99 protein-coding genes (2 of these 99 only partly in view) are annotated in these 115343 nt (G+C 30.3%); 19 read left to right on the forward strand and 80 right to left on the reverse strand.

The features are described 5' to 3' along the window. Together OREMA_RS0100455 and OREMA_RS18080 are read right to left on the reverse strand one after the other, a co-directional pair. Positions 1-535: the start of a sugar ABC transporter substrate-binding protein gene (locus tag OREMA_RS0100455; protein WP_018247311.1), read on the reverse strand. 572 nt of this gene lie to the left of the window's left edge; 535 of the gene's 1107 nt are visible here — the first part of the coding sequence; the start codon lies at positions 533-535; the stop codon falls past the left edge of the window. Then, on the reverse strand, positions 532-2214 hold the full coding sequence (locus OREMA_RS18080; protein ID WP_157279981.1) for an HD-GYP domain-containing protein: 1683 nt from the start codon (positions 2212-2214) through the stop codon (positions 532-534). Before OREMA_RS18080 ends, OREMA_RS0100455 begins: the two co-directional genes overlap by 4 nt. Positions 2215-2513: 299 nt before the next feature. Here OREMA_RS18080 and OREMA_RS18750 point away from each other — a divergent pair, with 299 nt between their 5' ends. Beyond that, entirely contained in the window at positions 2514-2690 is a 177-nt protein-coding gene (locus tag OREMA_RS18750; protein WP_018247313.1) for a hypothetical protein, read from the forward strand. A gap of 119 nt (positions 2691-2809) precedes the next feature. Here OREMA_RS18750 and OREMA_RS0100470 read toward each other — a convergent pair whose 3' ends face one another. Both OREMA_RS0100470 and OREMA_RS0100475 read right to left on the reverse strand, forming a co-directional pair. Further along, on the reverse strand, positions 2810-4630 hold the full coding sequence (locus tag OREMA_RS0100470) for a HAMP domain-containing sensor histidine kinase (RefSeq protein ID WP_018247314.1): 1821 nt from the start codon (positions 4628-4630) through the stop codon (positions 2810-2812). Then, positions 4623-5312 carry a response regulator transcription factor gene (locus OREMA_RS0100475; RefSeq protein WP_018247315.1) on the reverse strand — a complete coding sequence of 230 codons (690 nt, stop codon included), beginning with the start codon at positions 5310-5312 and terminating at the stop codon, positions 4623-4625. Before OREMA_RS0100475 ends, OREMA_RS0100470 begins: the two co-directional genes overlap by 8 nt. Positions 5313-5443: 131 nt before the next feature. Here OREMA_RS0100475 and OREMA_RS0100480 point away from each other — a divergent pair, with 131 nt between their 5' ends. Further along, positions 5444-5965, forward strand: a complete 522-nt coding sequence (locus tag OREMA_RS0100480) for a D-glycero-alpha-D-manno-heptose-1,7-bisphosphate 7-phosphatase (RefSeq protein ID WP_018247316.1) — start codon at positions 5444-5446, stop codon at positions 5963-5965. A 71-nt stretch (positions 5966-6036) separates the two neighbouring features. Here OREMA_RS0100480 and trhA read toward each other — a convergent pair whose 3' ends face one another. From trhA to OREMA_RS0100555, 15 genes are all read right to left on the reverse strand, one after another. Next, a complete protein-coding gene (gene trhA / locus OREMA_RS0100485) occupies positions 6037-6678 on the reverse strand; it encodes a PAQR family membrane homeostasis protein TrhA (protein ID WP_018247317.1) in 642 nt (213 codons plus the stop codon). 512 nt (positions 6679-7190) lie between these two features. Next, complete coding sequence (gene rpe, locus OREMA_RS0100490; RefSeq protein WP_018247318.1) at positions 7191-7835, reverse strand: ribulose-phosphate 3-epimerase; 645 nt, start codon at positions 7833-7835, stop codon at positions 7191-7193. A gap of 1 nt (position 7836) precedes the next feature. Next, positions 7837-8727, reverse strand: a complete 891-nt coding sequence (gene rsgA / locus OREMA_RS0100495; RefSeq protein ID WP_018247319.1) for a ribosome small subunit-dependent GTPase A — start codon at positions 8725-8727, stop codon at positions 7837-7839. Between the two features lie 239 nt (positions 8728-8966). After that, entirely contained in the window at positions 8967-11000 is a 2034-nt protein-coding gene (gene pknB, locus OREMA_RS0100500) for a Stk1 family PASTA domain-containing Ser/Thr kinase (RefSeq protein ID WP_018247320.1), read from the reverse strand. Between the two features lie 23 nt (positions 11001-11023). Continuing rightward, entirely contained in the window at positions 11024-11734 is a 711-nt protein-coding gene (locus OREMA_RS0100505; RefSeq protein ID WP_018247321.1) for a Stp1/IreP family PP2C-type Ser/Thr phosphatase, read from the reverse strand. Positions 11735-11747: 13 nt separating this feature from the next. Further along, positions 11748-12509, reverse strand: coding sequence for an FHA domain-containing protein (locus OREMA_RS18085; protein ID WP_026188860.1), 762 nt, complete (start codon positions 12507-12509; stop codon positions 11748-11750). Beyond that, entirely contained in the window at positions 12506-13543 is a 1038-nt protein-coding gene (gene rlmN / locus OREMA_RS0100515; RefSeq protein ID WP_018247322.1) for a 23S rRNA (adenine(2503)-C(2))-methyltransferase RlmN, read from the reverse strand. Before rlmN ends, OREMA_RS18085 begins: the two co-directional genes overlap by 4 nt. 398 nt (positions 13544-13941) lie before the next feature. Further along, the gene (gene rsmB, locus OREMA_RS0100520; RefSeq protein ID WP_018247323.1) at positions 13942-15282 is read right to left on the reverse strand and encodes a 16S rRNA (cytosine(967)-C(5))-methyltransferase RsmB; all 1341 of its coding nucleotides are present in this window, start codon (positions 15280-15282) and stop codon (positions 13942-13944) included. 621 nt (positions 15283-15903) lie between these two features. Next, positions 15904-16599, reverse strand: coding sequence for a zinc metallopeptidase (locus OREMA_RS0100525; protein ID WP_018247324.1), 696 nt, complete (start codon positions 16597-16599; stop codon positions 15904-15906). A 33-nt stretch (positions 16600-16632) separates the two neighbouring features. Then, positions 16633-17388, reverse strand: coding sequence for a DUF116 domain-containing protein (locus OREMA_RS0100530; RefSeq protein WP_018247325.1), 756 nt, complete (start codon positions 17386-17388; stop codon positions 16633-16635). Between the two features lie 5 nt (positions 17389-17393). After that, positions 17394-18341 carry a methionyl-tRNA formyltransferase gene (fmt, locus tag OREMA_RS0100535; protein ID WP_018247326.1) on the reverse strand — a complete coding sequence of 316 codons (948 nt, stop codon included), beginning with the start codon at positions 18339-18341 and terminating at the stop codon, positions 17394-17396. A gap of 160 nt (positions 18342-18501) precedes the next feature. Continuing rightward, positions 18502-18939 carry a peptide deformylase gene (gene def / locus OREMA_RS0100540; protein WP_018247327.1) on the reverse strand — a complete coding sequence of 146 codons (438 nt, stop codon included), beginning with the start codon at positions 18937-18939 and terminating at the stop codon, positions 18502-18504. 267 nt (positions 18940-19206) lie between these two features. Further along, entirely contained in the window at positions 19207-21441 is a 2235-nt protein-coding gene (priA, locus tag OREMA_RS0100545) for a primosomal protein N' (protein WP_018247328.1), read from the reverse strand. 11 nt (positions 21442-21452) lie between these two features. Then, complete coding sequence (locus tag OREMA_RS0100550; RefSeq protein ID WP_018247329.1) at positions 21453-22487, reverse strand: lysylphosphatidylglycerol synthase transmembrane domain-containing protein; 1035 nt, start codon at positions 22485-22487, stop codon at positions 21453-21455. Positions 22488-22946: 459 nt separating this feature from the next. Further along, positions 22947-24287, reverse strand: a complete 1341-nt coding sequence (locus tag OREMA_RS0100555; RefSeq protein WP_018247330.1) for a hypothetical protein — start codon at positions 24285-24287, stop codon at positions 22947-22949. A 321-nt stretch (positions 24288-24608) separates the two neighbouring features. Here OREMA_RS0100555 and OREMA_RS18755 point away from each other — a divergent pair, with 321 nt between their 5' ends. Both OREMA_RS18755 and OREMA_RS16895 read left to right on the forward strand, forming a co-directional pair. Beyond that, on the forward strand, positions 24609-25064 hold the full coding sequence (locus tag OREMA_RS18755; protein ID WP_018247331.1) for a hypothetical protein: 456 nt from the start codon (positions 24609-24611) through the stop codon (positions 25062-25064). Positions 25065-25091: 27 nt separating this feature from the next. Then, entirely contained in the window at positions 25092-25592 is a 501-nt protein-coding gene (locus tag OREMA_RS16895) for a hypothetical protein (protein ID WP_018247332.1), read from the forward strand. A gap of 149 nt (positions 25593-25741) precedes the next feature. On the opposite strand, the gene OREMA_RS0100570 is transcribed toward OREMA_RS16895, so the two are convergent. The 7 genes from OREMA_RS0100570 to OREMA_RS0100600 form a co-directional block, all read right to left on the reverse strand. Next, positions 25742-26932: an FprA family A-type flavoprotein gene (locus OREMA_RS0100570; protein WP_018247333.1), complete on the reverse strand. Its 1191-nt coding sequence runs from the start codon at positions 26930-26932 to the stop codon at positions 25742-25744. A 216-nt stretch (positions 26933-27148) separates the two neighbouring features. Continuing rightward, on the reverse strand, positions 27149-27532 hold the full coding sequence (locus OREMA_RS0100575; protein WP_018247334.1) for a DUF302 domain-containing protein: 384 nt from the start codon (positions 27530-27532) through the stop codon (positions 27149-27151). A 134-nt stretch (positions 27533-27666) separates the two neighbouring features. Continuing rightward, positions 27667-29337 carry a SulP family inorganic anion transporter gene (locus OREMA_RS0100580; RefSeq protein ID WP_018247335.1) on the reverse strand — a complete coding sequence of 557 codons (1671 nt, stop codon included), beginning with the start codon at positions 29335-29337 and terminating at the stop codon, positions 27667-27669. A gap of 85 nt (positions 29338-29422) precedes the next feature. Continuing rightward, the gene (locus OREMA_RS0100585) at positions 29423-29653 is read right to left on the reverse strand and encodes a sulfurtransferase TusA family protein (RefSeq protein WP_018247336.1); all 231 of its coding nucleotides are present in this window, start codon (positions 29651-29653) and stop codon (positions 29423-29425) included. Positions 29654-29668: 15 nt separating this feature from the next. After that, a complete protein-coding gene (locus tag OREMA_RS0100590) occupies positions 29669-30811 on the reverse strand; it encodes an MBL fold metallo-hydrolase (RefSeq protein ID WP_018247337.1) in 1143 nt (380 codons plus the stop codon). Positions 30812-30839: 28 nt separating this feature from the next. Next, entirely contained in the window at positions 30840-31235 is a 396-nt protein-coding gene (locus OREMA_RS0100595) for a DsrE/DsrF/DrsH-like family protein (RefSeq protein ID WP_018247338.1), read from the reverse strand. 38 nt (positions 31236-31273) lie between these two features. Beyond that, positions 31274-31843: a sulfurtransferase TusA family protein gene (locus OREMA_RS0100600; protein ID WP_018247339.1), complete on the reverse strand. Its 570-nt coding sequence runs from the start codon at positions 31841-31843 to the stop codon at positions 31274-31276. A gap of 1071 nt (positions 31844-32914) precedes the next feature. Here OREMA_RS0100600 and OREMA_RS0100605 point away from each other — a divergent pair. Next, positions 32915-33502, forward strand: a complete 588-nt coding sequence (locus OREMA_RS0100605; protein WP_018247340.1) for a hypothetical protein — start codon at positions 32915-32917, stop codon at positions 33500-33502. A gap of 85 nt (positions 33503-33587) precedes the next feature. Here the strand turns inward: OREMA_RS0100605 and adhE (OREMA_RS0100610) are convergent, their stop codons facing one another. The 3 genes from adhE (OREMA_RS0100610) to OREMA_RS0100620 all read right to left on the reverse strand — a co-directional run bounded on the left by adhE (OREMA_RS0100610) (position 33588) and on the right by OREMA_RS0100620 (position 40758). Continuing rightward, on the reverse strand, positions 33588-36227 hold the full coding sequence (gene adhE / locus OREMA_RS0100610; protein ID WP_051076763.1) for a bifunctional acetaldehyde-CoA/alcohol dehydrogenase: 2640 nt from the start codon (positions 36225-36227) through the stop codon (positions 33588-33590). Positions 36228-36768: 541 nt separating this feature from the next. After that, positions 36769-39354: a bifunctional acetaldehyde-CoA/alcohol dehydrogenase gene (adhE, locus tag OREMA_RS0100615; protein WP_026188862.1), complete on the reverse strand. Its 2586-nt coding sequence runs from the start codon at positions 39352-39354 to the stop codon at positions 36769-36771. A 456-nt stretch (positions 39355-39810) separates the two neighbouring features. Then, positions 39811-40758 (reverse strand): L,D-transpeptidase family protein, encoded by a 948-nt coding sequence (locus tag OREMA_RS0100620; RefSeq protein ID WP_018247343.1) that lies wholly within the window; start codon positions 40756-40758, stop codon positions 39811-39813. 159 nt (positions 40759-40917) lie between these two features. Here OREMA_RS0100620 and OREMA_RS0100625 point away from each other — a divergent pair, with 159 nt between their 5' ends. Further along, positions 40918-41721, forward strand: a complete 804-nt coding sequence (locus tag OREMA_RS0100625; protein ID WP_018247344.1) for a hypothetical protein — start codon at positions 40918-40920, stop codon at positions 41719-41721. 183 nt (positions 41722-41904) lie between these two features. Here OREMA_RS0100625 and OREMA_RS0100630 read toward each other — a convergent pair whose 3' ends face one another. The 14 genes from OREMA_RS0100630 to OREMA_RS0100695 all read right to left on the reverse strand — a co-directional run bounded on the left by OREMA_RS0100630 (position 41905) and on the right by OREMA_RS0100695 (position 60666). After that, positions 41905-43356 (reverse strand): glutamate synthase subunit beta, encoded by a 1452-nt coding sequence (locus OREMA_RS0100630; RefSeq protein ID WP_018247345.1) that lies wholly within the window; start codon positions 43354-43356, stop codon positions 41905-41907. Next, positions 43356-47858 (reverse strand): glutamate synthase large subunit, encoded by a 4503-nt coding sequence (gltB, locus tag OREMA_RS0100635; RefSeq protein WP_018247346.1) that lies wholly within the window; start codon positions 47856-47858, stop codon positions 43356-43358. The genes OREMA_RS0100630 and gltB overlap by 1 nt, the downstream gene beginning before the upstream one ends. A 323-nt stretch (positions 47859-48181) precedes the next feature. After that, positions 48182-48724 carry a LysM peptidoglycan-binding domain-containing protein gene (locus OREMA_RS0100640; RefSeq protein WP_018247347.1) on the reverse strand — a complete coding sequence of 181 codons (543 nt, stop codon included), beginning with the start codon at positions 48722-48724 and terminating at the stop codon, positions 48182-48184. 110 nt (positions 48725-48834) lie between these two features. Continuing rightward, positions 48835-49584: an MBL fold metallo-hydrolase gene (locus tag OREMA_RS0100645; protein ID WP_018247348.1), complete on the reverse strand. Its 750-nt coding sequence runs from the start codon at positions 49582-49584 to the stop codon at positions 48835-48837. 35 nt (positions 49585-49619) lie between these two features. Next, positions 49620-49904, reverse strand: a complete 285-nt coding sequence (locus OREMA_RS0100650; protein ID WP_018247349.1) for a DUF503 domain-containing protein — start codon at positions 49902-49904, stop codon at positions 49620-49622. A 29-nt stretch (positions 49905-49933) separates the two neighbouring features. Further along, positions 49934-50617 carry a methyl-accepting chemotaxis protein gene (locus OREMA_RS0100655; protein ID WP_018247350.1) on the reverse strand — a complete coding sequence of 228 codons (684 nt, stop codon included), beginning with the start codon at positions 50615-50617 and terminating at the stop codon, positions 49934-49936. A gap of 502 nt (positions 50618-51119) precedes the next feature. Then, a complete protein-coding gene (gene lexA / locus OREMA_RS0100660; RefSeq protein WP_018247351.1) occupies positions 51120-51638 on the reverse strand; it encodes a transcriptional repressor LexA in 519 nt (172 codons plus the stop codon). Between the two features lie 696 nt (positions 51639-52334). After that, entirely contained in the window at positions 52335-52946 is a 612-nt protein-coding gene (locus tag OREMA_RS0100665) for a TetR/AcrR family transcriptional regulator (protein ID WP_018247352.1), read from the reverse strand. A gap of 24 nt (positions 52947-52970) precedes the next feature. Next, a complete protein-coding gene (locus OREMA_RS0100670) occupies positions 52971-53474 on the reverse strand; it encodes a hypothetical protein (protein ID WP_018247353.1) in 504 nt (167 codons plus the stop codon). Continuing rightward, the gene (locus tag OREMA_RS0100675; protein ID WP_018247354.1) at positions 53474-54226 is read right to left on the reverse strand and encodes an EFR1 family ferrodoxin; all 753 of its coding nucleotides are present in this window, start codon (positions 54224-54226) and stop codon (positions 53474-53476) included. The genes OREMA_RS0100670 and OREMA_RS0100675 overlap by 1 nt, the downstream gene beginning before the upstream one ends. A gap of 312 nt (positions 54227-54538) precedes the next feature. Beyond that, a complete protein-coding gene (locus tag OREMA_RS0100680) occupies positions 54539-57124 on the reverse strand; it encodes a gluzincin family metallopeptidase (RefSeq protein WP_018247355.1) in 2586 nt (861 codons plus the stop codon). 12 nt (positions 57125-57136) lie between these two features. Continuing rightward, the gene (locus tag OREMA_RS0100685; RefSeq protein ID WP_018247356.1) at positions 57137-57859 is read right to left on the reverse strand and encodes a DUF2271 domain-containing protein; all 723 of its coding nucleotides are present in this window, start codon (positions 57857-57859) and stop codon (positions 57137-57139) included. A gap of 203 nt (positions 57860-58062) precedes the next feature. Continuing rightward, entirely contained in the window at positions 58063-58755 is a 693-nt protein-coding gene (locus tag OREMA_RS0100690; RefSeq protein WP_018247357.1) for an aspartate/glutamate racemase family protein, read from the reverse strand. Between the two features lie 210 nt (positions 58756-58965). Then, positions 58966-60666 (reverse strand): restriction endonuclease, encoded by a 1701-nt coding sequence (locus OREMA_RS0100695; protein WP_018247358.1) that lies wholly within the window; start codon positions 60664-60666, stop codon positions 58966-58968. A 1079-nt stretch (positions 60667-61745) separates the two neighbouring features. Between OREMA_RS0100695 and OREMA_RS0100710 the strand changes: the two genes are divergently transcribed. After that, on the forward strand, positions 61746-63050 hold the full coding sequence (locus OREMA_RS0100710) for an ATP-binding protein (protein WP_026188865.1): 1305 nt from the start codon (positions 61746-61748) through the stop codon (positions 63048-63050). A gap of 44 nt (positions 63051-63094) precedes the next feature. Here the strand turns inward: OREMA_RS0100710 and OREMA_RS16900 are convergent, their stop codons facing one another. The 7 genes from OREMA_RS16900 to OREMA_RS16905 all read right to left on the reverse strand — a co-directional run bounded on the left by OREMA_RS16900 (position 63095) and on the right by OREMA_RS16905 (position 73280). Continuing rightward, on the reverse strand, positions 63095-64501 hold the full coding sequence (locus OREMA_RS16900; protein WP_018247362.1) for a diguanylate cyclase: 1407 nt from the start codon (positions 64499-64501) through the stop codon (positions 63095-63097). A gap of 59 nt (positions 64502-64560) precedes the next feature. Continuing rightward, a complete protein-coding gene (locus OREMA_RS0100720) occupies positions 64561-65355 on the reverse strand; it encodes a carbohydrate ABC transporter permease (protein WP_211205741.1) in 795 nt (264 codons plus the stop codon). A gap of 35 nt (positions 65356-65390) precedes the next feature. Beyond that, positions 65391-66317: a carbohydrate ABC transporter permease gene (locus tag OREMA_RS0100725; RefSeq protein WP_018247364.1), complete on the reverse strand. Its 927-nt coding sequence runs from the start codon at positions 66315-66317 to the stop codon at positions 65391-65393. A gap of 50 nt (positions 66318-66367) precedes the next feature. Next, a complete protein-coding gene (locus OREMA_RS0100730) occupies positions 66368-67690 on the reverse strand; it encodes an ABC transporter substrate-binding protein (protein ID WP_018247365.1) in 1323 nt (440 codons plus the stop codon). Positions 67691-68196: 506 nt separating this feature from the next. Then, complete coding sequence (locus OREMA_RS0100735) at positions 68197-69486, reverse strand: glucose-1-phosphate adenylyltransferase (RefSeq protein ID WP_018247366.1); 1290 nt, start codon at positions 69484-69486, stop codon at positions 68197-68199. Between the two features lie 201 nt (positions 69487-69687). Continuing rightward, positions 69688-71133: a glycogen synthase GlgA gene (gene glgA / locus OREMA_RS0100740; RefSeq protein ID WP_018247367.1), complete on the reverse strand. Its 1446-nt coding sequence runs from the start codon at positions 71131-71133 to the stop codon at positions 69688-69690. 833 nt (positions 71134-71966) lie between these two features. Continuing rightward, positions 71967-73280, reverse strand: a complete 1314-nt coding sequence (locus OREMA_RS16905; protein WP_018247368.1) for a Na+/H+ antiporter NhaC family protein — start codon at positions 73278-73280, stop codon at positions 71967-71969. A gap of 286 nt (positions 73281-73566) precedes the next feature. On the opposite strand from OREMA_RS16905, the gene OREMA_RS0100750 reads away from it, so the two are divergent. The 4 genes from OREMA_RS0100750 to OREMA_RS0100765 all read left to right on the forward strand — a co-directional run bounded on the left by OREMA_RS0100750 (position 73567) and on the right by OREMA_RS0100765 (position 75847). Then, on the forward strand, positions 73567-73806 hold the full coding sequence (locus OREMA_RS0100750) for a YkuS family protein (RefSeq protein ID WP_018247369.1): 240 nt from the start codon (positions 73567-73569) through the stop codon (positions 73804-73806). 230 nt (positions 73807-74036) lie between these two features. Then, positions 74037-74279, forward strand: coding sequence for a YkuS family protein (locus OREMA_RS0100755; RefSeq protein ID WP_018247370.1), 243 nt, complete (start codon positions 74037-74039; stop codon positions 74277-74279). 372 nt (positions 74280-74651) lie between these two features. After that, entirely contained in the window at positions 74652-75407 is a 756-nt protein-coding gene (locus OREMA_RS0100760) for a threonine/serine exporter family protein (protein WP_018247371.1), read from the forward strand. Then, complete coding sequence (locus OREMA_RS0100765; protein ID WP_018247372.1) at positions 75407-75847, forward strand: threonine/serine exporter family protein; 441 nt, start codon at positions 75407-75409, stop codon at positions 75845-75847. The genes OREMA_RS0100760 and OREMA_RS0100765 overlap by 1 nt, the downstream gene beginning before the upstream one ends. Positions 75848-75900: 53 nt before the next feature. Here the strand turns inward: OREMA_RS0100765 and OREMA_RS0100770 are convergent, their stop codons facing one another. From OREMA_RS0100770 to OREMA_RS0100795, 6 genes are all read right to left on the reverse strand, one after another. Continuing rightward, positions 75901-78291: a Lon protease family protein gene (locus OREMA_RS0100770; RefSeq protein WP_018247373.1), complete on the reverse strand. Its 2391-nt coding sequence runs from the start codon at positions 78289-78291 to the stop codon at positions 75901-75903. 124 nt (positions 78292-78415) lie between these two features. Further along, positions 78416-79432 (reverse strand): potassium channel family protein, encoded by a 1017-nt coding sequence (locus OREMA_RS0100775; protein WP_018247374.1) that lies wholly within the window; start codon positions 79430-79432, stop codon positions 78416-78418. A 41-nt stretch (positions 79433-79473) separates the two neighbouring features. Continuing rightward, a complete protein-coding gene (locus tag OREMA_RS0100780) occupies positions 79474-81006 on the reverse strand; it encodes a polyamine aminopropyltransferase (protein WP_018247375.1) in 1533 nt (510 codons plus the stop codon). Between the two features lie 83 nt (positions 81007-81089). Beyond that, the gene (locus tag OREMA_RS16910; RefSeq protein ID WP_018247376.1) at positions 81090-81518 is read right to left on the reverse strand and encodes a DUF4247 domain-containing protein; all 429 of its coding nucleotides are present in this window, start codon (positions 81516-81518) and stop codon (positions 81090-81092) included. A gap of 358 nt (positions 81519-81876) precedes the next feature. After that, a complete protein-coding gene (locus OREMA_RS0100790) occupies positions 81877-82557 on the reverse strand; it encodes a PspA/IM30 family protein (protein WP_018247377.1) in 681 nt (226 codons plus the stop codon). Positions 82558-82614: 57 nt separating this feature from the next. Further along, positions 82615-83136, reverse strand: coding sequence for a DUF4178 domain-containing protein (locus OREMA_RS0100795; protein ID WP_018247378.1), 522 nt, complete (start codon positions 83134-83136; stop codon positions 82615-82617). A 521-nt stretch (positions 83137-83657) separates the two neighbouring features. On the opposite strand from OREMA_RS0100795, the gene OREMA_RS0100800 reads away from it, so the two are divergent. Further along, positions 83658-84875: an MFS transporter gene (locus tag OREMA_RS0100800; RefSeq protein ID WP_018247379.1), complete on the forward strand. Its 1218-nt coding sequence runs from the start codon at positions 83658-83660 to the stop codon at positions 84873-84875. Here the strand turns inward: OREMA_RS0100800 and OREMA_RS18760 are convergent. Both OREMA_RS18760 and OREMA_RS0100810 read right to left on the reverse strand, forming a co-directional pair. Then, positions 84872-85042, reverse strand: a complete 171-nt coding sequence (locus OREMA_RS18760) for a hypothetical protein (RefSeq protein ID WP_018247380.1) — start codon at positions 85040-85042, stop codon at positions 84872-84874. The genes OREMA_RS0100800 and OREMA_RS18760 overlap by 4 nt on opposite strands. A 12-nt stretch (positions 85043-85054) precedes the next feature. Further along, a complete protein-coding gene (locus OREMA_RS0100810) occupies positions 85055-85513 on the reverse strand; it encodes a DUF441 domain-containing protein (RefSeq protein ID WP_018247381.1) in 459 nt (152 codons plus the stop codon). Between the two features lie 689 nt (positions 85514-86202). Between OREMA_RS0100810 and OREMA_RS18090 the strand changes: the two genes are divergently transcribed. From OREMA_RS18090 to OREMA_RS0100825, 3 genes are all read left to right on the forward strand, one after another. After that, a complete protein-coding gene (locus OREMA_RS18090; RefSeq protein WP_018247382.1) occupies positions 86203-88365 on the forward strand; it encodes a S8 family serine peptidase in 2163 nt (720 codons plus the stop codon). Positions 88366-88797: 432 nt separating this feature from the next. Next, positions 88798-89007 (forward strand): hypothetical protein, encoded by a 210-nt coding sequence (locus OREMA_RS0100820; protein ID WP_018247383.1) that lies wholly within the window; start codon positions 88798-88800, stop codon positions 89005-89007. A gap of 36 nt (positions 89008-89043) precedes the next feature. Next, complete coding sequence (locus tag OREMA_RS0100825) at positions 89044-91929, forward strand: C25 family cysteine peptidase (RefSeq protein WP_276324727.1); 2886 nt, start codon at positions 89044-89046, stop codon at positions 91927-91929. A 268-nt stretch (positions 91930-92197) separates the two neighbouring features. On the opposite strand, the gene OREMA_RS0100830 is transcribed toward OREMA_RS0100825, so the two are convergent. From OREMA_RS0100830 to OREMA_RS0100855, 6 genes are all read right to left on the reverse strand, one after another. Then, entirely contained in the window at positions 92198-92902 is a 705-nt protein-coding gene (locus OREMA_RS0100830) for a 2-phosphosulfolactate phosphatase (protein WP_018247385.1), read from the reverse strand. A 262-nt stretch (positions 92903-93164) separates the two neighbouring features. After that, complete coding sequence (gene comA, locus OREMA_RS0100835) at positions 93165-94004, reverse strand: phosphosulfolactate synthase (RefSeq protein ID WP_018247386.1); 840 nt, start codon at positions 94002-94004, stop codon at positions 93165-93167. 117 nt (positions 94005-94121) lie between these two features. Then, positions 94122-94394 (reverse strand): YqhV family protein, encoded by a 273-nt coding sequence (locus OREMA_RS0100840; RefSeq protein WP_018247387.1) that lies wholly within the window; start codon positions 94392-94394, stop codon positions 94122-94124. Positions 94395-94665: 271 nt separating this feature from the next. Beyond that, complete coding sequence (locus OREMA_RS18095) at positions 94666-97044, reverse strand: RecQ family ATP-dependent DNA helicase (RefSeq protein WP_018247388.1); 2379 nt, start codon at positions 97042-97044, stop codon at positions 94666-94668. Positions 97045-97197: 153 nt separating this feature from the next. Further along, positions 97198-97539, reverse strand: coding sequence for an Hsp20/alpha crystallin family protein (locus OREMA_RS0100850; RefSeq protein ID WP_018247389.1), 342 nt, complete (start codon positions 97537-97539; stop codon positions 97198-97200). 102 nt (positions 97540-97641) lie between these two features. Continuing rightward, entirely contained in the window at positions 97642-98025 is a 384-nt protein-coding gene (locus OREMA_RS0100855) for a CoA-binding protein (protein ID WP_018247390.1), read from the reverse strand. 222 nt (positions 98026-98247) lie between these two features. On the opposite strand from OREMA_RS0100855, the gene OREMA_RS16925 reads away from it, so the two are divergent. Continuing rightward, positions 98248-98706, forward strand: a complete 459-nt coding sequence (locus OREMA_RS16925) for a cell wall hydrolase (protein WP_018247391.1) — start codon at positions 98248-98250, stop codon at positions 98704-98706. Positions 98707-98780: 74 nt separating this feature from the next. Here the strand turns inward: OREMA_RS16925 and pgsA are convergent, their stop codons facing one another. From pgsA to OREMA_RS0100900, 8 genes are all read right to left on the reverse strand, one after another. Then, entirely contained in the window at positions 98781-99308 is a 528-nt protein-coding gene (pgsA, locus tag OREMA_RS0100865) for a CDP-diacylglycerol--glycerol-3-phosphate 3-phosphatidyltransferase (protein ID WP_018247392.1), read from the reverse strand. Between the two features lie 105 nt (positions 99309-99413). Then, positions 99414-99731 carry a hypothetical protein gene (locus OREMA_RS0100870; protein ID WP_018247393.1) on the reverse strand — a complete coding sequence of 106 codons (318 nt, stop codon included), beginning with the start codon at positions 99729-99731 and terminating at the stop codon, positions 99414-99416. A gap of 18 nt (positions 99732-99749) precedes the next feature. Then, a complete protein-coding gene (locus tag OREMA_RS0100875) occupies positions 99750-100037 on the reverse strand; it encodes an acylphosphatase (protein WP_018247394.1) in 288 nt (95 codons plus the stop codon). A 399-nt stretch (positions 100038-100436) separates the two neighbouring features. After that, complete coding sequence (locus OREMA_RS0100880) at positions 100437-100799, reverse strand: response regulator (protein ID WP_018247395.1); 363 nt, start codon at positions 100797-100799, stop codon at positions 100437-100439. Between the two features lie 162 nt (positions 100800-100961). Beyond that, a complete protein-coding gene (gene recU / locus OREMA_RS0100885) occupies positions 100962-101489 on the reverse strand; it encodes a Holliday junction resolvase RecU (protein WP_018247396.1) in 528 nt (175 codons plus the stop codon). 1 nt (position 101490) lies between these two features. After that, positions 101491-101709 (reverse strand): cytochrome c oxidase subunit II, encoded by a 219-nt coding sequence (locus OREMA_RS0100890; protein ID WP_018247397.1) that lies wholly within the window; start codon positions 101707-101709, stop codon positions 101491-101493. Positions 101710-101758: 49 nt separating this feature from the next. Then, complete coding sequence (locus tag OREMA_RS0100895; protein WP_018247398.1) at positions 101759-103306, reverse strand: PKD domain-containing protein; 1548 nt, start codon at positions 103304-103306, stop codon at positions 101759-101761. 79 nt (positions 103307-103385) lie between these two features. Next, on the reverse strand, positions 103386-104273 hold the full coding sequence (locus OREMA_RS0100900) for a cation diffusion facilitator family transporter (RefSeq protein ID WP_018247399.1): 888 nt from the start codon (positions 104271-104273) through the stop codon (positions 103386-103388). 701 nt (positions 104274-104974) lie between these two features. On the opposite strand from OREMA_RS0100900, the gene murB reads away from it, so the two are divergent. Further along, positions 104975-105892 carry a UDP-N-acetylmuramate dehydrogenase gene (gene murB, locus OREMA_RS0100905; protein WP_018247400.1) on the forward strand — a complete coding sequence of 306 codons (918 nt, stop codon included), beginning with the start codon at positions 104975-104977 and terminating at the stop codon, positions 105890-105892. Between the two features lie 35 nt (positions 105893-105927). Here murB and OREMA_RS0100910 read toward each other — a convergent pair whose 3' ends face one another. From OREMA_RS0100910 to OREMA_RS18100, 7 genes are all read right to left on the reverse strand, one after another. Beyond that, positions 105928-106599 carry a glycosyltransferase family 2 protein gene (locus OREMA_RS0100910; RefSeq protein WP_018247401.1) on the reverse strand — a complete coding sequence of 224 codons (672 nt, stop codon included), beginning with the start codon at positions 106597-106599 and terminating at the stop codon, positions 105928-105930. 107 nt (positions 106600-106706) lie between these two features. After that, on the reverse strand, positions 106707-107825 hold the full coding sequence (locus tag OREMA_RS0100915; protein WP_018247402.1) for a S1C family serine protease: 1119 nt from the start codon (positions 107823-107825) through the stop codon (positions 106707-106709). A gap of 104 nt (positions 107826-107929) precedes the next feature. After that, positions 107930-109369: a sensor histidine kinase gene (locus tag OREMA_RS0100920; protein ID WP_018247403.1), complete on the reverse strand. Its 1440-nt coding sequence runs from the start codon at positions 109367-109369 to the stop codon at positions 107930-107932. Continuing rightward, complete coding sequence (locus OREMA_RS0100925) at positions 109347-110039, reverse strand: response regulator transcription factor (RefSeq protein WP_018247404.1); 693 nt, start codon at positions 110037-110039, stop codon at positions 109347-109349. The genes OREMA_RS0100920 and OREMA_RS0100925 overlap by 23 nt, the downstream gene beginning before the upstream one ends. A 120-nt stretch (positions 110040-110159) precedes the next feature. Next, positions 110160-110963 carry an inositol monophosphatase family protein gene (locus OREMA_RS0100930; protein ID WP_322785786.1) on the reverse strand — a complete coding sequence of 268 codons (804 nt, stop codon included), beginning with the start codon at positions 110961-110963 and terminating at the stop codon, positions 110160-110162. Positions 110964-110978: 15 nt separating this feature from the next. Continuing rightward, on the reverse strand, positions 110979-111689 hold the full coding sequence (locus OREMA_RS0100935; protein WP_018247406.1) for a YetF domain-containing protein: 711 nt from the start codon (positions 111687-111689) through the stop codon (positions 110979-110981). Positions 111690-111823: 134 nt separating this feature from the next. After that, a complete protein-coding gene (locus OREMA_RS18100) occupies positions 111824-112099 on the reverse strand; it encodes a late competence development ComFB family protein (protein WP_018247407.1) in 276 nt (91 codons plus the stop codon). Between the two features lie 417 nt (positions 112100-112516). Here OREMA_RS18100 and OREMA_RS0100945 point away from each other — a divergent pair, with 417 nt between their 5' ends. Then, entirely contained in the window at positions 112517-113203 is a 687-nt protein-coding gene (locus OREMA_RS0100945; protein ID WP_018247408.1) for an outer membrane beta-barrel protein, read from the forward strand. Between the two features lie 100 nt (positions 113204-113303). On the opposite strand, the gene rbsB is transcribed toward OREMA_RS0100945, so the two are convergent. Beyond that, on the reverse strand, positions 113304-114203 hold the full coding sequence (gene rbsB / locus OREMA_RS0100950) for a ribose ABC transporter substrate-binding protein RbsB (protein WP_018247409.1): 900 nt from the start codon (positions 114201-114203) through the stop codon (positions 113304-113306). A 148-nt stretch (positions 114204-114351) separates the two neighbouring features. Between rbsB and OREMA_RS0100955 the strand changes: the two genes are divergently transcribed. After that, on the forward strand, positions 114352-115343 hold the 5' portion of the coding sequence (locus OREMA_RS0100955; protein ID WP_018247410.1) for an IS30 family transposase. Its footprint extends 58 nt past the window's final position; only the first 992 of its 1050 coding nucleotides appear in the window; its start codon is at positions 114352-114354; its stop codon lies off the right edge, out of view.

The raw sequence follows: 115343 nt of genomic DNA on the forward strand, positions 1-115343 counted from the left end.
TTTTATCTTCACTTCCAAAAAAGACACTCATCCACCATCCTGAATATAATGAGATATAAGAACCATATTGCACTATTTTATCAGATGAAAAATCTTCTTCACCTAAACTTCTTCCAGATTCATCTATAGTATATTCTCTTGTATAACTAATAAAATCATCAAGAGTAAGTGGTGGCATCTTAATAATATTTGGATTATAAAAAAGTAATAAACAATCAACTGATTGTGGAATTACAGTATCAGCTACTATATATTTTTTAAACCATTCAGGAGTCTTAATATCAATTCTTGCTATATCAATCTTTTTACCTGACTCTAAAAATTCTTGGATTCTTGTGAAATGATTAGAAAATGGTATATTCAAAAGATTAAACTCAACAAAATGAAATCTTTCATATTCTTTTAATATTTTCTGTAATCCTTTAGCTTCTTCTTCAGTCATTTGTACAGCCATATTCACTTCTTTTCTTGGCATATATATATACCCTAAAACTAAAATTAAAACAAGTCCCAAAATTAAAATCTTTAGTTTCAAGCAATTCCCTCCTCTTCCCCTTTGTAGATATTTATTATATTTTCTTTATTCTCGATAAAAATATCAACTAACTGCGGATCAAATTGTTTACCTTTTTCTTGAGTTATAATATTAAAAGCCTGTTCAAAAGTAAAAGCCTTTTTATAAGGTCGTTCAGATTTAAGAGCATCAAAAACATCACAAATAGCTACTATTCTACTTTCATAAGGAATATCATTCCCCTCTAAACCTAGAGGATATCCTGTACCATCCCATTTTTCATGATGAGTTAGAGCTATACTAGATGCCATTTCGAAAAGAGGATGTTCTATTTTAGATATAATATTATATCCTGCTTGACAATGCTCTTTCATTTGAGCAAACTCTTCTTTAGTTAATTTTCCAGGTTTTAAAAGAATACTATCTGGTATTGCTATCTTTCCTAAATCATGTAGTTTAGCAGCATTCTCTAGCATAATCAATTCTTCCTGATCATCAATGATAGCATCACCTAATATTCTAGCTACTTTACTGACCCGATTAATATGAGCACCTGTAACATCATCACGATATTCTGACATTTCCCCTAACAATAATAATATTTTATAAATCATTTTCTTATTCTGTTCTAGATAATCTTCTTTCTCTTTATTAACTTTAACTATATCTTCAGCCAAATTATTCAACAACTCTTTAGTATTCTCTTCTAAACCTTCCGTTTCTTCTTGGACTAATGAATAAAAGGAATCTTTGGTGATTTTATCTGCTATTAAATTCTCAATCATCCCTAAAACTTTCCACAACGATTTATTAGTAACTTTAATTATCTGGTTATTCTTCTTTAATTTAGTAGCATAATCATAGTTACTCTGAAACAGTCCTTCTAAAGTATCACCAATCTTATCAATCTCTTTAATTCCAATACAGGGAAGTTTACTATCATGATTAATCCCTTTAACTGCTCTCTTACCAATACTATATGCCATTTCAGAAAAACGACTAATTCTTCGAGAAAAAACTCTACTAAAACCCTCAGTTAAATAAAGTGAAATTAACACTGTTACACTTAACAATAAAATTATTTTAAATAAAACTCTCTTTATTAAACTTAATAAATTCAATTCCAAATCTATAATTAAATAAAAAGGATAAGTAACATAAGGATTATCATTCATTCCAATAAAATAATAGTCTAAACCATCTCTTTTCACTCTACTTCTATCATAGAAATCCAAATCAACAAATTGATTTGTACTAGTAAAAACAGGTTCATATAAAAGAGAAAATAATCCGTAGGGAGCTTTCAAATTGAGAATATCTCCTGTTTTTTTGGCTAATTTATGTATGTTAATCTTATATAAAGCTATTTTATCCCCCTGACTTTTATAAATATAAAGAGTATCTTTCTTGATTTTTGAATATCTATCCATACCACCAACTTCTTTTATCCGACCCTTTATATTAAGAAGATCATCAGGGTAAACTGGCTTAGTATTTTTAATCTTATTATCTATTTCCCTTTCTAAATATTCAAAATATAAAGAAGACAAAGAATCATACAAATTAATCCTTTCTTTTAAGTTCTGATTCAACTCATAATATATACTAAATGGAATAAGAAGCAAGGACATAATCAATAATGCCAGCAATATATTTTGGGTCAAAATTGACTTGAAACTTTTACTAGAAATATTTCTCACCCCCACTTTTTATCAAATTCTCACTAATTAATTTCAGTATTTTAAAAAAAGATTACCTATCGTTATTTATAATCCTTTCTTACTTATATTCCACAAAAAAATCAAACTTCCTTTTTTAGTTATCAGATTCACAGTATAATAACTAAAAATAAATTTCTGCTAATAGATTCTAAATATTTCATATAATATCACAAAAATTATAATAGACTACACTAAAAATAATCTGCAAAACTACTCAATAACTAATTAATACTAGAAAATATGAAGTTGGGTATAATATGAGGTAAGGAGGGATACTAATGGCTAAAAAAGAAATCAATTTAAAACAAGATATGGAAATCAATCGAGAAATAGCGGAAACTAAAGCAAAAAGGGTTTTAGAAAAAGTTGATGCCTTTGAAATGAATGAACATCGTCAAGATCGTAAAGGCGTTCCTCCTGTAGCAAGAAATGATTTAGGAATTGGCAGAAAATAAAAAAAGGCAGGAGAATTCTCCTGCCTTTTTTATTTGAACTTTATTAATTTTACTTCCTTCTTTATTAAACCTTCTTTAATTAAAAATTTATTATCTATAAACCCTAATTTTATCAAAAATCATTTACTTTCTATAATAAAACTGAAATCACTACCTTTCCCAGCTTCACTCTCTACCTCAACCTTTCCTCCTAAACCTTCAACTATCTCTTTAACTATTGATAACCCTAGTCCAGTCCCTTTTTGGTCAGGAGTTCTTGCTCGATCAACTTGATGAAACCTCTCCCAAATATAAGGTAGTTCAGAAGTAGGAATACCAATCCCATCATCAATAACTTTTACTTTAACTTCAGCTTCAAGCTTCTTAACTTTAATTTCTATTCTGCCATCTGAAGCAGTAAATTTAATAGCATTACTTAATAAATTAATCAAAACCTCTTCAATTCTATCTCGGTCACTTTTCACAATTAAAGTTTCACTAGCTTCGATAGAAACATCTCTATCTTCTAATCTGCCTTCTAAATTAATTATAACCGAATTAATTAACACAATTAAATCAAATTCACTTGCTTTAAAATCCATTTGACCAGACTGCAATCGAGAAAGGTCTAAAGTATCTTTAACCAACCTTGTCATCCTAGTAGTTTCTGATAATACCCGATTTAAATATTCGCTTTGCAGATCTATATCTTCAACTACTCCATCTAAAATTGCTTCCAAATAACCACGAATAGCTGTTAGCGGAGTCTTTAATTCATGAGAAACATTAGCAACAAATAGCCTACGCATCTCATCTAATTTTCTAATTTCTGTAACATCTCTAACTAAAATTATAATCCCCCATAACTCATCATCAGTCTTTGTAATTGGAGCAGCATGAGCTACAATTATCTTATCTCCAAAATTAAATTCTTCCTTTAACTCTTTTTCCTCTAGCATCACTTCTTCCACTAAATCGAGTAGAGTATCATTAAAGCAGTCATTAAATTCCGCTCCTATTATCTCCTTATCAATCTCTAAAATTTCCTTTAACCTTGGATTGGCTAATAAAATCCTCTGGTCTTTACTAACACCTAATACTCCTTCTGCCATACTACTTAGCATTTCTTCCATTCTTCTCTTTTCAGTAGTCAATTCATTAATATTACTTTCTAGCTTAGTGGATAAATAATTAAAACTCTTTCCCAATTCTCCTATCTCATCATTGGGAAGCTTGTCTATCTTAGCTTTAAAGTTTCCAGCTGCCATCAGGCGTGCTTTGTCCTTCATCTCTTTAACAGGACGAGTAATTCCCTTAGAAATAAAATAGCCTAAAATCAATGCTATTAAAATAGCAATAAAACTTACCCTTATAGTTAGATTTCTCACCTTAACTACAGTCTCTTCTAAACCTCTTAAAGGAGAAATTAAAAATAACGCCATTCTTTCAGAAGTTCTTATTGGAATTCCTACACCAATAATTGCTTGATTCAACATTGGGGTTTCTCCTCTAAAGCTAGTTGCATCCCCTGCCAAAACTTTATTTAGTTCATCACTAAAATTCATCATTACTTGAGGAGGATTATTTCTATTATGCCTCATCATGCCATGGTGATTCATCATTCCTCTGCCTTGATTATGATGCATCTTTCTCATCCATGAACTTCTCATCATTCCTTGCAGCCTCATCCCCTGATTAATTATTTCTCTTTCTTGATTGATTATTATTAAACTAGTATCTAATAGTTTTTCTAAATTATTTAAAGAAATATTACTATCAGAATAATCATTCTCAGAAATAATCTTAGCTACAGCCTGCCCTTTCCCTAATAACTCTCTCTCTTTTGCCTGATAAAAATAATCTTTTAAATAATTAGGTAAAATAACCAATAATAATAATAAAATTAAAATTGGTATTATAATATAACTTCCCATAATCTTTGAAAAAAGATTATTAAACATCTTCAGTCACCTCAAATTTATAACCAACACCCCAGACTGTCTTAATATAGTTCAAACCTAGTTTATCTCTTAACCAATTTATATGAACATCAACAGTTCTCATATCGCCATAATAATCTATTCCCCATACTTTATCACATAATTGCTCTCTTTCAAATACTTGATTAGGGTGTTTAGACAATAATAATAATAATTCATATTCTTTAGGTGATAATTCTATCTGCTTTTGATCAACTTTAACACTTCTTTCCTGAGGATCTATCACTAAGCTTGGAAAAGAAATTAATTCTTTTTCTTTAATAGTTTGATTACTCTTATCGATCCTCTTTAATATTACTTTAACTCTAGCTACTACTTCTCTAGGACTAAAAGGCTTAGTAACATAATCATCTGCTCCTAATTCTAGCCCTAAAATTCTATCAAACTCTTCACTTCTAGCTGATAATAAGATAATAGGAAGATCATTATTCTTTCTAAGAACTTTTATAACCTCTAAGCCATCTATTTTAGGCATCATAATATCTAAAATAATTAGATCTGGATTATTTTTTTCAACCTTTTTAAGAGCTTCTTCACCATCTCTAGCTATTACAACATCAAAGTTTTCTTTCTTAAGATATAAGCTTAAAATTTCAATTACATTTTTGTCATCATCAACAATTAGTATCTTCTTAGCATCCATCGACTTTCTCCTCCAATTCATAAACTCTCTTGTATTTATAGTATAACATATAAATATTAAGAAAATATTAAGAATAAACTATTAATAACTTATTGAAATTACAGAAAACTATAATAAGGAGTGATTTATTAATGAATAAAGCTATATTTTTAGACCGCGACGGTGTAGTTAACAGCTATGATAAACCAGTTAATAAACCTAAAGATTTGGAATTATACCCCTGGACTGCTAAAGCAATTAAAAAGCTTAATAATGAAGGCTATAAAGTATTTATTGTTACAAACCAAGGTGGGATTGAATGTGGATACTTTACTGAAGAAGATTTAGATGAGATTCATCAATATCTAGTAGCTACCTTAAAAAAGGATAATGCAATTATTGATGATATAGAGTACTGCCCTCATTTTAAATCAGAATGCAAATGCCGGAAACCAGAAGCTGGTATGATTCTTAAATTAGCTAAAAAATATAATGTTAATTTAGAAGATTCTTTTATGATTGGTGATAGAAATTCAGATATTGAGGCTGGAATAAAAGCGAAATGTAAAACCATAAAACTGGGAAGTAAATACCCTAAAGCCGATTATTCTGTTGAAAATTTAGAAGATGCTGTTGATATCATTATAAACTCTGAGCACTTGATTGGTGTTTAAAATAAGCTATAGCCCAAAATTTTGGGCTATAGCTTATTTTAAAAATGAATTTTATTTAATATACAATAAATTTATCTAGGTAGCAAAAATAAAATAGTGAAGAAATGGCATATACTCCCCCCCAAAACAAAGAGATGCCATATAGCATGATTATATCTGATTTTATCTACAGCATAGAAAATGGTTCCTATAGTATATAAAGACCCACCTACAACTAAAAATACTATACTAGCAGTAGTCAACACAGATAATAATGGTTTAATAGCCACTATAACTAACCAACCCATAGCTATATATAAAATAGTAGAAAATATACCAAACCTTCCTGTATAAAAGACCTTGAATATAACTCCTAATAATGCTATTGCCCAAACAATCCCAAAAATACTCCAACCTAAAGCTCCTCTTAAAGAAATTAAAGTTAATGGTGTATAAGTACCTGCTATTAGTAAATATATAGATGAATGATCAAAAATCCTAAAAATATTCTTTACTTTTCCCTGTGGGAAGCTATGATAGAGAGTAGAAGATAAGTAGAGCATAATTAAAGTAGCACCATAAATACTAAAGCTCACTATATACCAAGCATCACCAAAGATACTAGCCAATACTACTAAAACTACAAGAGCAGCAATAGATAATCCTAAACCAACACCATGTAAGATAGCATTTGTAATCTCTTCACCACTAATCACTCTTTCTTTGTTATCCATTTTAATCTCCTTTTGAATAATTTTGAATATAATAATAATTTGACTTAGCATCTAATGAATATTATACCAATAAAAAATAAATTCCTCTATACAAATATCAAATTAAAATCAAGTTTTTATAATCAATAAATTATAGCTAGTAATTATAGTGTTTTTTTTACTATGTCGATGGAATTAAAGAATTTGATTAAAACATAAGTACTTACTAAAGTAATTTTTAGTCACGAGTTAACACGAATAAAGGGCTGAAGAATTAATTTATATAGCAACTAGATCTTTATATTATATACTTAAAATTCAAATTCTACTAATCTTTTAAGAACTAAAAACCAAAATAATTTATTAGACAGCAAGGCTGTGATAGAAATTATTTTCTCCTCGATCAAGTTACGCAGGTATTTTAGCTATTGGCTACTAGCTAATAGCTAAGATCAGAACTTAATCAGATTTAATCATTATCACTAATAAAAAAAAGAGCTAAAAGATTTGACCTTTAGCTCATAACATATTTATTAATATTCCTTTAAACCTTGAATTGCTTGGTCTCTATTTTCAGCACCAAAAACTGCTGAACCTGCTACTAAAATATTAGCCCCAGCATTAATTACATCTATTGAGGTTGTACCAGGTTTAATACCTCCATCTACCTGTATATCAATATCTAATCCACGCTTTTCAATCATCGCTCTTAACTCTTTAATTTTAGGTATCATTTCTGGAATAAAACTTTGCCCCCCAAAACCAGGGTTAACAGTCATAATTAATACCATATCTAACTCATCTAATATATACTCTATAGCAGTTAAAGGTGTAGCAGGATTTAAAGCTACTGCTGCTTTAACACCATTTGCTTTAATATTTTGAACTGTACGGTGTAGATGAGGACATGTTTCTATATGCACACTGATAATATCTGCTCCTGCTTTAGCAAACTCAGGGATATATTGATCAGGGTTTTCAATCATCAAGTGAACATCTAATATCTGATCAGTCTTGTCTTGAATAGAGTTTAAAACCAAAGGTCCAATAGTGATATTTGGAACAAAATGTCCATCCATCACATCAATATGTAAATATTCTGCTGAACTTACTGTTTCAATCTCTTCTGCTAATTTACTAAAATCTGCTGATAAAATCGATGGTGCCACCTTTATCATTTTATCTCCTCCAATTTCTTTCTTCTTTTTTCTTAATTTCTTCTAAAAAATCTAAATAATTATTATATCTGTGTTCTGGAATATATCCTTCTTCTACAGCAGCTTTAACTCCACATTTTGGTTCATGGCTATGGGAACAAGGAGAAAATTTACAGTCATTAAGATAACCTGAAATTTCTGGGAAATAATACTGCAACTCTTCAGATGGAACAAAAGTAACATCTAAAGAACTAAAGCCTGGAGTATCTGCTACCCAACCACCTATATTTAAGGATAATAGCTCTACATGGCGAGTAGTATGTCGTCCTCGCTTAATCCGTTCACTTACCTCGCCCATCTTTAACTTTAATCCAGGTTGTATAGCATTCAATAGGCTAGACTTCCCTACACCTGAAGGTCCAGCAAACACTGATACCTTATCCTTAAGAACTTCTTTTAATTCAGAGATGCCTATACCTTCTTCTACACTAGTATAGACTATTTTATATCCAATCTCTTCATAGGGTTTCATAACTGCCTTAGCCTTTTCTAAGCCCAGCAAATCAACTTTATTAATACAAATACTAATCTCCAAATCTTCTGTTTCAGCTAATACCAATAACCTGTCCAAAAGTTTAAAGTGGAGATCTGGTTGTACAATAGAACAGGTAACCACTGCTTGTTCTACATTTGCTATTGGAGGACGAAAAAGATAGTTCTTTCTATCCAATCTCCTTTCAACAACTCCAGTATTACCTTCCATCGCTGTATACTCAACTATATCCCCAGCTATTACATCTATTTTTTCTTTCTTTAACCTTCCTCTAATTCGACACTGATAAACCTCTCTGCTATCAAAATCAGATACAAAGAAAAATCCACCAAAAGCCTTTAATATTCTTCCTTCTTTCATAATCACTCTCCTTTTTATAATGATATATCTTAGGGGTTAGGGTTAGTAGAATCTTCCTAGATTCTATTTCCTAAACTCTAACTCCTAAACTAGCAATCTCTTTCTATAACTATATATTTAAATTTCATTCTAAGGTTTGATGTCTATACTAAGTAAAATAAGGTTAATATTATCTTTTAATATTTTTATTAACATAACAATGAGTGAAAAGTAAGATTACTTTCCACTCATTAATTATACTATAACCTCTTTTCATAATTCAATTGTCCATCAAAATAAACTCTAATAACTGCTGATCCTACTGTTATAACTTCCTTCTCAACCTTATCATGGGGTTGGTGCACTTGATCATATACAGTCCTTTGACCATTATCATCGGTAACAACAATCTGAACTCTCTTTTCATTTCCTGCTGGAACATCAATTCTAACTAAAGGACTTTTAACTTCAGATCCTCTAGGATTCCTAATTCCTTTACTTATAATTAGTTGAATTGTTGTTCCTTCCATAGTCATCTTTCCAGGACTAGGATTTTGAGCAATTACCCTACCTTTAAGGTAGTTTAAACTCTCCCTTTCCAAAACTTGACCTAATAACAAATTACGCTCTCTCAACTTTTCTAGTGCTTCTTCTTTCTTTAAACCAACTAAATTTGGAATTAAAACTTCTTTTGGCTCTTTGCCTTTACTAATTAAGAGGTCTACAGTAGCTCCAGATTTAACCTCAATATCTGGTCTCGGATCTTGAGAGATAATCTGTCCCTTCTTAACCTCATTATTATACTCTTCCTTAATCTCTCCTATTTCTAAATCCAATTTATCTAATTTAATTTCAGCCTCTCTTAACTCTATACCAAGCAAATTAGGTACCTTAGACAATTTAGCACCTTTACTTACTACAACTTCAATTACCCTGTTGACCTTAATCTTCTTATCTGCTTTAATACTTTGAGAAATAATATGATCCTTTTCTACCTCTGAACTATGACTCCTATAATAAACCTTCAATTCTAAACCCTTATCTGCAAGTTCCTGTCTAGCATTCTCTACATGTTTTCCTACTACATCTGGAACCCTTACTTCTTCTACCTCCATATAATTTATTAGCATATAATATCCGACACCCATAATAACAATTCCTATAATTCCCAAAATTAATAAAGCAGTTAAAAATTCATTTCTCTTCTTCTTTTTCTTTTTGGTATTTTTCTTAGGAGTTTTTTCAAATGAAGTGGCCTTATGATTTCTTTTGTTCAACTTCCTTACTCCTCTATTATTTTCTTTAAAATCACTTTTTGGAAGACTTTCTTTCTTAGTAGTCTTCTTATTTACTTCCTTACTTACTTCCTTACTTACTTTCTTATTTATTTCTTTATTAATCTCTTTTTGATAATCTTCTTTAGACATAACCATCGTATGTTGATTAGTTATATCTTTATTTTTTACTTTTTGAGTAGTATTTATTTCAATTTCTTTTAAATCTCTTAACATTTCTACAACTGAATTATATCTATCTTCTGGTTTTTTAGCAATAGCCTTTAAAATAATACTTGCTAATTCATCAGAAATGTTTGGATTAATCTCTTGTGGAGAAGGGGGTTTTTCTTCTAGATGTTTTAAAGCAATTGAAATATGATTTTCCCCAGTAAAAGGAACTTGCCCTGTCAGTAATTCATACAGTACAATGCCTAAGGAATAAATATCAGACTTTGTACTTACTTTAGCTCCTTTCGCCTGTTCAGGAGAAAGATAATGAGCAGAACCCATAACTGAATTAGTATGGGCCATTGTAGCTGAAGTAACAGCACGAGCAATACCAAAATCAGTTACCTTTGCTCGATTATCCTTAGTCACTAAAATATTATGAGGCTTAATATCACAATGAATAATATTATTGCGATGGGCTTTAATTAAAGCATTACAAATGCCTGTTATTAATTGAATTGCCTTATCAACCTCAAATCTACCTACCTTTTTTAATTCTTCTTTTAAATCATTACCAGTAACATACTCCATTACAATATAGTGAAGATCATCATCTCTCCCAATATCAAAAATATTCACAATATTTGGATGAGAAAGGCTAGCTACTGATTGAGCTTCACGATTAAACCTTTTTACTGCAGTTTCATTATCTGCAAATTGAGGTTGTAATATCTTTACGGCTACTGGTCGCCCCAATAGTTTATCTGTAGCACGATAAACTATTGCCATACCTCCAGTACCTACTTTTTCTATTATTTCATATCGATTATTTAGGACCTTTCCAATCATCAGTCTCACCCCAAAAATTAAACTTAATTACTTTTGTAAATAACAACTGTGATATTATCATATCCACCTTCTTGGTTAGCTAAGAATATCATCTTTTCAACTTTCACTTTCAATCCTTCTTCTGAGGATAGTATCTCTTCTATCTCCTTATCAGATAGCATATTTGTTAATCCATCAGAACAGATTAAAATTAAATCTTTTGACTTTAATTCTAAACTTAATAAATCAGCCTCTACACTATTATCAATTCCTAATGATCTCATCAATAAATTCTTCTTAGGATGATTCTTAGCCTCTTCTTTATTGATTATATTCTTTCTCAATAATTCACCTACATAAGAATGATCATCTGTTAACTGAGTTAATTTTTGATTTCTAAACAGATAAGCTCTACTATCTCCTATATGTCCAATTGTTATTATTTTATCTTTAATAACTCCTAAAGTCAAGGTAGTACCCATCCCTTGACATTCTTCATCCTTTAAACTCTTATTTTTTATATCTTGATTAGCTAGTTCTATACAATTTATGATGTCTTCTTTTAACTGATCTGAGTTAAAATTATAATTCTTAATTCTTTCAACAGCCAAAGAACTAGCTATATCTCCACCTTTATGCCCCCCCATACCATCAGCTACAGCTATAATATCAAAGTCTTGTTTATTAAGTGCTAAATATTTATCTTCATTCTTACTTCTAACTTTTCCTTTTTCAGAAGCTGCTACATATTTCATCTTCTCACCTCTCTTACCTCTTCAGACAAAATTCAAGTTGATTTTTACCTAGCCTAATCTTATCTCCATCGCTCAATCTCTTACTTTCAACTAATTCACCATTAACTAATACCCCATTAGTACTATTTAAATCATTTATAATATAATAAAAGTTCTTTTTAATAATCTGAGCATGAACTCTTGAAACCTTTGGATCTGCTAATACAATTTCATTATTCTCCTGACGTCCTATATTGGTTTCAATAGAATTAATTTCAAAACGTTCTACTTCTCTCTCATTTTTAATTAACTTAAGATAAGATTCTATTTCAGAAAATGGCTTTATTTTTAGAGTATGATTTATATCATCATTATTATTACTCATTAGCTTATCACTTTTAAAAACCCTTGTACCTTCACCTTCAGTATTATCAATATCGTCAATATTAATAAGAAAATCACCTTTAACTATAAAATCCTTATTAATATTGTAGTTAAGAATGAATTCTAGCTTCAATTCCTCTTGGATTTTAAAATCTCTTTTATTAATTTCATTTTTAATCAATTCTTCCATCTGATCTTTAACTTTCTTATCTATCTCTTTTAATTCTTCTTTCCTCTTAGCAGAAACTAATATCTGATATTGACTAGGAACATAATTTTCTCCTGAAATTTCTCTTACTTCTGATTTCATATCTTTAATTACAGCAGTTACTATCTTCTGTCCCAAACTACTTAAAGAATCTAAAAAGAATATATGCTTGAATTTTCGAGCAAATTTCATTGGGAGTTTCATCTTTTATCCTCCTTAGCTTGTAATTGTCCACAAGCTGCAGCTATATCAGATCCACGTTCAACCCTTACTGTAGCTGCTATGCCTTCTGTTTCCAAACTATCTTTAAATTTATTAATTGTATTTCTAGTTGGTTTGGAGTAATTTAAACCTTCTACTTGGTTAATAGGAATTAAATTAACATGGGCCAATATTCCAGATAATAAGTTAGCTAATTCTTCAGCATCTTTAGCAGAATCATTTACACCTTCTACCAAAGCATACTCAAAGGTTATTCTACGACCAGTCTTATTTATATAATCGCGACAACTTGCTAACAATTCATTTAATGGATATTTATCATTAATAGGCATCATCTGACTACGCAATTTATCATTTGAGGCATGTAAAGATATGGCTAAAGTTAATTGCATCTTTTCTTCAGCTAATCTTCTAATCTGTGGCACTAATCCACAAGTAGATAAAGTTATCCTTCTCATTCCAATGTTCAATCCATTAGAAGCATTCATTAATTTTATTGCCTTAATTGATTCTTCATAGTTTGCTAAAGGTTCTCCCATTCCCATTAGCACTACATTGCTAATCTCTTCACCTCTAAGTTTCTCAATACTTATAATCTGATTAATTATCTCTCCAGCAGTTAAATTTCTACTTAAACCTTGCAGCCCTGTTGCACAAAAAGTACATCCCATTCCACACCCTACTTGAGTAGAGATACAAACACTTCTCCGATTATCTTCATAAGGCATAAATACGCTTTCCACTTTTTTACCATCATCTAATTGAAAAAGATACTTAATAGTGCCATCTTTAGATTTCTGCTTAGTGATTAATTTCAATTCTCCAATATAGAATTGATCTTCTAGCTTAGCTCTAAAACTTTTAGCAAGATTAGTCATTTCAGAAAAACTTCTAACCTTCTTTTCATAAATCCATTTAAATAACTGTTTTGCACGAAAAGCAGGCTCATCTAAAGAAATAACTATCTCTTTTAATTCTTCGACTACAAACCCAATTAAATCCTTCTTCCTCTTCATGATTCAATTACTTCCTTCCTAGTACTCTATTAATTACAAAATTACAATTTTATAGTTTATTAATAATTAACTTCTTAGTCATAACTATATATTAAGAAAATTAAAAGCTTATCTTTATCATGAACAAACACAAATTTGAATTTCTTCATTCCATTCTAAACTTAGACATCTATAGACAAACAAATCTAAAAAGAAATTTAAATATATCGTTATAGATAGATAATACGGCACTTTTAGCTTCCTTCTGGCTATTGGCTACTAGCCTCTGGCTTAGAACTTATAAAAATAATACTAATAGCTAGAGGCTAAAAGCTAGTAGCTAGTGGCCAAAATATCACTTTATATCAATTAAATTTCACTTTAAAGTTCGATATCTATATTGAAATTAGAATAATAAACTAAGCTTTTTTAATCAACTTAGCAACAAAAAAACCTTCAATAAAATAATCATCTGGTATTAATTGTAGATTACCATCTTCTAAGTAATCTTCTAAAGAGAATTCTTCTGCCTCTTTTTCTAAATCAACTAATGAAAAATCACTATTTTTTTCTAAAAATTTATTAATAACCTCTTTATTCTCTTCAGGGGTAATAGTACAGGTACTATAAACTAATTCACCACCACTTTTAAGAAATTCAGCTGCATTATCTAATAATTCTAGTTGTAATTCTTGTAATTGTAATAAATCCTGTGGTTTCTTCTGCCATCTGATTTCAGGTTTTTTAGCCATAATACCTAAACCAGAACAAGGTGCATCTACTAATACCTTATCAATTCTTCTATCAAAACTGACTTCTCTACCATCAGCACAAATCTTTTCAACATTAGTAATAGCTAATCTTTCACAGTTCTCTTCAATTAAATCCAATTTATGATCATGGACATCTACTGCATAAATCTGCCCCTTATTATCCATTAATTGTGCTAAATGAGTAGTCTTCCCACCTGGTGCACTACATAAATCAACAACCACATCATCTGTTTTAGGATTAACAATATGTGCTACTAACATAGAACTTAAACCTTGTACTTGAAACTTACCTTCATCAAAGGCTTTTAATCTATCTACAGATGGATACTTAATTAAATTAATAGCCTCTTCTACCCTCTCTATAGCTTCAACTTGAGCATCTTCACCTATTAATTCTTCTAATAAATCCGCTCTACTTGTCTTTAAAGTATTAGTTCTAATCACTGTTGGTGGTACTTGATTTAAATGATTACAGATCTCTACTGCTTTATCCACTCCATACCTTTTGACCCACCTTTCAACTAGCCACTGTGGTTGAGAATACTTATATCTAATATGTTGAACTGGATCTTTATCTATGCTTGGGTACTGGATTTGATCGAGATTACGAATAATATTTCTTAAAACCCCATTAATAAATTTTATTGCTCCACGGTTACATCTTCCTTTAGCAGCCTCTACTGTTTCATTACAAGCTACAGGAGCAGGAATCTTATCTAAAAACTGAATCTGATAAACCCCTAATCTTAATGCATTTCTAACCCATGGTGTCATCTTCTTTACTTTACGATTAGCAAATTTATTGATAATCCAGTCTAAAGTATTTCTTCTTCTAGTAACTCCATAAATCAAATAAGTAGCTAAGGATCTATCCCTCTTATCTAAATTGGACTTATTTAACAGACTATTAACAACTAAATTTGAAAATCCACCCTTTTCATTTATCTGATAAATTGCTTCTAATGCAACTTCACGTGTTTTTTTCATATAATATCCTCCAATTTTTATTATAACAAAGTTTTTAGCCATTAACTAGTAATTATAGCTTATTAAAAAAACAATTAATTGCTAGTTAAAAATTCTACCTAATCCTATAATTAGTATTTGTATCTTTTAGCTTTTATATTTTATTAAATTATAATCCAACTTTAATCTCCATAATCTGGAATAAATTCTTTATGTAAATTCAACTATTCTTTTTAGTAAAAAATAAATTCAAACACTATTATTCAACTAAATATCAAATAACAATTCAAAATCTTTTCTCACCACTAATTAACACTAATTTACACAAATTAAATTCAAAATTATCTTAAACTCTAATTTCATAAACTAATCCTTTACTCTCTATTCATGTTTTATTCGTGATCATCTGTGGTTAAACAATCTTTTAATCTTTTCTCACCACTAATTAACACTAATTTGCACAAATTAAATTCAAAATCATCTTAAACTCTAATTTCATAAACTAATCCTTTACTCTCTATCCGTGTGTTATTCGTGATCATCTGTGGTTAAACAATCTTTTAATCTTTTCTCACCACTAATTAGCAAACAACTAAAAATCAAGTCCCTGTAATACGAAAAAGAGTAATATGTGTTCACATATTACTCATCATCTAACATACCTCTCATAACTATTAATCTGACTAAATGACCAATAGCAACTAAAGTTGCTGCTACATAAGTTAAAGCAGCTGCATTTAATACTTTTTTAGTTCCTTTGGCTTCTTTCCCAGTTAAGTAATTATGCTTCTTAAGAAGTTTTAAAGCTCTGCTACTTGCATTAAACTCTACTGGCAAAGTAACAATTTGGAATAAGACCGCAGCAGTAAATAATAATATTCCTATACTAACTAATAATTCAGACCTAAAGAAGAAAAAACCAAAAGCTCCTAATCCTAACCCAAATTGAGACCCAAAGTTAGCTACTGGAACTAAACTATGGCGAAAACGTAATGGTGCATAATCAACATTATCCTGAATAGCATGACCAGTTTCATGGGCTGCTACACCTATAGAAGCTAAGGAATTACCATCATAAACATCTGGTGATAGTCTCAATACTTTATCTTTAGGATCGTAATGATCCGATAATTTACCACTGGTTCTTGATACCTGAACATCATAAATTCCCTCTTTGTTTAATAACTCTCTTGCCACATCTGCTCCAGTCTTAGCAGTCTGTGCTCTAACATTTAGATATCTATTAAAAGTACTCTTAACTTTAAACTGTGCATACATTGCTAAGATAATAGCTGGAATTAAAATTACCATAGTTGGATCAAAAAAGAAGAATGGCATTAATATCAACTCCTCATTATTTTTCACTTTTTGCTAGTCACTTGTCACTAATAACTTCCTTATCGCTTCTTCTAGCTTATCTACTTCCACACCTGTATTTATACAAGGACCATTAGGTCTTAAATTAACTACACCTATAACAGGTAATGGATAAATATCTTGAATCCCGCTACTTAAGTCTCGTTCACAAGCAACAGCAATTATAGCCTTAGGTCGCGTTTCCTTAATAATCTTTCGAGCTAAAGTTCCTCCTGTGGCAATAGCCAAATGTATCCCATACTTTTCTTTTAATTCAATTAAATCTTGAACCTGACACCTTCCACATCTTTGACAATTATCTAGATCACTTGTAACTCTATAGGAACAATCAGATAATTGAATACAGTGGGGAAGTAATAATAAAATATCTTCAGCTTTTACATTCATATCTTCTGGATTAATCAAGTGATTACTTACATTAATAAAAGATGATTGAATAACTTCCTTATCTAAACCAAATAGACCACCTATGTAAATAATAACAGGAAGGAAATAGGAGATAACTATCTTAGTAGGAAAATAAAGCCACTTTATTGGCTTACCCCGTTTGATTGTCAACACAATACCTAAAATACCCAAAATTAAAATAGATACTAAAATTGATAAAGCAATACTTATAATTAACAACACACCTTTACTTAACAGGCTAAAACCAAAAAGGTTAAGGTACCAAACCCCTACTACAAATACACTTAATATAGCTAATACTATCAATAATAATCCGATAAATAGACCTTTAGATTTTTGCATAAATTCTATTCCCCTAACCTATTCCCCTCTTTAATTTGATAACCTCTTAAATAATCTGTAGCAGACATTCTCTGTTTACTTGCTGGCTGTACCTCTTTTAGAAGTAATTTCCCTCTACCTGTTTGAACTACTATACCTAAGTCATTATCAACTTTAACAATTGTACCTACCTCTACTTGATCATTTGTACCTTGAAGATCATAAACCTCTGAAGCCCACAATTTTAATAAGCTTCCATTCTGATATGTATAAGCTCCTGGCCAAGGATTCATTCCTCTAATTAAGTTCCAAATACTTTTTGCATCTTGATTCCAATCTACTTTTCCTTCTTCTTTATTAATCTTTGGTGCATATGTAGCTAAATCATCATTCTGTTCTTCACGTGGTGCTGTACCCTTGAGAATCTTATCTAATGTCTTTACTATTAAGCTTGCCCCTACTTCTGACAACTTATCATGTAAAGATCCTACAGTCTCCTCTGATGTAATCCTTAGCTCTTCTTTCAAAATCATATCACCAGTATCCATGCCTATATCCATATGCATAGTAGTAATCCCTGTCTTATCTTCACCATTAATGATCGCTCTATGAATTGGAGCTGCACCTCTATATTTAGGTAATAAAGAAGCATGAATATTGACACATCCATGTTTAGGTAACTCAAGAACCTCTTTCTTTAATATCTGCCCATAAGCAACTACTACAATAACATCAGGATTCCATGATTCTAACTTAGCAATTCCTTCTGGAGTAGATACCTTTTCTGGTTGAAATACTTCTAGATTATGTTTTAAGGCTTCTTTCTTTACAGGTGTAGGCTTTAGTTTTTGGCCTCGACCTCTTCTACGATCAGGTTGACTAACAACACCTACTACATCTATAAAATCAGCTTCTATTAAAGCACTCAAACAAGGTACTGCAAAATCTGGTGTTCCCATAAATGCAACCTTCATTACTAATCCCTCCGATTTTAAAATAAGTCTAAATAACTTATTAGCCATAGACTAACATAAATAAATATGCTTACTAGCTAATGACTAATAGCCACTAGCTAGTAAGCAACTAATTTATCGATCTAAATTCATGGCAACAATAATAAGTTTTTAAATTTTATTAAATATAATCAACAAATAGTCTACCTTCTAAATGATCAATTTCATGCTGTAAAGCTCGGGCTAATAACCCTTTACCCTTAACCTCTATCTCTTTTCCATTACGATCTAATGCTTTAACCTTTACTTTATAAGCTCTTTCTACTTTTCCAGTTTTATCTGGAATACTTAAACAACCTTCTTGATCAATATAAGTCTTTTTAGACTCTTCTACAATTTCAGGGTTAATCAATTCCACTAGTCCTGATCCTACATCTATTACAATAATTCGTTTAGAAATTCCTATCTGTGGAGCAGCTAACCCTACACCTGGAGCATCATACATAGTCTCTGCCATATCATCAAGTAACTTTCTAGTCTTATCCGTTACTTCTGTTACCTCTTTTGCTTTAGTTCTTAAAACTGGATCTCCCAACTCTCTAATTTTTAAAATTGCCATTTTTACACCTCCATAAAATCAATCAATAATTTACAGCTTATAATTGATAATTAATGCTTTATAATTTTAAATTAATAATTAAATTCTATTAAATATTATAGCCTTATAAGAAATCAAATAACATTAGCATTATTTCTAAAAGCTTATCTTTTCAAAAAATACTATTCAACTCTAAGGAAAAACTAATTATAGAGTTAGATAGTCATAATATAATTTTAGCTTTCTATCTAGAATTATCAATTATAGATTTTTAGTTCTTAATTATTATTATAACATTCCTAAGGGGTCTACATCAACACTAACTCTAACACTCTTCAATGTTGACAAATCCTTCAATTCAGTTAAAGCCTGACTAGTCAAAAATCTGAGTTGATTTAAATCCTTCCCCTTTAATAATAACTGCCATCTATATTGCCCTCTAACCTTTGCTAATGGAGCTTGAACTGGACCTAATAATATGATATCTTCACCATCTATTTTATTCATTTCTGCGCTTAGAATTTCACCTAATTGATTTGATAATTTAATTACTTTATCCTCATCTTCATTACTCATAGTTATATTAATCAGATGAGTAAAAGGAGGGTATAAAGCAATCTCTCTTGTCCCAATTTCTAGTTGATAGAATGACTTATAGTCATGCTCCTGAGCCAATTGAATACTATAATGTTCAGGGGTATAACTTTGAATAATAACCTTTCCCTCTTTGTCTCCACGTCCAGTTCTACCAGCTACTTGAGTTAATAATTGAAAGGTTCTCTCGCCTGCTCTAAAATCCGGTAAATTAAGAGCAGTATCTGCTGTTATCACTCCTACAAGGGTTACATTAGCAAAATCATGACCTTTAGCTATCATCTGTGTCCCTACTAAAATATCTATTTCCCCCTGTTTAAAAGATGATAATATCCGCTGATAAGCTCCTTTACGCCTTGTCGTATCTACATCCATTCTAGCTATAGTGGCTTCTGGATATAACTCTTTTAATGATTCTTCTACCTTTTGAGTACCTACACCAAAATATTTGATATAAATACTACCACAATTTGGACAAGTGTTAGGTACATCCTCTTTATAATCACAATAATGGCATTGTAAAATAGTAGGATTAGCATGATAAGTCAAGGAAACATCACAATCATTACACTCCATAACATGTCCACATTCTCGACATTGAACAAAGGTTGAAAATCCACGGCGATTCAAGAAGATCATACTCTGTTCACCCTTTGCTAATCTATCTTTCAATTCTTCTTGTAAGAGTTCGCTAAACATTGTTTTATTTCCAGACTTTAATTCTTCTCTTAAATCTATTATCTCCACTTCTGGTAAAGGTCGATCATCTACCCGATTAGGTAACTCAATTAACTTATATTCACCGATTTGAGTGCGATGATAGGATTCTAAAGATGGTGTGGCTGTACCTAATAATACTAGTGCATCTGATAACTCAGCTCTCTTAATTGCTACTTCTCTAGCATGATATTTAGGGTGATCATCTTGCTTATAGCTACTTTCATGTTCTTCGTCAATAATAATTAGTCCTAAATTATTAAAAGGAGCAAAAACTGCTGATCTAGCTCCTACTACAATCTTTACATTACATTCTTTAATTCTGCGCCATTCATCAAATCTCTCTCCAGTCGATAATTGACTATGCAGAACAGCTACTTGATTCCCAAAACGTCCCTTAAACCTTGAAATTGTCTGTGGTGTCAAAGAAATTTCTGGCACTAAAACAATTGTTTCTTTACCTGCCTCTAAAACTTTAGCTATAGCCTGCAGATATACTTCTGTCTTTCCACTACCAGTAACCCCTTTCAATAGAATAGTTGAAGACTTCTCTTCAGCTAGTGAATTAGAAACCTCTTTAATAGCTATCTCTTGATCTTCAGTTGGGCTTAATGCTTTTGTAGTCTTAAAATTAAGATGACTACAAGGATTTCTTCTAACCTCTTCTTCTTGGTATAAAATGAAGCCTTTGTCAACTAAAGCTCTAATTGTACTTGGTGTAGTATCCACTTTCTGAGCTAATTCTGTGCTTGTTAAAAGAAGATTAGGGTTTTCGACCAAATAAGATAATACTTCAATCTGCTTATATGCCCTACCATTCATTTCATTTATAATTTCTTTGCTCTGAGCAATAGATTGAGCAAGTTTTATAACTCTTTTCGTCTTTATCTTATTCTTTCCACTAGGTACAATAGCTTTTAGAGCACTAATTAAATAACATTGATAATATTCTGAAATCCATTTAGCCAAATCTAATAACTCTTGATTAAAAAACTGAAAAGAGGTAAAAATATTTATAACATCTTTAGTATCAAAATCCACCTCTTCAACTATATCGATTATATAACCTTCAATCTTTCTTCGACCAAAAGGAACTATTACCCTCCTACCAATCTCTACATCTTTTTGAAATCTATCAGGGACCTTATAAGTAAAAGGCTTATCAACCTGTTCTACCGGTAAATCAACCATCACAGCTACATATTTGCACATCTTCATCCCACCTATAATCTAACTAATGATTTAGCTATCATTTTAAATAAAATTATTCCTCCAATAATTATCACTAAGTAAAAAGTTAAAAACCTCCAAAGTATCGCTAATAAACCAATCAATCCAGCTGGTACAAAACTGGAAAATAAAGTAGCAAAACCAAATTCAGCTACTCCACTTCCCCCTGGAGTTGGAATATAAGGAAGTATTAAATAAAATATCGTCTGGGTTACAAAGGCTTGAACAAAAAATGGTTTAGCACCTAAACCTAATAGAATTATTGGAGCAATTATAAAGAATAAAACCCAAAAAACTACTGTAAAAAATGCAGCCCAAATTAAACTAGTCTTTTTATATTTGGTTAGCTCCCACAAGCTGTCATGAAACTCTTCCATCTCTTTATATAATTTATCTAATAGGCTATTAGCCCTTTCACTTTTCATTAATACTTTTAAAAAATTTAACTTTTTTAAACTCTTAGCTATAACCTTTATTTTGTCAGGCTGCCAAATAAAATAAACAATAATAGCTGAAATAACTAAAGATATTATAATTAGAGAATTAAATATGCTACTTGGTATTATCCCTGGATTAATTAAATCAGAGAATAAAAAGAAGAAAAGAGGAGATAAAAAAGAAAAAAATAATAACCTAAGTACAAACTGTACGATGATTACTGTTGAAGATTTACCTAAAGAGATACCTTTACGATGTAATAATAAAACCTGAAAAGGGCCTCCACCTGATGCAAAAGGAGTTACATTAGAGACAAAAGCTCCAACTAAAAAAGTTTGTACTGCAAATTTTAAAGAGATCTCTTCCTCTAAAGCATTAGCAATTAATTTAATTCTTAGACCTCCTACAACCCACATCAACATATTTACTACTATAGCTAATAATAAATAAAAATGATTAAGCTTTTTTATCTTATTAATTGTATCCTCATTTATAGTAAAGGCAAAAAGAAGAACTAAAGCCAAAATACTGACTACTAGTGATAGCTTTAAACCTTTTTTTATCGTTGCCTTATCTATTCCTTCATTCATTAATTTGCCTCCTAATATAAAAAGTTAACTTTTTAAAAACATTCATATGATAAAATTACTTTTTAAATAAACTCCTCTAAGAATTACTATTGAAATACTTACATCAATTAGATTAAAGACTTTAATATATTCAGAGTCTACTATTTTAACAAAAATAAAATCAAACTACAAAATATATTAAGCCAATATAAATTATAATACATTTTAGACAAAAAACAAAATAAGATCCTTATCTATACCCTATAAGCATCTTAATTTATCTAAATTTACTTATATTATTATTCAATAACCCCTACTATATTCCTTTATTAAATTCCATTTCACTTTAATTCAAAATAGAAACTCTTATCCTCTATAAGTAGTAGGTTGATAATAAGTTACAGCCATGGAGATCCATCCCCATGGCTTTTTAAATTAAAAATATAAACTTAAAACAAAGATTCTAATGTTTAATTCTTCTTAAATATCTAAGCCTTTAATATTAGGCTTTCCTAAAGGACCACTTAATTCAAGTAAAATATCTTCTCCATCGCTTGGAAATTCCTGTCCTAACCTCATTTCAAATCTTTTTAAAATCATCTTCATATTAGGAGTTAAATCCCCTATTCTTACTTCTAAATCATTAATTTGAGAAAGTTTAATGTTATCTTTATTGATATTAAGATCACCACTAATATCTAAATCGATAATTGAACTATCTAATTTCCACTTATCTATATCCATATTATTATCTTCTATGCTATAGGAGATTTCCCAATTATCCAAAGCAATTTCACTTATATCAATCCCTGTCATCAAAACAAGAGGGTGATAGGATAGCCTTTCTTTTAATTGGCCATCTAATTCAACCTTAAACCCTTCTAATTTAAAATCAGCTTTACCCTCTCCAAGATTTTTCCATGATTCCACCCAAGCAGTTTTAATATCTTGTGGTGCTTCTTTCATTATCCTCTGATTAAGATTGTTATTAAATTCAGAACTTGATTTAATATTACCAAGAGTATATCTACCTACAGTACTAGCTTCCCCAAATTGCATTCCATTACCGCGAAATTCAAAATCACCTTCTCCAGATAAGTCTTTTATTGTTAAATTTTCTAGCCTATCACCACTATAATGGAAGACCTCTGAAACATTTGCTACAACTAAAGGTGAATCTATTTTATAATTTTGAACACTAATCTCCTTCTTATCAGGATTGTAACTAATATCAAATGATATCTCATCTACTTCTGTAAACTTCTGCTCTAATTCTGAAGATCCTAACATCTCCTTAAATGCTATAGGTAGATCTAACTTTAACCCATTGACCGCTAAAGATAATTGTTGTTTTTCATCAGAAAACACTTGAGCTTCTTTTTCTAAATGTTGTAATGGTATCAATCCTTCAAAATTTAAATCAATATCTTCAAAATCTATAGCATAAACCATATCTTCATAAACCTCTAAATTCAAATTACTCAAATTAATATCCAAAGTATGTAATTCTTTAAGCTCACCTGCTCTTCCTAATTCAACTAAATCTGAGTAGGATAACTTAGTTGTTAATTTATCAGCATATATATAGACAGTACCTTCCTCATCTGAAAGTACTAAGTTATTATAAGTGACTTTAGCCAAAATAGGATTAACCTTTAAATCATCATATTCTAACTTAAAAGAAGCATCAGCCTCTTTCATCTCTTTAGTTATTCTGTCTTCCAGCTTCCTTTCTGCCATATTACCAATATACCAGTTAGCAACCATTAATCCAATAATTAAAAATAAAATAACTCCTATTACAATCTTCTTTTTATTCATAAATTACCTCCTTGAATTTGTTAACAATATTTCTTCTTAATTCTAAAAAGAGAATTATATAACTATAATTTTAGATTAAAACTTACCAAAGTCCTGCTTAATTAAAAATATAATCCAAAATAATTATATTATTAAATTAAAGAAATTATAAATTAACTATAAATAAAAAGAATAAACGGCTAGGAGTTACCCTTATTTACTCTAATTAGAAATAATGATTTAAAATGACTTTATATCTTGTATTTTTTATATTTAACATTTTTTAAATAAAAACGATAATTATAGAAGAGTAATTAAATTTTAAAAAGAGGAGGTGTAAAGATGTTAACGGAAGCAAGCTTGTATTCATTATCATCATCATTAAAACAGATAAGTACTTTGAGTTCTACACATATAAAGATGAAAGGGCAGACTAATATATTAAAAAGTGAAATCGAACTTGACGGTGGAAGAGGTCTTGATGTAACAAGAAAAAAAGAAGAAGTATCTAAACTTAATTCTAAAATAGAAAAAACGAGTGGTATGATGGGAAGTGTTTACAACGAATTAGGCGAAAAAATAGAGAAGATTAACAAAAAAGCAAAAGAAGAGGCAAAAGAAAAAGTAGAAAAGATTAATGAAGAAGAAGAAGAAAATACACAAGAAAAAATAGAAGAAGATAACGGAGAAATAAAAGAAAATGTAAACAAAAATGCTGATGAAATAGAAAATCTAAACAAAGAAGAACAGACAGCAAAATCATTAAAGACAACAGAAAAAATAGTTATTTATGCTTAATCTATTTTTAAGGAGGAAATAGGTGAAATGAATTTAATAACTCCAGGTGTCATACAAAATTTAGTAAGCGCAGATTCATTCGCGAAGTTATCTGATGTTTCAATGGGAGTTTATTATAAAGCAAAAGCCAAAGGTGATAAAGCAGCCATGGAACAAGCAGCAGGTTATGCTGTGGACTCTATGAATAGTGCCAATAAATGTAGTAAACACACACAGAAAGCATTAAAAGAAGCTCAGCAAAAAGCTAAAAAGCAGGCTAAAGCTGAACAAGAAGAAGCTATAGAAAAACACCGTCAAGAAACTTCCAAAAATGAAAAAACAATAAAAGAAAAAAAGATTACTGACACAGTTGAAATTAGCAAAGAAGGACAAGAATACATTGATAGTAAAGATCATGCTAAATCTGTACAAAAAACAGAGAATAAGGCTCATAAAGCAATTAAAAATACAGTTAGTCAAGAACAATATACTTCAGAAGCTAAAAGTGATTCTTTATCCGCTGATTCTAAATTTTCGATAACAGCATAGTTGATATTGCTAAGCTCTACTCCAGATCTTCACCTTAGACCAGAAAATCATAACAAGCAAATAAAAAAGATCTTGATTATGATATCATAATCAAGATCTTTTTTATTAAATATCCAATATCCCAATGCCTCTACAACTAAAAACTCACTTTATCCTCTTATCTGCTCTGCTACTTTTTTAGCTAAAATAACACAATCATCAAACTCATTTTCTGTAGGAGCACATTTAACCTCAATGATTGGGTGAATAGGATCACAATTAATCTTATTAGCAAAATCCTTTAACCTATCACGAGACTCTCCACTCCAACTATATGAGCCGATCAGCCCTAAAACCTTATTCTTAATCTTCTTATTCTCTAAAAAGCGAAGAAGATTATCCATTAACGGAAATACACCTGTATTATAAGTACAACTTGCTAAGATCAATCCTTTATAACGCCAAACATCATTAATAATATAGGACATATGAGTTTTAGAAACATTGTATACCCTAATATTCTTAATTCCCTCTTTAGCAAGTTGGCGAGCAGTTGCCTCTACCATCTTTTCAGTATTACTGTACATAGAACCATAAGCAATTACTACACCATCTTCTGCTTCCTGATTGCTCCATTTCACATACTTATCTATGATATATTGAGGGTTACTACGCCAGATAGGACCATGAGCTGAACAGATAGTTTGAATATCTACTTCTTCTAGCTTAGAAATAGCTCTTAATACCATTGGACTATATTTCGCAACAATATTGGTAAAATAGCGAGAAATCTCATCTTCATAAAAATCAATATTTAATTCATCATCAAAGATTCCCCCATCTAAATTTCCAAAGCCACCAAAAGCATCACCTGCAAATAATATCTTATCTTTTTGATCATAAGTCATCATTGTCTCAGGCCAATGTACCATAGGTGTTAGGTAAAATTTAAGTTGTCTATCTCCTAAATCTAAAGTATCCCCATCTTTAATCTCATGAAAATCTTCCTTTATTCCATAAAAACCTTCTACAAAATTAAGAGTCTTCTTATTTCCTGCAATTTTAATATTAGGATACTCATTCTTAATTGCTTTTATAGATCCAGAATGATCAGGCTCCATATGATTAATAACCAGATAATCTATCGATCTATCTCCAATTACACTCTTAATATTTCTTAAATAAGAATTTATATAGCTATTCTTAACAGTATCTACTACAACTATCTTCTCCCCAACAATCAAATATGAATTGTAAGCCACCCCTTTAGGTAAAGGCCATAAAGCTTCAAAAAGTTCAGTCTCTCGATCATTAACACCAACCCAATAAACATTATCAGTTATTGCTGTAATCTGATTCATAATACCCCCTCCTAACAAGTGTATGTACTTTTACTGATGATAAATATCAACAACTAAATCATCCTATAATTAACTATCTTTCATATATGCATATTATTATCTTTATTTTAAATAAATATGATAAAATTTTCAAGTAGTCCACTATAAAACTATTATCAACTGTAACAAATAAGAAAAAATTAAAAGATGGGATTTTAAGTTTTTTCTAAAATATAGCTAACGGCTCTTATTTATGCAGTTAATCAATCTTTCTTCTATATTTTCAGCAATAGCTGTTAATTCTGGGTTATCTACTAACTCAATCAAAGCAGTTGGTTTAGGTAGACCTATTTTAGTTTTACCTTGATCATTATATACAACAATCTTACATGGTAAGAAATAACCAACCAATTGATTTTTGTTTAAGATCCTTTGAGCTTCTTGAGGATTACAGACTTCAAGTACATAATACTCTTGATTAAACTCTAATCCTTTCGCTTGGAGCTTCTTTTGAACATCAAATTCCCACAACACTCCAAATTGCTCCTCCTTAAGATTATCCTTTAATAACTCTATTGCCTGCTGTGTAGACTTGTCTATCTTTATATTATAATGAAACATCGCTTTTCCCCCTTATAATTGTATATTTACTTTGCAATTAATTTTATCTTTGATATAGGTTAGATCTATGCAGAGATGTTATTTAATCTCTCGTTACTAAATAAAAACTCTAACATATTATCACTTCTTTTAAATTAATCATTTAATAACTTCATATCTGCTAATATATCTTCTATGCTTAAATATTTAATTTTATCTCTATAGCTTTCATACCACCCCGCACCTTTTAGTACATCTCTAACAGGTCCTTTAATTCCAGCAAAATAAAACTCAATCCTATTCTCTTTACACTCAGTCATTAATTCTTCTAGTGCTCCAATAGATACAGCATCTATGTCATTTATTCCCGAAAAATCTAAAATTATAGATTTCAAATTAGCTCTATCTCCCACTATTTCACAGAGCTTATCTTCTAGGAAGTTCATATTAGCAAAATATAATGATGCATCTATTCTAATAATAGCAACTTGACTATAAGTTTTAGCTTCTAAATATCGCTCAACATTTCTAAACACACCCTCCTCTTCTAAATATCCTAGCTCTGCTATATGTGGATAGGCACTTCGTTTTATAAAGACAGATAAAGAGTATATAAATCCAAATAAGATTCCACTTTCAACTCCTAATAATAAGGTAGAGATAAAAGTAACCACTAATATCCAGCCATCACTCTTTTTAACCTCAAATAAATGCTTAGCTTCTTTTATATCAATCAACCCAAAAACAGCTACCATAACAATAGACCCCAAAACAGCTCTAGGTAAAAAATAAAACAAAGGAGTAAAATACAATAGAATTACAATCATCAATATCGCTGTAATAATTGATGCCAAAGGTGTCTTAGCTCCAGACTGATAGTTTACAGCAGAACGGCCAAACCCTCCTGTTACAGGATAAGCTGAGAAGAAAGAACCTACTATATTAGCCAACCCTAAAGCTCTTAATTCTTGGCTTGAGTCAATCTTGTACTTATCTTTAGCAGCCAGTGATTTAGCTACTGCAATAGATTCCATAAAACCAATAAAAGCAATAGTTAAGGCTACCGGTAATAAAGCATTGATATTTCTAAGGTTAAATTCAGGTATTGAAAAACTAGGAAAGCCACCAGGAATATCGCCAACAATTTTGACACCTACTGCTTCTAAATTTAATAATCTAACAACAAGAATTCCACCTATTACAACTACTAAAGGGGCAGGTATAGGTGATTTAATCTTCTTTAGTGAAAATAAAATTATAATACTGGCTAATCCAATAATTAGAGTCGGAATATTTGTCTCACCAATTTTGGAAATAGCCGCTATAATAAGATGAAATACTGAATGGCCTCCAGCCAAGTTAACACCTAAAATATGCTTTAATTGGCTGAAACCAATAATAAGCGCTGCTGCTGAAGTAAACCCACTAATTACAGCATGAGATAAGAAATTGACTAAAAACCCCAGACCAAATAATCCCATAAGTAAGTTAATTATCCCTATCAGCAATGATAACAATAAAACTATATTGATATATTCTGCTGAACCAGTTTCTGCAAAATTAACTACTGTAGTTCCAATCATCATAGAAACTAACGCTACTGGTCCTACAGCCAATTGGCGTGATGACCCAAATAATGCATAAACCATTAAAGGTAATGTTACAGAATAAAGACCAATCACTGGAGGTAATCCAGCTAACATAGCATATGCCATTCCTTGTGGTACTAACATAATTGCCACAATTATACCTGCTGACAAATCCCCCTTTAGATCTTTTAAATCATATTTTTTTAGCCACTTCACTGCCGGAATTAGATTACTCATCAGAAAACAATGCTCCTTTCAACTCTTTACTGCAAAATCTTTTAAATTATTGTACTAAGAGGTATCTTTAAGATACCCCTTAACTTTAATGAACCTTTTTAATATAAAATTTAAATACCACACCCTCCTCAGTATGATCTAACAATTCATGACCTGCAGACTTTGCCCAAGCGGCAAAATCATTGACTGCACCTTTATCTGTTGCATCAACTTCTAATATTTCTCCCACTTCTAGCTCTTCTAATTTCTTCTTAGTCTTTACTATAGGCATTGGACAAGATTGCCCTTTTACATCTAATACTTTATCAGCTTTCATCTTGCTTCTCCTCCTTTAATTATGGACAGCACAACGATTTGGACCAATCTCCATCTCTCTTGCCTGATCTTCATCAGGGTTAATTTTACCCATATTAGTTTGACGTATCTCCTGATAAGAGTTGGGTTGAGGAGGTAAATTCTCAGTTACTGTCTTTCTAAATACCTCTTCATCTTCAATAGTTAACCCTTCATTAACTTGATACATCTTATCTAAACTTGCCATAACTCTTCCTTGACTATCCATTTCATTTACTTTTCCAAAATGAGCAGGAAGAATAAACAATTCTTCTGGCAACTCTTTATACAATTTATATAAGGTATTACGTAAATCTCCAACCCAATCTTCTGCTAATCCTGCTAAGTCCGGACGACCAATTGACTTTACAAAAAGAATATCTCCAGTAAATAAGTATTTATTATCTATCATAAAAGAAGTACTCCCTATAGTATGTCCTGGAGAATAAACAACTCTAACTTCTAAATCATTGCCTATACTAATCTTACTTTCTTCAGTTAATGGCTCATAATCAAAGGTTACTTCACCTGCATCCTTTGGTGATAACCAATAGCTTGCTCCTGTTTTTTCTCTTAACTTACGAGCTCCAGAGATATGATCTGCATGTAAATGGGTATCTAAGATATGCTTAATTGTAATACCCTTCTTTTCTGCAAAATCTAAGAAGTCATCTATAGTTCTAACAGCATCTATAATAACGCCCTCTCCATCTTGTTCTATTAGATAAGATAAACAACCCTTACCTACCCTAACAAATTGATATACACTCCCGCCAGTACTTAAATCTCCTATCTTTACTGGATGTAAATATTCACTCCAAGACTTCATCCCACCTTTTAAATAGTAGACTTGCACTCCATGTTCAGCTAACTGTTCTGCAACAAATTGAGATGACCCTTCTTTAGCACATACTACTAATATTTCTTTGTCTTTTGGCAACCTCTCTAATACTTCTTCAACACCATCTAATAAATTAAAATAAGGAATATTGATACTCTCTACAGTTTTTCCTTCTATTCTCCAGTCAGAATATTCTCCTTCATTTCGAACATCTAAGATAAACAAGTCTTTTTCCTCTAATATTCTATTAAAAGCTTCTTTTGCGCTTAGTATTTTTGGCTGTACAGCTGTTATTCCCATACTTACCTCCTCTTTTTCCAGTTAATTATTAAAATGTTAATGTAATATCTGCATCATAGGCAAACTCTAAGAAACTTGCAGCTCCTCCTACATCAATCCCTTCAATGAAGTCTTCTTTTTCTAAACTCATTACATCCATTGTCATCTGGCAAGCAATTATCTTAACACCTAACTCCTGTGCCATCTCTACCAATTGAGGAATACTTGGAACATTAGCTGCTTTAAAACCTTCCGCATAATGCTCCTTTCCTGCTGGTAATGGTAAATTAGCATGTGCTTCTTTATGAATTAAATTTAGCCCTTCAAAAGTAAAGAAAATCCCCACTTCAGAATCTGATGAAGCTGCTGCTACAGCTATATTAAAGACCTTATAAGCATCAAAGATTTCCCCATTACTTGCAATAATCGCTACTCTTTTACTCATATTTAATAACCTCCATTTTATTTTCTGTTTCTTAGATACTAGCTATTTTTTTCTGTTGCACCTTCCCAGCATGCCATCCCCTTTGTAACGGTCTTTACATTTTTAAATCCATTTTCAGATAGAATATTTGCTGCCATATTACTTCTATTTTCAGTTCTACAGATTACATAAATCTCATCATCTTTATTAAGTTCATCTAATTTATCTTCTATTTCACCTAAAGGAATTGAAACAGCCCCTGGAATATGTCCAAAAGCATATTCGGCTGGTTCTCTAGTATCTAAGATTACAACACCCTCTGTATTCAACTTATCCTTTAGTTCTTCTTGACTGATTGAATAAGGATATTTAACCTCATCCTTGATCTCTTCAGCATTAGCTTTTCTAATATAATGTTTTAATACTTCACCTTCTTCTTGACTGCCTATATAATTATGTCCAGTACTCTTAGCCCAAGCTTGAATATCAGCTAGAGAACCTTTATCAGTAGCCTCTACTTCTAATACTTCTCCAGGCTTTATCTGATCCATGGCCTTCTTAGTTTTTACAATTGGCATTGGACAAGCTAGACCTTTCGCATCTACAACTTCATCTACTTGAATACTCATCTTTGAACCTCCTCTTTAATAAATCTTACCCCTGCTGTTTTTATCTTAACCTTTTATGAATAAAAATATTTAACTATATACCTATAAAAATCTTAATATCAAGACAAATCAATTTTTGTTATTTGCCAAAATTCAATAATAATTATATCTGCCCAGTACTGATAATTATTAAAACAAACTAATAAAAATCCTAAATTTAACATCTGTATTTATATTAAAATAGTCAAAAGTTTTTTCATCCTCTATATCTAAAAATAATTATGATTCCTATAAACTCCACCAATCTTTTTTTCTTTAAAAATAATTTTTATCATAAATGCATATTATTCTTACTAATTACTTCACAAGATATTTAAGTTTCAAATTTATTCTTTAATGCTTATAGATTTTATCTTTAATAACTCGTAATTACTTATTTTATTGATATTTCTTAACTATTAATCCTATTGATTTTCTTCATAAAAAAAGGACGATATTGTGTATACACAATATCGTCCTTTAAGTAAATTACTATTTAATAACAAGGGAGGCTTGTTATTAGATAATATCATTATTTAACTAAGGGGAGGAATTTAATCTTTGGCTTAGTTAGTAATGATTGTTGATATCAACATTATATTATGTTTCCGCTTTTTTGTCAAGTACATTTCTTATTTTTCCCATTGCTAAGATTTTTATTAATTTTATATAACTAACTCTATAGATAGAGATTGCGACAGTTTTAGCTGCTGGCTATTGGCTACTAGCCGTTGGCTTAGAGCTTATAAAAATAATACTAATAGCTAGAGGCTAAAAGCTAGTAGCTAGCGACCAAAATGTCGCTTTATACCTATTAAATTCCATTTCAAACTTTGGATCTATAAAAAATAAATTAGCATCAAATTATTAGCACCGTAACTAATTAAAGGATCATGAGAATGACATAAATAAGATAGTTTAATAGATAATGGCAAAGTTAATTTGCTTTAACTCTATTTTTTTATATTATGCTAGACTAAATTTTTTTGCGATATTAACGATAATATTAGTAGATATAGTTTGAATATAGTATTTGTAAAAGGAGGGGTTAATATGTTTGAAAGTAATAAAGTTGTTCCAGTTAGGCCTGTAAGTAGAATTAAAAAGATAAATTCTAAAAAATCCAAACATAATCAAAATGAAAAGAAAAAGTCAAAACACAAAAAAAATCAAAAAGATTTTATTGATATATCTATAAATCATCATCACAATAAGAAAAATCAACAATCAACATATTCTAATCCCAAAAACAATCCAAATAATAACCTAAACTCTATAGAAAAAATATCAAATGAACTCTTAACCTTCTTGAAGCTTATGTATGAAATTTATAAAGAAAATCATCATATTGATGATAAATCACTCATATTAAATAAATTCTATACTCTAGCTAAAAAAGGAATTAATGCTGGATATGAAGAGATATCTAATAATCTACCTTACAATCAAAAAAGTTTAATTAAAACAACTTCTAATCAATCATTAGCTAGATTAACAGCTTGGTTTAATGAACACAATATAGAAATTACAGAAGTTAATATATCTGATGCAATCTCTAAAAAAACCAGAAATCAAATCAAAAAAATGACCAGTAAAATATTTATAGAAGAAATTAAGAATATAAATAATAAAAGTAATTAATTTTAAAACTTAAATATTAAGACCTAAAATATTTAAATTAGATATAAAAAACGACCAGCTCAGCTGGTCGTTTTTTTATATTAACTTACTCATCATCATTTTCAGTATTTTCTTTATCTTCATTAACTTCAACAGTTTCAACTTTTTCACCATTGAAAGCATTGATATAAAGTCCTTTAATCTCACTAATTAATGGGTATCTTGGGTTAGCACCTGTACACTGATCATCAAAGGCTAACTCTGACATCTCATCTAATTCAGAATAGAAGTTACTTTCGCTAACTCCTGCTTCCTCAATAGTAGCTGGAATATCAATCTCAGCTTTAAGTTCATTAATAGCTTCAATTAATAATTGTACTTTTTCATCTTCACTATTTCCACCTAATCCTAAGTGGTCAGCAATCTTAGCATAATTTGTCTTAGCTAATGGGTACTTATATTGTGGGAATGCAGTCTGTTTAACTGGTACATCACTAGCATTGTATTCAATTACTTCATTAATTAATAATGCATTTGCTAAACCATGTGGAATATGGAAAGTAGACCCTAATTTATGTGCCATAGAATGACAAATTCCTAAGAATGCATTGGCAAAGGCCATACCTGCTGTAGTAGCAGCATAATGCATCTTCTCTTTAGCTTTTCTATCCTCTGCTCCATTCTTATAAGAACTAGGTAGATATTTGAATACTAACCTAATAGCTTCTAAAGCTAATCCTTTAGTATACTCATTAGAGAATACAGATACATAAGCTTCGATTGCATGTACTAATGCATCAATACCAGAGTAAGCTGTTAATTTAGCTGGCATAGATAATACTAAGTCAGGATCAACAATTGCCATATCTGGAGTTAACTCATAATCAGCAATTGGATATTTAATACCAGTATTTTGGTCTGTAACAACAGCAAATGGTGTTACCTCTGATCCAGTTCCTGAAGTTGTTGGAACAGCTACAAAGTAAGCTTTCTGTCCTAACTCTGGGAATTTATAAATTCTTTTTCTAATATCCATAAAGGTCATAGATAACTCTTTAAACTCTGCTTCTGGGTGTTCATACATTAACCACATAATCTTAGCAGCATCCATTGGAGAACCTCCACCAAGAGCAATAATTACATCTGGCTCAAAAGAATCCATTAACTTAACTGCTTTCTCAACTGTAGCTAAAGTTGGATCTGGTTCTACATCTGCAAATACTCTATAGTCTACACCAATTTTATCTAATTCACTAGTAATTCTTTCTGTATAACCTAAATCATCTAATGCTTTATCAGTTACGATAAATGCTTTCTTTTTACCTTCTAATTCCTGTAATGCAATTGGTAATGCGCCATATTTAAAGTAAATCTTTTCTGGTACTCTAAACCATAACATATTCTCTTTTCTTTCTGCAATTGTTTTTACATTCATAAGATGTTTAACCCCCACGTTTTCACTTACTGAGTTACCTCCCCAAGATCCGCAACCAAGAGTTAGAGAAGGACTCAATTTGAAGTTATAGATATCACCAATAGCACCCTGAGAAGTTGGCATATTCACTAAAATTCTTCCTGTCTTCATCTTAGAACCAAAGTAATCTTTTCTATCACTATTGATTTGATCTGTATAAAGAACTGAAGTATGTCCGTATCCACCGAATTTAACTAATTCTACAGCATTATCAACAGCTGCTTTGAAGTCCTTTACTTTATACATAGCTAATGTTGGTGATAGTTTTTCATAAGAGAATGGCTCTCCTTCACCAACCTCATCTACTTCTGCAATTAATACTTTAGTCTCTTTTGGAACAGTTACCCCTGCTAATTCAGCGATCTTATAAGCAGGTTGACCAACGATTTGAGCATTAACGTGTCCATCAACAATGATCACCTTTTCAACTTTTGCTCTTTCTTCAGCAGTTAAAATATGAGCTCCACGATCGATAAACTCTTGTCTTACCTCAGCATAAACATCCTCTACAACACTTACTGATTGCTCAGAAGCACAGATAACACCATTATCAAAGGTCTTACTCATTAAGATTGAACTAACTGCCATCTTAATATGTGCTGTTTCATCAATAATTGCTGGAGTATTTCCTGCACCTACTCCAACTGCAGGTTTTCCAGAAGAATAAGCTGCTTTTACCATTCCTGGCCCACCAGTAGCTAAGATCATACTAATATCATCATGCTTCATTAATAATTGAGATAATTCAATTGATGGCTCATCAATCCATCCAATAATATGATCTGGAGCTCCTGCTTCAACCGCTGCTTCTAAAACAGTTTTAGCTGCTTCAATCGTACATCTTTTAGCTCTTGGATGTGGTGAAAAGATAATTGCATTTCTAGTTTTTAAAGAAATTAAAGACTTAAATATTGCAGTAGAAGTAGGGTTTGTTGTTGGCACAATCCCTGCTAAAATACCAATCGGTTCTGCTAACTTCTTTGTTCCATAAGCAGCATCTTCTTCAAGTATTCCACAAGTCTTCTCATCTCTATATTTATTGTAGATAAACTCTGATGAAAAGTGATTCTTAATTACTTTATCTTCAACTATTCCCATTCCAGTATCTGCAACAGCCATCTTAGCTAATTTAATTCTCTTATCATTAGCTGCTATAGCTGCTCTTCTAAAAATTTCATCTACTTGTTCTTGTGAATATGTAGCATACTCTGCTTGAGCTTCCTTTACCTTTTGAATCAATGCTTCAAATTCTTCAGCATTAGTTACTTTCATAATTCCCATTTTCCAGTCCCCCTTTTGTTTTAACACTACACTGTGTCAATAATTAATAACCGTTAAAATATTAATACACCTTGTGAAATTATTAACTATTGTTCTTATAGTACAATATTTCCTCTTCGCTTGATAAAACTATATCAAATCAAATTGTTTCTTTCAACCCTATTATAAGCAGATAAAAGACGATAATTGTCGATAAATATGGTTTATCTTTATAATAGTGAACATAACTAACATTAGCTACATTTATTTGCGTTATATAATTATCAAAGTTATAATAGATTCCTAAAAAAGCTTTATATTGTGGATTTACAACAAACTACAGCCCTATATATTGTATTTGAACTCCATTGCTAAAAAAATAATTTTAAGATTTTTAATCAAATTACTCAGCTTAAAGTTTCACCTTTGTTAAATATTAATCAATGAGTTTGAAGACTTTTATTCTCTAATTAAATATCTAATTTAAAATCAGTAACTTTAAAATTATAAAAAGGTCAGCATTAATGCTGACCTTTTAGATATCTAAAAGTGATTAAATTTCACCTTTAAAGGCTTTAGTATATAAACCTTTAATTTCATCAATTAAAGGATAACGAGGATTAGCTCCTGTACATTGATCATCAAAAGCTAATTCTGCCATCTTGTCTAATTTTTTATAGAAATTGCTTTCACTGACTCCTGCTTCTTCAATGGTCATTGGCATATCAATTTCTCTTCTGAGCTTATTAATTTCTTTGATTAATAAGTCAACCTTTTGGTCATCACTATTACCACCAAGTTGTAAATGCTCCGCAATCTTAGCATATCTTCGCTTAGATAGTGGATATTTATATTGTGGGAAAGAGGCCTGTTTTATTGGCACATCAGTAGCATTATATTTAATAATAGGTGTAATTAATAGTCCATTAGCTAATCCATGAGGCAGATCAAAGGTAGAACCTAATTTATGGGCCATAGAGTGACAAATTCCCAAGAAAGCATTAGCAAAGGCCATACCTGCAGTCGTTGCTGCATAATGCATCTTCTCTTTTGCTTTCCTATCTTCTGAACCATTCTTGTAAGAACGTGGTAAATACTTGAATACTAAACGAATTGCCTCTAATGCCAATCCTTTAGTATATTCATTAGACAATACTGAAACATAGGCTTCAATTGCATGAACTAAAGCATCAAATCCAGAGTAAGCAGCTAATTTTGGTGGCATAGATAATACTAAGTCTGGATCTACAATTGCCATATCTGGTGTTAACTCATAGTCAGCAATTGGATACTTAATTCCTGTCTTATCATCGGTTACTACTGCAAAAGGAGTTACCTCTGAACCTGTTCCTGAAGTTGTAGGAATAGCTACAAAACACGCCTTCTTTCCTAGCTTAGGGAATTGATAAATTCTCTTTCTAATATCCATAAAGGTCATTGATAATTCTTTAAACTCTGCTTCTGGATGTTCATACTTTAACCACATAATCTTGGCTGCATCCATTGGTGATCCTCCACCAAGTGCAATAATAATATCAGGTCCAAAGTTTCTCATCTGCTTTACAGCTTTCTCCACTGTAGTAATCGAAGGATCTGGTTCAACATCAGAGAAGACCTTATGATCAATACCCATCTCATCTAGTTCATCAATAATCTTATCGGCATATCCAAGGTCATAGAGTGGTTTATCAGTAACAATGAAGGCTCTTTTCTTATGCTCTAACTCACTCATTGCTGTAGGTAAAGAACCATATTTAAAGTAGATCTTTTCTGGTACCCTAAACCATAGCATGTTTTCTTTTCTTTCAGCGATAGTCTTAATATTAAGCAAATGTCTAACCCCCACATTCTCACTAACTGAATTTCCTCCCCAAGAACCACAACCTAAGGTTAGAGAAGGATCTAGTTTAAAGTTATAAATATCCCCGATCGCTCCTTGAGAAGCAGGCATATTGATTAAACATCTTCCCGTTTTCATCTTGGAACCAAAATAATCTATTCTTCCTTGGTTAATTAATTCAGTATAAAGTACTGAAGTATGCCCAATTCCGCCAAAACGAACTAACTCTACAGCTATATCTACAGCATCAGCAAATTTATTAGCTCTATACATTGCTAAGGTTGGAGATAACTTTTCATAAGAGAAGGGTTCCGCTTCTCCTATCTTTTCAACCTCGGCTATAAGTACCTTAGTACTTTCAGGCACTTCTAAACCTGCCAACTCAGCTATCTGATAAGCTGGTTTTCCAACAATTTGGGGGTTAACATGTCCATCCACTATTACTACCTCGCCTACCTGTTTCTTCTCTTCTGGTGAAAGTATATAGGCTCCTCTTTCAGAAAATTCCTTCTTAACATCTTCATATACCTCATCAACAACTACAACTGACTGTTCTGAAGCACAGATTACACCATTATCAAAAGTCTTACTCATTAGAATAGAACTAACTGCCATCTTAAGATGACAAGTCTCATCAACAACCACAGGAGTATTCCCTGATCCTACCCCAATTGCTGGCTTACCAGAAGAATAAGCTGCTTTTACCATTCCTGGTCCACCAGTAGCTAAGATCATGCTAATATACTTGTGGCGCATTAGGGTCTGGGACATCTCAATAGATGGTTCATCTATCCATCCAATAATTCCTTCTGGAGCTCCTGCTTTCACAGCTGCTTCTAAGACAATTCTAGCAGCTTCAGTAGTACACCTTTTTGCTCTAGGATGAGGAGAGAAGATAATTGCATTTCTAGTCTTCAAAGCAATCAATGATTTAAAAATTGTAGTTGAAGTTGGATTGGTTACAGGTACAATACCAGCTAATACTCCCACAGGCTCAGCTATCTTTTTTAAGCCAAAAGAAGTATCATGCTCAACAATCCCACAGGTCTTATCATCTTTATATTTATTATAGATAAATTCTGCTGAAAAATGATTTTTGATTACCTTATCTTCTACAATTCCCATTCCAGTATCTTCAACGGCTAACTTAGCTAAAGATATTCGATTATCATTAGCTGCAATAGCTGCTCTTCTAAAAATTTCATCTACTTTCTTTTGAGAATATGTAGCATACTCTCTTTGGGCAGATTTAACCCTCTCTATTAACTCTTCTAACTCTTCTTTATTAGTAACTCTCATAATTTCCATATCTAAATCGACCCTCCCTTTGCTATAATAATACATATAAACAATTGTTATAAAGTCATAATAAATCACCTATCACTTCTATATTTTGCAAATTAGTAAATATAAATTCATACTAAAATAAATAATTTTGAAATTACTAAACTAACTCTAATAAAAACTATGTTAAAAAATAAAAATCCAAGCCTATAAAATAAGCTTAGATTTTATTTGAATTATCTTTTAGACTTTATAATATTATTGATCTTAAACTTTAAATAAAGATATTTAAATCTAGAGTAAAGGCTTAATATGTGGTTATAGATAGATAAAGCGACAGTTTCGGAGTTAGGCGTTAGGAAATGGGAGGTAGGAAGACCTTACTATCCCCTATAACCTAACTCCTATCACCTAAAAATGTCTCTTTATACCCATTAAGTTCAACTTTAAACTTACAGAAATATAATAGACTCACTTAATATTTAACAAATAAAAAATATTTTCATCTGCAATTAAGTCATCATTAAAACCATATATATATTTTAACTCTCTCATAATTATTTTAGTATCCTCACCAAATCTGCCATCAGTGCAGTTTGGATCAAAACCAAATTCTCTCAGCTTCTCTTGAAATAATAATACATCTTTTCCTTTATGACCTGGTTTAAGAATTCGATCTATTGTAATAGGTTCTCTATATCCAACAATCTTTACTATAGTACCAACTTTGACCCATGAATATAACACAGCAACATCTTTATTAAACATTCTAATACATCCATTACTAGAAGCATAACCTATAGAACCAGGCTTATTTGTACCATGAATTCCATAATTCCCCCAAGGAACACTTAACCTCATCCATTTATCACCAAAAGCACTTTTATCCCACATATCTACCTTTTCAATTATCTTAAATTCTCCTACAGGTGATTTAGTCGAGTATTTCCCAACAGCTACTGGAAATTCAGCATACTTCTTATCATCTGAATAAACAATTAATCTCTTCTCATAAGTATTAACTAGAATTGATACAATCCCTTGGGGATTACTCTCTTTGCCTCTCAGATTAGAGCCTGCACTTATAGAAGTTTGACTATGTATAGCCTGACCTAGACTTAACCAAACTTCTGCTGTAACTACACCAGTATCAGATAATTTACTGGCATATTGAAAGTTTCTAACAGCTAAGTAAGTCTTCCAATCATAATATGAATTTATCTTTCCCCGATAAAAGCCAAGTTGCCTTAATTCCCTTTGTAATTCCCAAACATCACTCCCATATAATAATGGTGATTGCAAAGAAAGCTCACGCTCTTGGTGACGATTATAAAAATAATTATCTGGCGCAGATATTAGAACTGGAGAGAAGATAATTAAATTTAAAAGAAGATACAAAGTTATTAGCCTAACTTTCATTTTTTAATCTCCCTTAATTTTATAATAGTTTAATATATTTTTATTATTTATTGTCAATAATAATTACTAACTATTAAAAAACAAATTAAAAGAATTTTTTTTTGATATCTCCAAAGAATATAATCATAGGGAGGGATAACTATTAAGAAAATCTGTTATTTGGTTTTACTAACTTCTATCTTCTTAACCTCAGTCTTTAGTCTATCATCAATCACACCTGTATCAGCTCAAAGTAGAGCAATTAAAGTAAGTAGTGAAAATTGTACAGATGGAAGATTATCAGAGGATAAGGTTATCAAAATATTAAAGGGGGAAACTAAAGGAGATATCAAAAAAGCTGAAGAAAAAGTCATTAATACTACTTTAAAAAAATTAAATTTAGAAGAGTGGTTAAAAACTCCTCCTCTTGAACACAAAATAATATTTGGTGATATCTATCCAAATCAAGGGGAAGAATTAATAGTTGCTATCTCTATGGGGAAGGATAATGGAATATTAGCAGTCTTCAGTAAACAAGATGATAAGCTTTACCAAATAACAGAAACACTAGATGATTTAGTGCCAATCACAAGTCTAAGTCTAATCAATCTTCCTAATAGCAAATATCAATCCCTTGTAATAGAAGAGTATCTAGATGAACGCATGGGTGGTTTTTTCGAAATAAAGATAACCTCAATTTATAACTTTCATAAGAAGAAGTTTAATAAAGTTTGGGAAAGAAAGAATTACCTTAAAGAAGCAAAACCTTGCAAAGGCAAAGATATAAAATGGTTAATTCATCTAGAAAAAGTAGATATTTCTTTAATATCTCAAGGAAAGATAGAAGTTAGTGGTATTAATAAGTATTGGAAAAGCAATAATTTAGATTCTACAGCCAAAGAGGAGCAACTAATAAAATCTAATCCTGTAAAAGAAACTTATATTTGGGATGAGTCTACGAGTAAATTTAAAGAAATATCCTAATGTTATAAAGCTTCATTTTGAGGGAGTAACCCTAGTTAGGGTTACTCCCCTTTAATCTATTAATTTATACTTTCAAAGAAAAAGAAGAGAGCTAATGCCCTCCTCTTCTGGACGAGTATTTAATTGTTCATTAAATTATTTTTTCCCTCCGGGTCTGAATACATGACCCTCCGTGACGAGTATTTAATTATTCATTAAATACTCGTCTACTTCTGCCGCTACATCTCGCCCTTCTCTAATTGCCCAAACAATTAAAGAAGCACCTCTTCTCATATCTCCGGCAGCAAAGAATTTATCGTCGCTTGTTTGATAGTTATCACTTGTCTTTACATTACCCCGTTCATCTAAGTCTAGTCCTAATTGATTTAACATTCCATCATGTTCTGGATGAACAAATCCTATAGCCAACAATACTAAATCAACTTCTAGATTAAATTCACTACCTTCTATTTCTTTCATTGTCTTCTTAGCATTTTCATCTTCAACCCATTCAACTTTAACAGCTTGAACTTCTTTTAACTTACCTTGATTATTACCTACAAAACGTTTAGTTAAAATAGTCCATTCTCTAAGTCCAAATTTTTCATCTTTGGCTAATTCTTCTGCCTCTTCATGAGAGGTTGAAGTCTTGAGTACCTGTGGATATCGTGGCCAAGGATTATCTGGTGCTCTTTCTGCTAGAGGCTTATCTAATAGCTCTATTTGATAAACTGCTTCAGCACCTTGTCTAGTAGCAGTACCTACACAGTCAGAACCTGTGTCTCCACCACCAATTACAAGGACTTTCTTGCCTTGTGCATCTATTTGTTCCTCTGTAACCTCTTCACCAGCTACAAGTTTATTCTGTTGAGTTAAATAATCCATAGCATAATGAATTCCTTTTAAGTCACGGCCATAAACTGGTAGATCTCTAGCCTCTCTAGCACCACCAGCCAAGACTACAGCATCATATTCACTTTCTAGTTTTTCAACTGGATAGTCAGTACCAATCTCTGTATTAAAGACAAATTCTACGCCTTCTTCTTTAATCTGATTTACTCTTCTTTCTACAACCCATTTCTCAATCTTAAAATCAGGAATTCCATAAGTTAACATTCCACCTGCTTTGGAATCTCTCTCAAATACAGTTACATTATGACCTTTACGATTTAACTGTTGAGCAGCCGCTAATCCAGCAGGACCAGAACCTACAACTGCTACTTTCTTTCCTGTTCTTACTTTTGGTGGTTGAGGTTTAATCCAACCTTCTTTCCAAGCTTTTTCTGAAATAGCAAATTCAATATTCTTAATACTTACTGGATCATCATTAATTCCCAGGACACATCCTCCCTCACAAGGGGCAGGGCATACTCGCCCTGTAAAATCTGGAAAATTATTTGTACTGTGTAAGTTCTCTAATCCCTTCTTCCATTCACCACGATAAACAAAGTCTTGCCATTCAGGACATAGATTATTTACAGGACAAGAGAAGCTACAAAAAGGAACACCACAGTCCATACATCTAGCTGCTTGTATAGTTATCTCTTCTTCTTCGATAGGTTCATAGACTTGTTTATAATCTTTGACTCTCTCTTCTACAGAACGTTTCTTTCTGGGCTCACGATCAAATTCTAAAAATCCTCCTAATTTCCCCATTATTCTGCCTCCTCTCTACTCTTCGCCAATAGTTCTTTATAAGCTGGAGAAATAACTTTAACAAACTTACTTAAACTTTTGTCCCAATCTGCTAAGATTTCTTTTCCACGTTCACTGTCTGTATACTCAACATGCTTTTCTAGCAAAGATTTAAGCTCTAAAATATCATCTTCTTCAAGCTCTTCTATATTAACAATTCCTTGATTTACTTTATCTTCAAAGTTTCCTGCTATGTCATATACATAAGCAATACCACCGCTCATACCTGCTCCAAAGTTACGACCAGTCTCTCCTAAGACAACTACTCTACCACCAGTCATATATTCACAACAGTGATCTCCAACACCTTCAACTACTGCTGAAGCACCAGAGTTTCTTACAGCAAATCTCTCACCTGCAATACCATTCATATATAGTTCTCCTCGAATAGCACCATAAAGAATAGTATTACCACCAATGATATTCTCTTCAGCTTTAAAGTCTGAGGTTTTAGGTTTTTTAATGATTATTTTAGCACCAAATAACCCTTTACCAATATAATCATTAGCTTGACCTTCTAAGTTTAAAGTAAGTCCTTGCATACCAAAGGTACCAAAACTCTGTCCGGCATAACCTTTGAAATTAATATTAATAGTATCATCATCTAATCCTTGTGCACCATAACGTTTAGCTATTTCACCACTTAACATAGTTCCAGCAGTACGATTAGTATTATAAATATCAAGATCTAAGTCTACCTTTTCACCCTTTTCAAGAGCTGGAGTCGCAAGATCGATTAATTTACGATCAAGAACCTCATCAATACCATGATCTTGTTTCTCTACACATCTACCTGCAATCTTCTTAGGTAAGGTTGGTTGGTGTAAGATCTTAGTTAGATCAATTCCTTCAGATTTCCAATGCTTAATAGCTTCATTCATCTCTAATTTATCAACTCTACCTACCATTTCATCTACAGTTCTAAATCCTAGTTCTGCCATGATCTCTCTCATCTCTTGAGCAATAAATGTAAAGAAGTTAATTAAATCATCTACTCTACCAGAAAATCTCTTACGCAATTCTGGATTTTGAGTAGCAACACCTACAGGACAAGTATTACTATGGCAAGCTCTCATCATAATACAACCTAATACTACTAATGAACTTGTAGAGAATCCATACTCTTCTGCACCAAGTAAAGCTGCAATAGCGATATCCCTTCCTGTCTTCATCTGACCATCAGCTTGTACTCTAACTCTACCTCTTAGATTGTTCTTAATTAATACTTGATGAGTTTCAGATAATCCTAACTCCCAAGGTAAACCAGTATGTTTAATAGACGTAAGTGGGGCAGCACCAGTTCCTCCATCATATCCAGATACTAAGATCATATCAGCATGAGCCTTAGATACTCCAGCTGCAATAGTACCAATACCTATTCGTGATACTAACTTAACACTTACTCTTGCCTCTGGATTAACATTTTTAAGATCAAAAATTAACTGTGCTAAATCTTCAATCGAATAGATATCATGATGCGGCGGAGGTGAGATAAGATCTATACCTGGAGAAGTATGCCTTACTCTTGCAATCTCTTCTGTTACCTTATGGCCTGGTAAATGACCACCTTCACCTGGTTTAGCACCCTGTGCCATCTTAATCTGTAATTCATCGGCATTAACTAGATAATGAGTTGTTACACCAAAGCGACCAGAAGCCACCTGTTTAATAGCACTTCTACGATTGTCTTCAAATCTTTCTGGATCCTCTCCACCTTCTCCAGAGTTAGACATACCACCAATAGCATTCATCGCTTTAGCAATAGTTTCATGAGCTTCTTTAGAAATTGAACCATAAGACATTGCTCCAGTTACAAAGCGTTTTCTAATCTCTTCTACTGGCTCTACTTCTGAAATAGGAATTGGATTTCTATCTTTAAATTTGAATAATCCCCTAATTGTAGATAGATTTCCACTTTGATCATTGATCATCTTAGAATACTCTTTATAAAGTTCATAGTCATTAGTTTTGGCAGCATATTGGAGAGTAGAAATTGCCTCTGGTGTAAATAAGTGATGTTCACCTTTAGGTCTCCACTTATACTTACCTTCATTCTCTAATAAATTTTCATTACTATCATTTAATTCTTTAAAAGCTTTACTATGATTATCTAAAATTTCTCTTTCTAAGACGTCAAGAGCAATTCCTTCAATTCTAGATGTAGTACCAGGGAAATATTGGTCGATAAATCCTTGGCTTAATCCTACAGCTTCAAAGATTTGAGCTCCTCGATAACTTTGAATTGTAGAGATTCCCATCTTAGACATAATCTTTAGTAAACCTTTATTAATTGCCTTAATATAACCTTTTTTACGACTATTGAGTGTATCACTATCAGCAGCATCCAGATATAATTCTTTATCTGTCATGTAAGAGATTGTTTCTAAAGCTAAGTATGGATTTACTGCTAAGGCTCCATAACCAATTAATAATGCAAAATGCATTACTTCTCTAGCTTCACCAGTCTCTACAATTATATCTACACCATTTCTTTTATTCTCTTTAATTAAATAATTGTGCAATGCAGAAGTAGCCAATAAACTTGGAATTGGAGCATTGAAATCATCTATTTTTCGATCACTTAATACAAGTACATTATAACCTGCATCAATACTCTCTTCAGCATAGTGGAACAATCTATCTAATCCCTTTTCTAATCCGTTTTTCTCTTCTGGGTCAAAGACCATTGGAATAGACTTGGCTCTAAATTCTTCATCATTTAAATGAATTATCTTATCCAAATCTTCATTACTTAAGATTGGAGATTCCAATTCAATCGTTCTAGCTTTATCTGCTGTCTTTTCTAAGATATTAGCTTTTACGCCAAGATTGGTCTTAAGAGACATAACAATCTCTTCTCTAATTGGATCAATTGGCGGATTAGTTACCTGAGCAAATAACTGTTTAAAGTAATCAAATAAAGATTTTGAACGATTAGACAGAACAGCTAATGGTTCATCATTACCCATAGAACCGATTGATTCTTTCTTGTTCTCAGCCATTGGCGAAATGATTACACTCAAGTCTTCTCTACTATAACCAAAAGATTTTAATCTAGTAACAATAGTATCAAAATCTTCTCCATATCTCTCTTTACCACCTGTTAAGTCTTTTAAATACTTTTTATTTTCTTTTAGCCACTCACCATAAGGACGAGCTGTACTAACCTTTTCTTTTATCTCTTCATCAGATAATATTCTACCTTCTTCAGTATCGATAAGTAGCATCTTACCTGGTTGCAATCTACGACTTTCTGATATATTAGCAGGATCTACTTCTAAAGTACCTATTTCCGAAGCCATAATTACAAAACCATCCTTAGTTACTATATATCTAGCTGGTCTTAATCCATTACGATCTAAAGTAGCCCCCATTTGAGTACCATCTGTAAAGGCAATAGCTGCTGGACCATCCCACGGTTCCATTAAACCAGCATTATATTCATAATAATCTCTAACTTGATCTTTTAAGAAATCGTTCTTCTCCCATGGTTCTGGAACTAGCATGGTCATAGCTTCAACTAAGCTCATACCTGAAGCAACTAGTAGTTCAAAAGCATGATCTAAGTTAGCTGAATCACTATCTATAGGATTGGTAATTGGGAATAACTTATCTATATCATTTCCTATTCTTTCACAATCTAAATCCGGTTCTCTAGCATCCATCCAATTAATATTTCCAGTTAAAGTATTAATCTCACCATTATGTGCTAAATATCTAAAAGGTTGTGCTAAATCCCAAGATGGGAATGTATTAGTACTAAATCTTTGATGTACTAATGCAATAGCTGACTTTAATGTTGGATCTTGTAAATCCAAATAAAATTCTTTAATCTGTGCTGGTAAGATTAAACCTTTATATACTAAAACACGATTAGATAAACTAGGAATACTGAAAAATTCAGTGTTCTTAATCTCACTATCTTCGATAGCCTTTTCAATTCTTCTTCTAATTATATATAACTTCAATTCAAAATTATCTATGTTATCTGCCTTTTTAATAAAGACCTGCTTAATTACAGGTAAAGTACTAGCTGCACTTTCACCAATTACAGTCTCATTTAAAGGTACATCTCTCCATCCTAATACTTCTTGACCTTCTTCTTCAATAATTTTCTCTGTAATTCCTTCAGCTAGAAGGCATTCATCTGATTTACGAGGTAAAAAGATCATCCCTACCCCATAATCACCTTTCTGTGGTAATTCTAGCCCTTCTTCTTTCATCTTAGTTCGTAAAAACTCATCAGGTAGCTGCATCAAAATACCAGCTCCATCACCTGTTTCTGGATCGGCTCCGACTGCACCCCTGTGTTCTAATCTCACTAAAATTTCTAACCCCTTCTCTACTACTTTATGGCTCTTCTCACCATTAATATTGGTAATAAAACCAACACCACAATTATCCCTTTCATATTCAGGATAATAAAGGCCCTCTTGTGAAGGGATTCCTTTTCGTTTAATCATCTCTACTCCTCCTCTTCTATTTATATAAAGAAAATCTTTAAAAACTTAGAAATCATCGTATTTTCATATTGTGAAAATCGATTTCATAATAAAAAATCTTGTTCTTCTATTATAATGGATATCTAGTCGAAAATCAAACAAAAGTTATTCAAGCTAAGTAAATACAACAACAATTATTATTTTTTCAAAAATAAAATTATAGAAATAATAATTCAACACCAAAATTTAGTAAATGTTTTTTCACTTTTCACTTGCACTAAATATCACAATACAGAAAAGCCAGTGCTAACAAGCACCGGCTTTTTATCATATTTATTATTCTATTATATCGGTAAACAAATCTTCTGCCCAAGCAATAATGCTTCTGGATCAATATTAGGATTAGCCTCTTTCAAATTAGATAAAGAAAGATTATACTTCTTAGCTATCGATTCAAAACTATCTCTATATTTTACAATATAAATTATAGAGTCTTTAGAGCAAAAAGGATTTGAAGGAAGTAGTGGAATTAAAATCAGCTGATTCACCTCTAATTCAGCCTCATCTAGCAAAGGATTAACCTCTCTTAGCTGATCTAATTTTACATTAAACTTTTGAGCTATAGAAGGCAGAGTTTCTCCATCCTTTATTCTATAATAACTCATTTCAGAATATCCTAACTCCTCTTGCTTAGGAAGATACAAACTCTGCCCTAGTCTCAAAAAGTTATAATTCAAAGATGGATTAACAGCAGCAAGTGAAGCTACTGAAACATTAAATCTACGTGATAAAGCAGCAATTGTATCTCCTAGTTTGACTTGATATAATTTAGTTTTCACTAAAGATTGCTGGATTTCTCGGAAATGATCTTTAGAACAATTACCCAAGCAATCACCTCTTTCCAGAATATAATTATGGGTTATTATATTCATAGATAGAGGTTTTGTTATTTATTAAAGGTAATTTTTAAGATAAAATATATTATTTACTTATATCTTTAGTAAGACTTTCTAAATCTAATCTTCTCTCCACGCTTTTCAATTATTGCCCCATCTACTTGTAAGTCTTTGATCTCTTTGCTAAAGTTTTTAGTGATAGCATAGTTATCACTAAAGTGAATAGGTATTAATAATTTAGGCTTAATAGTTTCTGCAAAATACCGTCCTGCTAGATGATAAAACTCTTCTAATCTCGGATCGACTGGAACAAAGGCTATGTCCACATCTTTTTCCTTTAGCTTTTCAATCTCTTTTTTATAATCTTCTTCTTCTACTTGTTGCTTTTCAGAGCTAAACTTCTTCCAATGCCACCAGTTCAAATCACCAGAATGAAAGATATTAAGTCCATCTACTTCGACATAGTAAGATAAACCTTGATCAGTAGTACCATAAGTCTTAATATAAATATCATTAGACCAATTTATCTCTTGATATTTCTTCATTATATATCGATTATCTTCTTCTTCAACCTCAATATCATCACTTAAGATATAAGTTATATCTTCATTCCACTTCTCCCATTCAAAGATAATAGGGTTGAAATGATCATGATGACTATGTGTTACAAAGACAATCGGATTCTCTTCTTTATTTAGGTCTTTTTTACTTATAACCCCATTATCTATCTTCCTAATCCCTTTTTTAGGCGTATCATTATAATAATCAAAGATTAAAAAATGATTCGATGTTTTAATGGCTACTCCACTATGAAAGAGATGATGAATTATAGCTTCTTTATCTCTAACCACAATAATTCCTCCTTTTTAATTTAGTCTCTTACTTATTAAATAAACTCAATTGACTCATCTAATAACTGTACCTCTATATAGTTAGATTCAATATAATCTAATACTTTATTTAATAATTTTTCTACATATATTCTATCACAACTAACTGTTACTATTCCCAAGCTTGCTAATTTCAAATCATCATGTTTAGCAACTTCAGAAATAGAGACATTAAAACGATTCTTAATCCGATTGATCATACTCTTAAGTACTCCACGTTTGTTCTTTAAAGACTGGCTCATAGGTACTCTTAATTCTACTCTACATAATCCTACTATCATGCTAAACACCACCTTTATAGATAAACCTTCTATTCATCCCCCTTAAGTTCCTGTACAACCTCTGTAATTCTGGCATTTAAAGCTCTAATATCTGTATTTATCTCTTCTATATTATCTACTAGTTCACTTGATCTCCCTGATAAATTCTTTACCTCTTTAGCTACTATAGCAAAACCTTTACCATTCCCTTGATTTGAAGTTGCTCTAGCAGCTTCAATAGAAGCATTTAAGGCTAACATATTTAAGTTCTTAGTAATCCGTTGAATTTGACCTAAAAGTTGATTAATATTCTGTGAATCATCTTCTATTTCATGATATACTTCATCTAAATGAGAAATCACCTTTGTTAATAGTTGATTATGAAAATTATTATACTCTTCAATTAGATTATAAATTAAATAAGAGCCTTCACTACTAATTAATTCTGTATTTTCTCCTTTATTATCTTGGACAGACTGTAATACTTCATTTACTCCAGTAACTTCAAGAATTAGATCTAAACTATAGTCTTGCACAATTTCCATCATATTTGATGTAGTCTTAATCTGTTCCTGCTTGGCTAGTTTTATACCTGGCGCATTATCATTTATATCAGAAATGAATTCTACTTGAATAGAATTCATCTGCAAAAATATCTCTAATAGTTTTCTGCCTATCTCTCCACCACCTATTATTCCTAATCTTATCTCTTTGGTAGCTCTCTTCTTGGCCATTATAATCTCCTCCATAAACTGATCTTAATTTTTATATTATTTAAGTTAGATTAAGTATCTTCTCTGAACTTAAGATTTAGTATCTACTAGTAAATTTTTATACTTAACTAGATAGCACAATATTTTTTATTATTAAAAAATAAATTCTTAGATAGAGCCTAAGGCAAGCTTGCTTTTCTAGTCTAAAACTAATTAATCTTGTGATTTTAATTTAAATATTACAATATTATCTTTTAAAATTATTGCTTCCTTAAAAGATTAATTTTCTGGAGTTTAAAACTCTCAACTAATAACTAAATAATACGAAATATAATTAAATTCAACTAGCATAATAAGTTAAATTTAGAATTACCTATTTAGATTACTATAGATAACTTAGATTGTCAAAGAAAATGAAGTTATATAGTTTTTTGATATATTTAGACTATAATCGTATAATCCATTTATATCTAGCTTTAAAATAATAAAGATGGTTATGAAATTTCATAACCATCTTTAAGAATTAAATATTTTTAATTAGTCCTACAGCTACCCCTAAGATTCTAATATCTTCTTCCAGTTTAATCTGCTGATAATCTTCATTCTCTGGCAGAAGATAGATATCTCCTTCTTTCTTCTTAAATCGCTTTAAGGTAACTCCATCTTCTATAATAGCTGCCACTATCTGTCCACTAGAAGCAGTATCTTGCTGTCTAACAACTACATAGTCACCATCTTCTATATCAGCATTTAACATACTATCACCCTCAACCTGTAATACAAAATTATCATAGCAGCTTTTAAACCATCTTTTAGGTAGAGGAAATTCTTCATCCATAGTAGTATTAATATTAATTTCTTGACCGGCAGCAATATCTCCATAAACTAATAGTCTCTTTACTTTGTTATGAGGGATTGATTCTTTTTCAAATCCATCATCTACTTCCAGTTCTGTTAACATATTATTAGCTTTGATATCAACTTTATAGCTATGCTTTGATTTAAAATTTATATATCGAAAAGATCCCATAGGAAGATCCATCTTATCACCCCTATATTAGCTATTACTTACTATAATCTTTCTGGAAGTAATAAGAAAAACCTCTAAGGCACTTTAAAAATTATAAGCTCTCTTCTAACAAAACATAGATTTAAATCTATAGTTTTATTCTTAATTTGTTTGCTTAGATAGTGATACATAATGGAAAAGTCTAATTTATTTTTGATTTTTGTTAGCTGGTTTATACGCCGTAGCCTTTAAATATAAACCTTCATTCAATATCTTTTTTATAAATATTATTTATTCTATCAACATTATCTTTAATTACATTAAAACTATTAACATTTGAAACACAAAGACCTAAAACTTCCAAAACTAATTTAGTAGAAAATTTACTAATTAAAGCTCACATCCTAACACAAGTCAGCCCATCCTTCATTTATACACTCATCCAGGATATCGCTAAGGTGCTGTTCATATAATAGGTACATAATCAGTTCAATCTGGTATGTACCTTTTTTTATTATTCATAATAAAAAAACTAGAATTAGGATGAAGAACGTATCCGCTGTTGGCAGTCGTTGATTAAGATACTGATTTAGATGAATCAACCTATTTTAAGCATTGATGTGTCAAAATCTAATAATTATGCTACTGCTTTTTTAGCTTATGGACAACCTTTTAGTTCACCGATTAGTTTTTCTAACACTATAAGAGGTTAGTATGTTTATATAAGATCTACCTTAAATTCAAATTTCCTTCTATACCCAGAACTCTTTCAATAACTTCTGTAATCGCTTTAATTCTTTTATCAAGTATCTTTTTATTATTTAAAGTATTATAGCAAATATGTATATATCTATCTATCCCCAAAAACAAAATTTTACTTGTTTCTCCTATATTATTAGTATTGAAACTTCCTTTCTCTACTCCTTCTTTTACAACCATCTCAATATAGGGTTCAAAGATCTCAAAAAAAAGAACATCTCGTTTTTGATGAATTTTGGCATTTTCGTCTATCTTTATATTATTAACATAATTATTGCCTTCTTTATGAGGAAAAATAAGTTCAATTAATAACATTTCTAACTTTTTTATAGGAGTATATGTTTTATCATTAATCACTTTGTTAATTTTCTTCTTAATATAATTAAATCTTCTCTCTAGTATAGCGACAATAATATCTTCTTTAGAATTAAAATAATAATAAAATGTCCCCTTAGCAACACCAACCTTATTAACAATTTTACTTACAGGGGTATTATCAAAGCCTTCTTTTGCAAACAACTCTTCAGCAACATCTAAAATTTCATTTTTCCTTATCTCCGGTTTTTTTGATATTCTTGTCATATATATCACTTCTTTCTAAGTATTTTATCTATAGTAATTATTATAAGCTAAATAAGTATGATAACTATGAATTATTATAAAGAATACAGATAGAACTATATATAACCATGGTTTATAATCTGAATTTATAAATAAATTTTCGCCTAATAGAGCTAATCCAATCAACCATACTATTGGTGTATAGGCAGGAGCCATAAAACCTATTAAACTTGTACTCCAGCTACTATTTGGAAAATAAATTAAAAGCAACCATGAAATAAAATATATTATTACTCCCATAATATAGACAACTAAGCCTATTTTATTAATATCTTTTTTTAATCCTACTTTTATTAATATAGGAAGAAAGAAAACTAATATCCTAAAAATAGTCTCACTATATAAGACATAATTGGGAATTGACTTGTCAAACAAATCTGTATTAAAGGGTTCAGGTAACTTATTAGCTAAAAATGCATTCCATAATAATACTAGTACAATAAACCAAAAACCACTGGTTAACAATTTTATCATATTTTCATTAAACATTATACCACCCCTTTGATTGTAACAGAATCCTTTTTGCCCTTTATATAAATGGCTCTTTCAGTACAATTAGTTATACATCTTCCGCAAAACTGGCATTTATTTAAGTGCTGAGGGAAATAATTCATTTTGATGTTACTGATAGGACAATTATTTACACAAACTTTGCATTGCTGACAGACCTCTTTATCAACTTTAAACTTACAGAAAAGTCTACTTGTAATCCAAGGTAGGGGAGTATTCCTTGCTAACCATGAAACAAATCTGGGACCTTTCATATTTAAATCCCAAACAGATGATCCTTCCAGTAAACTTATTGTAAACTCTCTAATCTTTCTTTTTCCTAAAGTCACCCTATTATTTTCATCAGGCTTCATAGAATCAAACTGAATATTGTTTGGCATTAAAATTTCACAAGAAGCAACTGGATTATAACCTTTTCCTTTTAGGAGTTTAAATAAAGGATGAGATATAGCAGGTGTACCATTATTTGTATTAACCATAAATATCGGATTACCATTAGCCTCAGGTAAAGATTTAAAAAACTCCCAAACAAATGGCATTGTTGCGTTTGTATTAATTGGAAATAATAGACCAACTAATGAATCTTTGTTGATTTTAGGCGAATATGTATTTTCTATTTTTTTCACGCTAACTTTTATCTCATTTTCCTTAAATACTTCTTTCATTTCTTTAACAAGTAACAATGTATTTCCAGTTCCAGAAAAATAAAACAGTTCAACACTTTTAAACATAACCACTCCTCCAATTTTAATAGTTTATTTAGACTGACCGTCAGTCAGAAACATTATAACATAATTACTGACTATCAGTCAAATACATTCTATGAATTCAATTACAATCAACAATAAGATAGAAAGTATAGGGGGAATTTCGTATAATCTCCCGCAGCTTCGCAAGGTCTCATCAATGCTCCTAATCTTGGAAAAATATAAAACTTTTATATGTCATTCTCAACTTTCATATATACTATATAGTTAGATGTCTCTAAGCTCATATTATCTGAAGTTGCAAAACTACATTTTACAAGCTTCTATTTTTCAAATTTAAAAACTGATTTTAAAATCCCAAAATGCTTCAATCTCTCTACCTGAATAACTAATCCCTAACTTAGGAACTAATTTAAGTCTATTAAGGGTACCAATCTCACATGATAATTCATATCCATAAGCAACTTTATCAGATATTGTATCAATATCTGTATAATCAACAAATAAACTACCATAAATATTATCCATAAAGATATTGGGATTCCACAACCCCTTCCTAAATTGCAATAATTTATGACTATAATCAACACTAACTTGATAACCACTTACATTATTGTCATAAATCTCTTCCAAAGCAACTCCTCTAATATTACTCTCTTTTTCAAAATCTTTAAAGAGGCTACCTTTAATTTTTATACCACTATTATCCATTAAATATTTATAGTCAAACTTACTATTAACTCCTTCATCATTTATATAACTTTGTACATAAAGTTCTAAATCATGATGTGGATAAGTAAAATCGAATTTTACCCCTGGTATAGCTTCACTAAAATCTGTAGTATAATCTATCTTAACCCCTGATAAGCCTTGTTTAGAACTATAAAGTTGATAATCAAGATTTAATTCTGTTTCTCGCCCATCCTTTTTAGCTTTATTATTAACATTAATAGCTAATGGATCTAAAAATTTGGAAGTAAGACCAAAGTTTATTCCTCCATACTGAGAAGGAGAAATCGTATATGAGTTCATCCCTAATCCATCCATGCCAACCAATAATCCCGCTGAAGGACTAAGTTGAGAATCTAACTTTATAATTCCATTGGGTTTTAACAAATATTTTAAACTTTTAGCCATAGCTTTTCCTTCTTTTACTTCTTCTTTAATATCAGAAATAAGTATGCTATCTTTTTTAATACTCTCTTCTCTTTTAGGTAAGTTATATTCTTTGCCATTTACTTTCTTCTTATATATCCCTCCACCATTATTATTCATTGCAATAAAATACAGATTATCTTTGTAAAACTGACCATTATTAGCATAGCAATCTGTTAATTTATATGTTTTATAAGTATTTAAATCATACTGATATATAGACTGTTGATGATTATAATTAGCGGTAAAATATAGCTTATCCCCTTTAATACTTATCTCTTTTTCTGTCCAATCAGTATCAATTATAGGAATAAGTAACATTTTCTCTAAGTCTAAATACTTAATTCCCCAACTACCTAGATTCTCTTTACTGACTACAATAAATCTATCTTTGTATCTTTTTATCTCTGAAATTAACTCCTTAGTAATGCCCAGTTTCTTCTTTTTATCCTGTTGATATTTCCAGATTTCAGAGCCAATTCCCTGCTTGTTAGCCTTTGTATAAATAATATCACCATTAGCAAGAACAATAAAATCTTTAAATTCATCCTCAAATAATCTCTTATTCTTTCCTGTCTTTAAATCATATTTATATAATCTAGCTATTCCACCATATCCTGATTCTACTAAATTATTATAGTCTTTGCTATAATCTAAAACTGAATAATATAATTTACCATTAACAATCTGTAAAAATCCATTGCTTGTGTTACTACTTGCTATAACCTTCTTTTCTCTAGTAAGTAGATCATATTCAACTAATTCATAAACCTCTTTATAATCATAAGGAAAAGATTTTAAATATCTATTTTGAAAATAATAAATCTTATTATCAGCTATATCAAATGTAGAAATCTCTCCTTGCTGACTATGAAGAACTTCCTGACCACTTAACTCCCAATCCTTATATTTTTCCTTAACATAGCCTTTCCAATCTGCAAATAATTCAGGGAAAGTTTTATTATAAACATCTTTAGCTGCCTTATCCAAACCTATAGCAGGAAACAGATTCCCCTCTATAGGAACCCAAAAATAAGAACCATGTAGAGTAAAAAATTCTGCTAATTTTTCTTCTCCATAAACTCTAGCTAGATAATCCATAAATTCTGAACCATAAAGATAGCCCTGATTATAAGGATAATAATCCTTTACATAAGTTACTTCATTTAATGATGGTAATTGGTCTTCTTTAGCTTTAGTGGCTATTAAAGCATCATAATACCCAGCATTTAATCTACCTTCATATTGATTTAATTGGGATTCACTATAAACTGCAGTTCCTTCAGTTAACCAAATTGGACTATGAAAATTAGGAGAAAATAACCTTCCGAATAAGGTAGTAGTTATTTTAGATACTCCTGAATAATTATTATACTGAGCTAAATGGGTAAATTCATGAACTACAGTCCTTCTATGTCGATTCTTATCTTCTGGTTTATAGGTTATTGTAGAAGGAATATTAGTAAACATTCCTATAGTATTAGTAAATATATTAGCATATCCATTGCTTTCCATTCCTAAATCTTGAATAATAATTGTTGGCTTAAAATCTAATTCAGTTCCAGTTAAACCAATAACCTCCGATTTATACTCTTCTAAATAATATATCATTTCCAAAGCCCTTTGTTGATATTCTTGAGGATAAAAAACAAGAAAATTGTCAGTCTCATAATATCTCCAATCAATCATATTAGCCGAAACATTACAAGAAAATCCTAAAAATATAATAATAAAAATTATAAATGCTACTACCTTATCCTTCAGCATCAAATCCTCCTTTTATTTTAAATATTTAATTTCAATTGATTCAATAATTTCATTAGCTGTAGTTATAGTTTCTAAATTTCTAAATAATTTTCCATTCTTTCCTGAAGGATGACCATGTCCAACCTTTTTAAGAACAGTAGTAAATCCGTCTTTAATTTCAATTTCACCTTCCCAAAGTAAAGATGGCTGACCTGAAGTATCATTATAATTAAAATTATTTTTAGATAATTTTTTCTTGTACGTTTCATTGTAATCAATAGATTGATTAACTTCCAATCTTATAACAAGTTGTTTTAATTTTATATCAGCTGGAATTATCCATTTGCGAGTAAAACCTTTTTTAGGTGTAGCACCTGTAATTGCATCAACTAATGGTTTATCTTTTGTTGGCATATATAGTCCATCATTATATTTTATCCCTCTTTTATGTGACCAAATAGGCAAAGCATCTGGTCTGCGAATATCCTTCCCACCTGACCATTTAGATTTTCCACTAGATTCAGTTACATAAATAGTATCTATATAATTACCTTGCTCATCTTCTAACCAAATTGCCATTTGTGGATTACTTTTAATTGGAAAAATACCAAGCCAATACCAAGTAACATCCTTATACCTCTCGCCTGGTTTTACTTCAACAGAAATTCTTCCTTCACTTTGTGCTCTTATAATTCCTGAAATTAATACAACTAAAATCATAACTAAAGCCATTAATTTCATTCTACTCTTAAACATATTATATTTCCTCCTCAGATTGTCTATATTTTATTAATATCTTGTTTTGCAATTTTAGATAACGTTCCTGGGGTTCGCGACGTTCCCGATAATGCTCCCAACTATAATGAAACAACCAAATCTAACATAAGTCAGCCCAGCTTTCACTTATGCTCATAGCTGGGATGTCGCTAATCCGTTGTTATGTGAAGTTCCCCGTTCTTTTAGACTAATTTTCTGATAATACTTTCAACATGAATTTCTGTAGTATTTAAAAATTTTATATTAGATTCATCTTCTTCCTTTAATATCAAAGGCAGTTCTGTACATCCTAAAATTAATCCATCTATCTTGTCCTCTTCTTTCATTCTTTCAATAATTTTTAATAATTCTTTTTTAGTATCCTCTTTAACTATTCCTAACTCTAATTCAGTCATTATTTTATTATGTATATACTCCTGCTCTTTATTATTAGGTACAACTGTTGTTACACCATATTTTAAAATTTCTTTTTTGAAAAAATCCTCTTGCATAGTAAATTTTGTTCCAAATAGTCCTACACTCTTCATCTTTAAATCTTTCGCTTTTTTTCCTGTCTCTTCAACTATACTTATAAGAGGTATCGGGGACTGTTCTTTTAATCTATCAAATACAATGTGTGGAGTGTTTGCACCTATTGCACCAAAATTAGCACCCGCATTATATCCTTCCTTTATAGCTGATAATAAATAATCTGTTAATTTATCATAATCTTTTCTATCTACCATATTAAGTAGTTTATTTACATTTAAAGAATTAATAAAAAATTCTGGGATTTCTTCTTTTCCTTCTAATTTTTGATAATGTTTAATGATTAATTTATAATAGTCAATTGTCGACTCTGGTCCCAATCCTCCAATTAAACAAAATTTACTCATTATTATTACTCCTCTCTTTTTACAATAAAAATTCAAAGTTTTTAATAGGGGGATTTCATCTAACGTCCAACAGCTTCGCGACGTCCCCAATAAAGCTTTCAATCTCTAGATAACCACTATATCTAACATAAGTCAGCACTTATTCTCATTGATGCTCATAACTGGGATGTCGCTAAGGTGCTGTTATGCGAAGTGTTGCTCTCTTTAATCCTATCGAGAAGAATTAATTCTTTTAGCTTCTTTTAAATCAATTTTTGCTTTATAACCATGTTTCTCTAAAAGATGAAGAAGATTTGAGCCATTTAAAAGTGTAATAGGTTTATCTTTAGCAAAATTATGCGAATCTGCCCCATAATTTGATGTTGTAACTAAAATTCCTTTTGTTGCTCCTTCATTTACTACAGTTCCATAAAGATCACGAACTGCTGAAACTCCAACAACATTAGTATATCTTTTAGCTTGAATAACAATTTTACCACCACGAATTGGATCTGGATCAAAAGCTATAGCATCTACTCCTCCATCTCTACTAGATTGAGTAACTTTTACCTCTCCACCAGTTTGTGAAAATTCTTTTTCAAATATTTCTCTTATAAGATGTTCAAAATCTTGCCAATCCATTGCAGCCAAATTGTCAGCATCATTTAAATTATCACTAACATCATAGGATTCTATAAATCTACTATCTTCCTTATCGATTTTTATTATAGGAGCAACAGGAGATAATTTATATAGTCTAGAGGCTCCAACCCCTTTTAAATTCTTAAAACATTCTTTAGGGTCAACTAAATCTAAATTGATTTCATGAAATTCCTTTTTAGTAACTTGAATAGATAAAACACAAGGACTAATTTTTTTACCAGTTGCTTTATCTATTGTCCTTACAAACCCATTAAAAACAATTGCATCTATAATATCAATTTCATCGGTTTGATATATATCATTTATAGTTTTAAGAGCTATCTGATAAAGAATACCATCATATAATTTTCTAAAAGCTGTTTTTGATAATTCTTTTTCTTTAAAAGAATCTCTAGTTTTTATATATTTAACTTCTTGAATCTTAGGTAAATCTTCATGAGAAGGCAATCTATAGTCTAATAATAAAATATTATTGTCAGGGTTATAATCAATTTCAAATTCTTGTGGAAAAATATCAGGATATTTAACATTATCTAAAACTATATCATAATATTCAGCAATAGCAGAAGGTACTTTATTAAAGTATGCTTTTTCTAAATTAATTATATACTGATTATATTCTTCTTGTTTTTTATAAAATTCCTGTTTGTTATAATCCCATTTCTTTAAGCTTGTTTCGTATTCTTTTTCAATTTTTTCATTTTCCTTTATAATTTTATTTTTTCTCTCTTTCCAACTCTTTATATCTTTTTTATGTCTTTCTAAAGCTTTATTATATTGATTATTAGATATTTGTTGCTTTTTTATTTTGCGTTTTTTGAAAAGTTTATCTAATAAATTTATTTTAGGTTTATAATATTCTCTTTTTGGTTCCCCTACTGGCTTAGGAGGAAGCGACTTTAATCTTGCTTTTTTAGGTTTTCTTTTTTCAAATTTAGATTCATCTTTTAATTTATCCCAGTTAATACTATTATCAATTTTTAGTGAATTTACTAACATGTTTTCTAGACTTGCCTTTAGTTTTTGAGCTTTTTCCGTTTTTTCTTTTGCTATTTCACTTTTTCTTTCTTGATCTAGTTTTTTTAATTCTTTTCTTTGTCTTTTTTCTTCTTTTTCTAATTTTTTTTGCCACTGCTCATCCCATCTTGCAAGTTGTGCATTAGCTTTTCTTTGAGCTTCTCTCTTGGTTTTTCCCTTGATAATTTTGTATTTATTTAATCCATTATGACTTATTTCAATTTCATATGTAGGATAAATTGCTCTTGGCATAAATTTCACTCCTTTAACTTTAGTATTATTGTCCATTTAAACCATAAATATTCCTTGAGCAACATTTCGCCTAACTTAATTTAAACGACATACTTCATATAAACTATCTATTTAGAAGTATTAACCACATATCTCATACACAAATAATATCTACCTCAAAACATCTTTTCCTTCCATTGCTTTATCAAAAATAAAAACTCAACCATAATATAATCATCTTAACTATAAACTCTACATTATCAACTCTAAACTATCTTTTAACTCGGAATCTTTAACAAATGCTTTGCAGAATACTCATAGAATTTATCCTTATAGCATTTTACCCCTTGATAGTATTTATGGCAATTAGACTCTTTAAAATTAGATATTAACTCTATCTCTTCTAGCAAAAGCTAATAAAGCATAATAATGAGCATCTATCTTCATTTACTAGCCCCTTTCTCACCACTTAAAAATAACTTTACAAAATCAGTCAAATCTTATATAAGTAAGCTCTTAACTGTAGCCAGAAACTAGTAGCTAAAAGCCAGCAGCAAATTTCGACATCTATATCCATTTAATCCATTAAATAACAATAATCTTATTTTTTATTTCTCTAAATAATACTTTTCCCCTGCTTAATTGCTAAAAAATTATCATAACACCTGAGGAGAATATTTTTATCGAGTGAAGAAGTAGTCTTGGGGTGAAAGATAGTAAAATAAAAAAAGAGAGTCCAATAACCTTGAACTCCCCCAATCATTCTTATCCTCTTAACTTACTACTCTTCTTCTGCTTCATCTTTAAAAATAATTCCCATAATCTCCTCAACAGCCATATTTAACTCTTCATCATCCACTAAATTCTCTTCTTCTCTAATCTGCTCAGCCAAAAAAATCACCCCATTGTTTAATTTGGAATTACAAACTCTGGTAGTGCATTATTTATTCTTTATTCTACAAATTACACTTTCTTCCTGCTTATACTAACAAAAAAATATAAAATTTTAGTAGATTTAACCTTTTAATTTTGCAGGTATATCAACTTTCAAATAGAAATAAATATCAAATAATTAATCTTTGGAGGGATAAGTGATTAATATGTGCACTAATCTAAATTCTTTTTCTAAATTAAACTCTTTATTGCTTTATAGAAATATCTTAGATGATCAGATAGTAAAAAAATTATCTAAACTAATTTCAAGCTTAAATAAAAATAACAATACTGATACTAAAACTTTGAAAAATAATTATTATGAATTAATTGCTGACTTAATCAAAATTGCTGAACAAGAAAACTTTGCAGGTGATATCTGGAAGGAATATCTCTTAAAACTTATCATTACAGATCAGAATATCTTCAGCCTTCGTTGTGAACAAGATGCTAAAAATATTGGAGATAGCTTATATCAGGCTGCAATACATGACTTTAAGATTCTACAACAGATCTATCAATTTAAACTGCAAAATTTAGCTCAACAAATAGAGCTTAAAAATCTTAATTTTATTAATAATTTTCTACCTTCTAAAAGATCTAAAAATAAAGAAACTCCTGCTAGAAACTTCAAGAAAATAATCGATGCTTTCAATAATCATCAACCAACAACAACCTTAACTAAATCTTTAATGGAATATTATCAAGATCATGGTGTTGGAAAGTTAGGGATTTACAAAGCCTTTCGCTGGAAAGATAATCAACTTATTGGAATTAAAGATCCTGACTCTATCAGCTTTGATAACTTGGTAGGCTATGAAAACCAGCAAAAGAAATTAATCCAAAACACAGAAGCCTTCTTAAATGATAAAGCTGCTAATAATGTACTCTTATTTGGTGATAGTGGCACAGGAAAGTCATCTTCTGTAAAGGCATTACTTAATCAATATTCTGAAGCCGGACTAAGACTAATAGAGCTTAATAAAGATCAAATGAAAGAACTACCTAAGATATTAGAAAACCTTAAGAAAAGAGGATTACATTTTATTATCTTCATGGATGATCTATCCTTTGAGGATTTTGAAACAGAATATAAGTATATGAAAGCAATTATTGAAGGAGGAGTAGAAGTAAAACCAGATAATGTACTCTTTTATGCCACCTCTAACCGCAGGCACCTAATCAAAGAAAAATGGAGTGATCGTGATCAAGAAAGTGGAGAAGTTCATTTATCAGATGCAATACAAGAAAAATTATCATTATCAAGCCGCTTTGGATTAACAATCTTTTATGAATCTCCAAATCAGAAAGATTACTTGACTATAGTTAAAGAACTTGCTAAACAGAATAAACTCACTATAGGTGAAGAAGAACTCAAAACTAAGGCAATACAATGGGAGATGTGGCATAATGGTAGGTCAGGAAGAACAGCACAACAATTTATTAATTATTTATTAGGACAAAAAGCTTAACTTTAAGCCTCAACAAAAATACCAGCCTATTATAGGTTGGTATTTTAAAATATATTACTATTAATAAATTCATCCACCAATCTAGGATCAAATCTCTTGCCCTTCATGTGATCTATCTCGTTTAGTACCTCCTGATGGGATAGAGAATCAACTTCTGTCCTTATATCATAATAATGCACAATACTGATTATTCTGGCTAACAGAGGAATTCTATTTTCTTTTATCCCTTGAGGATATCCTTTTCCATCCCAGCGTTCATGGTGAAATAAGATAGCATTAGCAATTGGAAGTAACTCTTGAAAGCTTCTTGCTATCCGATAACCAATCTCACAATGCTGCTTAAGTTGACTTCTCTCTAATTTAGTTAAAGAAGTAGATTTATTGAATACCTCCTGAGAGATTCCTATCTTCCCTATATCATGTAATCTAGCCAATAACTTTAAATGATTGATATTATCTTGATCTAAGCCTAATATCTTCCCAAAGTTCAATAATAAGCTTTTTATCCTTCTTATATGAGCCTTACTTTCATAATTGCTCACTGTTAGGTTATTTTCTAAAGATATAATCATAGCATTATCTATAATTCTCTTACTCTCCAATTTATCCTGATACATCCTTCTTTCTGCTAATTTAATTATTTCTTCTATATTTTGACTAATATCTGTTTTAGTTGCTACTCCTAAAGCAATACTTGGCATGATAATATCAACATTAACCTTTTCAACTTCCCTTTTAATTCTTTTGATGACTTTCTTAGCATTATCAATATCTGTATTAGGTAAGATAATGCTAAATTCATCACCACCCCAACGAGCTATAATATCTCTATCTCTAGTAGATTTCTTGAGAATCTTAGCTACAAGCTTAATAACTTTATCACCTTGCCCATGACCAAAAGTATCATTAATCAACTTTAATCTATTATTATCAGCAATAATAATACTTAATGGCAACTGTTCAACATCATCTAAACAGTTAAGCATCTTTTGGTAATAGGAACGATTATAAAGTTCTGTTAAATCATCATGGTACATTAGATGCTCTATTCTTTCTTCAAACTCCTTACGTCTACTAATATCTATCAGTGAAACAATACTCTTACTCTCCATAATTGACTCAATCTGAAGCAATACTGTTTTTATATTTCCCCATTTATCAACTATTCTTAATTCACAATTATCAGATTTATCATCTTTTCTACGTTGCTTTTCATAACACTTAAATTTAATTTTATCATCTGCTACAATTAAATCTTCAAACTTCATATTAGCTTCTAACTCTTCTTTGGAATATCCTATTAAATTTTCTAGCTTATCATTAATTAAGGCTATAGAACTATTATCTTCACTAATAAACATAGCTGTTCCATTATTTTTAAATAAAAGTTTATAAATATCTTCACTTTGCTTCATTCTTCTATTCTTCATAGAGTCTTGATATATATCCATTGTTACTAACCCTTCGCCTCCTCATTACTCACACTACACAGATATTACTATATAGCCCTCTAGCCTTTTACAGATCCATTTAACAGACCTCTCATAAAATATCTACCTAGAAATATATAGATAAACAAAGTAGGTATTGCAGAAATAATAGCCCCACTCATCTGTACATTCCATTCAATGACTTTACTTCCTGCTAAATTTACCAATGCTACAGTAACTGGTTGACTAGCAGGATTATTAGTTAAGGTTACAGCAAATAAGAACTCATTCCATATATTTGTAAACTGCCAGATAGTTACTACAACAAATCCAGGTATAGAAATTGGCAAAAACACCTTAGTATAAGTTTTAAATATACCTGCTCCATCAACTTGAGCAGCTTCAATTAAAGCATCTGGAATCTCTGCATAATAGTTTCTAAAGATCAAGGTAGTTATTGGTATTCCATAAATAACATGTACCAAAATCAAGCCATAAATAGAACCATAGAGATCAATCTTTTGTAAGAACCTAACCAAAGGAATTAAAATACTTTGATAAGGAATAAACATCCCAAAAAGTAATAAGGCAAATAGGAAATTTGATCCTTTAAATCTCCATTTAGCTAACACATATCCATTCAAAGAACCAAACAAAGCCGAAAGAATCGTTGCCGGAATTGCTATATAAAAACTATTTAAGATATTTGGTGATAGATGTTTAAAGGCCTTTATAAATGGCTTAAATGAAAATTGAACAGGTAAGTTCCACATGTTCGTAGCAGATATTTCATTAAAACTTTTAAAACTTGTTGCTAATAGTACATACATTGGAACTAAGAACAAACAAGATAGAAGTATTAAAAATAAATACATCACAGTCTTCTTTCCCAGTTTATTTGAAGTCAATTTTATCCATCCTCTCTATAGTTATTAGATAAGTAAGGTATAATTAATATACCTACTAAGATCAATAGCACAACAGCAATACTTGCCCCTGTAGAATATCTATTTGATTTAAAAGCAGCTTCAAACATATATATAGCTGGAATATCAGTTACATTATTAGGTCCACTACCAGTCATAGCATAGATTAAAGCAAAGAACTTTAATGATATATGAGCCAAAATAACTATTGCTGATAAGGTAAGAGGTTTAAGCATTGGAAATAAAACTCTCCTAAAAATTTGCCAATTAGAAGCCCCATCTACTCTTGCTGCTTCAATCAATGATTTAGGAATTCCTCTTATTCCTGAAAGCCATAAAGCCATTATATAACCAGAAAATTGCCAAATTGCCACAATAACTATAGGAATTAAAGCAACATTAAAACCAAAAAAACTAGAATCGGTACTAATAAACCACTCCCATTGCAAATTAGACAGACCTATCTTTCCTAAAAGAAAATTTATTCCTTCAGGATTATTAGGTAAAGTACCTGGTGCAAAGATCCATCGCCACACTGTCCCAGATATCACAAAGGAAATAGCCATAGGAAATAAAAATATACTCTTGAAAAAACTTCTACCCTTTTTTATCCCATTAATTATAAGTGCTAATACTATACCCAATGCCAAGGTATAGGCTATGAAATAAATACTAAAAAATACAATATTTTTAAGATCTGTTAAAAATCTTTGATCGTTGAATAGATCTATATAGTTTTCAAACCAAACATAGTTCTTTTCACCCCTTAATAAAGTAGCAAAATCATCCCAATTTAATAATGAAATTTCAACTGTTTTAGCAATAAAGCCATAGACAAATATAAGAATTGCAATGATTGATGGTAAAACAAATAGAAAAGATATAAACCTTTCTTTTTTATTTTGTTTCATTTTAATAAGTTCACCTCCGTTAAATTATAAAATCAATCTTTCTAAAGGTTTTATTTAAGGTATTTATCTGCTATATCTTGAATGTTATTAAAGCTTCTTTCTATATTTCTTTCACTAACAAATTCATTAATAACATCATCTAAAGCTACCATAAAATTTTCTGGAGCTGCAGAACCATGAGCAATTGATGGAGTTAATATGTTATTTGAAAAATCATCTATTGCTTCTTTCATATATAAGTCATACTTGTTTTTATCAACATCAATTCTAGAAGGAATTGAACCCTTGATTTGATTGAAAACATCTTGTCCTTCACGTGAAGCTATGACTTTTAACCATGATTTTGTACTTTCAGGATTAGCAGCTTCTTTAGGTAATCCAAAACTATCAACAATTACCATAAAACTTCCTTTAGTCCCAGGAAAGTTTGACCATCCAAATTCTTGATCTGCCTCCCAGCCTAAAGCTTTAAAATAACCTTCCTCCCAATCACCCATGATATTAAATACAGCCTTTCCTTCATACAAACGCCTAGCTGAATCTTGCCAACTCAAGGCTGCATGATCTTGATTAGTATATCTTAATATTTCATTAAATCTAACTAAAGCTTCTTTAACCTTAGGATTACTAAAGCTTGTCTTGCCATTCCATAAACCATTATAAGCTTTTGGACCTAAAGTTGATAAAAGCAGTGATTCAAAAATATGAGTTGCAGGCCAGCGGTCCTTATCTCCTAATGATAATGGAGTTATTCCTTGCTTTGATAATTCTTCTAAACTACTTAGAAAAGAAGAAAAGTTAGTAGGAGGCTTGAGATTATATTTTTTCAGAAGTGATTTATTATACCACAGTATATTTCCACGATGTACTGCTAGAGGGATTGCATAGACTTCCCCTTGATAACTACACATCTCCAGTATCTCTTGGTTAAACTTATCCTTAATCCCCAATTCATTAATCAAGTTTGTAATAGGCTCCATTACACCAGCTCTAACATAAGTATCTATAAGTTCTGAACCACCATGAACTTGAAAAGAATCTGGAGGATTTCCGCCAAGCATTCTAGTTTTTAATACTGCTTTAGCACTAGAACCGCCACCTCCTGATATAGCAGCATTAATAATTTCCATATCTGAATTCTTTTGATTAAAAATCTCAAATAAAGCTTCTAATCCTTGTGCCTCTCCTCCACCAGTCCACCAACTAAAAATTTCTAATTCTTCTTCTTTTAGAATTTTATCTTCCTTAGACTTAGAAAAATTAATAGTAATCTCTCCAGTTTTATACATGAATAAAAAAGAACCTACCACTATCGCCGATGATATACCTATCAACAGAGTTAAAACCATAATAACCTTTTTAAAGTTACTCATACTTCCCCTCCCATACTAATCATTTTAGCCATCATTAATAAATTATAATTTCCTAGATAAGAAAAATAAAAAAAGCTAGAAAAAATCTAATTATAGTTAATACTATAACCTAAGATTTTCCCTAGCTAATGCCTGTACTCCCAACAGTAACACGCTAATTTTATTTTTTATTTTAATATATCCAAAAACTATTAAAACAAGCTTTTTTATGAAGATAATTGGAAAACACAATTAAAAATTATATTATTATCCATTATATGATATTTTTATGACTCTGTCAATAATAACTAATATAAATTTATTCTATAATATCCTTCTCCACTTCGAAGATAATACTTTAAATATAATTGCAATTTGTTTAATTAATAATAATTTTAATTCATCAATCATCTAAAATTGGTAAGATTTTTAAGACTTAATTCTATTTCATTCTTGTCTTATCTCTAAGCTTTATTAAGAAATAATTAAATTATCACTTGCCTTTGATATATATAATCTAAAATAAACTAATTAGCAAGATCTATTATATATTTTTGGAGATTCTCATGGTCTGACCTAATAGTACTTCCACTTGGAATATTCTTATCTTCAAAATCATTCTCTAAAACCCCCGATAAAATTCTACAATTACGACCAATTTGAGTATTATCTGGTACTATAACATTTCTTCCAATAATATTTAGCCCATTAGTTAGTAGTGATGGCTTTTCATCACTAGGAGTCATCTCATTACTGAAACCTATATGAGAATTAATTCCTATTTTAGCATTCTTATCTATAATACTCTTGCAAACTATTGAATCTTTTTTGATTACAGTATTATTCAAAATTACTGAATCCCTAACTATTGCTCCCTCTTCTATAACTACTCCTGGAGAAAGAACACTATTTTCTACAATACCATTAATTATACATCCATTTGATACTAAACTCTTAATCGCTTGACCTTTTTGCCCAAACTTAACTGGTGGCTTCTCTTCACTTCTTGTATGTATCTTCCAATTATCATCATATAAATTCAATTCTGGTAAAGGATCTGTTAAAGCTAAGTTTGCTTCCCAAAAAGATTTAAGAGTTCCCACATCTCTCCAATAACCAGCATACTCATAAGCAAAAACATCATTGTTATTGATCATTTCTGGAATAATATGATGGCCAAAATCTGAATTCTCTTGATTACACAGAGCTTCTAACTTTTCGATCAAAACATCAGTTGTAAAGACATATATTCCCATTGAGGCTAAATTACTTGGTGGATCTTCTGGTTTCTCAACGAAATTCATAATCTGCATATCCTCATTTGAATCTAAGATACCAAATTGATTAGCATTTTCCCAAGCTACCCGTTGAGTCGCAATAGTTAAATCAGCACCTTTTTGCTCATGATAAGATACCATTTCAGAATAATTCATCTTATACACATGATCTCCAGAAAGAATTACTACATATTTAGGATTATGCTGTTTTATATAAGAGAGATTCTGGTAAACAGCATGAGCAGTACCTTTATACCAGCCACCTTGCCTTCCAGTATAAGGCTGCAATATAGTAACACCACCTATACGCCTATCTAAATCCCAAGGCTTTCCTATCTTAATATGATCATTTAAGGATAAAGGTAAATATTGAGTTAAAACTCCTATATCATAAATACCTGAATTAACACAATTACTCAAAGCAAAATCAATCAACCTAAACTTTCCCCCAAAGGGTACACTTGGTTTTGCTCTATGCTCAGATAAAACATCTAATCTCGTTCCTCTACCTCCAGCTAAAATTAATGCTAATATCTTCATCTATTAACCCTCCTATTTTATTAATAATTTAAAGTTTAAAAATAATTTAACTATCTATACCTCTTCTAAAAAATTATCTTTTATCTCTATATCAGCAGAAATATAAGTTGATTTATCACCTCCCAAAGATAATAACTTACTTCCATATGTTATTTAGATCTAAGAAATTAATTATCTTTTTCTCATCTAATGTAAAGCAGTTTATTTTTCTAATAACTTATAATATAATTTTATATATTCTTTTGCTGAATTCTTCCAACTAAAATTACTCTTCATTGCTCTTCTTACTAGCTTAGTCCAAATATCCTTTTGTTGATAAAGGCTAATTGCTCTCTTAATAGTAGATAACATCTCATTAGCATCATAACTAGCAAAAGTGAAACCATTTCCTTCACCACTTATCTCATCATAAGCTTGAATAGTATCCTTTAGCCCCCCTGTTTCTCTTACGATAGGTATGCTTCCATACCTTAAACTAAATAATTGGCTTAAACCACATGGTTCATATTTGGATGGCATCAAGAAGATATCACTGCCTGCATATATTTTTTGGGCTAAAGTAGCATCATATTTAATATTTGCAGCAATCTTAGTAGGATAAGACCTCGCTGTCTCTTTAAATCTTTCTTCATAGTAACTATCTCCAGTTCCTAAGATAATAAATTGGATCTCTTCTTCCATTAGTTTATCAATAACAGAAACAATTAAATCTAAACCTTTTTGATCTACTAGCCTTGAAATTAGAGCTATCACAGGAAGATCAGACCTTTGGGCTAAGCCCATATCTTCTTGTAATCTTCTTTTGTTCTCATACTTACCTCTTAGCTTTTCAACACTGTAATTACTATAAATTCTATCATCATTACTAGGATTATTATCTTCATAACTAATTCCATTAATAATCCCATATAAATCATCATCATTCATTCGCATAGCATAATCTAAACCTTCACCAAATTCAGGAGTTTTAATCTCTTGAGCATAAGTCCTGCTTACAGTAGTAACTATATCAGACATTTCAATCCCCATCTTCATATAATTGACACAATTATCATGATGAACCACTCCCAAATCCCAATATTTATCAGGTAGACTTAAAGCATCTTGAAGAACTTCTCTTCCAAATACACCTTGATAACGTAAATTGTGAATTGTATAAACTGTTTTAATATCTTTATAGAAGCTATATTTTTGATAATTTTCTTTAAGCATAATACTTAATGCTCCTGTCTGCCAATCATTACAATGAATAATATCTGCTTTAAAGTCTATCTGCGCTAACATCTCCAAAACTGCTTGGCAAAAATAAGCAAATTGAAGATGTTTATCATCATTCTCATAAAGATTAGGTCGATCAAAATAACTCTTATTATCTATAAAATAACTTATCACCCCTCTGTTCTCTAATTTATTTACCCCAACATAATTGTCTCTCCATCCTAGCTTAGTTCTAAAATGGAGCAGATGTTCTGCCTGCTGCAGATATTCTAAGGCAATTTGCCTATATTCAGGAATAACTAATCTGATATCATGGCCCATTTCTTTAATTGCTTGAGGCAGAGAACCAGCCACATCTGCTAATCCCCCTGTTTTAACGAAAGGAGTTGCCTCAGAAGCAACGAATAATATTTTCAGTTTTTCTGTCATTAGAATCTCTCCTTAATTTACTTGAAGTTATTTTTCTTATCTGATAGTAAATTATCTGAAATAATCAATATAGTACACAAATATACTACTTTATAAATTTCACTATGATATTCTATCTATAGCTTTGTAGGAAATGCTTAGACTCTATTATGAATTTTAACCTGATATATAGCAATACCATTATTCTATGAAACTATGGTAGAAATTATTTCTAAAATCAAAAATATATTACAAATAATAATTTAGCCTTTGCTAATCCTTATTAAGATTAATATGGAAGTTAAAAAATGATTTACAACTGCTTTGACTTTATGCTCTATATTTTGAATAAGTTCTTATAAAGTAGTATCCAATATATATTAAATGCAAAACAATTTCCAAAAATAAGAAATTATTTACTTTTAATTGAAAAATAAAGCATGGTTGACTTAAGTAGATATTAAGCAAGAATTATAGGGTTAGTTTAAATAAATCATAGATAATAGTGATTAATAAATAATAATCAAATAAACCACTCTATCCACTATCTTTAAATATTACCATCTAAAAATATTTAAAATATCCTCTGATATTTTTTACCAAAGTGATTGATAAAATTTACCAGTTAGGTTCTGCCGTATTCTTATATGAATTTATTAATGCTTAAAAAAGTAAAGTAATGATTTAAAATTAAAAAATAAGCAAAAAGCAAGATGAACTTATTTTAATTCTTCTATAAACAACAATTAAAACTATTCTACCCCAAATTATTTTGGTAAATATTATCAAGCAAATAAAAAAAACTGCTATCCTAAGGATAGCAGTTTTCTATCTAGATCTTATTCTAAAGCAATCTATTTTTCACTCAATCTAAATTTATCAGCCTTATTTAATAAGATCAATCCAATCACAAATATACCTAAAATAAATTGATAATACAATGTAGGGATTATCTCTAAAGGAGAGATTTTGGCCAATGATCCTGCCAATAATACCTGTGCTCCATAAGGAATAACTCCCTGCCAAACACAAGAGAAAATATCTAATAAACTTGCCGAGGTAGCTTTAGGTACATTATGCTTAGCAGCAATATCTTTAGCTAAAGGTCCAGCTAAAATAATAGCAACAGTATTGTTAGCAGTACATATATCAGCTACACTAACTAAAGATAAAATTCCTAACTCTGCCCCACGTTTAGTATTTATCTTCTTACTAATTAAATTAAGCAAATAATTAATTCCACCTTCTACTCTAATCATCTCTGCTAAACCACCAGTAAAGAGGGATAATAGGAATATCTCTTGCATTCCTGTAAAACCTTCATAAATAAGATTAGCAATCTCTAATAATGTAAAACCACCACTAACTAGTCCAAGAACCCCAGTAAATAGAATTCCTATACCTAATACAACAAAGACATTAACCCCTAATAATGCTAAAGTCAAAACTAACAAATAAGGAACAACATTAATTAAACTATAAGTAAACTCACCATCTATTACAACATCCCCACCAATAAAAACTAAAATAATTAAAGTAAGTATCGCAGCAGGTAAAACCAATAATAAGTTGGCCTTAAACTTATCCTTCATAGAACATCCTTGAGTCTTAGTTGCTGCAATAGTTGTATCTGAAATCATAGATAGATTATCACCAAACATGGCTCCACCTACAACAGCTCCTATAGTTAAAGCCAATGATATCCCAGATTTACTAGCCATTCCAATAGCAATCGGTGCTACAGCACTAATTGTTCCCATAGAAGTACCCATTGCTGTAGCAATGAAAGCTGAAATCAAAAATAGCCCTGGCATAATTAAACTGGAAGGAATAAGGGATAAGCCCAAATTAACTGTAGCATCTACACCACCAGTCTTATCTGCTAAATGAGCAAAAGCTCCTGCAAAAAGATAGATCATACACATAATAATAATATTACTATTTCCTGCACCACGTATGAATTGATTCATCTTCTCTTCTATACTACTTTTACTAATTAGAAAAGCTACTACTACCCCCACTAAAGCTGCTACTGGAGATGGCAACTTATAAAAAGCATAATCAACACCCTGAAAATGTAGGTATAGACCTGTTCCCAAAAATAAAGCTAAAAATACAATCAGAGGCAATAAATCTAAAAATCTCCCCTTCTTTTCTACTTCTTTCATCAAAATCTCTCCTTCTACCCATCTTTTTTATTCAAATTTTAAATTTATAATTAAATAAACAAAATCAGAACTAATTTATCAAAAATCACAGCAAAAGTCAATAAAATAACTTGACTTACTGTGAATTAAAAAAGTTAACATAACTAATAGATTTTAGCTTCTAGATTCTAGTTAATAGCCAATAGTTCAATTTTTAATTAGATTTATGTATTTTATAATTATTTTATAGCCAAAATAAAAAAGAAGCAAATTTCAATTCTTTACTAAAAGAGGTGATCTTATAATTATGGAAATGCATCGTAAAATTGCAGTTGATGGTAGTTTAGCAAATATTAAAAAACGTCTAAATGAATATGGTTACGAAATTGATGATCTCAATATGGACAATTTAGAAGAAGTTTCTGCAGTTATTACTAATGGACAATATGATATATCAACCCTCCAAAATATGAATGCCCCAGTAATCAATGCAGAAGGCCACTCTGCAGAAGAGTTAAAAAATATGATTGAAAGTGGACTCTTTTAAAATTATAACTATTTAGATAGACAAAAAACTATAAGCTGATAACTCTAGAGTGAACTTTAAAACTAAAGTTATATAAACTTACAATATTCCAGTAATAAATAAGCAATAAACAAATTAGCTTGTCCCCTGTTACTAGTCACTCGTTAATGTCACCTTATAATCATTAAGTTTCACTATAGAGTTTTTAGCTACATTATTAAAAATAATAATTAAAAAGGTGGTATCAAACTATGAAAAGAAAGATTGCAATAGAAGATAGTTTATCTAATCTTGCCAAAGAATTAAAAAAAGATGGTTTTGAAGTAGCTACTTTAAATAACAATAATCTTCAAAATGTTGATGCCGTTGTTTTAAGTGGAGAAGATAACAATATGATGAACATGTCTGATATTCAAACCAAAGCCCAAGTTATTAATGCAAAAGGTCTTTCTGCCCAAGAATTAAAAGAAAGACTGAATAATCAATTAGTATAGTAGAAAACCGCCAATCTCGGCGGTTTTTTTCATTAGAATTAAGTTTTAAAATCTCTTAGATCTATAGCTGTTAAAGTTTAGAATAAAATTTAATCTGCCGTTATAGAAAGAGATTGCGACAGTTTGGGAATTAGGCGTTAGGATATAGGTTCTAGGAGCTAGGTAAGCCCTAATGCCTATAACCTAACTCCTATTACCTATCACCTAGCACCTAAAAGTGTCTCTTTATACCTATTAAATTTTACTTTAGTATTCTATACATACAAAGTCTTGTTAGCTAGAACAATTAATTCATACTATTTTCTTAAAGTAAACTATTATTTATGTTAAAATAAAAAATATAGAAATCTACAATTTAAAAGGAGTAATAGTATGATCACACCAAAGCAGATACTAAATATTGCCGCTTATGCCGGTGATATTATTTTAAGTAATGGAGGAGAGATATATCGAACCGAGGATACAATTAGCCGTATCTGTCAGGCCTATGGTATGAAATACGTACAAAGCCTAGTTACACCGACAGGTATCTTCATCTCTATAGATGATGGAGATGGAGGTTCTGAGACTATTGTCCGCAGAATACATAGTAGAGAGATTAATTTGACTAAAATAAGTAAAGTGAATGATTTTTCAAGAAGCCTACAAACAGAAGTTTTAAAACATCAAGCAGCAATGGAAGAATTGGCTTCTATAGAATATGGAAATCCGAAATCAAAATTAACACTTGGCTTATTCTTAATTTCTTTTGGAGTTTCTATGAATGTAATCTTAATGAATGAAAATTATATTAATATTATTCCCGCTATCTTAGCCAGCTTAGGAGCCCAAATCGCTGTAAAAAAGATGGGTTTTTTAAAGGATATAAACTTCATTCCTGAAATTGTTGCTGGCTTTATCGCTGGATCCATCTCACTATTCTCACTTCAACAAGGTTTAGGAGATAATCTGGCAATTATAGTTGTAAGTGGGATACTTCCTTTTGTTCCTGGAGTAGCTATAACCAACTCTATTCGTGATGCTATTAGTGGGGACCTTATCTCTTCTACTAGTCGCAGTATAGAAGCAGCCTTAATTGCAATTAGTCTTGCTGTAGGGGTCGCTTTATCTTTGGGGGTGTTCTATTAATGGCAATTATATTAGAATTAATTGCAGCCTTTATCTTAGTGATAACCTTTGGTTCTGTATTTCAAGCTCCTAAAAAAAGTCTATTCTTATTAGGAGTTACTGGAGCTCTTTGCTGGGGAAGCTTTATTATGGCAAAATATTTTACTGATAATCTAGTTATTGCTTCCTTTCTTGCATCAATAGTAGTTGGAATTTGTGGGGAAGTATTTGCTAGGATAATGAAGTTACCTGTAACTGTATTTGTTATCGCAGGAATAATTCCTTTAGTACCTGGAGTTCCAGCTTATGATACCATGCTATTTTTAATCCAAGGTGAATATATTCAAGGTGTAGAAAAGGGGATCACTACTTTAATGATCGCTGCAGCCATCGCTTTTGCTATAGCTATTGTTAGTGCTGGGGCAAGGTATTACAAGGAGATTAAAGCACATCAAGGCTAAAATTATTGATTATAATTAACTTCTTTAAATAAAAAAAGGAGAAATAAATTCTCCTAATCATCTTTACTGTCACTATTATTATTAAACTCTTCTATTCTCTTTTGAACTAAGTAATTAATAGTATCAGCTGGATATTCTCCTTCTTTATTCTTCTTACCAGCTTTCTTAGCAGTTAAAATTTCCATTCCTTCTTCAACATGACTAATAGCATAAATATGAAACTTTGAATCCGCTACAGCTGCTATCAGATCATCAGATAGCATTAAATCATCAACATTCTGTATTGGTATAATTACTCCTTGCTCACCTGTTAATCCTCTACTTTTACAAAGTTTAAAGAAAGCTTCTATCTTTTCGTTTACACCACCAATTGGCTGAATCTCTCCTTTTTGATTGATAGAACCTGTTACTGCTATATTCTGTTTCAACGGAAGGTCTGCTAAAGCCGATAATAATACATATAACTCTGTACTAGAAGCACTATCACCATCAACTCCTGAATAAAGCTGCTCAAAACAGAGACTAGCTGATAATGATAAAGGTACTTGCTGTGCATATTTGTCACCTAGATATGAAGTTAAGATCAGTAAGCCTTTATTATGAACCTTACCACTTAATTTACTTTCTCTTTCAATATTAATTACTCCCCTATTTCCTTGATAAACTGTAGCTGTTATTTTCACCGGTTTACCAAAGGCATATTCTCCAAAATCCAAGACTGATAATCCATTAACCTGCCCCACTCTTCTTCCTCTTGTATCAATCAAAAGCTTATTAGATTCATACAATTCATGTAATCTTTCTTCATAATGAGATAAACGTTTTATCTTCTCTTTAATAGTTCTTTCTATCTCTTTGCTGCTAATTAGATCTTTATTATCTACACTAGCCCAGCTATCTGCTTCACATAATAGATCTGTTATAATACCTAACTTAGTAGTTAATTTTTTCTGGCTGTCAACTTTCCGACAAAGATATTCAATAATTCTAGCTACTGCTCCTTGATCTAATGGCCTAAGGCTATGCTCTTTACATTGTCGGCTTATATACTTAACTATTCTACTTAGATTACCTTGATTCAACTCCATCTCTGCATTGAAATCAGCTTTAATTTTAAATAAATCCTTAAATTCTTCATCATATTGATATAATAGATAATACAAATTGACACTTCCCATTATAATCACCTTTAAATCAATAGGAATAGCCTCTGCTTCCAATCCTGCTAAAGGAATTTTATCAAATTCTTCTCCTAAATTCTCCATCTTCAACTTACCTGATTTCAAAACCCTCTTAATTAACTGCCAAGACTTAAAATTATTTAATATATCCTTAGCCTCCAAGATTAAATATCCTCCATTAGCTCGATGCAAGGAACCTGCTTTAATATGAGTATAATCTGTTGCCAATTCACCAGATTTATTACTATATTCTATTCTACCCATTAGATTATAATAGGTCGGATTAGTTTCAATAACTACTGGTGCACCCTCTACTTTGCTATTATCAACCAGTAGATTAACTTGATATTTATTAAATTTATCAACTGAATCATCTCCACCCAAAAGTAATAGAGCATTTGAATCATTCTCATCTTCTTTAAAATCATCTAAATTATGTAGTATGTCTTCTTTTACTTCTTTTAAATAATCTATTATCGCATTTGATTCAAGATATTTTTGATATAAACCATCTAAATAATAATTAATTATTTCTGCCGCTAATCCATAGTCTAAATCAATTATCTTCTCATTATATTCTTCATTTAATTGGTCAATTTCAGAAAATAAGTGATCTAACATCTCTTGGATCATCTCAGTATCTTGGTCTATCTCTTCTTGCTCTTCTTTAGATAATTTTTTATAATCCTCCTCTTTCATTGGATCACCATTATCTTGAATTGGAATAATTGCAAAACCATTATTCTCTCTTTCTAAAATATAACCTATATCCTTAACCTTAGATTTTAATTGATTAAATAAATTAGTACTTAGTTTCTGATATCTACCTTTAATCTCTCTCTTCTTCTTAATATACTTTTCACCAAGAAATAACTCTTTAAGATCTTCCTCAACACTGTTTATAAAAGCTTCCATCTCTTCTTTAAATACTATTCCCAAACCTGAAGGCAACTTTAAAAATCTAGGCTGACTAGGATCCTCAAAATTATAAATATAACACCAATCAAAAGATCCTTTTCTTTGACAAGCCTTTTCACTAACTAAAGATCTAATATATTCTAATTCTTTTCTACCAGAAAAGTTAACAATAAATAGATTATAACCAGGATGATCTATATCTAAGCCAAAATTTATGGCTTTAACCGCTTCTTCTTGCCCAATTATCTCTTCTGAAGGTTCAACCTCTTCAGTTGTAGTAAAATCAAAGTTGCCTAAAGTACATCTATGCTTCAAATCTTGAACCGCTAATCTATACTTCTCCATTATTTTCCCTCCTTTCTGATAATAGTATATTTTAACAGTATCATTTTTGATAATCATATTTATAATTAATTCTTCAAAAATAAAAATAACCAGGAGCTAGAATAATTCTAACCCCTGGCCAGCTTTATTTTTTCTTTTTATTTGCTATATAAATCAATTTGTCCGCTTCTTTTATCATTTCATTGTTATTTGGATTGGTGATAATTTGATCTTCTCTTTTTATACCAATTAATATTATATTGTCTCTTTCTTTATATTTAGTAAACAAGTCTAAAAAACTTTTATTTATATCTTCTTTATTACTAGCAAACATATAAATTTCATTACCAGTCTCATTAGATAATAGTTCACCTATAATTTGAGAGGTCCCACTATAGATAGCAGATCGTACTAACAGCTGACTATTAAGCTCATTATTTACTACTATCTCATCAACATTGGCATTTTTTAAATGAATTTTGTTCTCACTATGAGTTATTTCAGCAATCGTATATATACTTGGGTTTAAACTTTCAACAGTTAACACAGCTAATATAGTAGTAGCATCATTCTCATCTTCATTCAAAATAATAGCCGTTTTCGCTTTCATAACTCCTGCTTTCTTAAGAGCCTCTTCCTCTGTTATTGCCCCTCTAACAAAGTGTACCAACTTATTGTCAGGAAAAGGATCACGTTCAATATTAGCAATTAATACAAGCTGTTTATTATTAAGATCTTCATTTAAAACCTGCTCTATAATCTCTCTAGTTTTACTACTCCAACCACAAACTATTATATGATTCTTATATTCAGCCTTCAATTCCCCTAACTCCCTCCTTCTCTTAAATTCAATAAAGATATCAGCAAGCTTAGCAGTAATTCCACCAACCATTCCAATCCCTAATAACATAACTATAATAGAGATTATTCTTCCTGCTAAGGTTACTGCATATTTATCACCATAACCTACAGTAGTTACAGTTACAATCGCCCACCATAAAGCATCTACAAAGTTATTAAACTGATCATTAGGCTCAACGATCATAATCAAAATTGCACTTGAAATTAAAATTATAACTACAACTAAGATTAACCAATGAAAGGTATGGCGATCTAATTTAAACTTAAACTTCTTAAAATATTCAACTAACACATTAAACATTTCTTAATTTACCCCCTCAAAACACTCTAAATATCACTATCTTAATAATCCTCCCAAGCCCGATTATACTCTCTAATTAATCTAGGTCTAGTTAATGTATTTACCCCTACTTCTTCTTTAACTTCTAAGATATCTTGTCCAAACTCAAAGAGACTTGCTACCTGTCTAGTAGTCAAAAACTTAGTAGCTACTTCTACCTTTAATTCCAAAGGATTAAAGCGAAATCCTTTAGTTCCTAGGTTAAATCCCCAGTCACCAAAAGAAGCAAGATAAGTATGATATGGAAGAGTGTAAAACCCTGAAGATTTAATTGTATGATGAATCATCCAAAAAGACTTAGTTGCAAAATAAGGAGAGGTTGATTGTACAACTACTACTCCTTTATCTCCTAAATGATCATAGATCAGATGATAAAAATTGCTAGTATAGAGCTTATTTAAACTTTCATCATTGGGATCAGGTAAATCTACTATCACTACATCATATTTTTTTGAACTTTCTTCTAAATATTGATAGGCATCTTGGTTATAAATACTAACCTTTTCATTCTGTAAGGAATTTTGATTAAGCTCTACTAAATAATCCAAGTTTTGAGCCAAGTCTGTCATCCTTTGATCTAGATCAACTAAATCTATCATTTCTATTGTGGAATATTTTAGCAACTCCCGAACTGCTAAACCATCACCACCACCTAATATTAAGACTCTACTTTTGTTCTTAGCTAAACTCATAGCTGGATGAACTAGAGACTCATGATATCGGTATTCATCATGAGAAGAAAATTGAATATTTCCATTTAAGAACAAACGAATATCATCCTTTTTCTTAGTTACAACAATCTTTTGATATTTTGTCTGTTCTGAATAAATAACTTTATCCTGATATAACTTCTGTTCTATATAAGCCTCAGTATCTTTAACATTTGTTATTCCAATTATTAAAATGATAATAACAAATGTTAAAATCATACCTATAGTTTTAGATAAATTTAATCTTTTATGATATTTAATATAAACTATAGCCGCTACAACTAAATTTAAAATCCCCATAATATAACTGCTTTGAATAAAACCAAAGTTAGGTAATAATATAATAGGAAATAAAATTGAGCCAATTAGTCCACCAATATAATCAACTGAAAAGACATTGGCTAAGGTTATTTTTAAATCCTCATATTTCTCTATAATTCTAGTTAATAGAGGGAGTTCTAAGCCTGTCAAGGAACCTATCACCAAAATTAAGCCATACATTACCACTAAATAAATATCAGATAACGCATAACTATAAAATAATAAAAACCCCGAAATACCTCCCACTAATCCTAATAAAGTTTCAATTATCATAAACTTACCCATCAAATTAACTTCTATATACTTTGAGACTAATGATCCTAAGCCCATAGAAGTCATAAATAAACCAATGGTTATAGAAAATTGATAAATACTATTTCCCAATAAATAAGATGATATTCCTCCAATAATTAACTGATATACAATTCCAGATATAGCTACAAAAAAGGTACAAAACATTAATGGAGCAACTATTTTTATATCTTCTAATTTCTTTTCTTTCACCACAAATACACTCCTAATATAATTTAATTGTCAGTTATTAATTGTTGCTTATTGATTACTAACTAATAGCTACTAATCATTCATTACTTTCCAAATCCAAATCCTCCACCTCGACTAGAAGGACGCCCTATACTACCATTACGCAAATTACCACCCCAATAATTAACTATTGGACCATGATAACGATTATAAGCTTTTTGATGCCTCATTACTTCAATTTGAGTAGCAGATCCTTTAGGTGTTAAGACCACAATATAATCTTCATATAACATAAAATTCTTCCCAGAAGAGTCTACACGTACATCATAAGGATTTTTCAAATCTCTTACTTTCCTAAAAGTGCTATTAACACTTTGAGATGAATTATAAATCGCCATACCATTAGCTTTAGCATCTAGTTTAAAGCTATCATCAATTCTCTTGGCAATACTTGCACTAGGAAATAAAGCCATACCAATCACAACCATAATTATTAATGTAATAACCCCAATTGTAAAAGTTTCATTAAACACAAGATATCACTCCTTTATTTAGTTTTGATAAAATTTTATTAAAAGTCGTAGATAAGGAAAAATAGTCAAACAACTATAGACAAGATATATAGACCTAAAAACTAAATTTAGCTATAAGATCAAGTTTTTATAAAACCAAAATAATTATATTAAATATTCATTAAAAATTAAAATATTCTAACACTATTATCTTCAAAAGTTCAATTTGGCTAGTAATCAAATCGAATTACATATAACTAAAATAAGTAACTATACTTCATCTATAGATCAATTCTATCTATATTATCTAATTAACGTGAAAGAAGGAGCTAAAATAAATTATTCTAGCTCCTATACTAGTATTTTTATGATAATTTTATTATTTTTTATCCATTTCAGCTTTTAACTTAGCTAACTCATCATCTACAGAACCACTTTTATTTAATTCTTCAAACTCAGATTCTAGGTCATCCTTCTCTATTTCATCATATAATTCATTGCTCGCCTCTGCTCTAGCCTTCATCTTATCAACCTTAGATGACAATCTATCCAGATCTTCTGCAGCACTTGACTTACCTAAACCACTTAAAGTCTCGTTAATTTCAGTAGTTGCTTTAGCATTTTCAGCTTCAGCGATCAATTGATCTTGTTTATCTTCAGCCTCTTCAATTCTTGCTCGCAAATCTTCTAACTTCTTCTTATGTAAATCAGCAGTTTTTCTTCTAGCTTTAGCCTGTTCTTTATACTTATTGTAATTTGTCTCAGCCGTTTGTTTCTTCTCTAAAGCTTTACGTGCTAAATCTTCTTTACTAGCTTCTAAAGCTTGCTTAGCACGATTAGTCCAATGTTCCATCTCTTCTTTAGCATCATCACGCTTAGCTTCTACCTCTTTAACTAAAGTAATTGATTTATTTACTGCACTCTTAGCTTGACGATATTCATCCTTCATCTTTCTAATCTCTTCTTTAACAACAACTTCAATATTCTTATCTTCCCATTTATCAACAGCCTCATTTGCCTTTCCACTTACTATAGTCTTAATACGATCAAATAATCCCATTTTAACTCCTCCTATACTCTTATTAATAGTAAAATTTTAAAAAATAACTACTATGTACTATTTACCTGGATAATACTCTAATAGACTCTTTTTAACCTCTTGACCTATACTAATTTCTAACTCATTAACCCACTTCTCTACAGAAACCTGCTCACCATTGCTTGCTTCATAATCCCAATACCTAATCCTTTGGCCAGTCTTGGCTCCTACCTGACCTTCAACCATAATATTAGCATTTCCTTCTTCGATCAAAGAATATGCTTGATTATTAAAAGTTATTTTATTTGGAATTTTTTCTTGCAACTTAGAATAAAGTTCATCTCCTGAATCTAATTTTTTAAATAGCCCTACCTCTAATTCATCATCTTCTTCAGCAGATAGCCATAAATTATTTTTCCCATCAGAAATATGATAATCATACCATTTATAGCCACCTTCTTCATAATATATCTTTCCTATAACCTTATATTCTATTAAGTCATACTCTACAATGTCTCCTATTTGTAGATTAAGAGGTGTTCGAGCTACAATCTTATCTTCTTTTTCTTCCTTTGATTTAAAAAAATCAAAAAAACCCACTTTAAATCCCTCCTTTATATATAATCATCCAACTTTAGAATAAAACCTAAATATCTCTTTATAGATAGAGATTACGACAGTTTTAGCTGCTGGCTGTTGGCTACTAGCCGCTGGCTTAGAGCTTATAAAAACAATAATAATAGCTAGAGGCTAACAGCTAAAAGCTAGTAGCAAAAGCATCTCAATATATCCATTAAATTTCACTTTAAACTTGAATATCTATAAGTCCAAATTCTACTTTATTATCTATATTATTATTGAAATATCTTTTGAATAACTTTTGTAAGTAGCTGACAAAAGGTAAATAATAGAAAGCTTTCTTTTTATTATTCTATCTCACTATTATAACTCCTTCTTTTGGATGACTTAAAGTGAATAAATTCTTATCCGCTTTCTAGATTATTTTGTTCCTAGTTATTTTATTTTATACAAATTATATTAACATAAAAATTGATATAACTGTTAAAACTAAAAGAAGCATAAGCTAAATTTAATCATTTTGCAAGGAGGAAAAGAGCCATATGAAAAAACAATATAAGTTAATGGTAGCAGCCTTTGCTACAGTTCCTTTTTTGATGGTTTTAGGAAATTCTATGTTAATTCCTGAATTCCCTAAAATTAAATCTTCCCTAAATATTAGTCAATTTCAAGTTGGATTGATGATAACTCTTTTTTCCGCTTCAGCAGGATTAGCTATCCCTATTCTAGGCTATTTATCAGATAGATATGGACGAAAAAAAATTATTATTCCCTCCTTAATCACTTATGGAATCGGAGGAGTAATTTCAGGACTAGCAGCTGCAATGCTTAAAGATAAAGGATATTATATTATTCTAGCTGGCCGTATTGTTCAAGGGATAGGAGCAGCAGGTACTTATCCAATTGTAATAGCTTTAGTTGGGGATATATTCCAATCTAATGAAAGAAGTTCTGCCTTAGGTACTATTGAAGCTGCTAATGGTTTAGGAAAAGTTATGAGTCCGCTATTAGGAGCAGCAGTAGCACTAATCTCTTGGTATGCTATCTTCTTCTCTTATGCTATCTTAACTATTCATATTACTTTAGCTATATTCTTTATTATCAAAGAACCAGAAGGTAATACCAAAGAACAGAAATTAAAAGATTATATTAATGAGATTAAAAAGATCTTTAGTGAAAAAGGAGCTTCTTTATTTTTTAGTCTTTTAGCAGGAATAACTGTCCTTTTTCTTCTTTTTGGAGTATTATCCCATATTTCTGATATTCTTGAAAGTAAATATCATATTAAAGGCTTAAAAAAAGGATTATTGATTTCACTTCCTATACTTCTAATGTCTACAAGTTCTTATCTTTCAGGCTTATATCTTAAGAAGCAAGGAAAAAACTTTAAAAAAGTAATGGCACTAGGACTATTAATAGATTGTATTTCTTTGGCTATCCTACCTTTTTTAGATGGCTTAACTCTTTATCTAGTCTTACTTGCTTTTTTAGGAGTGGGAAATGGAATAGTATTACCTGCTTTAAATACTCTAGTTACTAGTGCTGCTGGTAGTGGACAAAGAGGAGGTATAACCTCCATTTATGGTAGTGTGCGATTTCTAGGAGTTGCCGCTGGACCTCCTATCTTTAGTTTACTCAATGAAATTAGTAAGACAGTAATGTTTTTAACTGCCTCAGCAATAGCTTTAATTGTATCTATTTTAGCTTATCTATTAATTAAAGAAGAAATCTTATTATCTAAAGGCACAGATAAAGGTTAATTATCTCTGCCTTTATCTTTTTTCTTTAGTTTATCCTTTTTATTTATATCTAAATATCTACTTATATAATAGCTATAATTATCGAATATCTTAAAATTCGATTTAGTTGGATGCCTTTTAATAAGCCAAAATAATAATAAAACTAATATAGTCCAAATCCAAAACATTATAATCACCTCCTAATTAATAACTAAAGAATATAAATGGTAAAAAATAGCAGTTAAGCCTGCTGCTAATAATGGGCCTACAGGTACTCCACCAAAAAAAACAATACCTATAATTGAACCAAATAGCATCCCAATAATTAACTGTGGCTCTTCATCTAACAATCCTATTCCTGCTCCAACAACTTTAGTAGCTAATATCCCACTAATCAAAGCAAAAAAGGATAAAATTGATTTGTAGCTCTTAATAATCTCTTTAATTGATAAACTCTCATCTATGAGAGGAACTAATACTGATAAAAGTAAAAATACCAAGCCAATCTTTAAGCCTAAGTTATCTAATATGACCAATGCATTATCTAACTTAGTTAGCTTTAAAAAGAACAAAATTATACTTGCTATAACTAATAAATCTGATTTAGATAATAAGCCTATTGAAAAAATTATAAAAAGAAAGATATAGCCTGTTTTCATTCAACCAACCCCTTATCTCTATCGCCTAATTATTAAAAGTTTATGCTCTATAATCAAATAATAGAATAAGTCTATAATCTAATTAAAACTACCAGAACAATTAGATTGTCTTATCTTTGAGAGTTATTACTTTTCAATCTATTAAAAACTTATAAATCACTTTACTTCCCTAGCCTTTTATGCTCCTCATAATTAGAAGAAGATATTTTACCATCTGATATCGATTTTAAAATAACTTATAATATTTTCAAATAAATATTATAGTTTTTAACACTCTACTCATTAGTTCACTAGCTTTAATCAAAGAATTTATTCACTATATTCCCAATATAATTTAAAATCTAAATTCAATTAAATTGCTAGTAAATAATCCTTTTTTTACATGGTGGTAATTAATCCCATGTAATTTTTTATCAAAAAATACATTGACATCCTTTTGGCAGATGTCTTATAATTAACTAAAGTTATATTTTTCCTTTAAATTCTATAAAAAGGATTGTTTTGGTTTTGTTATTTTTATTTCTTGTGATGGAAATATCATCAAATTTTACTTCTTATAAAAATTAAAATTCAGGAGGTAAAAAAGACAAATACAATATAAAGGAGGTGATACTATATACTGAATATTATTTTTTATAGATTTAAGGGTTTAAAGATTTAAAGTAAAATAAGAAAACAGGAGGAGAATTATGAAAAAAAATACATATTTAATGTTGATAATGATGGTTGCGATGGTTTTATGTTCAGGCTTTTATTCTTTGGAAGTTAACGCTTATGGTACAATAGATTCAAATGATTATGTAGAAGGACAATTGGTAATCTCCCTTCAGGAACCTGCCGAATTTTCAATACAAAACACTGACATTATAGCTCTAAGTCAAATCTCTACTATGGAGCAAAATAACTTTAAAGTAATTGATTCTATTTTACCTGCTCAAAACAATTATGAAGATGAATTTAAAGCAAAAGTAATTAAGAATATGGGATTTGTCTACCTTGTAGAATATTCAACTGCAATTGACTCTATAGATCAAGCAATAAAAGAGTTAGAAGGATCTTTAAAAAATAGTGGCTTAAAGATTAGATTTATTGAACCAAATTATAAATATAAGTTTATAAATACTGTTAGCGATAAGAAAGAATTTACTCCTACTAGTATGCATAATAATCAAAAATGGAATTATGAGATGATAAAAGCTCCTAAAGCCTGGGAAATAACCACAGGTTCTCAAGCTGTTAAAGTGGCAATTTTAGATTCAGGAATTGATCCAGATCATATTAACTTAGAAAATATCTTGGATAAAAACTTAAGAAAAAACTTTAGTAGTGGACCAGATGAAGATTTAGTTGGTCATGGTACTCATGTTGGTGGTACAGTAGCAAGTTATGGTGAAGTTTCTGGTGTTATGCAGGATGTTAGTCTGATTAGTGTGAAAGTAGGTTGTACTAGCGGTCCTGAAGAATTTGCAATTATAAAAGGATTAACATATGCAGCAGAGATTGATGCTGATGTAGTTAATATGTCTTTTAGTGGTCCTTACAATCAAGGAATAGAAGAAGCAGCTACACTTGCTTATAACGATGGTACAATCCTTGTAGCTGCCGCCGGAAATAGCAATAGTTCTAATATTAGATATCCAGCAGCTTATCCTAATATAATTGCCGTGGGTGCAGTGGATTCCACTAGGGAAAAAGCACCTTTTTCTAACTATGGTGAAAAATTAGAGCTTATGGCTCCTGGAGTAGATATCTATAGTACTATCCCTGATGATTTATATGCTTTAAAATCAGGAACATCTATGTCATCGCCACATGTTGTAGGAGTGGCAGGATTGATGAGAGCTGTTAATCCAGATATCACTCCAGAAGAGGCTAGAGAAATCTTAAAAAATACAGCTCAAGAAGCTGGTGATAAATATTATTATGGTTATGGCATTGTAGATGCTTATGAAGCAGTAAAAGCGTCTAAAGATCTCAATACTCCTCAATCAAACTATGAGCAGGTATACTTCAGAGGTACACCAAATTCCTGGGATACAACTGCAATGGAGCTTGTAGATGATTATACTTGGGAAACAACAATTACTTTTACTGATAATAGTAGATTTAAATTTGATATTTATGGAGATTGGAGTTTGAACTTTGGTGATAATGAACCACGAGACGGATATGCTGATCAAAATGGAGCAGATATCTATGTATATGATGGCGGAACCTATAAGCTAACTTTCAATGACAATACAAAACAATATAGCTTAAGCAAAAATCAAATTAAAAGTTCAGCTACAATATCATATACAATTAATACAGGATCTCTTGAAGAACTACTATACTCTAAAATAAAGTTAAAGAAAGATGGAGTATATTATGGAGAATATATCATAGGAAATAATTCTAACGCTATAGCTAGAACAATAATAAATGATTTACCAGTAGGAAATTATGAAGCTATTTTAGATTTAGTAAAAGAAGGTTATAAGTATACAGGAAATGTAGCTTTTAACATCACAGCAGGTGGCCAAATATTAGAAGAGAATATGGCAGTCACTAAAGAAGAATACCAAAATTATCAAAGTAACTACGATCAAGTCTACTTTAGAGGTACTCCAAACTCTTGGGATAATCAAGCAATGGAACTTGTAGCAGACCATACATGGGAAACTACAGTTACTTTTGCAGCCAATAGTAGATTTAAATTTGATATCTACGGAGATTGGAGTTTGAACTTTGGGGATAATAATAAAGATGGATATGCCGACCAAGATGGAGATGATATCTATGTCTATGATGCAGGTACCTATAAAGTAACCTTCTATGATGATACAAAACAATATATTTTGGTAAAACAATAATTATTGATTTTACAAATCAAGTAAATTATAAAGTTAAGATTTAAGAAAAAGCTTAGTCTTGAAAATTCAAGACTAAGCTTTTGTCATTAAAAATATATATTAGATTAATATCTACTTTAGTAATCTAATTAAATTTCACCTACCCTTGATTAAAAGCTTAAATTATTTTTAATAATAAATTTCATTGTTGAATTACTAATATTAATCTATTCACCAATTTTTTTAAGAATAGAAAATTAGATAATGTGATTTTTATCACGAAAGCTATTGACAAGCTTTTGCCTAATACCTTATAATGGAATCAAAGTTATATTTTACCTTTAATTTCCATAGAAAGGAGGATATTTGATATTTTTGGTTATTTTGTTGGAGGAATTGGCACTAGCTTTTAAAACCATAAGTAGATAAGTATTTTATAAGGAGGAGTTAATAATGAAAAAATTACATATTTATTTAATTATCTTGTTGTTAGTAACATTCTTTTCAATTAATGTTTTTGCATCTTCTGAGTGGGTATCTCTAGATAAAACCAATGATAGTACTTCTAAAAATCCTCAAATCGAAAGTAAATTAATAAAAGATCCAGATAATCAAGCAAATACTAACTACACTATTAATATTAAATTATCAGGCTTTTTTTAAACTTTAAAAGAAGTAGAAAATGAAGAATTTTCTCTAATCAATATTCCCAGTTGGGAAACTCAAACAGAAGCAGGTAAACCAGCAATCCCTATCCAGCAATTAATGTTTAAAATCCCAGATAACACAACCCCAGAAGTTAGTATAGTTAATAAAACTGAAAAAACTTTTAATAATATAAATATCTTCCCTACTCAACCCTTCCCTTCAGATGAAGTCGGTAACTATAGTAATCCTCCCTTTACTAAAGATGAAGTCACTTATAATAGTGATAAATTTTTCCCTAAAAGTAATATCTTTAATACATCAATTGTTTGGATGAGAAATCATAAGGTTTTAGTTGTAGATATTGCTCCAATTAGAGTAAATACTGCCAAGAAACTATTAGTTGTTAATCCAAGCCTTGAATTAAAGATAACATTAAAAGAAAACCTTGATAGTAATTCATCTTCTGACTCAAAAGATGAATTAAAAAGTCTAGAATATGATCAATCAATGAGTTCAATGATTAATGGATTTAATAATTTCCAAGATTCAATTGATACTCTTCAAAACAATAATAATTTAAGCAAATATTTAATTTTAATGGATGATCAGTTTGCAGAAAATAATACTTTAAATCAATTTATCACTTGGAAGAAAGAAACAGGTAATAATGTAAGAGTAATCAAAACATCTCAAGTACCTGCAGCTATTACAGGTGCACCAACCCATGAGGAAGTTCTCTCTTATTTAAGAGGTTTATCAGATCAAGAGTATCCTGAATATCTCTTACTTATTGGTGATGAAGATGAGGAAAATGGAGTAGCAGCCAAAAGCTTTAGTACTTTAAACGGTGGCTATACTGACTTATATCTATCTTGTCGTACAGATACAGACTATATACCTGATTTATTTATTGGAAGATTGCCTGCATCTACTAACGAAGAATTAACATCTATGCTTAGTAAAGTATTAGAAATGGAAAAAAATCCACCTAAAAGTCCGATGTATGATAAGATTCTTGTAGCTGGTCAAATACAAGATCGCGATCACAATAATAAGGCAGATCGTTTATTCTGCGAAACCGCTGATGCAATTGCCACATATTTTGAAAATGACTTAGATGGTTTTGATTATACAGTTAGCAGGGCTATTGTTAATCCAAATAATATAACTTCTACTGGTACATTTAATAATTATTCATCATGGGGGATACTATGGAAAAATTCTAATGATGAAGATGCAACACTTGGTTCACGCATCTATAATACTTTCTCTTCTAACTCTGATGCAAGATATAAAATTAATCAAAATATAAATCAAGGTGTAGCTATAGTACAGCATCGAGATCATGGTGGAAGAACTCTTTGGGGAGACCCACGCTATACTTCTTATGATGTTAAAAATCTAGAAAATGGAAGTAATAGACCATTATTATTATCATTCAACTGTCTAACTGGTAGTTATTTCTATTCAAATAACTTTGTTGATGCCTGGTTAAATCATAATAATGGTGGGGCCTATGCAGCTATTGCTGCTACCGATGTTAGTTTTTCTGGACCTAATGATTGGTTTACTCATGGAATTTACTCAGCCTTTTTGCCAAGTTATAGAGACTTTATAAATACCTCTACAAATCCAGACTGGTATAACTCATTACCAGAACCTAACTTTGCTCAAGAAGGAAATTCTAAGAAGCTTGGTCAAATTATAAACTTCGGTAAAAATTATGTTTATCAAGTATATGGTGGTAGCAATTCAGCAAAATATGTCTATCAATTATTCCATCTATTTGGAGATCCTGAAGCATATATTCAATTACACAACCCAGAAAAATTAACTATAAGCCATCCTACTACTACTACAGATTCTACAGTTACAGTTACTACAGGTGAGGATAATCTTAAAGTAACATTATATAGCGAAAAATTAGGAATTCACCAAAGCAAGCTGAGTTCTGATGGTAGTGCTACTTTTAATATAAACCCATCTACGGAAGGAATAATAAATGTTACAGTTACAGGTTATGGTAAGCGACCATATAAAGGAACAATAAACTTCGCTTCAAACTCAAGTACTAAATCAAATTATGATCAAGTCTATTTTAGAGGTACACCAAATTCCTGGGATACAACTGCAATGAAACTTGTAGACGATTATACTTGGGAAACAACGGTTACTTTTACTGATAATAGTAGATTTAAATTTGATATTTATGGAGATTGGAGTTTAAATTTCGGAGATAATGATAATGATGGCTATGGAGATGAAAATGGATCAGATATCTACGTTTATGATGCAGGAACTTATAAGGTAACTTTCAATGACAATACAAAACAATATACCTTAAGCAAAAATCAAATTAAAAGTTCAGCTACAATATCATATACAATTAATACAGGATCTCTTGAAGAAATACTATACTCTAAAATAAAGTTAAAGAAAGATGGAGTATATTATGGAGAATATATCATAGGAAATAATTCTAACGCTATAGCTAGAACAATAATAAATGATTTACCAGTAGGAAATTATGAAGCTATTTTAGATTTAGTAAAAGAAGGTTATAAGTATACAGGAAATGTAGCTTTTAACATCACAGCAGGTGGCCAAATATTAGAAGAGAATATGGCAGTCACTAAAGAAGAATACCAAAATTATCAAAGTAACTACGATCAAGTCTACTTTAGAGGTACTCCAAACTCTTGGGATAATCAAGCAATGGAACTTGTAGCAGACCATACATGGGAAACTACAGTTACTTTTGCAGCCAATAGTAGATTTAAATTTGATATCTACGGAGATTGGAGTTTGAACTTTGGGGATAATAATAAAGATGGATATGCCGACCAAGATGGAGATGATATCTACGTTTATGATGCAGGTACCTATAAAGTAACCTTCTATGATGATACAAAACAATATGTTTTAACAAAACAATAAAGTGACTTCTTAGTTTCAAAGTGAGCTTATGCCAAGTCGATTCGGTAGTACCAGGATCAACATTGCGTAATTAAAATTGAAAAAGCAGTGTTAGAGTCGCTTAGATATCGGATAAATTATTGCTTTTTAAAATCAAATAATCTAAATAAACTTACACATATCCAATTAAAGTATAACTTATGAATCTAAGAATTTTATTGTTATTAGAAAAGATTCTCCTTCCAGTAAAAATTGAAATAAATAAAAGCTTAGTATGGGATATCCCATACTAAGCTTTTATTTTGCCTTTATTGTATATTGGAACAATATCCATTTTTTCAGAAGTTAAAATATAATCTATATCAACTTCTCTTCCTAATTTAATAAGATTCTTTCCACTCTTTGATGATTTAATTACACTCGCCAGATTATCCTTGTTTTGTAAATAGGTATTGTAAGCTACCAAAGCTCTATCACTTAACTCTATCCCACCATAGTTCAGCAAAATACTTATAGCTTTTCCAGCAGTGATAAAATCATCTAAAGCAAACTCCCCTCTAGTTCCTGCACAACAAAATACAATATCATTTTTTTCCTTCAAATAATTAATTATTGCCTTCAAATTTAATAATGAAAATACTATAACCTCTTGAGCTAAACCTAATCTTACAAAACATTTGGTTCCATTAGTAGTAGTTAAAATAATTTTTCTATTTTCTACTACATCTTTGCTATAGTCTAAAGGAGAATTTCCTAAATCAAATCCTTCCACCTTAATTCCATCTCTCTCTCCTGTTAATAAACAATTATCCTCTTTAGTTGCTAAATCTTTGGCCTCTTCTATATTAACTACTGGTATAACCTTTTTAGCCCCATTAGCTAAAGCTGTTACAATCGTACTTGTTGCTCTTAAAGTATCAATTACAATTGCAGTCTTACCCTTTATTTCACCTTCTTTAATTCTATCTGCAGAAAAAATCACATCTATTTTCATCAAATCACACTCCAACTTATTGATATTGTAATTACAATTAGATTTTTTATTATTCTTAGTAGTAATATGCTTCAATACTAAACTTTGTGATCAAAGATAATATTAATTACAAGAAAAGTATAAAGCTTAAGATATATTTAAAGATTAAAAATGACTATTCATCCCAAGAATATTTTCTCAAAAAGATTACCTTCAAAATATCGTGATATAAGAAATCAATTCTTAGTAACACTATATACCATTAATCATTATCTTGCAACTATTAAAGATCCATTTCAATAATTGTATCTGAATTATGTTTAATATCTAAGGTTCTTTTAAATGTATCTCCGCGCAACCCAGTTCTTAATGACTCTAAAGCTATAATATCTCCAGAATTAATGTTACCTAAATTAACATTGTTACCTAACATATTAATAAAATAAACCTGTTGTTTTTTTAAAGGGGCTTCCCAGATAATATCTGTTGGGTGAGGCGCTTCTAATAATAATTTTTTGAGTTTGAACTCATCAGCTTCTCCACTATCATCATAAATAGAAACACCTTTTCCCGATTCTCGAGCCTCAATAATCACCTTATATGCTCCATCTGCTATATCTCTTTTTAACTGTTTAATCATTTGATGAGTTTTAAATTCTTCTTCCTTATCTTTCTTTCCAATTTCAGTAAAGACTTTAAAACCTAAATTTTTGGCTTTTTTTATAATTATACTTCTTAAATTAGAGGTTAAATCTATTGTCCCATCAGAAACTTCTATTGCAGTAAACCCTAAATCTTTAGCCTTATATAAATATTCTTCCCACTTATCTTGAACAATTGCTACTTCTAAAAATGTACCACCTGGATAAATATCTAATCCATATCCTCTAACAAGATCTATCTTCTTTTGCAGTAATTTTTTAGGATATAAAGCTGATGTACCAAAACTTAGCTTTAAAAAATCAATATAATCTGCTGCTATTTCAAGTAAATCCTCTGTTTGATAGATCCCAAGTCCTTTATCTAAGACCATAGTTAATCCATTTCTTCGTGGTTTATCTTCTCGACCTACTAAAGGAAATTCAATATCTAAATCCCATCCATTCTTAAATGATCTATCCATTATATCACACCTTTATCTTTTATTTTTATTATCTAACTTTAGATAGTTAAAGATTTAACAATCTAAAGTTTCTTAAACAACATTATTTAAATAAAAATCTATTCTAAATAAAATAATTTACAATTTCATTCCTATAAAGATTAATGTAACCCCAAGAATAATAACCGACATTTGTAATAAGGAAAACTTTCCTGCTAATCCAATCAAACCTAGACTAGTTACCAAAATCATTACAGTAGGACCCACTAATGCCAAGAATGAATTAATTTGAAAGGCAGTTTCCCTAGAATTGAATTTAAACATTAATAATGCCGCTGTAAATTCAATCATTCCAGAGATAAATCTAATCATTGACATCCCTAGGACAATCCTATCTTTTATAATGAACATTTTAATCCTCCATATTATATATTTAATTAATATATGTATACTCAAGAAAAAAAGAAAATATGAAATCCAAAAAATAAAAAAGCCAGATACTAAGTATCTGACAAAAATAATAACTACAGCTTAACAACTCTAAAGTAAAACTTAAAGTTGATAAAGCGACAATTTCGGCGCTGGGAAATAGAGATAAATTTTAGAAAAAACTAGCTCCTAATAACTAAAGCCAAAAAAACGTTGGATATCTAATGAACCCTAGACATCCTTCTATTAAATTTCAACTTATCTTATACTTTGCTACTACAAGTCCAATCTCTTCATAACTAACATCATCATCTAATTTCTCTTTAATAGTTTTTAGTTTTTCATAGCCTACCTCTTCTATAGCTTGAATTATCTTTATTTTATTATTTTGAGATATAAACTTGTCTAAATCAACTTTTCTACCATCTTCTATCAACCTAATTAAATGATCTACTATAGTACCAACAGCTAAATCTCTTTTCTTAGCTATCTCTTCTAAAGACAATCCTTGTTGGTATAATAAGAAAGTCTCATTATAAGTAGAACTTAAATAACTGCCTTTTTTCTCTTTTAAAAGAGGATATAAATTCAAAAATTCATTTATTTCTTTCAAAAATTTTTCGCCGTAACGGTTATATATCACAGGACCAAAACCATTTACTCTTAAAATCTGCTCTTTATTCTGTGGCAATCTAACTACAAGCTCTTCTAAGGTCTTGTCATGAGCAATCATAAAGGGAGGCTTAGATTCTAATTGAGCTAAATTACTTCGCAATTTTTTTAATTTAGATAGCAACTTTGTTCTTGCCTTAGTAGTTAAATTATTTACTTCTTTTGCTTCTAATTTTAAATCCCAATTTAAATTATATGGTTGATGTAATATCTTATATCCAGCCTTACTAATCTTAACTGTAGGATATCTTCCCTTCTCTTGAATAAGATACCCAGAGTTAATTAGTTCTTTTATTATTTTAATAACCTCATCATAAGTATAATCATTTATAATAGCATAAGTAGATACTTTATCTAAACCTCTATTTAGGATTTTTTTAGACTTTGATCCTAATAATACCTTAACAACTGTAGTAATTCCAAATCTACCACCTAATTTAATCACACAACTTAGTATCTTTTGTACTACTATACCTAATTCTTTAGTTATTACCATCTTCTGCATAGATTCATTACAATTATCACAGCCAGGGCAATATCTTAACCCATCTTCATCTCCAAAATAATTAAGAATATAATTATGGCGGCATTGACTAGTTTCAATATAACCTTTTAATTCTATTAATTTATTATATTTATTCTCTTTTAGCTTATAAAGTTTATAATAATCAATATCTAAAGATTTAGGGTCTACCCGCTCTAAGATCTTAAAGCTTATCTCTCCATCTTTTCCCTTAATCCTCTTTAAATATCCTTCTCTTCTCAATAATCGTAAAGAAGCCTCTAAAGATAATCTACTAGAGATCATATTTAAATTCATATACATATGATCTAAATTAACTAGAATTTCATCTTTATTCTCCCTTAAACAATAACTGTAAACCGATTCTACCACTCTTCTTTCTGGATAATCACTCTCAATAAAAAACTGTCTCAAATCAATATCATCTTGATGATATAACAAAATACATTTACTAGCATAACCATCTCTTCCCGCTCGTCCTGCTTCTTGATAATAAGCTTCTAAGGTACCTGGTAGTTCATAATGAATAACTAGCCTAATATTAGATTTATCTACTCCCATACCAAAAGCATTAGTAGCAACTACAACCTCTCTTTTACCTTTCATAAACAATTCTTGAGCCCGTTTTCTAGCTTTGGCATTCATACCACCATGGTAACCTATGACTGAAAATTTATCTTTCAATAACATTACTATCTCTTCTACTCTATTTCTAGTCCCTACATAAATAACAACTGGTAAAGAAGACCTCGTAACCATCTCTAGCAACTCTTTCTTTTTATCTGCTTCATTCTTAACATCTTTTACTTCTAAATATAGGTTTCTCCTATCAAATCCTTTTACTAATAGTTTGAAGTCTCTTAATTCTAATCCATTAATAATATCTTCCCTGACCTCAGGCGTAGCTGTGGCTGTTAATGCTATTAATCTAGGGTTATCTAATTTCTGTCTTATTACCCCTAGCTTCATATAACTCGGTCGAAAATCATGCCCCCACTCTGAAATACAATGAGCCTCATCTATTGCAAATAAGTCTACCTTAACTTTAGTAATTGTCTTTACAAAATTATCAGATTCAAAACGCTCAGGAGCGACATAAATGATATCATAGTAACCTTGCAATATTTTATTTAGCCTATTTCTCTGTTCTAGCAAAGTTAGTGAGCTGTTAATATAGGTTGCTTTGATCTTTCGCTTATTTAAACTATCTACTTGATCTTTCATCAAAGCTATTAAAGGAGAAACTACAATAACTAAACCTGATAGATATGTTGCAGGTAGCTGATAGCAAAGTGATTTCCCACTCCCTGTAGGTAAAATAGCCAAAATATCATTCCCAGCAAATAAATTCTCTAGGACTTCTTTTTGCCTAGGTCGTAGATTCTTATAACCAAAATATTTTTTTAAATTTCGATAAAGAACATCAGGTAAGACCATTGTTATTCCCCTTTTTTAAGATATTTATAAACTAAATAAATTATATCATCTAAGTTGATAGTATTCAATTTACTAAAAATTTAATAAAAATAAAAAGTCAAGTATAATAAATACTCGACTTAATTAAGCTAATTTATCTTTAATTGTAATAGTCTACTTATCTATTTTGGGAACAACAATTTTAATAATACCTTCTTCTATTTCAGTATCAGCCTCTTGAGCTTTAACTTTAATGGGTAAAGAAAGACTTTTTATTACATTAGTTCTATCTCTTGATTGAATTAAAATACTCTCTTCACTAATTAAAACTTCAGTATCTTCTAGATTGCTTTGTGGCATACTCACCTTAATATTTATTTTATCTTCTTCTTCATAAATATTAACTGAAGGATCTGCCATCTTACTATACTCAATTAGACTTTCATCAGTAAATTTATTAATCTGATCTCTTAAGGTATTAATTTCACTAAAAGGATACCAAGAATTTGCTTCCATTTAACTTCCTCCTTATCTATATTCTTTCCTTTATATAATAATCTATACAGTTATATTTAATTAAATCTAGAAGATCCTTTCTAATCTGATAGTAAGTAAATTTTATTTTTTCATTTCTACCATAATACACTCATCTACTATTGCATTTATTCCTAATTCATCACAATATTCTTCTGCTGTTTCAAAGTTAGATCCTGGTTGCATCCACACATACTTTATGCCTAATTTAGCACTTTGCTCTACTACTTGTTTAGCAATCTTTGGGGGAACAACAGTTACAACTACATCAATTGCTTTATCAACTTCTTCTAATTTACTATAGCATTTTACTCCATCTAACATTTCAATTTTTGGATTGATAGGATAAGTCTCTAATCCACGATCTTTTAAAAATTTGAAAACCTTATAACCAAACTTATCCTTATTTTCTGAAGCTCCAACTACTGCATATATCTTTTGATTTAAAGCTGATATCATATTATTCATCCATCTTCCTCCTCTTTTCTCTATCAAAAATAAGTAAGGCTAATTAATAGATTAAGCAATTTATAACAAGTTTGATATAGCAATAATTACAATTCTTGTAATGGTTATAAATCTAAAAAGATCTATTTTTATTATAATCTTTCATTTATTATTAGTATACTTAGCCTTCATAAAACTTATAATAATTAATAATAAAATAATTTTCTAAAAAGGTGAGAAAATATGAAGTTAAAATTATCAATTATCTTTTTTTTAATTTTATTCATATTCATAAATCCTGTATTTGCAAAAAATCAACAAGACGAAGAAAATAATATTTACTTTAATAAAGCAGAAGACCTCTATTTATTAGCTAAAATAATTCATGCTGAAGCAAGAGGGGAACCTTTTATTGGAAAAGTAGCTGTAGGAGCTGTTATTATTAATCGAGTTAACAGCAATAAATTCCCAAATGAAATCTTAGAAGTTATTCAAGAACCTTTAGCTTTTACAGCAGTTAATGATGGCCAATTTAATCTAGAACCAGATCATCAATCTTATCAAGCAGCTATTTTAGCATTACAAGGTAATGATCCTACAAATGATGCTCTGTTCTATTATAATCCAATCAAAACCACCTCTAACTGGATCTATAATAGGCCAGTTGTAGCTCAAATAGGAAAGCATATCTTTGCAAAATAATATACACTTATTATGGACAAATTAATTAAAATATATAAAGTAAAAGTTGGAAGTAGCTACTTCCAACTTTTACTTTATATATCCTGTTCCTTTAAGAAGAATACAAAGGCTTCAATACAATAATGAACACCAGAGATAACAGTTAATGGAATTGCAATAAATATAATATATTTGCCAAAAGAAAGATTGAGAATATAAGCAGCTGCAGTTATATATAATAAAAATGTCGCAGTCTTGCCAAATTTACTAGGACTTATAATATCTGCTTTATTAAAATAAACTAAAAATGAACCAAATAATATGATAGTCTCCCTAATTAAGATAATCAAAATAATCTCTAAAGGGATTAAATCCTTAATAGCTAAGGATATAAATACCGATATCATAGTTAATTTATCTGCTAATGGGTCTAATAATCTACCCAATTGTGAAACCTGATTATACTTCCTGGCTATATAACCATCTAATAAGTCAGTCAAAGCTGACACAACAAATATTATACCAGCAATTATAAGACCATTACTACTATTACTAAAAAAGAAGACCATAAAAATGGGTAGAAGTATAATTCGACTTAAAGTTAAGACATTAGCAGTGTTCATTTTTTATCCTCCCACAAACTTTTTCCATTCTTTATAAAATATATTTTAAAGAGATTAATAAAATAACTAAGTTATCTGCTTTTTAAAATTGATTTAAAAGAATAACTAATTACTTCTATGTTTATCTTCTTCAGATAAAAACTTTCCTCCTATCAACCTGCTATTGATTTGATTTAGATTATTATCATATTCTATCCTTAATTTAATACTTTGATAACAACCAGGACATACTAATTGTTTATTAATTAAATATTTCCAGTCCTCATCTCCATAATTAATTTGTAAATCATAGTTTTTTCTAAAGACTGAATTTATCTCTTCCTCACATTTATTACACCCTATAGCTATTTCAATTATATTATTACTATTCACTCTATTATTATTTAAATTGAATATCTCCTTTAGCTTAGATAATAGCCCCATCTTATTTCACCTCAAAGATTAATACTTAATTGCAAATCTAATATGATCTCCTGTAGCCTCAATCCACTCAGATTCAAATTTTTCAATTTCAGCACCAGAAGGACCAACCTTTAAAAATTCAATTAATTCTTTTAAATCATCTTCTTTTCCCTCTGCTACTAACTCAACTTTATTACCTGCAGTATTTCTAATATAACCTGTAATTCCCAACTGAGTAGCTCTTTTATGAGTATTTGCTCTATAACCAACTCCCTGAATCCTACCCTTCACAGCAGCTTTTATTGCTTTAAGATCTTTATTAGACATCAAATTCCTCCTATTATTTTAAATGATCATAACCAATTTTACATACTTAGATACTTCTACAATATAACACTAACTATATAATAAAATAATTTCACCTTCTATTATACATTTCTCTAAAAAAACATCTTTCCCTTTATATTGATAAAAAAATTTGATATAATTATTGATTTGTTTTGATAATTAATCCAAAAATACTTCTTCTACATAATTATCATTGATTTTTTTATTCAAATTTATACATCAAAACCTAATTTCAACAACTACTACGATTAAATAATTAAAAACCAGTTGGTCTATTAATAGACCAACTGGTTTTTAATTTTGAGTTAAAATAACTAGTATTTAAATTAAGTATTTATCTAAATTAAAATTTATAACATAAGCTGTAACAATAATAATTTATCCTAATAATTTATTTAATGTTTCTTTAACTTTTTCTGGTTTAATAGGCTTTACTATAAAGTCTTTAGCTCCCGCTTCAATAGCCTCTAATACCATAGGCTTTTGCCCCATAGCACTACATACAACAATTTTAGCATTAGGGTCAACTTCGATAATACCTTTAGTAGCTTCAATTCCGTCCATACCAGGCATTGTAATATCCATAGTTACTAGATCTGGTTTTAACTCTTTATATTTTTGAATTGCTACCTCTCCATTTTCAGCAGTCCCTACTACTTCGTATCCATTTTCTTCAACTATCTTAGCTAGCATTGTTCTCATGAAATTAGCATCATCAGTAATTAAAATTCTTTTTGCCATTCTCTACCCCTCCTAAAATTATTTATGCAAAATACTAAATTATTTTTTTAATTGTTAGTATCTTTACCTACTTACTTCTTTATAGACATATATATTTTATTATATTAAGAAAGAAAAATCAAGATTAAGCTAGGAAATTAATTAACTATAATCAAACTTTAATTAACTTTCTTCATTCAAAACATCATCTACAATACTCAAATAATCTAAAAAAATTAACCCTCTACTTCTTATCTTATATCTATCCTTAGCAATCATATCATAGGGAATACTTTTCCTACCTCCCGATAACATATTCGTCCAAAATTCATCCAATATTTCAAAAGGCAAATAATAACTCTCATCTAAATTAGTAAACTGAATGATCAAAAAAGAAATACCTCCACTTTCTGACCAATTTTTTAGATAATAATACTGATGTTCTTTGACATTACTCAAGTCAAAGCGTGTATTTACACTAGTTTCCTTAGCATCAAAAGCAATGGAAACTCCTTGAAAAACACCAATATAATCTACAGTTGATTTCTTATCATAGAACCCATTAGTAATTCTTCCAGTCCTGTTATTAACATTCAACACCTTAACTGGAGTTGGTATCTTTTGAATTACCGCTATTTGTTGCAAAGAATATTGTTTATTAGATTCTTCAATCATTTGTTCTAATAGTTGTCCTCGACCACCATAATACACTTTATAATATCCTCCTTAATAACAGACTACCTATCTTCAAGCTAAACCAAACAATAGCTAATATAATAAGAAAATTGATGATCTTGCCCCACAACTTTAATAATTTAGAAAATATAAAATTAGCAAAAGACTTATTGCGCCCTTTCTTTCTATAAAAAACAAATAAAATAATTAATATACATACTATTAAAACTCCTAATTCAAACAACTCTAGTTTCATTACTCCTCCTCTTATTACTATAAAAAAGCTGTCACTTTTACTTAGCTTGTTAATAATTAACTACAACTATGTTATTTTCTGTTGATTTAATCGATGATGTTATTAAATATATCTTCTTTTTCTTATTATCTACAGCTATGTGATGTAAATAATTTTTAAATTTAATATTATTCTTTAAATTATAATCTTCGGTAGAAAAAATAGAAATAGTTTTATTATCAGAAATTATAAATAATAGTTTTTCTATCTCATCTATATAGAAATCTTTTGGGTATGCCTGAGTTACAAAGGTATTTTTTAACTTTAAATCAAGATTTGCTTTGAGAACGAACTCTTTTACATAATCAAGATATTCATTTATATTGTATAGATAATAGTTATCGTTAACTTTTAGTCCTACAATACTCTGAATAGAATCAATTGCTAAATTTTTAATTGGCTGATCAAAATCATTTAATTCATATAATAAAACATCACCAAAAATTTCATCAACCACTAAATACTCATCCCCAATAGCTTTTATATCTTCACCATTAACTAATTCTTCTCTTCTTCTAAGCTTAAATTTCCCTTCAACTTTTCCAGTTAGAATATTAAACTTAATTAAATTATAAGCACCTTCAGTATTTAAATAAATATAGTTATCACTAATTGTTATATCTTTGATTTGATTATTAAAAAAGTGACTTTTTTTGGTATAATTATTTAAATTAACTTGTAGTAAATTCTTACTTTTGGAAGATATTAAGAAAAGAAAATTATTATCTTTACTTAAAAACATCTTCTTAGGACTTATTGATAATTTAATTTCTTTAATGATTTTCTCCTTATTGCTATCTAAAACTAATAATTTATTATTGCTCATATCACTAACATAAACCTTTGGTCTAATAGGATCAGTAAGAATATCCGAAAGTAAATTCCTAGTCTCAATCTCCTTTACACCAGCTTGCCAAGTCTTTAGAACCTTTTCATTGCTCAAAGAAAAATATCCATACCTATTAATTACCATGATTTGATAAGTATATACTTGAGATGGATCAACTTCATAATCTATATAAGAATGTTGTCCTTGTGAATCAATTTCAGCAATAACCTGAGGCTTATCATCTATATATGTATTCTTACTTCTGAATATCTTATATGCATAAAAATCATTCTCCAAATATTTTGACCACTCTATCTTAATTCCTGACTCTACAGATTTAGTGGTTATTTCCTTCAATACAACCCTCTCAGGATAAGCCCCTTTTACAGAAAACGGAAAATTATAAGTGCTTTGGTTTCCTAACTTATCACTTATAACTACATTAATATTGTAGTCTCCTGGAGTTTGTGGAGAATAATAGACAGCCTCATTCCCATCTTGTGATAAAAATTGGCCTCCATTTGTAGTCCATTGATATCTTATATTCTGACTAAAATTTTGGGCTAATTTAATCTTAAATTTCACTCTACTATTGCCTATAAGATAACCCCTTTGATGATAAAATTCTGAATCAACTATAAAATCACCTACAACCAAAGGATCTCTACATCCTAAGATAAATATTAAAACTAATAAAATTATAAGTAACTTTTGATTACTTCTGTTCATCAAAATAATACCTGCCCTTATTAATATATTCTACTTTCTTATTTATTCTATATTCTTTTTAATTTTCCTTTAAATTTACTTATTTATCTTCAGAAACGCTTTCTGGATCAATATGTACTAATACCTCTTTTACACTCGGGTGTACTTTTTTTATCTCATCTTGCACTTTAACACTAACTTGATGCCCTTCTACAACTGTTAAATCATCAGGAACTACTACTGCTAGATCAACAAATAATCTTGGTCCATAAGCCCTTAATTTAATATCACCGACTTTGATTACGTTTTCTAAATCAGAAACTTGTTTTTTTATCCTTTGCATTTTCCCTTGACTAGGAACAGCATCCATTAATTCATCTATCGCATCTAAGAGTATTTCAAATCCAACTTTAATAATAAAAATAGCAACTATTAACCCTGCTATAGGATCCAAAATAGGATATCCCATCCTTGCACCAGCAGCACCAATTAAGGCTGCAATCGAAGAAATAGCATCAGATCTATGATGATGAGCATCAGCAATCAACGCTTTGCTTTCTATCTTTTTCCCTATCCTGACTGTATATTGATATAATAATTCTTTTACAACTATAGAGATTATAGCCACCCACAAAACTTGTTGACCTGGAATATCAATCTTAGCAGAAATTATATTATTTACTGTACTTTTAGCCAAAGCAAAACCTGTCATAATTAGAATTATACCTAACAATTTAGTCCCAATTGATTCTGCTTTGCCATGACCATATGGATGTTCTTCATCAGGTGGTTGCTGGGATATCTTAATACTAAATAGTACTATTGCCGTAGAAGCCACATCAGATATAGAATGAAAACCATCAGCTACTAAAGCTTTACTTTTAAAAAGAAATCCAACTATAACTTTTATAACTGATAAAATAACATTCAAAAACAAACCAATAAAGCTGACCTTTTTACTTATATCATACCTATTACCATATTCCATCACTTCACCTCATTTATTTACTATATAATAATACTTATAATTTATTAAAGTACTAACTATTTACAATCTATAGAAAAGTAATTTTTAACTTTATATTTAAGATATCACAATTACTATTCTTTATCAATATTTTAGTAAAAAAGCAGGTTTACAGTTTTATGGAATTAAATCCCTCATGACTAACCTCCTTAATAAGATCAATTAGAAATTTAAGATAATATATTTTTGATTAGCACTAAGAACTATTGTCTCTAGATTATTGCTATTAGAAATACATTTTTAGATAACAGTAGATTTATCACAACAATCCTTTTTGAAGAGATAAAAAATAATAAGGAGCAGATAAAATATCTAAGTATTTAAACTAACCACTCTAGAGATATTATACTTTATTAAGTACATAGCTTTATTAACTTGCTGAGATAATATAAATATAGATAATGAATTAACTTTATCATATTTGGTTGCCAAGAAGAAATATGATAAAATAGATATAATAATATTTTATGTATATATTGTGACCTTTTTAGGTGGTAGGAGTTAGGTTATAGGGAGTAGTAAGGTCTTCCTACCTCCCATTCCCTAACGCCTAACTCCGAAAGTGTCGTTTCATCTTCCCTTAAAGACATATTTAAAGTTTATTCTAGAGTTAAATGACTATAATTTAAATAATAAATATAAAGGAGGCTTATTCTTATAAAATGCTAAATCAAAACTTAAAAGCCAGTTTAGAAGAGATTAAAGGCTTAGATATACAATTTAATGAACCACTCAAAAAACATACCACCTTTAAAATTGGTGGACCTGCTGATATTTTTATAACACCCCATAATATCGAAAATTTACAAAAAGTACTAAGAAAAACTAAAGATTATGATTTAGAAATGTTTATTTTAGGAAAAGGTAGTAATGTTATAGTAGGTGATAAAGGCTTTAGAGGGTTAGTGATTAATACAGAAAAGCTAAATAAAATAGAAGTAGAAGAAACTACTATCATCTCAGAAACAGGAATTCTATTATCTGACGTATCCGAAAAAGCTTTTGAAGCTGGATTAACAGGTTTAGAATTTGCTAGTGGTATCCCTGGGAGTTTAGGTGGAGCAATCTATATGAATGCAGGTGCTTATGGTGGAATGATTAAAGATGTTATTAGTGAAGTAACCTGTGTCAACCATAATGGAGAAATAGTAGTACTTTCTAAAGAAGAGTTAAAACTCTCTTATAGACATAGTATCTTACAAGAAGAAAATTTAATAGCTGTTAAAGCAAAGATTAATTTAAAGTTTGGTAATAAAGAAGAAATTAAAGATATTATAAATGATTTAACTGATAAAAGATGGACTAAACAACCTATGGAAATGCCTAGTGCAGGTAGCATCTTTAAACGTCCTGAAAATCACTACGCTAGTGCATTAATTGATGAAGCAGGATTAAAAGGAACTAGAGTTGGTGATGCTCAAGTATCTAAGAAACATGCTGGCTTTATTGTTAATTTAGGCAATGCCTCAGCTGAAGATGTAAAAAATTTAATTAATTTAGTCCAAGAGAAGATATATAAGAAAAATAATATAAAATTAGAAGTAGAACCTAAATTTATCGGCGAATTTCATAAACATTAATAAAGAAGGTGGATTATTCAAATAATCCACCTTCTTTATTTCATTACTGTATTTATATGGTTATAATTTAAATTATTCCTTCTAAAATAGTCAAAGACTTGCCAATACATCTTCATTCTAGAAATAAAACCTTTAATTAAGCCTCTTTTCTCCTCTTTTGTTCTATGAGTTAGTCCTTTTAAAATAACCTTCTTCACCTTTAAAGACTTCTCTATAGCAATCTTAGTCAAAAACAATTCTGCACCAAATTTAGATGACTTTAAATCAGCACAACAATCCAATACATCTCTTTTTAAAGCTCTCTGACCTGTTAACCAAGGCGTTATTTTTTGAGCAAAATCTGTAGAATCTCTACCTTCAATAAAGACACCACAACTCATATCAAAGTCATCTAACAAAATAGGTTTGACTAACTCTTTAATATGATTGACTTCTAAGTTGACTAAATCTCCATCTAAAAATACTATTATCTCCGAAGTAGTATTATCTATACCTACAGACATCGCAGCACCCTTACCTATATTACTTGGTAAAGCAATAGTTTTAACATTATAATTTAATGCTTTTTGAACTGTACCATCTGTAGAACCATCACTAACTACTACTATTTCATTAAAAATATCACTTTTTTTAGCTGTTTTTATTACTTGACCAATTGTTTCTACTTCATTATAAGCCGGTATGATTAGTGAAATTTTTTTATTCATTAAAAAGACATCACTCCTTTTTAAGTAATATATTAAACTGCCACCCTTATTAATAATTGAAAAGGATGACAGCCAATATTGACCTTCAAAAAGATCAAATACTTATTTTAATTATTTTCTGTCTTCATTTCTTCTAATTTAACTGTAATTGGTTTTAAATTGCCTTCGTTATCCATAATTAATAATTTCAATTTTGAATTAATACCTTTTTTATTAATTATCTCTTGCAAATCACTCATATCTTTTATCTTTTGATGATCAGCTTCAATAATAATATTATTATTAGATAATCCTGCTTTATCGGCTGGACTATCCATAATAACTCTAGCAATTAATACACCATGTTCTACTGGCAGATTATAATAATTAATAATCTCTTTTGTTAATTTGCTACCATAAATTCCCAACCAAGGCCTTTTAACTCTACCATATTCAATTAAGTCACCAATTATATCTTTAGCTTTATTAACTGGAATTGAAAAACCAATTCCCTGAGCATCTCCAATAATAGCAGTATTAATACCAATTACTCTCCCTTGGCTATCTAATAATGGTCCACCACTGTTCCCTGGATTAATAGAGGCATCAGTTTGAATCAAATTCTCTAAAATATGACCTCTCTTACCAGTTCTAATCTCTCTACCTAAAGCACTTACAACTCCTGTAGTAACAGTATTACTAAACTCGATACCATAGGGACTACCAATAGCAATAGTCAACTGACCTACCTCTAACTTATCTGAATCACCCAATTTAGCTACTGGTAAGTCCTTACCTTCAATCTTAATTACTGCCAAATCATTTCTTGGATCTGACCCAATTAATTTAGCTTTAAATTTGCGTCCATCTGATAACAATACTTTTATCTTATCGGCATTATCAATAACATGATGATTAGTCAAAATATAACCTTCTTTATCTATAATAACCCCTGAACCAAGCCCCTTTCTTTCTTGAGGAACTGGATTATAAAAGAAATCTCGAACAATTTCAACATCCCGGGTCATAATACTAACCACCGCAGGTCCAACTTTTTTAACTGCCCTTTTAACAGCTTCTTCTTGTGGAATAATAATTTTATTTCTAACATCCTTATCTTGCTGAATTTCTTCTTTATCATTATTCCAAAAAGCATTAGCTGAATTATTAAATAAAGTAGTACCTAATAAAATGACAATTAGTAGTAAACAACTAGTAATTAATATAGATCTTCTTAAATTTTTCATAATTTAAGATACCTCCTATTTTCATATTTATTACTATTACAATTATTATAAGAAGTATTCTTGACGAAAATATGACGAATACAATAAATTTTAGAGTTTAATTTTTAATCATCAGCTAAAAGGCTAAAACCAAATATTGACCCTTCGCCTATCTTACTTTCTACCCAAACTTCTCCCTGGTGTTGACGAATTATCTCTCTAACAATAGATAATCCAAGCCCTGTTCCACCTCTATCTCTAGTCCGGGCCTTATCAACTTTATGAAACCTATTCCAAATATCATCTATTTCACCTTTAGGAATTCCTGGACCATTATCCTCAATCATCACTAAAACTCTATCATCTTTTAACTCCGAAGAAATTTTTATCTCTTCACCTTTAGGGGTAAAGTCAATTGCATTACTTACTAAATTAATCAATACTTGTTCCACTCTATCTCTATCTGCCAATACTAAGGGTAAATCTTTAGATAAATCAATTCTTATCTTTAGATCTTTTTCTTTGATTCTAGGTAATAAGTTTCTAATAGAACGCCTTATAACAGCTTTTAAATCCAATCTTTTTATATCCATTTTAATTTGGCCTAATTCAATTTGAGATAAATTTAATAAATCATTAACCAGTCTAATTAACCTTTTTACCTCTGTTAATACAATCTGATAATATTCTTCCTTATCAGCTTTGCTATCATACACTCCATCTCTTAAAGCCTTAACAAAGCCTTGTATTGAAGTTAAAGGTGTTCTTAATTCATGGGAAACATCTGCTACAAACCTACGCTGTAACTCCTCTTTATTTTGCAGGGAAGCAATGGTCTCTTGTAGTTTATCTGCTAAGTAATTAAAGGATGAAGCTAATTGCCCCACCTCATCATTAGAATTTATTTTTACTCTCTCATCAAAGTCACCATGAGCCATATTCAAAGATATCTTCTGCATCTTTTTTAATGGCTTAGAAAAACTTTTAGATAGGGTAAAGCTTAAAAGCAAAGTCAATATAATAGCAATAAAAGCTGCATATTGGATTAAATCTTTTAGATCACTTAAGGTGGATGTAATACCAGCTAAAGGAGAATAAACAAATACAGCTCCAATAACTTTCTTTGAAAATATAATTGGTACTGCCACAAATAGTACAGGCTCATCAAAGTAATTAGAAAAGCCTCGCTTTTTAACTATCTTACCCTGAAAAACCTGTTTTACCTCCTCTTTATTCAATCTAACTCCTTGTAATTCTTTCTGTTGAGTAGTTGCTAAAATTAAACCTTTAGAATCTACAATCCAGACATTACCTTCAAAAAAACGTTGTGAATTCCTTAAAAATGAGATGGTTTCATCATAATTTCCTTCATAAAGAGATTTCTGTACTAATTTAGATATCTTATTACCCTGATCAATAAATTTTTTCTCTGTACTATCATAATAATAACCTTTAACTAAATATGATAATAACCCTCCCAAAATAAATAGTGTAAATAAAATAATAATAGTAAATAGTATCATTAATTTACCTGATATTGTATTAATCCTCTTTAATAATTTCAAATTTGTATCCCACTCCCCAAACTGTATGAAAATATTTATACTTATCTAACTGCTCATCAATCTTCTTTCTTAACCTTTTAATATGTGTATCTACTGTTCTAATATCACCTATAAAATCAAACCCCCATACTCTATCTAATAAATGTTCTCTACTAAATACCTGCTTCTCATGCTTTGATAAAAAATAAAGCAAATCATACTCTTTGGGCGCTAATTCTAACTCTTGACCTTTTAAAATTACTTGATGTTTTTTATTATTTATCTTGAGGTTAGGAAAAACCAGATTTTCTCCATCCCTTTTTATATTTCCTGCTCTTCTTAAAATTGCTTTAACTCTAGCTACTAATTCATCTGGGTCAAAAGGCTTAGTTACATAATCATCTGCACCTATTCCTAAACCTTTTAATTTATCATCTTTTTCACCTTTAGCAGTTAACATTAATATAGGGATATTTGACTGTTTTCTAATCTCTTGGCAAACTTCCCACCCATTCATCTTAGGTAACATAATATCCAATATAATCAAATGTGGATTTTCTTCATGGAATTTATCTATTGCTTCTTGACCATTATTTACTACGATTACTTTATATTTCTCCTTTTTTAAGTAGACCTCCATTAGTCTACATAGATTTTTATCATCATCTACTACTAAAATCTTAAGTTCCATAATCTACCTCCCATATCTATTCTTTCATTTTTATTATATACAAGACGCTACCCTAGATGCAATAAAAGTATTCATCTCCATTAGCAAAAATAAGAAGAGGCTCCTATTAGGAGCCTCTTCTTATTTTTTTATTTTTTCCATTAATGTGGTAGATAATATCTTATTAGCTGCTATTATGGTAAGCTTAGCTTCTTTAGAAAAAGTAATAACTCTTCCTCCAGCCTCTTCAATAATTAAAGATCCTGCTGCTATATCCCAAGGTTTTAACTCTAATTCCCAAAAACAATCTAAACTTCCTTCTGCTATACAACATAGATCTAATGCCGCACTACCAGTTTTACGCACCCCTCTTACCTCTTTAATTATTTTATTGAAATAATTAATATTTTCATCTGGATCTTTATCTCTATAATAAGAAAGATCAGTAATCAATAAGGATTCATCTAAGTGCTTAGTTGTGGATACCTCTAATCTTTTCTGCCCTACAAAAGCCCCTTCTCCTTTAAGAGCATAATATAATTTTTTTAAACTTGGCAAATAAACTACTCCTACAATAGTATCACCTTTATGTTTTAAAGCTACAGATATAGCAAATAAGGAAAAACCATGAGCATAATTAGTTGTTCCATCTAAAGGGTCTATGATCCATTTATACTTTGAGTCTCTCTCTTTAACACCACTCTCTTCAGATAAAATTGAATGATCAGGATATTCCTGATTTATATAATCCATCAATATTTCTTCTGATAGTTCATCTACTTCTGTAACTAAATCATTCTTATTTGACTTTGTTCTAACCTTTAGATTATCATTCAATTTTTCTAGTTGTAATTCTCCTACTTCTCGCACCCATTTTTTTACTTTCTTTAATACCTCTTCTCTATCTATAATTTCACTTCCTCCTTTCAGAAACTTGAGATCTATTAATCAAATTTGAAATTAATCTTCTACTTTCTGATTATAAACAGGGGAAGAATCTTTTAAATCTATATACAAGAAACCATCAGTATTTAAGCTTGCTAACATAACTTTAGAAATATCATTTATTCCAGATTTTCTAAGTTCATTATATAGCCACTTAAAATCTAAGTTATTCTGCTTTAAATTCTGCTCTAATACTTCACCATCTTTAATGATCTCTGTAGCTATTCCCTTGTAACTTGTCTCCAAATTCAGATCAGTCGGTGTTACAGGAACAAAGGGGGTCTTCTTTAAAACACTTAACTTACCGGTAGATTCTAAAATAGCAAATTCTACTTCATTTAAATTAAAAACTCCTTTGTCCCTTAATTGCATTTCTAAATGGTCTAAGTTATATCTAGCCTTTAGCATATTCTTTTCTAGTATCTTTCCATTCTGAATTATCACTACCGGTTCCCCTTCGATTAATTTTCTAATTCTTAAACTCTTAATTGTTAGATAACTAAGCCCAATAGTAGATATAGCTAATACAACTGGTGCTAATAGAACCCAAATACCTCTAATTGCATTTACAATATAAGCACCAGCTACTGTACCTATTGTCACTCCAGTTACAAATTCAAAAAAAGTAATTTGTGATAATAATTTACGACCAATCAATCTGGTTAATACTGCTAATAAAAGAAAGACAACTACTGATCTCCAAATAGCTTCCAAATATTCTGACATTAAAAACTCACCTTATTCATTTCTTTTTAATTATTATTTGCTTAATTTCTATTTCCTATTATTTTACTTATATATAAATCAAAGCAGGTGATAGTTAACTATCACCTGCTTTGATTTATATTAGCTTCATAATTCTATTCTCTATTATGATGTGGTCTTTCACTTACTGCTTTAGCCGCATTAATAACCACTCGATAAACATCCATCTTAGTTTGTGTACTAGAAATATCTACACTATCAATTACAACACTACCATTCTCACTACCTGCATACCGTGGTCTCAGATTATTAAGAGCTAATGCTATAATATCATTTTGACATTGTTCACAGTCACATAAGTCTTCTCTTTCACTTAACAACTCTTTAACCATACTTTTGACTTCTGCTTCTACTAAATTTTTACTTGCCAATTTTAAATCCTCCCTCTCATCAATTATTACTTGTTTATATTATTTAGATCTCATTTAAATTAATATCATTTCATTATTAATATTTCTAGATTATTATTCAAAGCCCTTTACTCAAAAATAAAAAATCTACTTTAAGTATAAAGCGACAGAACAAGTTACTAGTTACTGAAGTGTAACTTTATTATCCTATAGATACATATTTAGATTTCATTCTAAAGTTGGATAACTATAAAGATTCCTATATTACTACTCCATATTGCAAAACTTAAACTACTTTAATCTAAGAATAATATGTCATCTTATTTAAATATATTTATTTATTAATAAAGAATACATAGATGCTGATAATTAACAAGAGGATTTGCTAATTATTTTTAGAAGTTAATAAGTTGAGAACAAATTAGAAAGGAGTATCAAATGAAGAAATTAATCGTAGCATTAGTCGCACTAGTATTTATCACAACTATAGCAACAACAAGTTTTGCAGAAAATTCTATATCCTTTGAAATTTTAGAGTCTGATACATCTTACAAATCCTTGGGTGGAGAGTTTATGATAAAAGATCATTGGTCTTTTTTAGGAGACTATACTTTTAGCAGAATCGATCAATATAGTATAGGACTCCGAATTAATAAGTTAAATCTATCCATAATGAATAATATATTTAATAGTGAAAAATTATCTGCTCAATTAGGTTTAGGATATAGTTATGGTTCAGCAAATTTATCTTCTAATTACTTTCCAGATATGAATGTTTCTTCTCGGGAACATGGATTAATTTTAGCCGGAAATGCTGAAGTAGACTTAGATGATAGATTATCTCTATTTGGAAAAATAAATTATATTCCAAAAGCTAAGTTAGAAGGAAAAATAGAAAATAACGAAACCGTCGATGAAATTTCAGATAGTATTAAAAAGTATGAAGCAAAAATAGGACTAAAATCAAAACTTGCCGAAAACCTAACAGCAAGACTAGGGTATAATTTTACTCGATATCTAGATAATATTAATTCAGGTTATGTAGATCCAAATAATTTAAAACTAAAAGAAAATTTCAATCATAATCAATCTGGGATATTCCTAGGATTAGAAAGCAATTTTTAGGCTCACAAAAACATTTGCAATCCAGGCTTTCTAACTATATAACTCATTTACTAAAAAAGTATCTACCTTCAGAGGTAGATACTTTTAGTATATATGCTTATTATTTAACTAATTTTAACGGAACTTTAATAAAGTCTTCTACTTCTTTTTGATCAGCAATTTTCTGAGCTGTCTCTACTGCCATCTCTCCAATTAAGCTTGGTTGCTGAGCAACAGTGGCATCTATCTTGCCATCTTTAACAGCTTGTACTGCATCATCAATAGCATCAAATCCTACTATGATAATATCTCTTCCTGTAGCTTCAATTGCTTCCATAGCACCTAAAGCCATTGAATCATTATGAGCAAATACTGCATCAATATCTCTTTGTGATTGTAAGATATTTTCCATAACTGTCATACCCTTAGCCCTATTAAAATCAGCAGGCTGACTAGCTACAACTTCTATATTGTTATATTTATCAATTCCTTGATTAAATCCTTTTCCTCTATCCCGGGCAGCAGATGTTCCTGCAATACCTTCTAACTCTACTACTTTTCCTGCTTTATTAATCTTTTCAGCTATAAAGTCAGCTGCCATTTCTCCTCCTGCTACATTATCAGAAGCAATATGAGCAGTAATCTCACCACCATTAGCACCTCTATCAACTGTAATGACTGGAATATTACTATTATTAGCTGATTCAATTGCAGTTACTACTGCGTCACCATCTACTGGGTTAACTACCAATACATCAATACCTTTCATAATTAAATCTTCAATACTACTTAATTGTTTAGCTGCATCATCTTGAGCATCTACAGTTAATACATCAAAATCTAATTCTTCTGCTTTAGCTTCTAATCCTTTTTTCATATCCACAAAGAAAGGGTTATTCTGAGTAGAGACTGCAAAGCCTATTTTTAACTTACCATCATCTTTAGCTCCATTCTTAGCACACCCAAACAATCCCATAGCCATCAAAAGTACTAATCCTAATGTTACTAATTTCTTAAACATTAATTATAACCCCCTTGAAATATTTTGTAATTATATTTTTATGCTTCATTGTAAAATCAAATTGAACAAAATAAAAATAGCCATAGGGCACCAAACTGTAATATAATTAAATCACCACAAAGTAACCAATTACAGGAGGGTGCACACTATGACTTACTTAAATGATACACCAAAATCCCGAAAAAATAAACACTTAAATGCTTATGAACGTGGTCAAATTGCATTATTACATTCCGAAGGAATGAATCCAAATGCTATTGCAAAACGTTTAGGTAGAGCTTCTAATACGATTAGAAACGAGCTAAAACGTGGTACAGTTTCTCAAATTAAAGCTAATAAAAAGGTTATGGCTTATTATCCTGACACTGGTCAAAGAGTTTATGAATCTAATCGCAAAAATTGTGGTCCTAAGTTTAAGCTTTTACAATGTGAATACTTTATTGACTATGTTGTGGAACAATTCTACCAAAAAGGACATTCTCTTGATGCTATATGTGGTGCAGCAAAACTTCATAATAAATTTTCAAAGTCAGAAATGGTGTCTACTAAGACGCTGTATAACTATGTTAACGCTGGATTATTGACAATCAAAAACATTGATTTACCCTTAAAGCTTAAACGCTCTTCAAAAACAAATCGTACTAAAAATAATAAAAAGAAGCTTGGTATAAGTATAGATCAACGCCCTGAAAGTATTAATAATCGTAGTGAGTTTGGTCACTGGGAAATTGACACTATGATAGGCAAAAAGACTAAAAATGAATCAGTTTTACTTACTATGACAGAACGTATGACTCGTAAAGAAATTATTCGTAAAATCCCTGCCAAGACTGCTCAAGCAGTTCAAGATGCTATTTTAAAGCTCGTTAATGAAGCAGGAGATTGTTTTCCAAAAGTATTTAAAAGCTTCACTTGTGATAATGGCTCTGAGTTTGCTCAAATGTCATTTTTAGAGCAAATTAGTGATACTAAAGTATACTTTGCACATCCATATTCATCATGGGAAAGAGGAACTAATGAGCGTCATAATGGTCTTATAAGACGCTTTATCCCTAAAGGTAATAGTCTAAACCAATTCTCTATTGAATCTATTGCTAGAGTCCAAAACTGGTGCAATACTTTACCAAGAAAAATCTTAGA

The sequence above is a fragment of the Orenia marismortui DSM 5156 genome, assembly GCF_000379025.1.
GTDB lineage: Bacteria > Bacillota > Halanaerobiia > Halobacteroidales > Halobacteroidaceae > Orenia > Orenia marismortui.

Coding starts and splice junctions, on each gene's coding strand:
- trhA (WP_018247317.1), bottom strand. CDS start 6,678: ATGGATAACAAAGAAAGAGTGATTAGTGGTGAAGAGATTACAAATGCT.
- OREMA_RS0100855 (WP_018247390.1), bottom strand. CDS start 98,025: ATGAATAATATGATATCAGCTTTAAATCAAAAGATATATGCAGTAGTT.
- lexA (WP_018247351.1), bottom strand. CDS start 51,638: ATGGATCTTCCTATGGGATCTTTTCGATATATAAATTTTAAATCAAAG.
- OREMA_RS0100675 (WP_018247354.1), bottom strand. CDS start 54,226: ATGTTTAAAAGTGTTGAACTGTTTTATTTTTCTGGAACTGGAAATACA.
- OREMA_RS0100870 (WP_018247393.1), bottom strand. CDS start 99,731: ATGGGGCTATTATCTAAGCTAAAGGAGATATTCAATTTAAATAATAAT.
- OREMA_RS0100665 (WP_018247352.1), bottom strand. CDS start 52,946: ATGACAAGAATATCAAAAAAACCGGAGATAAGGAAAAATGAAATTTTA.
- rsmB (WP_018247323.1), bottom strand. CDS start 15,282: ATGAAAAAAACACGTGAAGTTGCATTAGAAGCAATTTATCAGATAAAT.
- OREMA_RS0100475 (WP_018247315.1), bottom strand. CDS start 5,312: ATGGATGCTAAGAAGATACTAATTGTTGATGATGACAAAAATGTAATT.
- OREMA_RS0100525 (WP_018247324.1), bottom strand. CDS start 16,599: ATGCCATTCTTCTTTTTTGATCCAACTATGGTAATTTTAATTCCAGCT.
- adhE (WP_051076763.1), bottom strand. CDS start 36,227: ATGAAAGTAACTAATGCTGAAGAATTTGAAGCATTGATTCAAAAGGTA.
- OREMA_RS0100810 (WP_018247381.1), bottom strand. CDS start 85,513: ATGAAAACAGGCTATATCTTTCTTTTTATAATTTTTTCAATAGGCTTA.
- OREMA_RS0100720 (WP_211205741.1), bottom strand. CDS start 65,355: ATGTATTTATTTTTAATACTTCTATCTTGTTTGTTCTTAGTTCCAATG.
- OREMA_RS0100890 (WP_018247397.1), bottom strand. CDS start 101,709: ATGAAACTAGAGTTGTTTGAATTAGGAGTTTTAATAGTATGTATATTA.
- OREMA_RS0100750 (WP_018247369.1), top strand. CDS start 73,567: ATGGAAATGCATCGTAAAATTGCAGTTGATGGTAGTTTAGCAAATATT.
- OREMA_RS0100770 (WP_018247373.1), bottom strand. CDS start 78,291: ATGGAGAAGTATAGATTAGCGGTTCAAGATTTGAAGCATAGATGTACT.
- OREMA_RS18095 (WP_018247388.1), bottom strand. CDS start 97,044: ATGGTCTTACCTGATGTTCTTTATCGAAATTTAAAAAAATATTTTGGT.
- OREMA_RS0100620 (WP_018247343.1), bottom strand. CDS start 40,758: ATGAAAGTTAGGCTAATAACTTTGTATCTTCTTTTAAATTTAATTATC.
- OREMA_RS0100760 (WP_018247371.1), top strand. CDS start 74,652: ATGATCACACCAAAGCAGATACTAAATATTGCCGCTTATGCCGGTGAT.
- OREMA_RS0100910 (WP_018247401.1), bottom strand. CDS start 106,599: ATGAATAAAAAAATTTCACTAATCATACCGGCTTATAATGAAGTAGAA.
- OREMA_RS0100680 (WP_018247355.1), bottom strand. CDS start 57,124: ATGCTGAAGGATAAGGTAGTAGCATTTATAATTTTTATTATTATATTT.
- rlmN (WP_018247322.1), bottom strand. CDS start 13,543: ATGAAGAGGAAGAAGGATTTAATTGGGTTTGTAGTCGAAGAATTAAAA.
- OREMA_RS0100505 (WP_018247321.1), bottom strand. CDS start 11,734: ATGAAATATGTAGCAGCTTCTGAAAAAGGAAAAGTTAGAAGTAAGAAT.
- gltB (WP_018247346.1), bottom strand. CDS start 47,858: ATGATTAAACGAAAAGGAATCCCTTCACAAGAGGGCCTTTATTATCCT.
- comA (WP_018247386.1), bottom strand. CDS start 94,004: ATGGATAGATCATTTAAGAATGGATGGGATTTAGATATTGAATTTCCT.
- OREMA_RS16925 (WP_018247391.1), top strand. CDS start 98,248: ATGAAGTTAAAATTATCAATTATCTTTTTTTTAATTTTATTCATATTC.
- fmt (WP_018247326.1), bottom strand. CDS start 18,341: ATGAAGGTTGCATTTATGGGAACACCAGATTTTGCAGTACCTTGTTTG.
- rpe (WP_018247318.1), bottom strand. CDS start 7,835: ATGATAAAGGTGGCACCATCGATTTTATCAGCAGATTTTAGTAAATTA.
- def (WP_018247327.1), bottom strand. CDS start 18,939: ATGGCAATTTTAAAAATTAGAGAGTTGGGAGATCCAGTTTTAAGAACT.
- OREMA_RS0100480 (WP_018247316.1), top strand. CDS start 5,444: ATGAATAAAGCTATATTTTTAGACCGCGACGGTGTAGTTAACAGCTAT.
- OREMA_RS0100710 (WP_026188865.1), top strand. CDS start 61,746: ATGTGCACTAATCTAAATTCTTTTTCTAAATTAAACTCTTTATTGCTT.
- adhE (WP_026188862.1), bottom strand. CDS start 39,354: ATGAGAGTTACTAATAAAGAAGAGTTAGAAGAGTTAATAGAGAGGGTT.
- OREMA_RS16905 (WP_018247368.1), bottom strand. CDS start 73,280: ATGAAAGAAGTAGAAAAGAAGGGGAGATTTTTAGATTTATTGCCTCTG.
- OREMA_RS0100555 (WP_018247330.1), bottom strand. CDS start 24,287: ATGAATAAAAAGAAGATTGTAATAGGAGTTATTTTATTTTTAATTATT.
- OREMA_RS0100790 (WP_018247377.1), bottom strand. CDS start 82,557: ATGGGATTATTTGATCGTATTAAGACTATAGTAAGTGGAAAGGCAAAT.
- OREMA_RS16895 (WP_018247332.1), top strand. CDS start 25,092: ATGAATTTAATAACTCCAGGTGTCATACAAAATTTAGTAAGCGCAGAT.
- OREMA_RS0100550 (WP_018247329.1), bottom strand. CDS start 22,487: ATGAATGAAGGAATAGATAAGGCAACGATAAAAAAAGGTTTAAAGCTA.
- OREMA_RS0100875 (WP_018247394.1), bottom strand. CDS start 100,037: ATGTCTAATAAAGATCTTAAAGCAATAAAAGCTGCTGTGAAGGGTAGG.
- glgA (WP_018247367.1), bottom strand. CDS start 71,133: ATGACAGAAAAACTGAAAATATTATTCGTTGCTTCTGAGGCAACTCCT.
- OREMA_RS0100925 (WP_018247404.1), bottom strand. CDS start 110,039: ATGGAACTTAAGATTTTAGTAGTAGATGATGATAAAAATCTATGTAGA.
- OREMA_RS0100755 (WP_018247370.1), top strand. CDS start 74,037: ATGAAAAGAAAGATTGCAATAGAAGATAGTTTATCTAATCTTGCCAAA.
- OREMA_RS0100655 (WP_018247350.1), bottom strand. CDS start 50,617: ATGGCCAAGAAGAGAGCTACCAAAGAGATAAGATTAGGAATAATAGGT.
- OREMA_RS0100850 (WP_018247389.1), bottom strand. CDS start 97,539: ATGGAAGCAAATTCTTGGTATCCTTTTAGTGAAATTAATACCTTAAGA.
- OREMA_RS0100575 (WP_018247334.1), bottom strand. CDS start 27,532: ATGTTTCATTATAATATAAAGATAGACAAGTCTACACAGCAGGCAATA.
- OREMA_RS0100690 (WP_018247357.1), bottom strand. CDS start 58,755: ATGAGTAAATTTTGTTTAATTGGAGGATTGGGACCAGAGTCGACAATT.
- OREMA_RS18760 (WP_018247380.1), bottom strand. CDS start 85,042: ATGTTTTGGATTTGGACTATATTAGTTTTATTATTATTTTGGCTTATT.
- OREMA_RS0100685 (WP_018247356.1), bottom strand. CDS start 57,859: ATGTTTAAGAGTAGAATGAAATTAATGGCTTTAGTTATGATTTTAGTT.
- OREMA_RS0100570 (WP_018247333.1), bottom strand. CDS start 26,932: ATGAATCAGATTACAGCAATAACTGATAATGTTTATTGGGTTGGTGTT.
- OREMA_RS0100775 (WP_018247374.1), bottom strand. CDS start 79,432: ATGTTTAATGTGTTAGTTGAATATTTTAAGAAGTTTAAGTTTAAATTA.
- OREMA_RS0100600 (WP_018247339.1), bottom strand. CDS start 31,843: ATGAGTATTCAAGTAGATGAAGTTGTAGATGCGAAAGGTCTAGCTTGT.
- pknB (WP_018247320.1), bottom strand. CDS start 11,000: ATGATTGGAAAGGTCCTAAATAATCGATATGAAATAATAGAAAAAGTA.
- OREMA_RS0100935 (WP_018247406.1), bottom strand. CDS start 111,689: ATGTCAGAATATTTGGAAGCTATTTGGAGATCAGTAGTTGTCTTTCTT.
- OREMA_RS0100900 (WP_018247399.1), bottom strand. CDS start 104,273: ATGGAATATGGTAATAGGTATGATATAAGTAAAAAGGTCAGCTTTATT.
- OREMA_RS0100840 (WP_018247387.1), bottom strand. CDS start 94,394: ATGTTCATTATAAAAGATAGGATTGTCCTAGGGATGTCAATGATTAGA.
- OREMA_RS0100670 (WP_018247353.1), bottom strand. CDS start 53,474: ATGTTTAATGAAAATATGATAAAATTGTTAACCAGTGGTTTTTGGTTT.
- OREMA_RS0100915 (WP_018247402.1), bottom strand. CDS start 107,825: ATGAAAAATTTAAGAAGATCTATATTAATTACTAGTTGTTTACTACTA.
- OREMA_RS0100470 (WP_018247314.1), bottom strand. CDS start 4,630: ATGTTTAATAATCTTTTTTCAAAGATTATGGGAAGTTATATTATAATA.
- OREMA_RS18090 (WP_018247382.1), top strand. CDS start 86,203: ATGAAAAAAAATACATATTTAATGTTGATAATGATGGTTGCGATGGTT.
- OREMA_RS0100590 (WP_018247337.1), bottom strand. CDS start 30,811: ATGGGAATAACAGCTGTACAGCCAAAAATACTAAGCGCAAAAGAAGCT.
- OREMA_RS0100630 (WP_018247345.1), bottom strand. CDS start 43,356: ATGGGGAAATTAGGAGGATTTTTAGAATTTGATCGTGAGCCCAGAAAG.
- rsgA (WP_018247319.1), bottom strand. CDS start 8,727: ATGAAAGAAGGAAGAATATTAAAGGCTTTTGGTGGATTTTTCTTTGTA.
- OREMA_RS0100530 (WP_018247325.1), bottom strand. CDS start 17,388: ATGCAAAAATCTAAAGGTCTATTTATCGGATTATTATTGATAGTATTA.
- OREMA_RS0100730 (WP_018247365.1), bottom strand. CDS start 67,690: ATGAGTAACTTTAAAAAGGTTATTATGGTTTTAACTCTGTTGATAGGT.
- OREMA_RS0100725 (WP_018247364.1), bottom strand. CDS start 66,317: ATGAAACAAAATAAAAAAGAAAGGTTTATATCTTTTCTATTTGTTTTA.
- OREMA_RS18750 (WP_018247313.1), top strand. CDS start 2,514: ATGGCTAAAAAAGAAATCAATTTAAAACAAGATATGGAAATCAATCGA.
- OREMA_RS0100830 (WP_018247385.1), bottom strand. CDS start 92,902: ATGAAAATAGATGTGATTTTTTCTGCAGATAGAATTAAAGAAGGTGAA.
- OREMA_RS0100580 (WP_018247335.1), bottom strand. CDS start 29,337: ATGAGTAATCTAATTCCGGCAGTGAAGTGGCTAAAAAAATATGATTTA.
- OREMA_RS0100895 (WP_018247398.1), bottom strand. CDS start 103,306: ATGAACAGAAGTAATCAAAAGTTACTTATAATTTTATTAGTTTTAATA.
- OREMA_RS16900 (WP_018247362.1), bottom strand. CDS start 64,501: ATGGATATATATCAAGACTCTATGAAGAATAGAAGAATGAAGCAAAGT.
- rbsB (WP_018247409.1), bottom strand. CDS start 114,203: ATGTTTAAGAAATTAGTAACATTAGGATTAGTACTTTTGATGGCTATG.
- OREMA_RS0100820 (WP_018247383.1), top strand. CDS start 88,798: ATGAAAAAATTACATATTTATTTAATTATCTTGTTGTTAGTAACATTC.
- OREMA_RS0100605 (WP_018247340.1), top strand. CDS start 32,915: ATGTTTGAAAGTAATAAAGTTGTTCCAGTTAGGCCTGTAAGTAGAATT.
- murB (WP_018247400.1), top strand. CDS start 104,975: ATGCTAAATCAAAACTTAAAAGCCAGTTTAGAAGAGATTAAAGGCTTA.
- OREMA_RS0100585 (WP_018247336.1), bottom strand. CDS start 29,653: ATGAAAGCTGATAAAGTATTAGATGTAAAAGGGCAATCTTGTCCAATG.
- pgsA (WP_018247392.1), bottom strand. CDS start 99,308: ATGAACACTGCTAATGTCTTAACTTTAAGTCGAATTATACTTCTACCC.
- OREMA_RS18085 (WP_026188860.1), bottom strand. CDS start 12,509: ATGAAACTCCCAATGAAATTTGCTCGAAAATTCAAGCATATATTCTTT.
- OREMA_RS0100595 (WP_018247338.1), bottom strand. CDS start 31,235: ATGAGTAAAAGAGTAGCGATTATTGCAAGTAATGGGGAAATCTTTGAT.
- OREMA_RS0100765 (WP_018247372.1), top strand. CDS start 75,407: ATGGCAATTATATTAGAATTAATTGCAGCCTTTATCTTAGTGATAACC.
- OREMA_RS0100945 (WP_018247408.1), top strand. CDS start 112,517: ATGAAGAAATTAATCGTAGCATTAGTCGCACTAGTATTTATCACAACT.
- OREMA_RS0100800 (WP_018247379.1), top strand. CDS start 83,658: ATGAAAAAACAATATAAGTTAATGGTAGCAGCCTTTGCTACAGTTCCT.
- OREMA_RS0100735 (WP_018247366.1), bottom strand. CDS start 69,486: ATGAAGATATTAGCATTAATTTTAGCTGGAGGTAGAGGAACGAGATTA.
- OREMA_RS0100880 (WP_018247395.1), bottom strand. CDS start 100,799: ATGGCAAAAAGAATTTTAATTACTGATGATGCTAATTTCATGAGAACA.
- priA (WP_018247328.1), bottom strand. CDS start 21,441: ATGTGCAAATATGTAGCTGTGATGGTTGATTTACCGGTAGAACAGGTT.
- OREMA_RS18755 (WP_018247331.1), top strand. CDS start 24,609: ATGTTAACGGAAGCAAGCTTGTATTCATTATCATCATCATTAAAACAG.
- OREMA_RS0100695 (WP_018247358.1), bottom strand. CDS start 60,666: ATGCCAAGAGCAATTTATCCTACATATGAAATTGAAATAAGTCATAAT.
- OREMA_RS0100650 (WP_018247349.1), bottom strand. CDS start 49,904: ATGATAGTAGGATTATGTAGAGTAGAATTAAGAGTACCTATGAGCCAG.